We start from the raw sequence: 115343 nt of genomic DNA on the forward strand, positions 1-115343 counted from the left end.
GCCCGGTTTGCCCAAACCCTGCATAGCCAGCAGGCAAACTTCCAACCGTCCCGGTTCTGAAGCATAAGTGGACCGGATATAAGATCCGCCGTTACAGTGGGCGATCGTCGTCGCTTGAGCCGCCCACTCCCGGGCCAGTGCCTTGATGGTTCGGGAGGGCACACCACAGATTTCCGCCGCCCATTTGGGTGTTTTCGGGATGCCGTCTTCTTTCCCCAGTACGTAATCGGCAAACTGATCAAAACCATGGGCATGGGTGGCAATATATGCTTGGTCATAGGTGCCTTCAGTAATCCAAGTATATGCGATGGCAAGCTGCATCGCGGCATCTGTATTCGGTTTGACCGGAATCCATTTATCCGCATGAACAGCGGCACCATAGTTGACATCTGGACAAATATAGATAGATTTAATGCCGATTTCCGTAAACCAGTAGCTCAAGCGGCTGGCTTGCTGCCCCGACCAGCCCCAGGGTGTGGTTTCCGGGTCGCAGCCCCAGAACAAGAGCAGATTGGTATGATCGGAAATATCTTTCCAGAGGTTGGTTTGTGTCCCCTGTCCCACGGGATCCTGCCCCCAAACATGTTTGGCACCCCAATACCAACCTTCCCAGCTGTCCGGGTTACGGGCCTGTATCGTATAGCCGCCCAGCAATTCCAGCAAAGCGGTTTGACAGCCATGAGGACCATGTACGGATTTTGTTTCGCCATGGCCATCCGCCTGGGCCAGAACGGAACACGGCCCATAGGTACTTTGAACCCGTTTCAGTTCTTTGGCGATTAATTCAGCAGCTTCATCCCAGGAGATGCGCTCGAACTGGCTGAGGCCACGGTTCTGGGGATTGCGTTCCCCATCAGGATCCCAGTCCACCCTCTTCAGGGGATAGGGAATCCGGTTGGGAGAATAAACCCTCTTTTTATATACCATGCTGAATGGCGGCAATAATGATTTCATGGTCGGTTCGAATACCTTACCGCGGGCCTTTAACTTCCAGGGCTTCATTTCTTCAGGCTTGTATTCTTTGTCAAATCTGAATGGGCGTATGCGAACGATTTTTCCATCCTTTACATCCACTTCCGCCGAGTTTGATCCGATGCCGAATCCGCACCAGCCAAGCCCTTTGATATAGGTTTTTTCCTGATTATGGCTTTTCAACCTTCTCCCTCCTTACCACAATTCATAATGGTGATTATGACAAGATCTAGCCCTGTTTCTTACACCTCCTTGCCGGATGCAGAGCTTTCCTGTTCTTTCGTAAGATCAGCATTACACTTGCTGCACTCTTTATTTGTGCCGGGATTTAGCGCTCCGCACTTGGGGCATTTAATTGGTTTTTTAACATTGGGTGGTCTAAAACACATCTGACTACCTCCTATGATTTCGTGATTTTCTGACGCACAGATAGAAATTAGCAAAATATATGCCAATCCCCGGATAAGGGCGAAATCCTTATATTGAGCCATTCAGCCAGGCACATGGGGCGCTTTAAATTTCCAAAACAGAACCGGATTTCCTATATGGAAATCCGGCAATGTGGAATCATGGAATCTTACAGGGGACCGTCCCCGTAATTCCGTGAGACCGTCAAAATAGCAAATATTGAATATTGTGCAATATCCAACGAGGGGTTTATACTATTAATGAATATCAAGGGAAAAGGGACAATTGGCCAATATGAGTACGGTATTTGCCTTATTTTCTTTAATATTAGGCCTGATCGTTTGGGCCAGGCGTTTTATTGTGCAGGGGATGTTAAGTCATAATAAGACTTTATTGACATGCTCTTTTTTGTTCCTTCTATACCTGGTCAATACCCAGGCATTGTCTCAATCCCTATTATTTAAAATGCAAAGCGGTACTTGCGTTTTCTCAGTTTACCGCCTTTTTGCCTATTCGAATCATTTCATTATTTCCCCGGTAATCATTTTTCTCTTCAGTAGGATGATTCCCATCCTCCATGTCAGGGGGACAGGTCCCTTGACATAAATTTTTATGTTTTTGTTAAATATATAATTTGTTTTGAACTAAAAATCATTTAGGGACAGATTATGGAACACTCTAGCGAAAAAATAAAGAGAAGAAAAATTAAGAGTTTGTTATAATAAAACAGGAGGTAAAGCCTTGAAAAATAAAGCTTTGAAACTTGATGTGCGTGCATCTTTTTATGAAATTAAAAGCGGGTGAACCTATGAGTGTGTTTTTGCGCATAGATATCAATATCGTTGCAATCGTTTTACTAGGAACAGTAGTATTAATTGCCTATAATCGTCTGGATAAACAGGATAAATTGAATAAAGTTTTTTTAAGCACGTCTTTGATCATTTTACTTGAAACTTTTTTTGAAACAATAACATGTATCATTAATGGAAGACCTGAACAGTGGTTGATTCCGGTTTCTGTATTTTTGCATCTGTGTTTATTTATTACTGCTCCGATTTTGACTTACTTCTGGTATATTTTTATTTCCAGCTGGGTAGTTCCGAGTAATGCCATCTCGGGAAAAAAGCATATCCTATTACTAATTCCTGTTGTGTTCAATTTTATTATTACTGTCTTATCACCAATGTATAATTTAGTGTTTTTTATTAACAGTTCAAATATATATCACCGGGGACCCCTATTTATCATTTCAGCAGGGATCATCTATTTTTACCTCATCTATAGTTTTGGACTGATTTTCAAACAAAAGAAAAAAATTGTGAAACAGGAGTTTCTTCCTCTTATTATTTTCGGCATTCTTCCCATAATTGGCGGATTGCTTCAGACACTCTTTTACGGTGTGCTTCTTATGTGGAGCACTTGTGCATTTTCCCTTGTGATTGTGTATAATTTTTTGCAGCAGAGAATGATTCATTTAGATTATCTGACCGGTGCTTGGACAAGAGGATCTTTTGACTACTATATTTCGCAAAGAGTAAAACAGAAAGGCAATGATAAATTTGGGGTTGTTATTATTGATTTAGATGGGCTTAAGCAAATTAATGATGAATATGGACATTTTGAAGGGGACTGTGCCATAAAAACCACAGTAGTACTAATTAAAAGTGCCTTAAGAAAAACCGATATTGTCGCCCGCTTCGGTGGGGATGAATTTATTATCATTTTGGATTGTGAATCACAAGAAGGATTAGAAAAAACACTTGAAAGAATTAACTTTCGTTTTATGCAGTATAATATAGGATCTAAAAAGAAGTACAAACTGGAGTATAGTTTGGGAGCGGAGATTTTCGATTCAAGGTATCATAGCATTGAAGAGTTATTGCATCATGTTGATAACCTTCTGTATAACAATAAAAAGAAGAAAAAGTCATGTGCCTTTTCATAGAAGCATGTCATGGGGACAGGTCCCTTGACAATCTTTGACGGAAAAGCTGCAGCTATGTTTGGACGAACCCAAGAATTGCAAGAAAGATAATAATGTCAAGGGACCTGTCCCCATGACATGCTAAAATATTTCCGGTACGTCAATTGGTTCCGGCTGGGGACGGCATACACCGCAAAAAAGAGCATTGGAGACGACGATGGCTTTGGGTGTCTGTTTTTCTCCGGGATAAACAGTTACAATAGAAGGCATTTCTGAGGCGTGTTCCTTGCATATGGCGCGGCCGCAAAATTTACAAATTCCGTGGGCCGGTTTGTCACATTTCCAACACTGCACGTTTCATCTTCCTTTCTGAATCTTACCCTGCAAGTATTCTAGGATCATTGTCTGTGCAAAAGCACTTCCATTACGAAGGGGTTTGTACGACTATGCTGCTGTCATCCACACAGCATTTGGACCAGCTTTGAGGTGCCATACTCAGCCAGAATTTCCCCATCGTTAGCAAGGCTGAGATAACGCTCCCCCTCACTGATCATAAAGCCAAGTTCTTTAAGCTGTTCAAGACAATCCGACAAAACAGCATCACCAGGATAGTCTGAACCCATTTTTTCCTTTGTCTTTTGAGCAATATCCGAAAACCGAAGATCACTGTCGCAGGCTGTCATGGATAACATCTGTAATACATCCAGTTGGGTGCGGGCTTCCCTGCGGATGGGCCGGGTATCGTAAATGATTCCCCTTCCATTTGTTTGCCGCTCTATAAAAAGTAAGGGCGGTTCTTTTCTTTTCCAATACTCCTTCCAATTCTCCAACTCCTTCTTTACCCCATCCAGATATCCCGGTGCCGGTATGATGTTTTCATCCACCTGATAATCGAACCGGTAAGCCAATTTGTCCAAATCTTCCTGCTTAAAAGGATAGATAAACCTATACGCTTCACATGCGGTAACTTTTTTGATGCCCCATTTATCCCGGTCATTAAATAAAGGGCTGAAACGCTGCAGGAGTATCGGAGTAATAGCTTCAGGGGGCTGAAAGTGGGTGATGAGCGGGACTAATGCGGCCATCCGTTTATAGCTTTCGGTATCTTCGCCCGGGAAGCTGTGCAGAAAGTTCCACCCCGGCTGAACGCCATATTCCCTTGCCCACTTCAGCAATCTTACCGTCTGAAGCATCATTGTTCCCTTTTTCATAAACTTAAGCATCGCTGTATCCAGACTCTCAATGCCCGGCTGCCAATATCTTGTGCCTGCTCTTTTTAGAGTCAGTATCTGCTTCCGGCTCAGGTTGGATTTCGTTTCCACAAATAAGCCCTTCAATTTGTTTTCTTGTTTACCCAGTGCGGGCAATAAGCTATTAAAAAACCCGGGAGGAATATTGTTGTCGATTAGCCTTAAATCGAAGGTACCATGACGGGAAACGGCATGATTTATTTCCTGCAACGCCCTCTGGGGGCTTTTACACCTGTATTCCACAGACTGGCGGTTTAGGCCGCAGAAAGTACACTGGGACTTGGCACCCCACCAGCAGCCCCGGGAGAATTCAAGAGAAACCGGCACCCTACCAACCAGGTCGGGAGCCTGTTCCCTTACCGCCATAAAGTAATCATCCAAGTCCGGATAAGGGAGGGCCTCCATATCCCTCACGCAGCCTGATCCCTGGTATATCAAGCGACCCTTTTGACAGGACGCCATACCTTCGATGCCCTCAGTGGTTTCCCCCTTTTCCCATGCCTTGATCGCCCGGGGAAAAGATATGTCCGCATCTCCGCTGAAAACCCAGTCCACAAAGGGAAACAAAGACAAAATAGCCGTGCCCATTTCTCCTTCGCAATTGGCGCCTCCAAAGGCAATGATTTTTTCCGGCCAAAAATGTTTGATGCGCTTGGCTAGGGCCAGGGAAGCGACCTGCTGACTGAAAACCGAGGTAAAGCCAATGATATCATAATTTCCCCAATCAACTGAATCTAGGCAGGCATCTGAAAACAAGCCGGCCCCCTTACGCAGGTCGGCTAAATGATCCATTAATGTTGGAAGTTGACCGGTACGCTGGCTGGCTGCCAAAAAAGAGCGAATTCCTTCCGTACCGCCCCGCTTGCTCTGGGCCCATTCCGCACCAAAAAGCTCCTTTCCGAAGACCCATTCCCCGGAAAACCAATATTCAGAGATTTCATCATATACTGCGGGGTCAGCAACATATTTACGATAGGAAATATTGAAGTATCGAACATCACAGGAGATGCTGTTTTCTGACAGGGCAGCCTTTAATACGCTAAGTCCCATAGAGGGAAACCTGGCACTGGCAAAAGGCATATTGATCAGAAGTACTTGGGTTATTATGCTCACTCGCAATACAATAGATTAAGATGGCTGTAAAACGGCTGTAAGGCTTTTCCGGCAGTTGGAAAGCTTCCTCTAAGCTGCCCCTTGAAAAAGATTTGAGCAGCCAAGCTATCGGTGTTAAAATATCCTGGCTGCCACAAAAACACGGACCTAACCAATTGTTATAGGGTGATAACAGAAATCTTAGATTCTCTTTCTCCTGCCTCTTCACCAAAGTTCAGGTTCTGTGCCTCGTCTGCAGACAGGGTGATGCCGATGGAAGCAGCAGCCTTCACCGGATCCTTTTCCAATTCAACGCGGAAAGCGTCATCCTCAAGGGACTTGATGGCGAGCTTTTTCAGTTCATCTTTGGACGCCATTCTTTTTCACCTCCTTTATCGGCTATTAAATATAGGGAAAGATAGCGACCAGCTGGAGATCACCTTAACACCGCCAGGCTACTCGAAGATGGTTCGAATCTCTTCCCCCAACAAATTGCCAAACATTTTTTTCACCCGCTCCTTACGCCAGACCTGGGCAGCCAGAGGCTCAACTTTTTCAAAGGCAGGGTGGGTGAGAACCATCCGGCATAAGTCACAATAGCTCACATACCCTTCCCGGGGCAGTTGATGACCGGCTTGCTCATAATAGGGGACGAAAAAAGATGGCCCCTTTTCTCTGAGCATATGCATGAGGGAACCGTGTCTCATTTTTTCAAAAAGTGCCCGCAGGCCTTCCTTTTTGGCGTTTCCCATGACCAGGCGATGAGTCCAGCACGCCCCGCAACAAGGGAAGGTGGTCCCATCAGGAAGCACAGCCAGCATGAGGCCGGTGGGACAAGGCTGGCCGGGAATACCGCTCTCATAAAACAAATCGCCGGGAGAAAGCATCGTTGAGGCGCTTCCCTCCGGATAACAGGGTATTTCCTGAACGACCACCGACCGGTTCAGCAGCAGGTCGCCCAAATCCGCCAGCACGTCCGGCAGGCGGCGGGTTTTTTTGGTGACGACACATTTGATTTGATAGCTTAAACCTGTTTCACAGCAGGCTTGTATGGCCTTCCGGACGGTGGAAATTGGAATATGCTCCTGATGAAAATCATCAAAGCTGAAGCAGAGGGAACTGAGACCTGCTTCCTTAAGCTCACCGGCCAAGCGCCGGGCGCTTTCAAAGTCTTTGCCCCAGAAGCCATTGGACATGCTGCCGATTTCCCGCGCCCCCTTTTGCCGGGCATAACGGATAACCTCCAATATTTCCGGGTAGCGGAGGAGCGGCTCTCCTCCGGAAAAGCGCACAAAAAAACCCATCTTTTCTGCAGCAGAGATCTCCGCCATTTGATTCACGTAACTAATGGCATCCTTTAATGGCATATCCTTTCCTGACTTCATCAGATCCTTATGGCCAAGTAAGCAATGCCGGCAAGGGATATTGCATTTCTCAGTAACCAGTAATGTAAGACTGATATTCATCGGCTGCTCCTTTCATTTAGGAATGTAGATGGTATTCCACGACTGCTCCCACGTTTACTCCCCTTCGGAGCAACCTAAACTTCCAAATGGCCGTAACCAGGGCAATGGTCACCGAAACAGATAAAATCTCAAGCACCATACGAGGATGCAAGATGGCTTCTCTGGCGATGTGCGCAAAAGTATGCTCCCAAAGATGCAGCCCTGCGTAGATCATATACGCTAATCCCAAAACCGCAACGGAGCCATAAATCAGGTGCGCATAATCCCATCTCGTCCAGGGTTCCCGTTTGACCAGCTTCAACCACATTTCTTTTTTGACAAAGGCCAGGGACTCCGCCCGCAGGCGCGGTCGTTCCAGCCAATCCTGGATGATATAATGGCCGTCGGTTTCCACGATGGGAATGAGATTGCACACAAATATCAAGCTGTTGACAAATCCCGCATGCATAAAAAGGTTTTCATGGATGCTTTCAGGGATGATCCAAGCCAGGATCAGAAATATGCCGCCGATAACACCATTGGCACAGGGGCCGGCAAAGGATGCTGCCATCCGGGGTCCCCGATTTTTCATCCAAATATCTGTCGTATCCACATAAGGGAGGGGAGAGCCATACATGACCAGAACGCCGCCCCGGATCACCTTTCTTTTGTAATGCTTGACCGTTAACCCATGGGCGTTTTCGTGGATAAAAACGCTCAGATAATAAATGATCATCATGGCGATCACATCATGGGAACCAGGCTTGGCAAGGAGAATCATGCTTTCATGTTTGATAAACATGAAATGGGAGCTTAGTCCCAGGTCGACAGCCAGCAGTAAAAAAATCAGGATCAAGATGGGTTTGGAGAAAAAAATGAATCCCATTCCCTCATAAAGACGCTTAAAATATGTATCTGCTTTCCCACTGGAAAATCTTGAGTGTGTAATGAAGGTAATGGCTTGTTTAAAGCGTGAAGAGGCCCTGTTTTGTTTCAGGTGAGCGCTTACGATTGCATAAACGGGAGCCGGCTTATCAAGCAGGAAGCCCTTTTTTTTGAGAAGCTCCAAAAAATTGGCGATTACTTTCTGTCCCATCTGACCAAAGGCGGAAATATACTCAATATTTAAGTCCTTGACAGTATTTTTGCCGTCTATGAGGTTCCATAAGAACAATCCCTCTTCTCCCAGGGAGAGATACTTGTCGTTAAGACAGTTGCGTAGCATATAGGTGGTTTTTCCGGCGCTTGTTTTTAATTGCGCAATTTCTGTTTCTGTTATTTTCCCGGGCCGGTAAAGAGCCGGATTGGTACGCTGCCGGACCAGCTCCCATACGTTAAAAGCACAGCCTTTCCCGGGTGAATCATCAGTCTCCCCGGCGCTCAGCTGTCCGTCAGACTGCTCAATATCATCCTGAAGCAGGACTTTAGATTGTAGGTATGTCCAGATGGAACTTGGCTTGGTATCAACAGACTCCATAAATTCCTCCAGATTGAGATAAAAATCCAGCCGCCATTGATGGGCAAATCAGACATATTCTGACGTTTTTAGTCTAACATGTAATAATATCCAAATAATACTGTACGAAAGTACAGTCTTTGTAAAAAGAAAACCGGGTTTTCCCGGCTTCATCCTACAAAACTATTCCGCTAAATCTATTAAGCCCAACTGGCTGGTATAGGCAATTACCTGGACACGATTTCTCATATGGAGTTTTTTCAGAATTTCCCCCATATGATATTTAACGGTCCGCTCTGTGACATAAAGTTTGCCAGCCACTTCTTTATAGGTCTTGCCCTGCGCAACTAAACTCAATATCTCCATCTGCCGTTCAGTCAGGATTTGATTTTCCTCCATTTCTTTATCCTCTTTCCCCCATGGCTCGATACTCCTCCGGAATGATGAGGTCCCATCATTTAACCCCTTCCGGTTATCTACCATTCATGGGCAAAAATATTTCAACTAAGTCCTGTTATTTTTATTATAACTTTTCCTACTTAACCACGACTTAACGGGTGGTTAAAAAAAGTAAAATTTTTAAATGTCAGAAAAAAATGTCAGGGGGACAGGTCCCTTGACATAGCAACATAAGTATTGACAATTTTGGATTACATATGTAATATATAAATAGACTTACAAATGTAATCCAAAGGAAGATGATTGTGGCATGAAAACAATTCCCCAAATATCGGAATCCGAGCTGGAAGTGATGAAAATACTCTGGGCCCTTGGGCAGGCAACAAGTGCACAGATTATCGAAAGACTGACGCAAACGACAGAATGGAAGCCTAAAACGATTCACACCCTGATTACCCGTTTGGGGGCAAAGGGCGCGATCAAGGCGGAAAATACGGGAAGCAAGGCTTTTATCTATTTTCCCCTGGTCAGTGAGGGTGAGTTTAAGTCTTTTGCCAGCCGTTCTTTTTTAGAAAAGATTTATAATGGCTCCTTGAATCTGATGCTGGCTACTTTTATCAAGGAACAAAAGATATCCAAAGAAGAAATAGACGGTCTGAAAAAGTTGCTGGATGAGGAGGAATCATAATGGCAGAGATCTTTCAAGCCGTTTTTGCCGCTTCCCTTTCTGCAACGGTGGTTGGGCTGGTCCTTCTTATTCTAAAAGGGGTATTGAAGAACAGGGTTAATCCGAAATGGCATTATCTGCTCTGGATCGTGCTGGTCCTAAAACTGCTTGTTCCTTACGGCCCGGAAAGTGCGGTCAGTTTGTTCAACATGATGCCGTCCGTAACCCAGGATACCGATTTTACCCCATCCGATCCGGAGTCTTCTCAAGCAATCATGAATACGGATCAGGAAATGCCGCAGATTCCATCCGCCTATGCGGTCCAGGATACCTCTCCGGCTATTGTGCCGGTGGTAGAAAAGATGGTCCCCTACTTATGGTTTTTGGGGGCAATGCTGTTTTTGATTTGGCTGGTCTATACCAACTATTCATTACATAGAAAGCTTATCATGAGAGGAACTCCTGCACCTGAAGCAGTTAATCTGCTGGTCCGGGAATGCAAAAAGAAAATGGGAGTTGAGCAGAATATCGAAATTGTGATGCAGGATCTGGTCAGCACGCCGGCTCTTTTGGGGGTGATGAAACCGAAGATCCTGCTTTCTCCGGCAAATTTGCCCATCGGCGACAAGGCCCTTTCCTACATACTGCTCCATGAGTTGGCCCATTTTAAAAGAAAGGATTTGCCGGTGAACTATCTCTTACTTGTGCTGCAGGTCATGCACTGGTTTAATCCGGTCATCTGGTATTGTTTTAAAAGAATCCGCGAAGATATGGAAGTAGCTGCCGATGAGATGGTTTTAGACGTATTGGACAGGGAAGAGCAAAAGGCATATGGAAAGGCCCTGCTCTCTGTGCTGGAAAACTTCCATCCCCCGAGGCTTGTTCCGAAGCTGATCGGGATGGTTGATGACCGGAAAAATATCGAAAGAAGGATCAGAATGATCAAGATGGCGGATTTTTTCCAAAGCAAAAGAAGAATGGCTATCTGCACTGGGATCCTTTGTATCGTAATCCTTTGTGGCGTAACCTTCACAAATGCTTTGGCCAAACAAGCATCTTGTGCAATAGGAGATTATACCCTCAAGGTGCCGGGGGACTGGAAAGTAACAGGCAATCAAGGGGAACTGATCTTTGCCAAAGATAACATCTCCTTTGGAGGTGTGCAAATAGTTGATTATACGCCTGATCAACCCCTCTCTCTGCCCAATCATTCGGAAACGAAAAGCAAAAAGGATCTGGACGGATTGATCACTAAAGCGGTACTGGTCAATCTGGAGTTAACTCAACCGGCTGATGCTGAGGATATGGACCGGAAAAATGAAAATCACCTGTATTTAATTTTTACGGATCAAAATATGGCCTATGATATTTACGCCGATACCAAATTTGTTCCTGTATCCCAGCTGGTTAAAATCGGCAAAAGCTTTATGCCCGCAAAAGAGGAGGAAGGAATAAAAGCATACCAGGCAGATGTGCTTTGGAAACTGAAAACTGCTTATGTGGGGAACAACAGCAAGGTGGTCAACCTGATTGATCACCTGCCCTATGCCGATTTACGCCGGGAGGTTTCTCTGAAAACAGATTATAAGCCCTATGGAATTACAGTAAAATATGACTTTGCCCCGTCCGGTTTGCGTATAGGAACAATTGAAGGTGTGCTAAGAAACAATGCCGTCGTTTTGCTTGCCCTCATCGATAATGTGGATGATATTAATTTCCAGGTAAGCTTTTCGGGGGAGGAACGGAAGTACCACTATACAAGAATACAACTGGAGCAGGGCTTTCAGCAAGATTTGAGAGCGTACGCCAAAGACGTCAAGACATGGGAAACCTTCCTAAACAGCCTGGCGTTGCGGCTGCTTGTCTATCCGGAGAACTATACCATGGCTATGTCCAGTACTCCGGGCATTCGCATCCTGGCCCAATATGATGGGAGCGCAGACCGGGTGCAGTATTCCGCAACATATGGACAATTGCTCACCTGGGATAGCACTACCGGAAAGATAGCGGAGCGGGGACAAAAGGTTGAATTCCCTTATGACGGACTTGACCGTCCCGTCTATTGGACTCCTGGCTTCGATAATGCTTCATTAAAAGCGCCCGACAAAATTTCTGTGAAAACGGCAATTTTCCATGGGGACCGTGTGCTGGCAGAAAAACAGGTGCATATTGTACAGGAGCCATCCATGTTTTATCGGGTGGAAGCCTCGCCGGATCTGGTGCTTGATCTTGCTGCCCCCTTTCAATCTCAAAAGGCGGAAACCATTGACGAAGCCGTGAGCAGTGCCGTCAAAGGGCAAAAGGATCACTATGCCGAAGGAGAAGTTGCCACTGAGGGGCATATCATCCTTGATGTGGAAGAAAAGGAGGGATTGGTCACGGTATACACCCTGGCCAGTTTTAGCTGGTTTGGTTTTGAGGATGGAATATTTACATCTATCAGCGGCAGCGGAAGCATTCCCACGGTGATTTCCTTTTCCAAAAATGAAAGGGGCAATTATCATTTGGTCCAATACAAAGAGCCCATGGATGGAGCAGGTTATTCAGAATCGGTAAAGGAGATGTTTCCCAAGCAATTATGGGACCAGGTATTCAATAATAATCAATATCCTACTCTGGCCAGACAACAGGAAGATCAGGCAAAGCTATATCTTGACAGTATCGGCAGGAAGGCCCAAGTAAGCTCGGCAGTTGTTGAGAAAAAGCCGGCCCGGATCAATGTGGAGGCATCCAATAAGCTTTTTGCAGAATTAACCAAGTGGGATTCGGAACTGAACAAATTCCCCTATTGGCTGGGGACAAAAGAAATACTTGAGAATGGGGTCAGGTATCTTTATGAGACTTCCCAGAGCAAAACCGGTGACGGATTTGACCTGATTTCCTTTAAAAAGACTAAAGAAGACGGGACAGTTGTCAAAGAGTATCGCTATAAAATTGTCGGGAGCGAACCGCAATTGATTCACGGGGATCAGTAAGAGGTGTCTCTTGGACATTTTCTACCTGCCTTGCTGATCTGCCAACCTTAGGAGGGAGAATATGCTTAAAGTTGAAATCACTCTGTCCGCCCGGGAATTTCTGAAAGATATTACGGATACTATTTACCTTGGCCTTTTTGGCGGATGAGACCATGTTATTTTTATACCTGCCGTGTTTGTAGGTACACCGGTTGATCTGGCAAAGTATGAGAAGCATGAAACGGGAGGGATGACTGTTTATATACCGAAAGAGGGTATTTATGCGCCGGAAGGAGTTTTGATCCATTTCTCCCAGGAAAGCGGCACACCCCGCCTCAAGGTAGAGGGGTTGATAACCATTCCTTGTGTTACCGACTTTTACAAGGAGGTTATTACTACAAGTAAGGCCAGAAGGCTGCTGACGGAATAAGAAAAAGAGATCAGGCAATTTCAAGAGGGTTGATCCTGTCAAGGGACCTATCCCCATGACATATGTCAGGGGGACAGGTCCCTTGACATAAAAGGCAAAACTGCTTTTGTACACAAGACTGTCTGACAGAATTGTTTTGTTTTTCCTCTTTTTTTGATACAATTTGATAAAATACTTCTATATTTATAGAATCAATTATTGGGGGCAAAAACCGTGCGCAAAAGGAAAGCCGGATCAGGAGAGAGTATCTATGTTTTTAAGGTGGTTTTAAGTGACTGGGGAGGACGGGTAAAAGGGATGCCTTACCGGGTAATTGCCTGCCCGGAAAAGATCAGTCTATACCAATTAGGAGAAACAATTATTGAAAGTTTCGATTTTTCTTTTGATCATGCCTTCGGTTTTTATGATAATATCAAAAACTGGTACAGGTCCCAAGAAGGTTATGAATTATTTGCCGATCTGGGTGAAAAAGATAGTTTCCCCGGGGTGAAGAGGGCCCAAGCGGCGAAGGTTTTTCCCGAGCTTAAGAAGAAGATGCTTTTTCTCTTTGATTACGGTGATGAGTGGCGTTTTGTCGTCCAGTTGATCAAGATAGAAGAACCGGAAGAGAATGTCAAATATCCCCTGGTCATTCAAGCCGTGGGAGATATATCCCAATACGGAGGTGGCGAAGATGACGAGGACTGGGAAGAAGACGATGGGGAAGAGGACTGGACGGAAGCCAAGGAAGACGGGAAGAGGGAGCTTGCTGAAGTCAATCAGGTAGTTCCTAAAGAGCAGGAGTGGGAAAAGAAGCCTAAAATCGGCCGGAACGATCCCTGCCCCTGCGGCAGTGGAAAGAAGTATAAAAAATGCTGCGGAGCACAGGAAGAGAAAGTAGTCAGTTTATTGGAATTTCAAACGGAAAAAGAATTTGCTGATCTCATTGAAAAATTGTGCGATTTTGTCACACGAAAATATCTGGATTTGCTTTTAGAAGAATTTACAGATTTTGACCTGGAATTTCCGGAGGATCCGGAAGAATTTGAGGAGGACCCGGATGCGGCATTAGTATGTGAAGCTTTTATTTTTGATGTCAAGCTGTCTGGTAATCGCACTCCTTTTGAAGAATTTATCAAAAAACATGGCCAGGGGTACCGCACCTCGACTTTAAAATGGTTTGAAGAACTGAAGGACAGTGTTTTTTCTTTCTATGAAGTTACCGGTATTACGGCCGGGGAAAGAGTTGTCTTAAAAGATTTGCTTGGAACGGGCACGTTTGATGTGTATTTTGAAGATTATTTTGATGAGGACGAGATTTATGTAGGGGATGCCATCTGGTGCAGGCTGGTTCCCTTCCGTCAGAAACACAAAATTTTCTTAAGCAGCATTGTGGTGTTAAATGAGCTGAAGGATGAAGTGAAGGAGTTGGTCCTGCACGAATATCATCAAGAAAAGAATTTAGAAATTCATGCCTTTTTAAAGGACCATTCTTTTATCTTGCTGCAAAAAATATTGGATTTTTTGCAGCATAGTTCTGATTCAGTGGGTTTGCCTGAAAAGTTCATGGGTTTCCGTGATCCTGTTGAAGCAGAAAAGTTGATTAACCGGGCCATGAGGATCAAGAGTAAAAAGAGGAAAGTGGAACTGGCTCAAGAGGCACTGGCTCAAGATCACCTTTGTGTTGACGCATATGTCATTCTTGGGGAGGAAAAAGCGGAGACCTGGGAGGACGCGAAGGAGTTGTTTCAACAAGGGGTAAAGGCCGGAGAAAAAGTATTGGGGCAAGGCTTTTTTAAGAAAAACAGGGGCCATTTTTGGGGGATAAGTGCCACCCGCCCCTATATGCGGGCAAAATTCCGCTTGGCCGAGTCGTTATGGAATTTAGGGGAGCGTCGGAAAGCTGCTCATCATTTGACCGAAATGCTGGAGTTGAATCCCGCGGATCATCAAGGAGCACGGTATCTTCTCTGCCACTTGCTGTTGATTTTGGATGCCGATGATGAATATGAAAAACTAATGAAAAAATATTCGGACGATTCGTCCGTGGAATTCTTATTTAACAATGCATTGTTCCTATTCAGACACAGTGGCAACAGCAAAGAATCCCTGGACGGGCTGAAAAAGGCATTAGAATATAATGCTTATGTTGCGAAATATTTATTAAACATAATAAAAGTGCCCAAGAAAATTTTTGGACCAATTATCGCGGGTGGACAAGAGGAAGCCGCAGGCTATGTAACAGATGCCAGGAGAAATTGGGAAAAAACCCCGGGGGCGATCTCCTGGTTAGGTAAAAATCTTTGGTTGGTATAATCAATGTCAGAAGACCTTAAGCAAGAAGTCAGTAAGGTAATGACAAAACTTTTAAAAACAATTGGAAGGGGACATGGAGGCATGTCCCTTTACTTTTGGGCCTAATGATGATCATGTCAAGGGACCTGTCCCCATGACATAAAAGATTTTTCACCAAAAATTATGGAGGAAAATGGAATTATCTACCGAATAAGCTATTTGTAAATTTGCCGCGCAGGATTTGGTTTAATGATAAAAAATTAACCCTTCAAATTGATCCTCAAAGGGTTCCCTTCGCAAAAAAAGCCCGCCCTAATAGCATTGCTTTAGTGAAAGAGTAATGGGCAGTTTTTAACAGAGCATTTCGTCTTGGACGACATCATAGGTGAAAACTCAAAAGAGAGGATGGTGAGAGATTAAGAAAGCGAAAAATTTTGTTTTTGCGCTACTGTGAAAACGTTCAATGATTAATTCGGGGAGGGAGGTATGGAAACGAAGACGTCGAGAATTGCTTGAGCCGGCAGGAGCAGAAATTTTCTTTCCGGTCTTATGCCGGCGGTGCTTTCGTTTTTACAAACAAGGGAAGGGGTGAGAGACAAATGAAAACATATCAAGCGTTTATCAATGGTCAATGGGTTGATGCGATAGGGGGAGAGACCATATCCATTGTAAACCCGGCCACCGGGGAAGTAGTGGCCCAGGCCGCCAAATGCGGCGCCCAGGACCTTGAGCGCGCCGTGGAGGCAGCCGAAAAGGCCGGCCCGGGGTGGGCTAACACGCCCGTATCCGAACGGTCCAAGGTGCTTTTGAGAGCTTCTCAGCTGATTATGCAGCATCAGAAGGAACTGGCTGAATTGGAGACGATGGAGCATGGCTCTCCCATGCGCAAGACCATGAACTTTGATGTTCCGCTCTGTGCGGAACAATTGGAATATTTTGCCGGGGTGGCCCGTGCCATGACCGGCGACACCATCCCCGTAGGCCCCTGGTGCCTGTCCCTTACGGTTCATGAGCCGCTAGGGGTGGTGGGCCTGATTACGCCCTGGAACTTTCCGGCCCTGATGGTGGTATGGAAGCTGGGGGCCGCTTTGGTGACGGGCAACACCTGTATTGTTAAGCCGCCTTCCATTGCTCCCCTCACCACCTTGAAACTGGCGGAAATTCTCACCGAAGCCGGTGCTCCGGCCGGTACCGTCAACGTGGTCACAGGACCGGGCGGGGAGATTGGCGAAGCCTTGGTGCGCCACCCCAGAGTAGCCAAGATCGGTTTTACCGGAGATTCAGCTACCGGAAAGCGTATCATGCACGTGGCCAGTGACAGCGTCAAGCAGGTAGGTCTGGAACTGGGAGGTAAAAACGCTTTTGTCGTATTGGATGACGCCGATGTGGATGCTGCCGTACAGGGGGCTGTCTTTGGCGCTTTCTTTAATTCGGGGCAGGTCTGTGCCGCCGCCAGCCGGTTTTACATCCATGATTCCCGATATGACGAGTTTGCCCGGAAATTTGTGGAGGCCGCCCAGACGTTGCGTTACGGCGATCCCATGGACATGGGCACGGTCATCGGTCCGGTGGCCTACGCCGCCCACCGGGACAAGATCGAAGCCTATATCGGAGAAGCCAAACAGAGCGGGGCAAAGCTTTTATTAGGCGGAGAACGTCCCCAAACCGAAGATACCAAAAACGGCTATTTTGTCGCTCCTACTATCTTTGGCGACTGTGACCATCATGCCCGCTTCATGCGCGAGGAAATTTTCGGACCGGTGGTGGGCCTGTGTCGTTTTCAAGAAACCGAAGAGGCCATTGCTATGGCCAACGATACAGCCTACGGCCTTTCCGCGTCCCTGTGGACCGGTGATACCGCCAAGGGCATCTCTCTGGCCGGCCGGATTAAAGCGGGAACGGTCTGGATCAATGAACATTTGATTATCTTTTGCGATACCCCTTGGGGTGGATGCAAGGAATCAGGCTGGGGCAAAGATCTTTCCAAGATGGTACTGGAAGAGTACACCTTGACCAAGCACATCTATGTGGATCTGGTCAGGCAGCCGGAAAAACCATGGTACGGAATATTGAAGTAAGTCCCAATCCCCGCTAGCGAGAGCTGCTTTTTTAACAACAGCGGGATGATGAGCCCTTTTATGGGGCATTGAGACAGGAAAAACCACACCGGAAATACGGTGTGGTTTTTTGACGGGGTCCGATTTACTTAAATATTTGAGCGATTCAGTTCCCCGGAGATCAATATTAGCCGGGGATCCGGTTGCATATATAGTAAGATAGAGGGTAGTTCCTAGGATCTCCTAAGGTCAAGTTCTTAACTTTAACCTTGACGTTAAAGTGAATGGGGAGTAGAATTTTAAATTATGAGGTGAGATGAATGGGATCAGCATATCTCCAGATTGAGGAAGTAGCCCAAAAGACCGGCCTTACCAAGAGGACGCTCCGGTATTACGAGGATATGGAATTGATCGCCCCGGTGAGGACGGAGGGGGGGTACAGACTGTACACCGACGAAGACTTAGACCGGGTGACGCGGATCAAGGAGTTGAAGGGCAGCCTTGGCTTCAGCCTCAGCGAGATCAAAAACATTCTGGACCTGGAAGGGACTTTGAAGGAGATTCTAGCCGGGGAAACCGGCGATGCGGAGGAGATCTGCCAATTAATGGAGACCGTGAAAAGGCAGATTCGCCTGGTAGAGGAAAAGGAAAGCACCCTGGGCCGGGTAAAGATGAGATACCAGGAGGTATTGGAAAAACTCAAAGAACGGGTAAATTCGGGCAAAGGGGACAAGGACAGATGATAAACCTTGGATCCAGCTTTGCGGCGTTGAGACACCGGAATTTCAGACTATTCTGGATCGGCCAGTGCATCTCCCTGGTCGGCACATGGATGCAGAACATCGGCCAGGCCTGGCTGGTGCTCCAACTCACGAAATCCGCTTTCAAACTCAGCCTGGTTAGTGCTACCCAGTTTTTACCCATGATGCTGTTCGCCTTATTTGCCGGGACACTGGTCGACAAGTTTCCCAGACGCCGGATATTGCTGATTACTCAGGCCAGCTTGATGGTTCTGGCCGTGACCCTGGCCAGTCTTACCTATTTTCAGGTTGTCCAGTACTGGCATGTGCTTGTGCTGGCCTTGCTGTTGGGCATTGTAAATACCCTGGATATGCCGACCCGGCAGTCTTTTTTCGTGGAGCTGGTGGGCAAGGAGGATTTGATGAACGCCATTGCCCTGAATTCCACCATATTTAATCTGGCTAGAATGATCGGGCCAGCGGTAGCCGGTTTCTTGATCAGCCTGGTGGGGATCGCCATGTGTTTTTATCTGAATGCGCTCAGTTTTTTGGCTGTCCTTGCCGGGATCTGGATGATTGATACGCCGGATCGGGTTGCCGCCCGGGAGGGTACCGGCTCTATCCGGGATATTTTTTCAGATATCGGGGAAGGGTTGCGCTATATCTCCCAGAATGCCATCATCCTGCACCCCCTCCTGCTCCTGGCCCTAATCAGCACTTTTGTCTTGAACTTTAATGTACTGATTCCGGTTTTTGCCAAACAGGATTTGGGCCAGAATGCGGCCGGTTATGGTTTTCTGATGACGTGCATGGGCATTGGTTCCTTTATCGGCGCCTTGGTCCTTGCGGTCAGGAGCAAAACCGGGCCCAGGATTTCAACTCTTGTAGGCGGGGCGGCGGGAACTTCCCTGTTCCTGCTTCTGCTCGGCCTTCAACATAACTACATTCTTGCGTGTGCCACACTGCTCGTGATGGGTTTTTGTTCCATCACATTCACGGCTATGGTAAATTCCACAATTCAAATGAATAGTGCGGACAACATGCGCGGCCGTGTGATGAGCGTTTTTTCACTGGTGTTCGGCGGCGTGGCGCCCATCGGCAGTCTTTATGCGGGCAATATCATGGAATTCTTGGGGGCCCAAGGGTGCATGAAAATAAGTGGCGTCATCGGCATCCTTGCGGCAGCCTATACCCTGTCCGCCCTTTGGGGAAAACACAGGCACCGCGGCATCTCCGCCGGACAGCCCTAAAAGAGAGCCCATGACAATTGCTTCCCGTCCCTCATCATGAAAAAACGGAAGCCGAACAGTTTCGGCTTCCGTTTTCAGTAGATTTAACCGATCACAAATTTATTGATCAAATGATACACCCTTAAGAGCAGATTAGCTAAGCTTTTGTCCTTGAAAAATTTCAATTCAATGTGCAATCCCCCGGATAAGACCAATTTGATTTCCGAATCAAGATCAAAAGTACCTGCGGTTTCAATGGCATAGGTGACGATATTTTTGAAGGGAATAGAGTAATATTCAATTTTCTTGCCCGTTAATCCTTGTTTATCAACCACGAGAATGCGTTTGTCGGTAAAAACCGCCACATCCCGTACCGTTTTCACGGCAAACTCTACTTTTTCCGAGGCGCTCAGAAAGGATTGGATTTCATCCGGTACAGGAACCTCATTATAGAAGGAAAAAATTTTATTTGGCTGAACATCGGCCATGGGCGCACACCTCCAATTATTTTGTCCTTTATTGGAATTATATGGCATGGCGTGATCACGTGTCAATACAGTAAACCCTCCTTATTTTTTCCTAGGCAGCTGATACCTGGGTGATTCCGCCGGCCCTATTGCCATTTTACTCCTTCCTAAATCGTGACGATCCCACCGGCTTGCCATTAATAAAAACCTTGGGAAATGGTATAATAGTTTTAAAATGCTAAGAAAGGAAGTTTAGCGATGACAGGTGTAGAAATTGATATGGTTGTATCCGATAGTCTGAAGGCATTGGATTTATACGAAAAGATTTTTGATACGGAGCGCATTGAGGTCACATCCTATAGTAAAGGGAAAAATGAGGCTGTTTTTAAGATATATGGCACCCGCTTTCACATGCTTGATGAAAACCCCGATTTTATGCTTGTAGCCCCGAAGCCCGGTGATCCAAAACCTATGTGGTGCAACGTGCTCGTACCTAATATCAGGGAGACTTTCTCAAAGGCACTTGACGCAGGGTGCACTGAAGTACAGCCGATCACCGAGCTTGGCGATTTCGGTGTGATAAACGCCATATTTATTGACCCCTTCGGCTATATGTGGCTGCTTCATCAAATCGTGCGCGAGGTTAGCTTTGAAGAGCGCTGCCGCATCATGGAGGAGAAACTGGGAAAATAGGGGCGCTTTCATGAGATATGCAGCTTTTTATCGGCACGAAGCTGAAAAACTATAAATAAAATCTATCAACGAATGAGGAATGATTGACATGGCACATGCGATATTTTCCGGCGTCCGGGCAAAATGGCTGCCCCTCTATGAACAGCTTCGCAGCATGGCGCTGGAAAAACTCGGCTCCTTTGACGAGCATGAGACATCAAGTGCCGTATTGTGGAGGCATCACTCCGCTTTTGCCGAGGTAAGTGCCAAAAAGGATTGTATGGTGGTTGCCTTTGCCTCCGATGTCCTCCATGACGAATGGGAGCCGGCGAAGGTTTTGCAGACCTCCAGAAACCGTGTGATTCATTATTTTGAGGTGACGAACAACGCTATATTTCCGGTGTTGATAGAACACATTGAGCGGGCGTATATTCTGACCCAGCCGAATCACACACGTAAGGAACCTGCGGAAAAACCGGTGTTTACCACCATTGACGAGTACATCGCGCTGTTTCCGGCCGATGTGCGGGACATACTCCAGCAAGTCCGGACAACAATCCGTAATGCCGCTCCGGAGGCGAAAGAAAAGATAAGCTGGCAGATGCCAACGTTCTGGCAGAATGAAAATCTCGTGCATTTCGCGGCAGCCAAAAATCACATCGGGCTTTATCCCGGCGCGAGCGGTGTACGTGCATTTGCCGATAGGCTGACGGGATACAAAACATCAAAGGGCGCGATACAATTTCCCCTTTCTGAACCGATACCCTATGATTTAATCGCGGAAATCACCCGGTTCAGAGTCCGGGAAAGCGGCGCAAAAATAAAATAGGAGGGTCTCTTATGTTAGGGCATTATTTGATGTTTAACAGGAACTGCATGGAAGCTATCAAGGCTTATGAAAAAGCATTTGACGCAAAAACTATGGAAATTCAAAAGTACGGCGAAATGCCGCCCAATCCCGCCTTCGCCATTCCCAACAGCGACAAGGACCTGGTTTTACACGCCCGGCTGCAACTGGACGGTATGGAGATCATGTGCGCCGACAGTTCTGGGCGAAGCACGCCCGGCGACAACATGTATGTCTCAATCACTACAAAGGATATGGCTTTTGTACAAAGAGCGTGGGATGTTTTAAAGCAGGACGGTGAAATCTATATGGCGCTCGCCCCGTCGTTTTTCGCAACCCTGCACGGTTCTTTGCGGGATAAGTTCGGCATAAACTGGATGTTTACAGCGTTGAAATAAACGAAAACTATCCAAATGTAAGTACAAAACGCATTAGCCTCAAGAATGGTGTCAAAGGGACCTGTCCCTCTGACATTCCTTTGCTGATACCCCAGTCCTGTGCCTTGCCGGGGATAATGTAGTTGTAGCGCATGTAAAAGCCCTGGGGTTCTGACTCATCCTCTATCTCATACCAGTTGATGGTGGCGCTTTGGGAAAAATAGCTTTGATACCTGCCGGTATCGCCCTCGCGCAGCGCCTTGTCAATGGCGGCAAGGTTTTCCTCGCCCTCCGGTATCTCATAGACGTCAAAAACTCCCGTGAAACTGCCGTTATCCTCCGCCGACAGCCGCGTCAGCACAAGGCGGTTGCAGCCGTGGAAGCTCCATGCGGTGGGAGCCACATTGCCATTTTCAAGGCCTTCAGAGTATGGCGTAATGTACTCGCCTACCGTCCTGCCGAAGTATTTGTTCAGGATGTCGTCGATTTCCTCCCGGGTGCTCCCCTTTTGAAAGTCCGCCGCCTCAAGGTTCCGGAAGGCAAAGATCATCAGGTTGGCGTTCAAGGCATTTTCTTCCTCATTTGGGATGGCAAACAAGGGATTTACCTGCCGGCTGTGGCCGGCAAAATAGTCGTAGTATTTCTCTCTGGAGGAGATCCCCTCGGTCAGGGGCTGACTGGAACCGGTGTTCTCAAAAAACGCCTGAGCGGGAGAGAGGGTGTGCGACAGGAACACCGGCTCTCCCGTTTCCTCGTTCAGATAGAATCTAAAGGTTTCGGTGCGTGTCACCGACAGCTTTGAGAGGTCGCCCGAAACAATGGCGGTACGGTAGTTTGCCATGTCCTCAACGGAAGGAGGATAGGTGGTGTAGGCACATTGGGCAAGGGTGATTGTGTATACCGTTCTCTTGTCAATCACATCAGCCGAATATTCTCTGAGCGCGTAAACCGGTTTGTCGCTGATGCTTCCCGGAACAGCCACATATTTCTCACCGTCATAATCCCAGCCCTTCCACATGGACGCATGGGCAATCTCACCCACCTCGAAATGATCGTGGATAGCGGTATCGACATAGACGCGGGTCATGGTGCCCTTGTCCTCACCCCAGTTATCCAGGTTGACGGCAAAGGCCCAAAAAAGATATTCCGTGCTGTCCGTGGGGGCCTTGCCTTCCTCAAAAAACGGGATGTAGTCAAGCCTGTGCTTGATGGCAAAGTCAAAATATTCGCCCCGCAGCGCCGCCATATCGGGCGGTGTGTTCCCGGGTTCATCAGACGTTTTTGGTACATTGCGGGAAACAAGGGTGCCGAGAATTGCCACGGCCAGAACGACGGTGAGGGCCACAACCGCACTGTTTCTTTTTCCCCGGGTATTCAGGATGTTCGTAAAGGGATTCTTCAAGGATTTTTTCCCTCCTTACACAGGTTTCTTCGCTTCAGACAGGCGGCCGGATATCCTTTGCCCGCCGTGCATATTGGGATGCCTGGTCCAACGCTCAAACAAACTGCGCGCATATATAGAACCGGGGCAGGGGCAGCCGGAGAAATTTCGAAGTCGTAAACCATAGTTGCGTAATGAGGAGCAGGATACATCGCTCACGATAGGGCAGTTCCGTAGGTAAACACATAGGCACCGCGCGGGATCCGGCCGCATTCTCTTCCGTTATTTGGACGCTTAACGCGTCTCGTTTGTTCCATTCATGCCAAATCATGTCAGGGCACATGTCAATGGGACAGGTCCCATGACATAATGACGGTATCATGTCAAGGGACCTGTCCCATTGACATTGCGTTACCTGAATAAGTTTTTCATGCAGCCGCGTATTCGTATATCACATCGTGTATCAATATTCTAAACATTAAGATTTATAATAGTGTATATGAAAGTCATTAAAAGTTTGTTATAATTATCACAAGCTGGATTTGGGCCCAAAAACAGCAGCAAAGATCTTTGTTTATATTTAGAAAAATATGATTCAAGAAAGGAAAACCTGATGTGATAAAAACAACAGAGCTGAACAGAATAAAGGTAAAAGTAAATGGACGAGAAATAGAAGTATATGACAATCTCACGATTCTTCAGGCTTTACTTCAGGAAAATATTCATATCCCGCATCTATGCTACGATATTCGGCTGGAACGCTCCAACGGCAACTGCGGATTGTGCGTGGTTGAATTAGGTGAGGGGAGCGCCCAGCGGGATGTGAAGTCATGTCAAACTCCGGTTAAGGACGGTATGGTGATCTGCACCAATAGTCCGAAATTGGAAAACTATCGTAAAATTCGTCTGGAACAGATTCTCTCCGACCACAATGCAGACTGCGTTGCTCCTTGTGTGAAGACCTGCCCGGCTAATATTGATATTCAATCCTATCTGAGCCTGACCGGTCAGGGAAATTTTGCATCTGCCGTCCGGGTGATCAAAGAGAACAATCCTTTTCCTCTAGTATGCGGCCGGGTTTGTCCCCACCCTTGTGAAGCTGAGTGCCGCCGTCAGTTGGTGGATTCTTCTGTAGCCATTAATCATGTAAAGCGTTTTGTGGCCGATTGGGATATCACCCAGGAACAGCCTTATACGCCACCGAAAAGATCTGCCACTGGTAAGAAAATCGCCGTGGTCGGGGCCGGCCCGTCCGGTCTTGCTGCAGCCTATTACAGTGCTTTAAACGGACATGATGTCACTGTCTTTGAGCGTCATGCCCATGCGGGAGGAATGATGCGTTACGGCATCCCTGAATATCGTCTGCCCAAGGGAACATTGGATAAAGAAATTGACCTGATCAAGAATCTGGGCGTAAAAATTATGACCAATAAGACTCTGGGTACGCATGTCCGTCTTCAGGATCTCCATGAAGATTTTGATGCAGTATATCTGGCAATTGGTTCCTGGCGGGCAACTCCTTTACAAATTGAAGGCGAAAATTTGGACGGGGTCTGGCTGGGCATTCAGTTTTTGGAACAGGTAACCAAACATGCCGACATCAAGTTGGGAAAAAATGTCGTAGTAATTGGCGGCGGCAACACGGCCATTGACTGTGCCCGGACCGCACTGCGCTTAGGAGCTAAATCTGTTCGGCTGGTTTACCGCCGGACAAAAGATAATATGCCGGCAGAACCCTATGAAGTAGAAGAAGCTCTCCATGAAGGGGTGGAAATGTCCTTTCTGACCGCACCCAGCAGAATCGTCCAGGAGGATGGGCGAAAAGTTCTCCATTGTATCAGGATGACCCTTGGGGAGCCGGATCGTTCCGGCCGCCGCCGTCCCATACCGATTGAGGGCAGCGAATTGGCTTATGAAGCAGACACAATTATTGGCGCCATTGGTCAAAGTACAAATACCCAATTTCTTTATCATGACCTTCCGGTGAAACTGAATAAGTGGGGAGATATTGAAATCGATGGGAAAACCTTCCAAACCTCAGAAATGAAAATTTTTGCCGGGGGAGACTGTGTCACAGGACCGGCAACCGTGATTCAGGCTGTGGCGGCAGGCCATCTTGCAGCAGAATCAATGGACAGCTTCCTGATGAAAGGGTATGTCAAGGAACAGCATGTTGATTACAGCTGCAGCCGCGGCACCCTGGAGGACCTGCCCAAGTGGGAATATGAAGAGATGCCCAAATTGGAGCGGGCCAAAATGCCGGCTATTTCCTTGGATGCCCGAAAAAATAATTTTCAGGAAGTTGAATTAGGCCTTTCGGAGGAAGGGGCTCAAGAAGAAGCGCGTCGCTGTCTGAAATGCGGTTGTTATGAACGCTATGACTGCCATTTAAGAAAGGAAGCCAGTGCCCATAAAATTGAGTATGTCCAGCCGGTCCATGAGCGCCCTTATATTCCTCTTGTTATGGATCATTCTATCATTATCCGGGACCACAACAAGTGTATTTCCTGCGGACGATGCATTGCTGCCTGCGCCGAGGTGGAAGGTCCTGATATTCTCACCTTTTATATGAAGAATGGCCGGCAGCTGGTTGGGACCAAGAGCGGGCTTCCTTTGGCTGAAACGGATTGCGTCAGTTGTGGCCAGTGTGTCAACGCATGCCCCTGCGGCGCCTTGGATTATCAGCGGGAAAAAGGGAGAGTATTCCGGGCTATTAATGATCCGGAAAAAACAGTGATTGCTTTTGTGGCCCCGGCGGTAAGAAGTGTTGTTTCATCCCATTTTGGCATTTCTTTTGATGAAGCATCCTCTTTTATGGCAGGTCTGCTTAAAAAATTAGGATTCAATAAAGTTTTTGACTTTTCCTTTGCAGCGGATCTGACGGTAGTAGAAGAGACCACTGAGTTCCTGGACCGGATCCGGGAAAAAGGTGCCATCCCCCAATTTACCTCCTGCTGCCCCGGCTGGGTCAATTTTGTAGAAAAACGTTACCCGGAATTGATTCCCTATCTGTCCAGTTGCAAGTCTCCTCAGGCTATGATGGGGGCTACTGTGAAGAACCACTACGCCCAGTTGGCCGGATTAGACAAAAAAGACCTTTATGTGGTCTCTATTGTCCCCTGTATTGCCAAGAAATTTGAGGCTGCCCGGCCGGAATTTGCTCCTCAGAGCATTCGGGATGTTGATGCTGTGCTCACTACAACAGAGATGCTGGAAATGGTTGATCTCAAGCAGATTAGGAAAGAAGATGTGGTGGATCAGGAATTTGATGCCCCTTATAAAAGGGTATCCGGAGCAGGAATTCTCTTTGGGGCTTCCGGCGGGGTGGCTGAAGCTGCTCTGAGAATGGCGGTGGAAAAGCTGACAGGCAATACCCTTACGGATCATCTGGACTTTGAAGAGGTCCGGGGCTTTAAGGGTGTAAAAGAGGCCACTGTAAGCGCGGAAGGCACAGAGGTAAACGTGGCTGTGATCAGCGGGCTTCATAATGCCGAGCCTATCATAGAAAAGATCATTCAGGGTGAGGAAGTGGGTTATGACCTGATCGAAGTGATGGCCTGCCCTGGTGGTTGTATTTGCGGTGCAGGGCATCCTGTGCCTGAGAAGATCAATGCTTTGGAAAATCGCCAGCAGGTTCTGATCAATATTGATAAAGCTTCGAAATACCGCAAATCACAGGAGAATCCTGATGTCCTCCGTTTGTATCGAGATTTTTATGGTGAGGCGAATTCCGAACTTGCGCATAAACTGCTGCACACCCATTACAGCCCCGCTCAGCAGAGTGATTTGCTCGGCAGGAATAGACGGCGCATGGCCAATTCTGCCTTTGTCACCCATGAATTGGTTGTTTGTATCTGCGATACGTGCTCAAAAGCCGGTGCTCAGGAACTATACAATGAAATCAATGATAATGTGAAAGAGCTTAAAATGGATGCATTTGTCCGGGTCAATACCATCCGTTTTAAAGAAAATCATCCTCATGCCGGAGAGGGCATTTATGTTACTCTGGACGGAAAAAGAATTGAACCGACAATTGGTAATATCCGTCGGCTGATCAAACAGGCTAAATAACTGAAACAATAACGTTCATGTCAAGTACATGTCAAGGGGACAGGTCCCTTGACATGAATGCAAAAGGGCATGTATAAGGGTGGATTGGTGCATAAAAATATAAGTGTGATAATTACAATTCTGAATGTAGGGATGTAAATATCTTAAGAATATTTTTCATTCACATGAAATCCTATATACTATTATGTCAAGGGACCTGTCCCCCTGACATACCTCTGACATATTAAAACAGGCTTATTTCAATGGGCCTGTTTTTTGTATGGCAATAGGATAAGATAATGTGCAATTTTAACATTTAAAGGAAACAAAGAATGAATGTCGAAATTATTAATAAATTATGGAAAAGAGAGATCTAACGATACAAAGAAAATAAAGACGGATTGGTTAGTGAGGTATTTCGGTGGATAAAAAGCTGCATGAAGGTCACAGGCGAAGAGTTAAAGAAAGATACTTGACTGAAGGCCTGGATTCATTTACCGATCATCAGGTATTGGAAATGCTGTTATTTTATTGTATCCCAATGAAGGATACAAATGAAATGGCACATAAAATGGTTCGCGAGTTTGGATCCTTGGCCGGTTTGTTTGAAGCAGACCCGAGAGATATAGGGCAAAGGTGTGGCGTTAGTGAGAATACAGCAATTCTTGTTTCTCTAATACCTTCACTAGCGAGAAGGTATTTCAAAGGAAAATGGGGAGAAAAGCCCGTTTTGAATACCCCTTCCAAGGCTGGTGCATACGCTGTTTCATTATTCGTTGGCAGACAATATGAGAGCTTTTTTGTAATATGTCTTGACGCCCAAAACAGGGTAAATTATCCTGCATTGGTGCATGAGGGGACAGTAAACGAAGTTCCGGTATATCCAAGGCTTATTTTAGAACTTGTGCTGCGTCATCAGGCACACAGTGTTATTTTAACGCACAATCATCCAGGCGGTAGTCTGAGTCCTTCGCAGACCGACATAGAGGTCACTAAAGCTATTATTTCAACCCTTGCCCCTATATCGGTAAAAGTTTTAGACCATATAATTGTGGCAGGAGACCAATTTATTAGCTTAAAACAGAAAAATTATTTCTAACGGTGGTGTACATGTTGGAAGAATTAATAAAAAGCATACTGCTATTTAGAGAGGAAAGAGATTGGGGCCAATTTCACACACCAGAAAATCTTGCCAAGTCCATTGTAATAGAAGCGGCCGAATTACTGGAAAACTTTCAATGGGGCCCTGCATGTGATCAGGAAAAGGTGGCTGAAGAGTTAGCTGATGTAATAATTTATTGCATTCTCTTGTCCGACTGTTTGAAACTTGATTTTTACAAAATTATTGAAAATAAGCTAAAGGAAAATTGTAAAAAGTATCCGATAGAAAAATCAAAGGGGAACAGCAAAAAATATACTGAATTCGAATAAAAGGTGATAATATGATTGTTTATGAAGCTGTAAAACATGAATTTATGCAAGATGTGCTCAAAGATGAGATTGCATTAAAAATATATCGTTCATATAAAGAAAAATTCGGACGTACTTCAGAAAAGGAAATAAATTCATGGAACAATTCCATGAATTATATGTATAAAGTACTTAATACACCTTTAATTCCGGATGAATCAGGGATTGCCATCGAATATAAAGTTCCCGCGACATCGAAGCGAATAGATTTTATGCTGTCCGGAATTGATGATAAGGAAAAGAACTCGGTAGTGATTATTGAACTGAAGCAATGGGATAAAGTTGAAGCTGTTACTGACAGAGATGGGATCATCAAGACGCCCTATTACGGTAGACAATATATTGCCCATCCCTCCTATCAGGCCTGGTCATATGCCCAACTTATTTCGGAATATAACGAGTCAGTACAAAAAAGTGAAGTAAATCTTTATCCTTGTGCATATTTACACAACTATTTTCTAAAAAATAATGACCCTTTGACAGACGACGCATATGAAAAATATATTTCAATGGCCCCGGTATATACAAAAGGCGATGTATTTAAATTAAGGGATTTTATCACTAAATATATAAAGAAACCTGACTATAAAAAAATATTATACATAATTGAAAATGGAAAAATAAGACCGTCAAAATCACTTCAGGATAATCTTGTTAAAATGCTGGATGGAAATAATGAATTTATTATGATTGACGACCAGAAGGCGGTTTATGAAGCGGCCTTAAATATGGCACGCGAATCATATAGATACGGCAAGAAGCAGGTTTTAATTGTTGAAGGTGGGCCCGGTACGGGAAAATCAGTTTTGGCGGTTAATTTACTGGTAAAATATATTTCGGAAGATATGGTATGTCAGTATGTTACGAAGAATAGCGCGCCGAGGGAAGTATACGCCCAGAAACTTCAAGAAAAATTCAAAAAAACATATATTAACAATCTTTTTAAAGGTTCAGGAGTTTTTTATGAATCAGAGGAAAATGAATTTGATGTGTTAATTGTTGATGAGGCCCATCGATTAGGCGAGAAGTCGGGTATGTTCAAAAACAAAGGAGAAAACCAAACAAAAGAAATAATTTATGCATCAAAATTTTCTATTTTCTTTATAGATGAATACCAAAAGATTAGCATAAGTGATTTTGGGAGCAAAGAAGATATCTATAAATACGCAACACTTAATAATGCAGAAGTTGTTGAAATGAAGCTGGAATCTCAGTTTAGATGTAATGGTTCAGACGGCTATCTTTCATGGCTGGATGATGTGCTGGAAATCAGAAATACGGCTAATTCTGATGGATTTGAACTCGATTATGATTTCAGGATTGTAGATGATCCGAACTTTCTAAGGGAATTAATTGTAGAGAAGAATAAAAAGAATAATAAAGCAAGAATAGTTGCCGGATATTGCTGGAATTGGATTACCGAGGGTAAAACAGATCGCAGAATATACGATATATCAATTGAAGAGTTTAATTTTCAAATGAGCTGGAATTTGACCAATTCCACTTGGGCAATTGACCGTGATTCTATTGATCAAGCTGGGTGCATTCATACTGCCCAGGGACTGGGGTTCGATTATATTGGTGTGATTATCGGAAATGATTTGCGCTTTGATGGAAAGAAAATAGTGACAGATTTTACAAAGAGGGCAAAAACGGATAAGTCGTTAAATGGCATTAAGAAAATGTATAAGGAAAACAAGGAAGAAGCTCTGCGCGTTGTTGATCAAATCATAAAGAATACTTACAGAACCCTTATGACCAGGGGTCAAAAAGGCTGTTATGTATACTGTTTAGATGAGAAACTTAGGGATTATCTGAAAGGAAGACTGAATTTGATCAAGAAGTCAGATGAATATTTGAAATCTGCCTTTATGAAGCGAAAAGCTTCAGAAGATGAAGCGGGCTATCCTTTGGATGAATAGGTAAACCGGCAGAGTATGTGAAAGATTTGCAAAGTTTTTTTGGAAGATATACAGGTGGCTAAGGCCTGAGGAAGTTTAGTCTCCAAGAAAAACAAGGTGATAGCGGCCAACGGAATGTCCCCTTTTGATATTATCAATCTTGTAGATAAGATAGCAGCGGCTTATGTATCAAAACGAAAGTTATGTATAGAATACGGCTATTGGAGTAGAAAACGATGAGATAATTGAAGACCCGGAAGTTTATTAAGGAAGGGATGATTTGATGATTGTCACAGAGACTTTAAAAATCATTAAACAGCGCAGGAGTATCAGAAGCTTTAAAGATGAACAGATCAAGGAAGAAGAATTACAGGCAGTACTGGAAGCGGGGCTGTATGCGCCTAACGCCGGGGACCAGGCGTGGCATTTTACCGTAATTCAAAACCAGGAGGTGCTGGACAGACTGAACTTAGCCGCTAAAGAAGTCGCTGCGCAAATGGATTTTGAACATTTAAGGGCACTAGGGAATAATGAGAAGTTCAATTGTTTATATGGGGCACCGACACTGATCATCGTCTCCGGCAATGAGCAGGCTCCCATCCCTCTCGAAGCGGATTGCGCCGCCGCTACTCAGAATCTGCTGCTCGCCGCAGAGTCACTCGGACTGGGGTCGTGCTGGATTTTCTTTGTCCTGTTAGCGTTTAATGCACCACAAGGCTCCGAATTGCGAAAATTACTGAAAATACCCGGGGGCTACAAGCCTTACACTTCGGTTGCGCTAGGATATAAGAAAGCTGCGGCTGTCCAGGCACCGGACAGGAAGCCCAATCTCATTACCTATATCAGATGATTTTAACTGAGGAGAACAGGTCTCTTTGCTTTTGGAAAGGAAAGAAGTCATGACCAGAAGAATTGAATCAAAAACCTCAAGGACGGCGGAATTTACATGCCTGATAAGATTTCAGTCCTATTTGGAGAAGAGGGAGCGATTTAAAAGCGATGATTTCATCTCATTGGTGATCGTTAATTCATTTATGAGGCATCTCTTCAGACTTCCACCCGTCAGGAATTATTTTTTGAAGAGAGTCTATCCGGCCGGGATGTATGAGTATGTGATCGCAAGGACTAAATACTTCGACAGCGAATTCAAAAAGGCTCTGCAGCAGGGTGTAGAGCAAGCAGTCATTTTCGGAGCGGGCTTTGACTCTCGGGGTATACGGTTTCGCGACATCTCGAAAAGCACAGTGATATTCGAACTGGACGCCCCGGTCACCCAAAGGGCAAAGATTGACAGGTATAAGGAAAAGGGAATTACAATCCCCCCAAACCTTGTTTTTATACCGATTGACTTCGACAAGGAGAACATATCGGACCGATTGGCGGAAAGCGGTTTTCAAAGGGACAAGAAAAGTCTCTTCTTATTGGAAGGACTGACTATGTACCTTCAACCCGAGTCGGTGGACCAAACCTTTCAAATAATCAGGGAATTTGCCGGACCCGGCAGTATGGTGGTGTTCGACCATATCTACGCATCTGTGGTGAGAGGAGAGAATCTGTACGAGGGAGAAAGACAATTATCCCTGTCTGTTTTGAAGCGGAAGGAAAGCTTCTGTTTTGGGATAGAAAAGGGGCATATCAACGAATTTTTATCTGAATATGGCTTTGAGGCTTTGCGCATTATGGACGCCGCTACCCTGGAAAAGATGTTTTTTCAGGATAAGGAAGGAAAGCTTCTCGCGAAGGTGAACGGGACCCATTGCATAGCCACAGCCATAAAGAGTGGACCCATTGATAAAAAGGATGACTAAGATAAAGTATACAATATAGTGGATACTCCCCAATGCAGAGCATCCCTAACGGTTTAGATAAGTCAAGCCGTGCTCGACTAGGGTGTTTTCACACCATTGCTTAGCTTTTTGCACATGATTCTAAGCATGCAAAGTCCCTCCTTTGGTATGTTTTGTGCCAGCTTACTTATACCATTTGGGAGGGACTTTTTATATCCCTGAATGAGGGTATTTTCATTATTTGTCGTTTTTTATTATATATTTTCGGTGGCCCCGGATGATATCATGTCAAGGGACCTGTCCCCCTGACATTCCAAGGCAAAATTTGTCGAATTTAGAGGATTTTTTATTTCCGCAAAGAAATAAATACCGTTTGAGGGGAATATAGGCAGATTTCAAGTGAAAGGCCGTGGTAACGGTAAAAGATCTTTGCTGTAAAAGGCCTGAAAAGACTAATATATAAGACTAAAAGCAGGTTAGAATGGATCCCAAAGAGGCGGAGGCTGACTTCATGGCCCAAAGGAATAATGATCGTCTACGCAACCTGGAAAGCGTATGGCAAGTAACCAGTCAATTGCAGGTCTCAAACAATCCGGAAGAGGTTTTGGATATCGCGTTGACCCAGGCGATGATAGCTGTGAATGCGGAATCCGGAACCATTTGGCTCAGCGACAAAGACGGTGAATTTATTTATCCCTACTTACTTCATGGTCCGAATATCAGAGGCATGGAGAATCTAAGGCAAAGAATCGGCGAGGGAATCGCGGGCTGGGTTACCCAAAACAGCAGATCCCAAATTGTCATCGATACCAGTTCGGACCCCCGTTGGACTTCATGGTATGACAGCCATACCGGGTATGTTACCCGCAGCATCATTTGCGTTCCTTTATTAACTGCGAACTCCTGTATCGGCAGCCTGCAGGTATTGAATAAACAAGATGACACCTTATTTACTGAATTAGATCTGATGCTCTGCGAAGATTTGGCCGCCCTCATCGCTATGACAGTGGAAAAACGCGGCCTGGTCATGAAAGAGACGGTCCAGCGAGAGACTTTGATCCATCTGGAGGAGGTCACCAAAACCTATCAGATGGGAGAGGTACTGGTGGAGGCCTTGCGGGGTATCAGCATCGACATTTATAAAGGCGAACTGCTGGTTATTCTAGGGGCCAGCGGTTGCGGCAAAAGTACGATACTGAATATCCTGGGGGGAATGGACAAGGTCAGCTCCGGGAAAATAGTAGTGAACAACCGGGATTTAAGCCGGGCCAATGAAAAAGAATTGACCAATTACCGGAAGGATGAAATCGGTTTCGTCTTTCAGTTCTATAATTTAGTCCCGGACCTGACGGCAGGAGAAAATATTGCCCTGGCGGCAGAACTGGCCCACCATCCCTTATCTGTGGATGAGGTGCTGCAAGAAGTGGGCTTGCTGCATAAAAAAAATCATTTCCCCTCCCAGATGAGCGGAGGCGAACAGCAGCGGATCTCCATCGCCAGAGCCATCATAAAACGGCCCCGGATTCTCTTATGCGATGAGCCAACCGGAGCCCTTGACTATCAAACCGGCAAAAGTATTCTGGTGCTCCTGGAGAAAATCGCCCGGAATTCAGGGAATAGCGTGATTATTGTCACCCATAACGCGGCTTTTGGCACCATGGCCGACCGGGTATTGAAAATGCGCAGCGGACGGCTGATTGAAACCATCAATAACCCCTTTCCCGTCCCGGCGGAAAAGATTGAATGGTAGGTGAAGGCAAAAAATGAACGGTCTGGTAATTGATCCTGCCTTAACTTTAGCGGATCATGAGCAAATGGCAAAGTATAAGGAGAATTATTTTACCCCTGAATTAATCATTCCCCCGGAAATTACCTATACCTGGTATTTATCCAATCCTCAGGCTTTTATTGCGGCGAGGGACATGCAAACCGGTCAGATCGTAGGCCACCTTAATTATTTCCCTTTCCGTAACGAGATGTTAACGGAATTTTTTTCTGGTAAGCTTGATGGGTCTGTCTTTTCCGTTTCCTACCTAAAACAGAATCCCAATATCATCAGAAGGTACGACAGTCCCGGTGAGTACTACCTGTACTTAAGCTCAGTGGCTGTAGCGCCTCAATATTCACACACCAATCTGTTTAGAATGCTGGTTAATGCTTATGGCGAAGTTTTACTGCAACTGGCCAAAAGGGAGATGTATATTTCCTTTTTAGTTGCCAATGCCGTCACACGACAAGGGATCAAGTTAGGCAATTATTTTCATATGCGGTCCGGGATTATTTCCGTTCCCCAATACGATATCTATATTTCCACCGCCTTGACCGATTTCCTTAAGTGCATGAAAAAGTCCCTGAGAACGGAACTATCGGCGGCCTATAAAAACTTTACTTCCGGCTATGATCAAAAAATGTTGATACAGGACTGAAGCTGAGGTGAGATGATGTTACCCGATTTAAACTGTCTCGTTTATGAACGAACCCAGGGGAATTATAAGATCCAATGTACCAAGAATCATATTCATCCCCAAATAGCAGAATTTGTGGCCCAGGCGTATTATCGAAAATTTGATTTTTCCATCAGTTACCGTGATTTGGTAAAATTATTAGGGGAGGAAGATGAGTTATATAAAGATTTTTCCTTTGTTTATGCCATCTATGACGGTCAGGATCAGCTATTGGCCACCGCCAAAATGATCCGGTTTACCCCGCCGGTTTTGTTGCCCATTGAAAAAGAATTTAACATTGATCTGAGGAAACTTGCCCACCGAATGGCACCGACTAACGAAATTTGGGAGGTTTCCCGGCTTTCAACCAGGTGTAACCAGGCGGAGGTCATTAAATTATTATTAAAGGAAGGAATATATCATTGCAGCAGTAAAGACGATATCATCGTGGCGTGCATCGACCAATGGGTATTACGAAAATTAAGAAGGATTGGTATTCCTTTCACGGACTTAGGTGAAAGCAAACTATATCTGGGTTCTCTGACCTGTCCGGCGGCTTACAGTATCCGTGATCTTACCGGGGAATTTTCTTATGATATGTTGCATAGGGACTGATGGCATATGTCGGCGTTGACCAGAAAGCTGCTGCGCAGCATCAAGACCACTTATCGACAATTCATTGCCCTGGTGGCCATGGTCATGGCGGGGGTAGCTCTTTTTGTCGCTTTCAATTGCTCATTAACGAATCTGATCACGTCCCGAAACCATTATTATCAAGAATATGGTTTTGCCGACTACTATTTTGATGTGATCAGGGCTCCTCAGGGAGTATCCAGACAAATTCAGGCCCTGCAGGGGGTAGCCCAGGTTAATGGACGGATTCAAAAAGATATCAACATCCTGAAAGGAGACGAGCAAAGAATCACCGGCCGTTTAATCAGTTACTCCCAGGCGGCGGAAAAAAACCTCTATCTGATCAAGGGAGCTTCCTTTTTCCAAGATACGGCCACAACCCCGAGCGGGGTATTAATTGATCCTGAATTTGCCGGCGGCAACCACTTTTCCTTAGGGGATCAGCTGAAGATTGTCGCCAGTGGTCAGGAACAGGTTCTGCCTATCATCGGCATCGCCACCAGCCCTGAATTCATGGTGCCGAACAAGAGTGTTTTTGATATGTTTCTCCGGGGGGAAAGCTTTGGCATCATGATGATCTCCCAGCACCAGGCCGAGCAAATCCTGGACATGTCCGGTGAAATTAACGAGATATTGGTGAATTTCACACCCGGAGCGGATGCCGAGGGACTTAAAAAAGAGATTGAAGGCATTTTGAAACCTTACGGTATTATTACCAGTTATTCCAGGGAAGATCAATACAGTGAAAAAAACATGCAGTTTCAAGTAGATGCTTTAAAATCTGCTTCCGCTTTTTTACCCTTGATTTTTTTTATCATGGTGTCCTGTTTTTTGTTTATTTTGTTACGGCAATTAATAAAATCCCAGCGTCTCCATATCGGGGTTCTAAAGGCTTTGGGCTATGATAATCAATCCATTACCCTGCTTTTTACCGGCTATGCACTCTTGGTCTGCCTGATGGGGTCCACTCTGGGTACTCTGGGCGGATATTATTTGGCACAAATGCTGCTAACCAAATATGCCCAGGGTTTTAACCTGCCCTATACCCTATTTGAGATGAGCTGGGATGTAGTGGTCAAAGCTTTTCTGATTAGTACGGCGGCGGGTACCGGCTCGGGTATCCTGGCTTGCCGCGAAATCGTCAGCATCAGCCCGGCGGAGGCAATCCGGACAGAAGCGCCCAAGCTGGGGTCCAATAGTTTTCTGGAACGGATCCCATCCATATGGGACCGGATCCCCGCTTCATGGAGAATGAGCTTACGGTCCATTGCCCGCAATCATCTGAGATTCATGATCACCTGCCTGGGCATAGCCACTTCCGTAATATTGCTGGTGATCGCCATGTATTTTTATAATTCCAGCGATTATCTGATGGAGCACTATTTTGATGCGGAAAATAAGTATGATTATAAAGTCCGCTTGACGAATGTGGTGCGAAATGACGAGATGAAAGAGTGGGCAAAGTGGGAAGGAGTGCAGGCCATTGAGCCTGTGCTGGAAATACCGGTTAAAATAAGGCCTCTGTCCGTGCCCGAAAGGGCGGAAAGGGAAGAAGACGACATCCTCGTAGGCCTTAATCCGTCAACCCGTTTAAAAAATGTCTTCAATATCAGTCAGGAGAAGTTCACCATTCCGGAGGAAGGTATTCTGCTGAACAGACAGATCGCCGAAAAACTGCATGTGCAGGTAGGAGATGTAGTGAAGGTCCAAACAAACCTGACCGTGGGACCGCCTTTGCAATCGGAACTAAAGATCCGGGGGATAGCCGACCAAAATATCGGGGGGGCCTCATTTGCGTCTGCCCAACAGGTAGACCGGTTGCTGCATGAGAAAGATGTAAGTAACGCCGTCTTGATACAAATGAACAAAAGATATGCCCCCAAAATGATCCGGCATTTGAATGACATCCCCGGGATAGATTACTTGGTTGATAAGGATAAGCAGGCCGAGCGGGCCAGGAAGAGCCTGGGAAACATGATTTACTTTACCCTGATTGCCACTATTTCCGCGATCGTTTTAGGCTTTGCCGTAGTCTATAATATCTCCATTATGAATTTCAATGAACGGCAAAAAGAATTAGCCTTATTTAAAGTAATTGGTTTTACGAATGTCAAAATATCCAAGCTTTTGTTTAACGAATTATTATTGGCCCTGGTACCGGGGATCATAATCGGGCTGATCAGCGGCCGGTATCTGGGCGGCCGGTACATCGAAAGCATGGCTACCGACTTCATTACCTATCCGGTAGTGATATATCCTTCAACCTATCTCATAGCGGTAATCCTAACTGTCTGTTTTGTCTTCATTGGCCACATGTTCGCCATGCGGCGTACGAAAAGTTTGGATATCGTAGAAGTGATGAAGGATAGAAATTAAAAAAGGATATGAATGCTGGGATGCCTAAATATGCCCAGTGAGATAAACCATGTGACCTTAAAGGGTCAGGAAAATATCACGATTACCTGGGGGAGGACCGATTATTAATATGAAACGTAAAGCATACCTGATGATGACAGTACTAATAATAGTTGCGGCGGCAGGCTGGTTTTTCTTTATTCGTTCCGAGACGAGCGTGGAAGCCCTGGAAGTAGGCCGGGGCAGCCTAAAGGTGGTTATCGAAGAAACCGGGTATGTGGAGGCAGACGATCATTATTTAATCCAGGCCCCCAGTAACGGCCGGATTATGGGGATAAATGTTGATAGAGGGCAGCAGGTAAAAACGGGCCAGGTTTTAATGACGCTGGAGAATCTTGATCTGGATGAGCAGCTGGTTTTAGTGAATGGTGAGCTTGACAATGCCCAGGCTGCGTATGAACAGGCGAAAAATAACTGGGAAATTGCCGGCCGGGATTTAGAAGAATTAAGGAAGGAACTGGCCAGAGAAACTGAACTCTTTCAGGCCGGGGCCATCAGCCAGGCAAACTATGATACGATCCTGAACCAGGTGCATAATCAAGAAAACCTTGTGGCCGCGCAGCAAGCTTCCCTGAAAGGAATGGAGCAGCAGTTGGCTGCCCTGACCAGCCAACGGGATGTTATTCAGAAAAAGGAGCAAGAGTTGGTTATTGCCAGTGAGACCGCGGGCCGGATTTTAGATATCCCTGTGAAAAAGGACCAGATCGTGGCAACCGGAACGACCCTGCTGGAGCTGGCCAATACGGGTATGATGATTGTTAAAACCGACCTGCTGAGTGACGATATGGGTCATATTAAGGTGGGCCAGAAGGCGGAGATTACATCTCCGGCATTAAATGGACGGGTCTTAACGGGTACAGTGAAGGAAATCTACCCCAAAGCATTTGAAAAAGTCTCAGCTCTTGGCGTTTCTCAGCGCCGGGTGCCGGTTGAAATCGCCATAAACGCAGATGAAAATTTAAAGGATGGATATGAGGTCAATGCGGCAATTGAATCATCAAGCCGGGACAACGTGCTGGTTATTCCCTGGGAGGCCGTTCGGACCGGCTCCAGTGGCGGTAATGAAGTGATGCTGATTACTAATCGCAAAATAGTTTATCAACCCATAAAAATTGGTCTGGAAAATACGCGCTATGTAGAGGTCGTAGAGGGCTTACAAGCCGGTGACCTGATTGTCCTTGACAGCAGTCTTTCGATTAAACCTGGAACCAAGGTGCGGATTAAAGAAACTAAATAGTTGGCAAATAATTGAATATAGCATTCCTCATAAATAATTAAGGTTAGGACAAGATGATCATTTACAGCACGGTGCGGAAAGATACTTGCCTAAAATGCTTGACAAAAATTATTTATGTGTATGAAGCATAAACCACCATTTCGGTGGTTTTGTGATTTTATGGTTGATTTTTACTTCTTGGGGAATAAATACTGTGGTAGTTATCGTTTGCAACCAAAGGTTGCGGCTGAAGCAACAATAAGTCTCTTTACAGAAATCAAATCCATCCCTATGATTAAACACGAAAGAAATAAGAAAGGGGGAATATTTGTGGATTTATCATCCCGGATAAAAGAGGAAAGAAATAAATTAAATCTATCCCAGGATGCATTAGCTAGCAAGCTTCATGTCAGCCGTCAAGCCATATCGAAATGGGAACGGGGACAGAGCTATCCTGATTTAGAGAAACTGATTGAATTCAGTGATATCTCCGGAATTACACTGGATGAATTAGTAAAAGGGGATAAAAAGCTGGAAAGAAAACTGGTGAATGATGGAGGAAACGGCATGCGAGGAAGATCCATTTTTGGATATGTACTTATTGTGGTTGGAATCCTCACAGGTTTCTGGGGCGGGAGTATGTATCCCGTCGACTTCATGAATGAGGATTTTATGTCGATGCTAACCGGTGCTTCTCTTCTGATTACGCTGGGAGTCCCGCTCGTAAAAGATATTCCAAAGTGGCTCGTCCTCGGGGCTCTTTATCTGACACTTCTACTGTCCGTTGTATTTATGGTAAGTGTGAAGATGGGTTTGTGGGTAACTCTCATGGGAGTTGTGGTATTAATCGGCCTGGGGTGGTGGCTTACCATCAAGATAACAGACAAACTATAAACGAAAATTAAAAGCCAAAGAAAATATGTACATTCAAAAAACAATGAAATGAATACTTGGAAAAGAAAAATTTTGCATGAAAGAAGGAGCTCGAATGACGAAAAATCAAATCGTGATAACTGTAATTAGTTTAATCTGCTTAAGTATTTTAGCCGCAAGCTTCTTTTTTAAGAATGCTGCGCAACAAAGTCAAGCAAATAGGACAGCTCAGGCAAGTGCCCGGGTCTTTACGCTTGAGGAATTAAACAAATTTGACGGACAAAATGGAAGTCCTGCCTATATCGCCATTAATGGAATTGTATATGATGTTTCAAAAGTGCGCGAGTGGAAAAACGGAAGTCATCAAGGCTTTAGCGCCGGTAAGGACTTGACTGCAGACTTTCCTCATAAAGCCTCCATACTGAACAAAGTTCCTATTGTGGGTAAGCTTTCGGAAAATTAGTCTAAACTCACCCTCCATTTTGTTCCCAAAGCCAAGTAGAAACTCAATTTTTAATACCATGTACCTGTCAGAACATGTCAAGGGACCTGTCCCCATGACATGTTTATTTTTTTGTAAATATAAACAGGACTGACAGAAAAAAACAGTGCCGGTCGAAAATATTTTAGTAAAAGCTTTTTTATCCGTAAATGGAGGTGGACCGGGCTGGTCACACGGACGACCAGGTTTTGTATCAATCTGTATAAAAGAAAAGGGGAAAAAATAGGTTGACGTGTGAAAAGCTCCGAATTTGTGAAGTCCCCGCTGTAAGGCAGGGACTTTTGTTTGATGAGAAGGAGAAGGGCTATGACGGAAATAATCCATGGAAAGGGAGAGTTCTCCGGCAAAAGAAGAACGGATCAAGAAATAAAACCCAAAAGGGAAAACAGCTTAGGAGAAGAGGCATGGGAAGCTCTGGAAAGAATATCCGACGGTTTTTTCGCCCTTAACCGCAGGGGAGAATTTACTTATATTAATGGGCAGGCGGCAGCGTATTTTCAAAAAAGCTCCCGGGAACTGATGGGGAAGGAAATCTGGCAACACTTTCCCCGGCTGAGGGAAACTCCGCTGAAAAAAAGCTGTGCAAAGGCCTTGCGAGAGCAAAAAACGGTTCAGTTTGAGACCGATTTGGTGCTGCCGGACCGCTGGTTGGACATGCGGATTTTCCCTTCGCCTAAGGGGTTATCTGTTTACTGCAGGGATATCACGGCAAGAAAAAAGAGGGAGAGGGAAATGATGAAACTTGACCGGTTGAATACGGGGGGAGAAATAGCCGCCGGCATCGGGCATGAGATAAGAAATCCTATGACTTGCGTGCGGGGTTTTCTGGAACTCTTGGCGGAAAAAGAAAGAAACGAAAAAAATCATAAACTATTCGAGCTGATGATTGATGAACTGGACCGGTGCAATGGCATTATTACAAAATTTCTCTTGCTCGCCCCAAACCGGGCCGTCCATTTGGAAGCCTGCAATCTAACAAAGCTGGTGCGCAGTATGGAGCCGGTGCTGGTGGGGGATGCGGAAAAGGCAGATAAAAGGATAGTTTTCGACTTGGCCGGTGTATCTGACATCCTCCTGGATAAATACGAAATCCGGCAGCTTATTTTGCAGTTAACCCGTAATGGGTTGGACGCCATGCCGGCCGGCCAAACTCTGACTATAAAAGTATACCGGCAGGCGCGCCATATTTTTTTGGAGATTCAGGACATGGGTCCCGGGATCGATGCCGCTGTGATGGAGCGGATGGGGACCCCCTTTGTCACCACGAAAGAGAATGGCACCGGATTAGGATTGGCCATCTGCTATAGCATTGTGCACAGGCATCAAGGGGAACTCTGGTATGAGACCGGTCCCCGGGGGACAACTTTTTTTGTCCGGTTTTATGTGCCGGATTGATTTTTTCGGGCAGGAGAAGTGTTTTAAGTTTTAGGTTGACCAATTTCTTTGAGAAATATATAATTGTACAAAATGAAATGTAAGATTATGGAGATCCTGGATAAAGGTAATTCCCAAAATCGCAATAAAAGCGGATGGATGCTTTCCTACCGATCATTTTATTAAAAAAAGAGGACGGTGTAATCTATGGATATTCATACTTCAAAAAAACTCAATAATGGTGTTGCAATTCCTTTCTTTGGTCTGGGTGTTTTCCAATCCAAGGCGGGCGACGAAACGGCCCATGCGGTACGTTGGGCAATTGAGGCAGGCTATCGACATATTGACACGGCGGCGATCTATCAGAATGAGGAAAGCGTGAGGCGCGGTATTGTTGAAAGCGGCGTTCCCCGTGAACAGATCTTTCTTACCACCAAGCTTTGGAATGGCGATATGAGAAAAGGCCGCCAGCGGGAAGCTTTTGAGAACAGCCTGAAATTGCTGGGAACCGATTATGTGGATCTCTATTTAATTCACTGGCCTGTGCCCGGGAAGTATAAGAAATCATGGAAGGTATTGGAGGAACTATATCATTCAGGCAGGGTCCGCGCCATTGGTGTAAGCAACTTCCATCAGCATCATCTGGATGATCTGCTCGCCGATGCCAAGGTATTACCCGCGGTCAATCAGGTAGAATGCCACCCGCGGCTTTCTCAGGAGCCCTTGATGGCCTACTGCCAGAAGCTGAATATTGCTTTTGAGGCCTGGAGCCCCCTGGGCGGTACAGGAGGAGACCTGCTCCAGGATGAACGGCTGAAAAAAATCGGCGCGAAATATCACAAAACTCCGGCCCAGGTGGTCCTGCGCTGGGATTTGCAGCGCGGCATGATTACCATCCCCAAGTCGGTGCATCAAGACCGTATTATAGCCAATACGGATATTTATGATTTTGAACTGACACCGGAGGATATGGCTGCAATTAATGGGATGAATGAGAATAGACGTGTGGGAGCGGATCCGGACAACTTTGATTTTTAACCTGACTAACTTGGCTTACTCTGTATTCGCAGTTCTAAGGTTTGGTAAAAAGCAACCAAACCAAGAACTTGCTTCAGTCTCCCGCCATCAGCGGTCAGGGGACATCCCTCTGTAAGAGGTGTGTCCCCTGACCGCTGCAGGAATGTCCCCAAATATGCGGGAGTAAACGCCAACTAAGTCATGCATTTGCAGTTCTAAAATTCAGATGGAGTAAAAGAATCTCCATCTGAATTAAGAACTTGCTTCAATGGGGCCTACCGATTTATCATTCATGCTGTCTGTTTTATTAAGAAGACAAAGGAAGACAAGGACTTGCCCGATAAAGTCCCTGTTCCTTTGTCTTTTTTTCTTTGGAGACCCGGTGTTAGGATCGCTAATTATTAAAAATCCTTTCCAGGATGGTTTCTTTCTTGCCGGACATTCAGCATGACACCAAGAATGATGACGATTCCTCCGATAAATTGGTTTACCAAGACTTTCTCGTGAAGAAATAAGATAGAAAATAACACACCAAATACAGGAACGAAATTCATAAGCATTACGGCAGAACTGGAGGATATGCTCCGAAGCCCATAGTTGTACAGGAGAAACGCGATCACAGAGCAGAATATGCCAAGAAAAATTAACATGGAAAAGGATTTTAATGTGGGCAATTGCCAATACATTCTTTCCGTTATGGCAAGAGGGATAAAGGCAATGGTTCCGGCAGCGGTCTGAAAAAATGAGATGACCAGCATCGGGTATTTGTTTACGACGGAACGTGTGACAAAATTATAGAAGGTCCAGATAATGCCTGCTCCTATTAGCAAGGCATTGCCGAGCAGATGCTCCTCTCCCATCACATTCTGATGCCGATGCTCGACCAGATAAACTCCGAAGACTGCCATCACAATGCCAAGTATCTTGATCCATGAAATTTTGGTGCGATAAATCAGTATCTCAAAAAACAGGGTAGTAGCAGGGAAAGAGGCTACAATTAGTGCCGCGTTTGAGGAAGTGGTCAGCTTTACTCCCATGTTTTCCATGGCAAAATAAATGGTGATACCAAGAACGCCGCTTATTGTTAAACGTCCCATATCGCCCGGGCATGGTATCATAAATTGTCCTTTGACAAATAACACAACCCCTAAAATCGAAGCGGCTAAAACAAAGCGTAAGGCACCCAGCGTGAGCGGGGGGAATGTGGTATAGGCCACTTTTGTGGCAACAAAAGAGGTGCTCCAGATCAGCACGGCCAGGACTACGGCAAAGAAATAAACACTTCCCTGATGGATTTTTGACCAGTGAAGTGCTTTTTCCAATAAAACCGGTTTAGCAGGCAAGCCTACACCTCCTTTAGATCTGTCTCATTGCCGGAACTATCAGACAGGCTAACCTCTTATTTCTTTTTGGTATTGTCCGGGAGTAACGCCGATAAAGCGTTTGAAGCGATTCGTAAAGTGGCTTTGATCACTGAATCCAACCTCAGAGGCTACTTTTATGGGTAAGTATCCTTTTTCCAATAAGTGTTTTGCATGATTGATGCGAATACTTTCCAGGAAGGCATGAGGGGATATTCCCTTTTCTTCATGAAAAACGCGTAAAAGGTAAAAACGGCTTAGACAAACATGTCTTGCTAATTCAGTTAATGTAATCCCGCAGGAGGAATGATCATAAATATAATCGCATGCCTTTTGGACAGCAAAACTTTCCTTTTTGATAGCTTGTTCTTGGGGGCTCACATCAGCGTATTGCTGGATTAATTTGGTCAAAACTAAAAGAAAAAGAGACTCGCTTTCGATGGTGGAGGTAGTGCTGGTTAATGATTGATGCAATTCATAGATCCTTTGGGCTAATACAAAGTTATCAACTTGCACTTTCCTAAAAAAAGGCAGATCCTGATGCCGGCCCGTAAGCTCATAAAGCACATCCTTCATGTGGCTTATGGTCGGGTATAAGGCACGGTATTCAAATCCCTGATCATCTGCCGGCTCGCCGGTATGACCTTCTCCGGGATTTAACAGGATAATTCCCCCGGTGGGGGTGAGATGCTTTGTTTTCCGATAAGTAAAGGACTGCAGGCCTTTCTCAATAAAACAAATCACGTAATAGTCATGCATATGCAGAGGAAACCCTTGTTTTAGGCAGAAAGACTGGTAAAGCTCTATGTTTAACTGAGCATGATGCCATAATTTGCGCCACTCTTTTTGCGCCATGATTGTTCCCCCGCTAGGAAAATATTTGCTCAGGGCCGGGATTTGATCCTTATGATCATTATAACGAATCAAAGGACCGGATGTCTTGAATAAGGTTGCTCTTTTTTAATTTTTTAACATATGGAATACCCTGTGTGAAAGATATAGAGGCGTAAGCTTTGTTGACAAAAAATAGTTTTCATGCTACTATTTTAATTACTGGATTACTAAATTAGTAAATTACTAATATAATAAATAGAGAAAGAGACCAAGGAGGTTTTATTTATGAAAATACCTACCACTTTAAAGCATAAACCTGTGATTGTATCTGAAAACTACGAAAATGTGGACGGCAGAAATGCGTATCATTCCGATACCAAAGGATTATCTCTGGGGCTTGCCCAGTGGAATGACAGGGGAAAGCTGGATATTTCAGCAAAGGTATGGCGTTTTACCGGTGAAAAATGGTCAAGGCAATCGGAAGAATTACCCCTGTACCGGGTGATTGACCTGGCTATTCTTACGTGCCGGGCAGTACTCCATTTCAGAGAAGCATACCGTTATGAGAAGCTGTATGATCCGCAAAACCCGGTGATTGACAGGGTTGCCCTGCAGGGGGATGCTATGACGGTATCCGTATGCACGGACAATCCCATGATCGACGGCGACATCAAACTGTTTCAACAAGTACTCAACAAAGATGACGAATTAATTGGTGAACGCCTGAGCAGGCTGTCCAGATTGTTAAAGGAAATGGGGTATTAAAAATGACCAGCACCAGTGACAGAAAAAAAGAGCTGCGCCAGGAATACCGGAAGCAAAAAACCGTAGGTGGCGTATATAAGATCACGAATACGGTTGACGGCCGATTTTGGTTGTATGGGGCAACTAATATTCAAGGCCACAAAAGCCGCTTTGAGTTTGCCCAAAAAACCAATGCATGCGTGGATCTGAAACTGCAAAAGGAATGGGACCGGTACGGGGCCGGCGCATTTGCTTTTGAGATTCTTGAAGAGCTTGAGATGAAGGATACCCAGACCACAAAAGAATTTAAAGAGGATATCAAGGTTCTTGAGGAAATATGGGCGGAAAAGTTGCACGGGGAAAGAGGAGAAAAAAATGATTGCTAGATTTTTAACGGAAGACGGAAAGATTAAACAACTGCCGGCTAAGCAAAGGTCGAAGTTGGAAGTGCTGCAATATTTAGCGACAAAGTTTGAAGGCCATGTCACCTACTCCGAAAAAGAAATCAACCGGATCATCGACGCATGGCATACCTTTGGCGATTATTTTTTGCTTAGGCGTGAATTAGTCGATCATTTGTTTTTAGCCAGAACAAATGATGGATCAAAGTATTGGGTGCCGGAAAAGAATAATGAAGATTAAAAGACAGGGACGTGGCGGCAAGGGAATATTCTGTTTGAAACCTGTCAAGTGTCCGTAAGTTTAAGCCTTTGTGTAGATGATACAACAAAGGCTTTTTGCTTGTGCCGAAGATGTCAAAGGAAAAAGGGCATCGACCTCATTATTACCCCAATATGGGTACAATTCTGAATAGAGAGATGTAAATATCTCAAAAAATGTTTGGGATTAAAGATGGTGATCAACGAATCATGGCAAGGGACCTGTCCCCTTGCCATGCTCTCCCCTTGACACTCTTGACATTTTAAGTTAAATAAAGTATTATTTAATCATGTTTAAAACATATTTAAAACATGATTTATTTTTTGTTTCGTACAGGAGGTTTTACAAATGGAAGGGCAAAATACAGACGCCAAAGAAAGGATTCTGAACACGGTCATTAAACTATTGTTAGAGGAAAAAGATCTAAGTAGGATTACGACCAGACAAATTGCCAAAGAGGCGAATGTCAACAGCGCCTTAATCAACTACTATTTTCAATCCAAAGAAAACCTGTTAAATAGGGCGGTTGAGGCTTGCATGACCGATATTGTCAATGAGATGTTTGACAAAAATCCCGAACATGAGGATCCGGTTGTCCGCCTAAAAACGATGATTAAAAGCATTTCAGCTTTTGCTTTTAACAACTATTTTTTATCTGAAATTGCGATTGCTTCTGAGTTAAAAAACGGCAGCTTCACGACAACCCAAATGATTCTGCCGGTACTGGGGGAAGTCTTTCAGGGGGAAAAAACAGAAAGTGAGTTAAAACTAATTGCTTTACAATTAATTGCGCCTCTCCAGGTATTATTTTTAAACGCCCGGAAATATAAATTGTATTTGGCAAGTGACATTTTTGATGAAAAACAAAGAAACCAGTTGCTGGACAAAATTGTAGAAAACGTTTTGAAATAAGTTATTTTTAATTCTGGGGGAAAAATAAGCATGATATTCTTCACTTTATTTAAGAGGATTCTGGCTGTTTTAGCCCTAATCGCCTTGATCCTAGTTGTCTACTTGCTTTGGGCGCGTCCTTATCAGCTTAATTGGGGGGCAACGGACCAAGAAAGGAAACAGACTATGCCGGGGGATCAGCTGGAGCCCCAGCCGGAATTCTTTGCGACCCGGGCCATTACCATCTCGGGCACGCCGGAGGAAATCTGGCCTTGGCTTATACAGATGGGATATTGCAGAGCCGGGTATTATGGCTATGATATTTTGGAGAACCAGGGAAGCCCGCGAGGAATTCGCAGCGCTGACCGCATCTTGCCGGAGTTCCAACAATTTAAGGCCGGTGATGAAGTTCCGATTAGCCCTATCGCCCGCATGGTTTTCTATGCGATTGAACCAAACCGCTACCTCATTTGGACCGGGACGAATCATCAAGGCAGTTTTCTCTGGGCATTATATCCTGTGGATAAGAGCCATACGCGTTTGGTTAGCCGCATTCGCTGGTCTTTTCACTGGACACAGCCCAGCCTGCTCATGCTCGACTTTTTTACGGAATTTACTGATTACTTAGCGGTCCGTGAAATTTTGCACGGAGTAAAAGGGCGGGTAGAAGATCAAATAGAGCCAATGGCCAAACAAAACACCGAGGTTGCAATTTATGGGGCGACTGCTCTGATTTTCCTTGTAACTTTGTTCTTATTGCTCATTCGCCCGCTTACCTGGTATAGATGGCTGACCGGATTAGCGGGAGGGATAGTCTGGCTTATTACTTGGTATGCACCTGTATCGATTTGGATGGGAGTGGGGTTGGAGCTTCTTGTTCTTTGGATGATCAATGTCAAGGTTGTCAGGGGGAGGCTGTCAGGGGGACAGGTCCCTTGACATTGATTATGTCCTCAAAGAAAATAGTTGATGAAGAGAAAGGCCCAGGGGCCGGGACAGATCTGTTTACGTGTGTGCGGATAAGACATGTCCCTTTTTCTGGGTCTTCCATTTTATGCTTTCCAGGAAAAGTGTCCAAGTTATTCATGGAGAGGTCCATACTCTTGATTCCATTCCATGGAAAACAGGAAGTTTCCGCTTCATAGCGAATTAACTTATCAGGACAGAATCATAAGAACGGAGTTGAAGACATCTTGCTGCATTTATTATTTACGGAAGACCGGAGCAGTTCAATCGCATTAAAGTACAAGAATCAGAAAGTAAGCTATAGCCAATTGCAGGATCAGGTTGTACTTTTCAGAGAGTATTTTTATGACCAGGGTATTGGGCAGGGAGAAAATGTTGGTTTGTTTTGCCACAATTCTCCGGAATTTATTTATGCTTATTTAGCCATAGTCAGTTTGGGGGCAGTAGTAGTTCCCATCAATAATATGCTGACTCCCCGGGAGGTTTCCTTCATCATTGAAGACGCCGGGATCAAGAATTTGGTGACAAAGCAGTTTATGGAATTGCCGCAAAAGGTCAATCAGCTGGTTTTATCAGATTTCATCCCGACTTTGCAGAATCTAACCGTGAGGCAAAGTCTAGCTAATTTAGCTTTCAATGGGGAAAAAGAGTGTGTAATTATTTATACTTCCGGAACCACCGGTTATCCTAAAGGAGCTGTATTATCGTTTAATAATTTGATCAGTAATGCCGGGGCAATTGGTCAGGTTCTTCAATTAAATAATAGTGATAATTCATTGTGCGTTTTGCCTATGTTCCATAGCTTTGCCTGGACCGTGACGGTAGTGGCCTCTCTCCTCAAAGGAGCCTGTGTTACTATTATGGCGGCATTTTTACCCAAAGATGTGATCACCACGATCCGGGAGCAGGGGGTGACTGTTGTCTGCGGGGTTCCGTCCATGTTTAATTACTATGCTTCCTTGGGTACCCCGGAGGACTTTGCCGGGGTGAGATTGTTTGTATCCGGAGGGGCCTCTCTGCCCGTTGAGGTTATGAACCAGTTCCACCAAAAAATTGGCAAACCAATCATGGAAGGATATGGGCTTTCTGAGGCTTCTCCCGTTGTGACCATGAATCCTTTGGAGCGAGGCAAGATTGGTTCCATTGGGGTTGCTATTCCAGGTGTAGAGATAAAAATAGTGGATGCGGATGGAAATACGCTTCCTCCTGGTGAGATCGGAGAACTAATTACCAGGGGATCCAATGTGATGAAAGGGTATTTTAATCTGCCTGAAGAAACGAAAAAAACAATTATTGAAAAGTGGCTTCATACGGGAGATCTTGCCTATGCTGATGAGGAAGGATACTATTTTATTGTAGACCGGCTGAAAGACATCATTATTGTGGGAGGTCTGAATATTTACCCCCGGGAGATTGAAGAGGTGATTTATCAATATCCTGGGATACGGGAGGCCGCCGTAATCGGAGAAAAAGATCCTGTCAGGGGTGAAATAGTCCGTGCCTATATTGTCCTGCAAGAAGGAGCAGAATTTGATGGGAAATCCTTCAAGAACTTTTTGCAGAAGAATCTTGCCCATTATAAAATACCCAAGAAAATTATTCAGTTGACGGAACTGCCCAAAAATGCTACAGGGAAAATATTAAAAAAAGAGTTAAAGATCTAAAAGATCAGATATGTTGTGGGACAGGCAAACTGATACAATGTCAGGGGACCTGTCCCCTTGACATTTAGATATTTTTTACTTTTATTTTTAGCTTAAAATGGATAAATATATTATTAGTGGTATTATATGATTCTAATAGAAAAGAGAGGGAAGAAAAATGACAATTCTCATGAAAATCAAAGGAGACCTTCTGGAGGCGCGTAAGTCGGATCATCCAGTGAAGAAAAATCTTATCTCCACCTTGTATGCAGAAACAGCAATGCTGGGAAAAAATAAAGGAAATAGGCCGGTAGAAGAGATTACAGATGAGGAAACCTTGGCTGTGATTAAAAAGTTTATAAAAGGGGCGGAAGAATCTTATCAGATCTCCCTGGCCAATAACCGGCAGGATAAAGCGGCGCTGGCTCAGGAGGAACTGGACATTTTGAAAGCCTATCTCCCGGCACAATTAAGTGAAGAGTTTCTGGAGCAGTTTGTGAAAGACTTTTTGGAAAGGTCTCCCCAAAAGGGCAAGCAGGTAATCGGACTGATCATGAAAGAGCTTAACCAGCATTATCAGGGCCAATTTGACGGCAGAAAGGCAAATGAAATCATTTCCCGGTTGATCTAAATTATGGGGCCATAGTTGCCAAAGGAAGGCAAAATGTCAAGGGACCTGTCCCCTTGACATTTTGGCATTTATTGAAAAGATTTTTTTAACTTGATGATATTAAATGGAAACAAAAGGCAGCCGCCTTTCGTCAAAACAAGAAAAAGGAAGGAGCTGTTTTATGAAATCCACAAGAACTGCTGCTGTTTGCCTGAGTGTGGCCATGGTGGTCATCTTGCTGGCAAGCCTTACCGGCTGTCAATCTTCCGCCCAGGACGACATGCAGCAACAGGCTGAACTAGCCTTGATTTCATTATCTAATGGGGCGGCTGCTTTTGCTCCCTATAGCGAGGTCCCGGTTACCCTTAGCCCAGCGGTAGAGACTTACCGGGTAGCCGCTGATCTGAGTAACCTTACCAACAAGGACCGCTTCGACTTCTCTCCCGAAGCGCAAAAGCTCCTGGGCAAGAACGGTTTTGTGGTGGCTCCAAGCTCACACCGGGAGTTTTTCAGCGTCTACGAGATCAACCGCTACGAGACGATTCCCAACTTTGTTACCACCGACGCGATGCTGCACAATTACCACCTGTAGTATGTCATGGGGACAGGTCCCTTGACATAATCAAAGGAAAAACCCTTGACAGAGGTGACCGGTTAAAACACGGATTTTCGGAGGGGATTTTTTCCCGAGAGAGATGGCACTTATCAGGATTAAACCGTGAAATGGTAAGAAAGATAATGATGTAAAGGGGCAGGTCTCAACAACCTGCCCTTTGACATGTTAATTAAAGGGAATAGGACGATTTAATAGTTGTATATGATCGTGATGTTCGCTTCAACCTTTAATTCCCCACCGGATATGGGTGTAGAGGCAGCGTCTGCGGCCCGGATGGATTTGACATCAGCTAAGTAGGTGATTGGCGGCGCGGAAGCAGAGGAACCTTCAATAATTTGGAAGGGTTCTTTAACGGTGACGCCGGCAGCTTTGGCAATAGCCGTAGCCTTTGCCTTAGCACTGACAACTGCTTGATCTAGAGCCTGGAGATAAATGGTATCTCTTTCCTGATCGGTAATGCCGAAATAAATGGAGTTTGCCTCATTTACACCTTGTTTTACGGTCATATCAAGAACGTTACTTACCTTAGCCAAGTCCGTTGTCACTTGAATGGTGTTGGTGACATCATACCCTGCCAGAACGCTGACATTGTCTTTGTAGTTGTAGCGAGGGTGAATATCATAGGAAACGGTTTTAATTTTGTCTTTTGGGATTCCGAGATCTGCTAACGCTTTGTAAACCAGGTCCATTTTTTTTGCATTGTCACTTTGGGCAATGGTAGCATCTTTATTAAAGGTAGCTACGCCTATACTCACGTAGGCAATGGTCGGTGTTACGGTGATACTGGATGTCCCTTGAACTGTAATAGAATTTTGCGGCTGGGCAGTATCTCCGGCAGAAGCAACCGGTGCCGGGTCTAGAAAAGAGCCGGCAAATAAACCGATAACGAGCATGAGAGCTAAACTAACGGTAAAGAAAGCTTTTTTCATTACAACTCCCTCCCTGTTTTTTGGATATCTATTAGACGATGATGGAATTAAAAAGTTCCTAAATGCCAGGATTGCCACGGGGAAATTGTCAAGGCTTGTCAGGGGGACAGGTCCATTGACATAAGTTTGATGTTATGGTTAAATTTGTATATGGAGGTGAAATTATGCCGAGATATGCCCGAAAAAGAAGTAAGACGCATCTTTATCATGTTATGTTAAGAGGAAATAACCGGGAAAAAATATTTAGTGATGAAGCGGATAAATTAAAAATCATCAATATATTGGAAGATAAAAAGAAAGATAGGGAATACTGTCTTTATGCTTACTGTGTAATGGATAATCATATTCATCTCATTATCAAAGAAGATATGAGCCCGGTATCCCGTATCGTAAAACGGATCGCAGCAAGCTATTCTTATTATTTCAATAAAAAATATACGCGTATTGGTCATGTTTTTCAGGAAAGATATAAAAGCGAAAATATAGAAGACGAAAGGTATCTTTTGTCTGCGATCAGGTATGTCCATCAAAATCCTTTAAAAGCAGGGATAGGGACCCTTGAGGGATATAAATGGAGCAGCTACGGAGACTATCTGGGAAAGGGAAGAAAGGTTGCCGATACAGGTGAACTGTTAAAGATGATATCAGATTCCAAGGAGAGTGCCCTGTCAGAGTTTATACGATTAAATCAAGAATTTTCCGAGGAAACTTTTCTGGATATCGTTGAAGACAAAGAAATTAATGAGAGCAATGTGGCTGATTATATTGGCAGGTATTTATCTGAAAAGGGATTGAATCAGGAAGACTTGAAAAGTGCGGACTTCAAGTCAGTAAGAGAGGAACTGATCAGGTTTCTACTGGAGAGATCAAATCTTTCGGGAAGAAGAATTGCATCAAGCCTGGGATTAAACCGTGAGACGGTAAGAAAAATAACAATGTCAAGGGACCTGTCCCCCTGACATTGTAGCTTAGCAAGACAGGTCAAGAAAAGCAATGATCCGATGTGATATCCTTTATGCAGGAGGTAAGAATATGGAGAGCTGGGAAAAGATTCTTGCTGTTCAGCATATGCAGGATTATATTGAAGAGCATCTGACCGAGCCCATTACGCTATTGATGCTTTCAAAAGCAGCAGGATATTCACCTTGGCACAGTGCGCGGATCTTTAAGGAACTGACCGGAAAGGCGCCTTTTGAGTACATTCGAGCGCTTCGGTTGTCCTGGGCAGCCGTGAAGCTGCATGATCAGGATGTTAAAATAATCGATGTGGCCTTTGACTTTGTGTTTGACTCCCACGAGGGTTTTACCAGGGCCTTTTCTAAGCAGTTCGGCATGACGCCGAAATACTACAGTAAAAATACGCCGCCGCTGAAGCTTTTTCTCCCCGGCCATGCCCGTGATTATTACCTCACACTGCAAAAAGGAGATGGGAAAGTGTCTAAAAATCTGAATACTGTTTTTGTTCAGGTGGTTGACCGGCCGGCCAGAAAGCTGATTTTAAAGCGAGGAATGAAAGCGGCCCATTACTTTGAATACTGTGAGGAAGTCGGCTGTGAAGTATGGAATATCCTTTCCGGCATTAAAGAAGCATTGTATGAGCCAATCGGCATGTGGCTGCCGGAAAACCTGAAAAGGCCCGGCACATCGGTATACGCCCAAGGCGTGGAGGTTCCCGTGAATTATACGGGAAAAGTACCGGAGGGATACGAACTGATGGAATTACCGCCATGCAAGATGATGGTTTTTCAAGGACCGCCCTTTGACGATGAAAAATTTGAAGAGGCCATCGGGGAACTGTGGACAGTGATGAAAAACTACAATCCTGAGATTTACGGATTTAAATGGGCTGATGAAGACGGGCCCAGGTTCCAGCTTGCCCCTATGGGATACCGGGGTTACATTGAGGCAAGGCCGGTCAGGCAAATAAACGTCTGAAAAAAACTACCTAGCAGTACCCGAAAGGATGGATAAAATCCACAACCAGTAAAGCGTCTCATCTTACGGGCTATGAGCATGCTGAGGCGCCGGAGATAGAAGTTTACTCTCCGGGGAATCCTGAATCTGGGGATTACTGTTATGAGGTTGACCCCGATCATCAATGAGACATAAACAAAAAACCTTATCTTCCTTTAATTGAAAAAGGGGATAAGGTTTTCTTATTTTCCTTCTTTGCTTGGAATCTCATACCCAGTATGACCAATGGAATGTTATCCTCTTTAAATGGATTAATGAAAATCGATGTCGATTCTTTTTCTCGTGTCCCCTTTGGCCTTGGGCATCCTGATTTCCAACACGCCATTTTTATAGGAGGCCTTTGTCCCATCCGATATCACCTGAACAGGTAAGCCAATAGACCTTTGAAAACGTCCCGCATACCGTTCCCGGTGGAAAGCCTGTTCCTCCTTAAATTCATTGGTCCGGCTGATATTACCGGTAATGGTAAGTAAATTATCATGGATTTCGATTTGGACATCGTCCTTTTTTTCTAATCCCGGAATTTCGCAAGAAGCGACAACCTCATTTTCCGTTTCAAAAACATCAACCCTGGGACCGGTTACATTGTGCTCAAGGTAACCCCGGCCTTCGTTAAAAAACCTGTCCATTTCTCTGCGCCAGTTTTCCAGATGCCGAAAAGGATCATATGGAACCAATGCCATGATTTTTCACCCCTTAAACATTATTATTTTAGTCTGCATCGTTTTCCCCATATTATTCTTCGAAAATTGCGTAAGTAAATGAGAGAGAGCACATTATGGGAGGAAGGGCAATTTTTTTATGACACCATTAGGCTTGGAAAGACATAGACGAAGATTTTTCGCATATACAATTTATAGAATACGGTGAGGAAAGTAAAAAGCCAAATGTGAATAAATTAAGAAAGGAGGAATCTATGATGCACCGGGGGAGAAATATTTATGTCTTGGCCGGGCTCATTTTGTGCTTGGCTATTTTCTCAGGTTGCTGGAAACAGACAGGAAAGGAAGTGGTATTAGAAAAACCTCAGCAAGAATATGTGCTGAATGTGGGTGATCTAGCTGTTATTTCGCTGGACGAAAATCCTTCTACCGGCTACTCCTGGCACTATACCATCAGTAACGAAGAAGTGGCGGCTTTAGAATCTGAGAGCAATCAAGAAGCGGAAGGAAATGCGGTCGGCACCCCATTGCTCCATACTTGGAAGTTTAAGTGCTTAGAGAAGGGGAATGCAGAGATTCATTTCAAGTATTACCGGGAGTGGGAGGGTCCAAAAACCGTTGTCAAAGATCTCACCTATCTCTTATCCGTGAAGTGATGGCGGGTATATAGGCTTGATGCCCTCTAACGATGAAAGACCGGTTCAGAAGGAATGCGCTCATCAGGGTCCGGGCAGCCAAAGGGCATGAAAAACAAGGACGAATCATGAATTCTCCTTTTTATCACCGGCGAATATACTACTATATGGTGCTCTAACATATAATTTGAAAGGGAATGGCCATGATGAAGCTTGCTTTGATCGGTTGCGGAAAATGGGGTAGGCATTATCTTAAGACCCTGACTTCCCTAGAAGATTGTGAATTAAGGTGGGTCTGTGACTCTGACCCGCAAAAGCTGAAGGATGCTGTTGCTGCTTACCCTCAAATCAAAGGCACGGAAAATAAAGCCGATATATTGAACGACAATTCGGTGCAGGGGGTTGTTATTGCCACAACACCTGAAAGTCACTACCTGCTGGCAAAGGAATTTATCGGCAGAGGAAAATCCGTTCTCGTCGAAAAACCTGTCACCATTGATCATAAAGACAGTATGGATTTAATTCATTTGGCCGCTGCGCAGAACCGCGTATTGATGGCGGGCTACACGTTGATTTACCATCCTGCGGTTAAAAAGATTAAAAGATTTCTGGAAGAAAATAAGATGAGCGATCATCTCTGCTATTTAAACATGTCGCGCACCAATTCTGCGCCTCAGGTTTCCGGAGTTGATGTCCTGCATGATTTGGCAGTTCATGACATTTATCTTTCCCGCCACTTGACCGGCGAAGACCCTGTCTGGGTCATTGCGCAGGGGGGGAGCTCTGTCATCTATATTCTACTTGGTTTTCCCCAAGGTAAAATTGCTTCCATTTTTGCAAGTTGTATGCACACGGAAAAAACCAGAAAAATTACCCTGGTTTCCGAAAGAATAAAATTAGTTTTTGACGATGTGCAGCCGGCGCACAAAAAAATTCAGCTTTTGATGAACGGAGAGAGCAATCATCTTTTTATAGCGGAAGAAAATTTAGAACCCCTGAAACGGGAGTGTCTGCACTTCATGGAATGTATCCGGGAAAATAAGGAACCCCACAGTGGTAAAGAGGATATCCGTTTTGTGGCAAAAATTACGGATTACATTGCCCGCTCCCTGGCCAAAGGGGGCGAGAAAGTGACGATCCGTTGATGAAATAAAGGCCAGGGGGAACCGTGCAGTTAAATATCATCATCAGGGTGAGCGTGATCAAGATGACGCTGGTAGTGAAAAGATATAATAAGGACTGGGAAAATGAATGGGATGATTTTCTGGTTTCTTCTGTGAACGGTACTTTCATGCAGGAGAGAAAGTTTTTGAATTATCATCCTGGCGATAGATTTTCGGACCATTCTTTAATTTTTCGGGAAAATAAGCGTATGATGGCCCTTCTTCCTGCTGCGCAAATCCAAGAAAAGGATCAAAGGATGATCCTGGTCTCTCATCCCGGCGCTTCCCACGGCGGACTCATCATCCCACCTACCCTAAGCACGAAAAAAAGCCTGGAGCTGGTAAGGGTTTTTCTTGAATATTGTGGCGAGACCGGTTTTGATGCCGTCCGGCTGAAACTAGTGCCCAGAATTTATCACCGGGGGCTGGCGGACCAGCTTGATTTTGCCTTAAGGTACTCGGGATTTAATATTGAGTACACAGAGCTGGCCACGGCCCTGGAGCTGAACAAAGGTGAGGAGCCTTTTGCCAAGAGGGTGATGAGTCCCACCGCCTTTCGCAACTATCAAAAGGCGTGGAAAAGCGGGTTATCGGTTGTCGAGGATGGGGATATCCAGGATTATTGGCCCATATTAGAAAAAAAGCTGCACCAAAACCATCATGCTAAGCCCACCCATTCCCTGGGGGAAATCAAGTATCTAAAAACCCTATATCCCGAAAGAATTAAACTCTTTGCCGCCTATCAAGGGGCAACGCTCACAGCCGGCGTTTTAGTCTTTCTACTAAACGAAAGAGTAATGAACTGTTTTTATATTGCCCACGACGACCAATACCAGCACCTGCGGCCGCTGAACCTTATTTTTGCTTATCTGATGGAATGGGGACGAAAAAAGGGCTTTCTTTATCTGGATTGGGGTATTTCCACCGAGGAAAAAGGAAGCAGTGTGAATACCGGGTTATTCCGGTTCAAAGAAGGCTGTGGCGGGCATGGGGTGCTGCGGGAAAGCTATTTATATACTTTTAAATAAGCGTAAACCGTTTAATGGGGTATGGCGATGAAATTAGCGGTACACCAGCCAAATTATCTTCCCTGGCCGGGATATTTCAGTAAGATGGCCCGGTGTGATATTTTTGTCATTTTAGATACGGTGCAGTTTCCCAGGGGTTGTTCCGTGGCGAACAGGAACCTGATCAAAACCCCTCAGGGGTCTCAGATGCTCACCATACCGGTTAAACGCAAAGGTTTAGGTCTGCAACGATATGCCGACGTGCTTGTTTTACCCGGCTGGGAAAAAAAACATCTTCAGGCCCTCAGACTAAACTACGCCAAAGCACCCTATTTTGCAGAAATTTTCCCCCGCCTGGAGAGCCTACCAGATCGCGAATATCTTTGGCTCATTAATTATGATTTCATCAGGCTGGTCTATGATTTGCTTAGGCTGGAGACAAAGCTGGTTTTTTTGTCCTCCTTCCCCCAATTTGCCGACCGGGACAAAAATGAACGTATTGTTGCCCTCTGCCGGCATTTTTCTGCCGATAGTTACCTGTCCGGCACTGGGGGCGCGGCCTATCATCAACCGGAGACTTTCGAAAAACACGGTCTTAAATTGGAATATTTAGACTATCAGCCTATCCCATACCCCCAACTCTGGGGCAATTTTATCCCGAATCTTTCTATCGTGGATCTGTTATTTAACTGTGGGGCGGAGCGCACCCGCGATCTTTTGTTGAAGGGAGGGCAAGAATGAGCAGAATCCTGTTTTTTGCCCGTAGTGCCAAATACACGCTGGGGCTGCCCCAGGGTTTTAGAGAACTGAGACATCCGGTTTTTGTGCTCCGGGATTTAAGCAAAAAATCATTAGAAGAAGCAGTTGACCGCTTTAGACCGGATCTTTTAATCACAACCGGGTGGACCTATCGGGAGCATAAACGGAAGCACGTAGATGAGCTGGTAAAGAAAGTCGCTAAATACCAGATAAAACACCTGTACTGGGCAACTGAAGACCCCCGATGGACGAAAGAATGCTCCTTGCGGAGCATGCAGATTCTGAAACCGGACGCGGTTTTAACGATCCATCCGGAGAGTGTAAGCACATACCGGAGACTGGGGATTCCGGCCGGACACCTGGATTTTGGCTGTAATCCGGAATTTAATAGGGCGGAGCCTCTCCGCCCTGAGTATGTTTATGATGTGGCCTTAGTAGGTAATGGGGGCAAAGCCTGGAAATCCTACCGCAAGGATAGCGTGGAGATTTTGCTGAAGCCTTTGGTGGAAAGGGGATATCACCTGGCCATCTGGGGCAGCCGCTGGGACCGTTTTAACGAGGAATTAATGGGTTTTAAAATCCCCAAGCAGATGATTAAGGGTAAGCTGCCCTATGAAGAAACGAATAAGGTGTATAATTCGGCCAAGATCATCATCGGTTTGCAAAACGACCAGGGCATGTTAACTTCCCGGACTTTTGAAGTACTGGGTGCAGGCGGTTTTTTGCTCACGGTGCCGACACAGGCGGTCAACAATCTGTTTAAAAATCATGTTCATCTCATCTGCTCCTCTTCCCCGGAGAATACAGTTACCCTGGTGAATTATTTTCTGAAGGATGCCCAAGCACGTCAAGAGGTAGCGCAAAATGGCCAAGAGGAGGTTTACCTACATCACACCTATAAGGAACGTGCCGGACAAATTCTACAGTTTTTACAGTTAAGCGCCGACAGGATCATGAAAGATTAGTTTTTTAGGGCGGGAAAGGGATGAGTATGGATTACCAGACAACGATTAAACATCGGGTTTCTTTAATAGGTACCAGTATCACCGGCGACACGGAGGCAAAAGTTTCTTTTTGCCCTGCTCCGCCCAATACCGGGATGGTATTTATCCGAAACGACCTGCCGGGCCGCCCGCAAGTAAGATGCTCCTTTAAAAAAGCGAAGGTGGAATACCGCTGGACTTCTTTGGTCCAGGGACATGTGCGCATAGAACACACGGAGCATGCTCTGGCAGCGCTAGCAGGATTAGATTTGGATAATGTGTTTATTGAGCTGGCCCAGCCCAGTTTGCCTGTGATGCCGGATTACAGCGGCAAAGCGTTTGCGCAGGCTCTTTTAAGAGCCGGGACGGTACAGCAGCCATATCCGCAGGAAAAGATTAAAATACAGAAGCCCATTGTTGTTTTTAAACGGGAAAGGGTTGGAGACAGGTCAAATGAAAAGCTGCTTATGGCCCTTCCTTACGAGGGGTTTAAGTTAACCTATGTCCTTGATTATCCTGAACTGCCCCTCTTATGCCAAAATGCGGAAATAAACGTGACCCCTAAAACCTTTGTAAAGGAATTAGCCGGTGCCCGTTCTTTTATCATGGCGTCGGAGTGGGAAGAAGTGATCAACCTGACCGGAAAAGCCAGCGCAAACGTTTTAGTCATTCAGTCCGGAGCGGAGCAGGGAAACTGGCTTTGGCCGAATGAACCGGCCCGGCATAAAGCCTTAGATCTTCTGGGGGACCTAAGCTTGTTGGGGAAAAAGGTGCTGGGGCACGTGATCGGCATTCGCTCCGGCCACCGGTTAAACCTGGCCCTGTGCAAAAAAATTTTCAGGGAGGGGCAAGATGATTCCTTTGGCAAAACCCATGCTTAGTATGGAGGAACAAAAGCGGGTCAATGAAGTTCTCTTCAGCGGCAGGTTAGCTCAGGGAGAATATGTTGCAGAGTTTGAACGAAATTTTGCCCTTTACCAGGGGAGTAATTATGGTGTTGCCACCTCTTCCGGGACCTCCGCTCTTCACGTCGCCTTGTTGTCATTGGGCATTCAGCCGGGAGAAAAAGTGATCACCACGCCTTTCTCATTTATTGCCACGGCCAATGCCATCCTTTACGTACAGGCGGTTCCTGTCTTTTGCGACATAGACCCCCGGGATTATAATATTTCTCCCCAGTCCCTCCTGGATACTATCAAAACGCACCCGGACACCAAAGCACTGGTGATCGTCCACCTTTACGGGCATCCCGCCCGGATGACAGAGATCATGGAAATTGCCCGTCAATACCGTCTGGCCGTAATAGAGGATTGTGCCCAAGCCCATGGTGCCGCCATTCAGGGAAAGAAAGTGGGCACTTTCGGGCACTTCGGCGCGTTTAGTTTTTATCCTACCAAGAACATGACCTGCGGCGAAGGCGGTATGCTCACCACCCAGGACCGGGAATTGGCAGAGAAAGCGAGAAGTTTCCTCAATCATGGCCAGACCGCCAAATACCGGCATGATTTATTGGGGTACAATTATCGCATGACGAATATCCATGCCGCCATAGGCATAGAACAACTGCGGAAGCTGCCGGGTTTTAATCAAAGACGCCAAGCCATCGGGGCCCGTTATGGGAGGGAGATCACAAACCCGGCCTTTGTGAAGCCCATCTGTTTGCCGGGCTTTGAACATGTCTATCACCAGTATACTCTTCAGGTTGATCACCGGAATCGGTTCATCGAATTCCTGGAAGCCCAGGGTATCGGCTATGGCATCCATTATCCCAAAGCTATCCCGGACCAGCCCTTATACCGGCACAGAAAGATTTTCGGCTCTTTCCCAAATGCCCGTGAAGCTGCGGAAAGGGTGGTTTCCATACCCGTGCACCCTGGACTAACAGAACAGGAGGTTGATTACATCGTCGGCACCTTGCAAAGATACCCAGGAAATGAATAGACCTTTCAGGGTGCTGGTTACCGGCGCCGGTTCCGTATACGGCCTGGGCATCATCCGGGCCCTGAAGGCATCCGTGCTGCCTTTGGAGATCTTGGCGGTTGACGTCAACCCGTATTCCTTAGGACTTTTTATAGCGGACAAAGGCTTTCTTGCTCCCCAGGTCGCATCTGAAGAGAGCTACTATCTGTTTATCGAAGATCTGTGCAAGAATTATCAGATCAAAGCCATCTTCATTGGCTCGGGACGGGAGCTTTCGTTTTATGCCAAAAAAAGGAAATCGCTTGAAAAGTCTACGGCCGCGAAGGTATTCGTAAGTTCCCCCGCCGTGATCAAAATTTGCCGTGATAAGTGGTTGACCATGGGTTATTTGTCCCGCGCCGGTTTCCCGGTTCCGGCAAGTATGCGCTATCCTGAAGATATGAAGGGGATTTCCCCATTTTTAAAAAGCACGGGATTTCCCCTTATCATCAAGCCCCGTATGGGGAGTGGTTCAGAAGGGGTTACTCTGGTGAAGAACAAGCGGCAGCTGGTGAAAAATGTAACGGGGAGGAAAAACTTAATTGTCCAGGAATACATCGCCGGAGAGGACCAAGAATTTACGGTGGGGATTTGTTTGGACCATCAGGGAAAAGCAATTTCGAAAATTGCTTTAAAACGGTACCTGCAGGATGGCGTTTCTATCGCCGCTGTTTCTGACGATTATCACGAGATTGCCGATTATTGCGTCGGAGTTGCCGGCACACTTAGCGCATACGGGGCGCTGAATATTCAGCTGCGCCTGCGGGATGGAAAACCTGTAATTTTCGAAATAAATCCCCGGTTTAGCAGTTCTACCGGGATGCGGTTGCTATTCGGCATCAATGAGCCGGAGGTCCTCATTCGTTCAGAGGTGCTTGGTCAGGAGATGATACCCGGGCGCCCGGAGACCGGCCTGGTACTGAGACAATACACGGATTATTATTTTCCCTTAGACCGGCTTAAAAGCATGTCAGAGGGACAGGTCCCTTGACATTAGGGGTAATGACAGGATTAATTCTGCATATGGATGTGATGTCATATATGTCAGAGGGACAGGTCCCTTGACATTAAGGGTAATGATAGGGTTAATTCTCTATATGGATGTGGTGTCATCTGAAAGTCGAAAAGAAAGGCCAATAAGGTTTCAGAGAAATCAAATCTCTCTCTACATATAATTGCATGATATATAATTGCAGGAGCACTTGCTTTAATTCAAAAAATGTTAGAAAGATCATGTCAAGGGACCTGTCCCCGTGACATTGTTGAATGACAGCGAGCCGAAACCGGCTCGCTGTCCACTTATCTGTTCAAGCAATATTAAACATGATTCGCCGCATACTGTTCCGCAACAGCCATTAAATAATAGCTTAAACCGATTTGATGAGATTCCAGCATGTCCCGGTGAAAATCATCCTGGGATAAGAATTTTACGGAGGCAAGATATCCTTTTGCATCCATTTCAGTTCCCTGGCGGTGCAAAAAGGCAAGATGTGCCGAGACGGCTTTCTGTACCTTTTCGTCATAAATAGGAAGCCTATTTTTCAGCGCTGCCGCCATGGTATTCATAAAATCTTGCGCTTCCGCCGCTTTTTCATTCAGTTCCTGGGGCTTGATTTCATTCTTTTCCAACAGGTTATAGTTGTACTTCTCTTTCAGGTATTCATTCTGTGCTGCCAGGGCCTTTTCCCACCCCTGTTTATCAAAACCTTGAAACATATCCTGCATGGGCATCATTTCTCCTTTCATCGCTGAATGAATCGATTTTGCGATTGTTCTAAGCAGGCAGTCAATCCTCTGCTTTCGCGCGCAAAGCAGTTCTTGCTGCCCCTTTAGGCACATCACCCGGTCGGATTCACTCTTCAGGGCTTTTTTAATATCATCGAGAGAAAAATCAAGCTCCCGGTAAAAAAGAATTTGCTGCAGCCGCATCAGCTCCTTTTCCCCATACAGGCGGTAGCCGGCATCCGTCACCCTGCATGGCAGAAGCAAACCGATCTTGTGGTAGTAATGAAGGGTTTTAATGGTAACGCCCGTCATGTTGGCAACTTCTTTCACCGTGTACTCCATGATTTTTCACCCCGTACAATGATGATAAACCCTTACCTCAGAGGAGAGTCAAGGATATTTTAATTATATCGTATCTATTTTCGGTTACTACAGTTTCATTCGGAGAGAATCCCTCCCAGTGCAAAGGGATAGGGGAGCCCCTTGCGAATCCCCTGCTTACGGAAGATAAACGGCCTCAACCGGACCAATCATATCCTTGTTTTTTTCATCCTCTGAACTGTATTCTGCCGTTGCAGTGACAGGGGATTCCTGGGTTTCCCCCACAGCAATCGTCCCGCTGTATAGCACGTTGCTTTCCCAAAAAAGGGTGCCCTCCACAAAAAACCTGTATTCCCCGCCGGAGACAGGGTTGCCATTTTGATCGGCACAATCCCATGTGTATGTCAAATTACCCGATGGGGGTGTCGCTCCACTGACCTCATCGATGTCACCGGCGGGTGCCCCGGCTGGATTTGATCTCTGAACCCATGCGGCCAGAGCCTCTTTTCTGGAGTGATAGCCTCCCTGGGCGGTAAAATCCGTAACAAACAATGTCTTTACCAAAGTGCCTTCTTTATCTTCGATCCAGACCGCAAACTGATTACTGGCCACACCGGCCTGTCTCGCAAAGGGAAAGGATATTTCCACCTTCCCCAGAGAACCTTTCTGAACAGGAGGCGGGGTTTCACTGTTTTGGGAAACTGCTCCATCCGGGGCATGGGTTTCCTGGGACTGGGGAGGCTTTTCTGCCGTGCAACCCACGAGAAGAAAGCCCCACAGCATGACCAGGGAAAATATGATTTGTTTTTTCATCTGATGCACTCTCCTATCTTAAACAGGCGTTCTGTGACGTTCCTGCCCGGTGTTATTCGGCGATATGGACGGAAATTTTATCCTCATCCATGGTGGTCTGAAAACCGGCCTTTTGCAATTCTTCCATGGATAATCTCAGCCAATATCCGAAAGTGCCGGGCTCCGTTCCATCAGGACTCATGGATGGATAGCGTTTGTTGCCTGACTTGCGTGCCGCTTCCATGAGAATATTTTTGCTGGCCCAATAATCCAAAGCCACAGGATCGGTGCTGGCGAGGATCATGTTTGTTTCCACTGCCCTGGAATAAGGCGCGTTAGGGCCTCCGTCGGGAGTAACCCAAATGGCATCCAGGATGTTGAGTACCGGAATCCGGGTGAGGGCCATCTGGGTCCCCATGGCGCCTCTGCCGATGTTGTTGTGTGCGGCGCCCCGGGTAAGTGTGTAAGAGGCTGTGCCCATATATTTCTTGATCGCTGCTGTGACCTGATAAATCCCGTGAGACTTTAATACGGGAACACTGATCACTTTCAGAGCAGCGGCATCATATTGCTTTGTGTCCTTGTTCCAGATCCCTTTTTTGAAGCTTACCTTTGTGCCATATTTTGTGGTAAATTTTGCATATGTAATTTGAATTCCTGTACTTTGCTTCTGATCCTCCAGTACGAAGCCGTTTTCATCATCCCCTGTTTCGAACTCCGATACCTGGTTGCCGGTAAATTCATCCCATAATACGCCCGAAATGGCATAACCCTGCCCGGCAAAAAAATCGACCACATCCAGGACGGACTGCTTCCTGTCTTTGGAATTCGCCTTTTCCCAATCAAGGCTGCCCCCGTTGCCTGCGGAACCATATTGACCCTGTCCGTTATCCGCGATAATGATTTCTCCCTGAAAGGTATCCGGGTGTTGAATGATGGCTTGAATAATGGATTTCAGCAAATCCGTATTGGTGCCGCCCCGCTCTGCCCATTGGCAATTTATCTCTAAAAGAACCACATCGTGGGCACCAATGAAACCTTCTGCCGAATTTTCCTTTTTGTAAAAGGAAAGACCCTTGCTTTGCATCAGGGAGAGCAATTTTTCAAAGCCGTCATCTGTGCCGTCGGTATTTTTTTGTACGAATACCGTAGAAACGGCACCTGTTTCCTGGGGCGTTTCGGGCGGAGTGCCGGATGACTGCTGTGCGCCTTCCACGGCTGGAGGTGGCGTATCCGTCCCGCTGTTAGGCAAACTGTCCTTTGACGGGCTGCACCCGCTGAAAACCCCCAGAGCTGGAAGGACAAGCAGGATACACAGAAAAATCCCTTTGGGTATATTCATCTTTTCTTCACCTCCTTTTAATTTTAAATACTGAATAACATTATTATGGCAAAAAATTAAAAACAAACTCTGTGGCTAGCCCCGCAAAAACGGCAAACAGCAGATTATAGGCGATATAAAAGACAAAATGCCGTGTGCCGAGAATGGACTTTACGGCACTCAGATTTGTGAGCTTTGTAGAGGGGCCGGAAACCATAAACGCAACTGCGGAGCCGGGACTCATTCCCGCTTCCAGCCAGGCCCTGAGCAAGGGGATGGTTCCGCCGCCGCACAGGTATACCGGCACACCTGCGGAAGCCATGAACAGTACACTCAGCCCCTTGTTTTGCAGAAACAGAGCGTCCATGGCCTGCTGGGGAAAATACCGGTCGAACAATGCGGTAAGCACAATTCCGATCATCAAATAAGGCGCTGTAATCCGCATAGACTTACCGAGATCTTTCAGGAAGCTTTTTTTGCCCGTATTTTTGCCGGCGCCGGTATCGTCCGCAAAGCTTTTCAAGTCAAAAAAGTCCTTTCCCTGAAAGAATACAAAGACAAGGGCTCCGGCCAACATACCCCCTGCCACGCTGAAAAAGAGCCGCAGGAGGGCCAGGGGCATGCCAAGGGCAAAACTGATCAGAAATAAGTTGGGATTGAGCAGGATGGAACTGATCATAAAGGTGGCCAGGATGTATTGGGGAACTTTCTCTTTTCCTAAAACCCCAACGGGAAGGGTCCCATACATGCAGACAGGAGAGGCCACGCCCAGCATCGCTGCCAGGAGCGCCTGAATAAAACTGTATCTTTGGCTTTTGATGCGGGCGGCCAGTTGGGTAATGCTTTTTGACGCATATACGGACAGAATTGAACCGAGCAGTGTTCCGGCCAACCAGTAGGGAAGGATCTGTCTGATCTGGATCATAACCAGGTCCAGCAGGATCTGTAATTCATAAACCAGCTTTGCCATAGCATTTTTTCACATCCTTCCTTCCACATGTCAAAGGCATGTCGAGGGGACAGGTAGAGACCACCATGTCAAGGGGACAGGTCCCTTGACATAGAGATCCATTACAGGATTTATTTTATATGGATGCTGTATCGTGCAAGAAAAGGAAAGGAAGAGCCGATAAGGCTTCTGAGAGAAATCAAATCTTCATAAGTGCAGGGATACTTGCCTTAAAACACAAACGGTAAGAAAATCATGTTGTCAAGGGACCTGTCCCCTTGACATTCATGACATTACAGTTCAAGTTTTTTTGACTGGGGTCCGCGATGTGATCGTAATATTTCAATTTTTTATTTACCAGCTTGAGCAGGCCCTGGTATTCCTTAATATGGTTTTCAATGATCTCTTTCTGGCGCAGAATGATCTGACGCCTTTCCGGGATCGTATCTTTGCCGAGGCGGCACAGGTCGACATACTTCTTGATATAAGCGATGGACATGCCTGTGGCTCTCATACAACAAATAAGATGAAGCCATTCCAGGTCAACATCGCTATAGGTTCTAGTCCCGTTCGGGGTACGGTGGATAGAAGGTAAAAGCCCCTCTTTTTCATAATAACGCAGGGTATATGGGGAGATATTAAATCGTTGGGACACCTCTTTGATGGAATAATTCATAAGCTTTTCCCCCTTTGAAAAAGTATCGGTGGATTTCGTTGCATACGGGCCGAATAATTTATTTCTGACATTTTAGAAGCGAAAGGATATTCTAAGCAATCATATTTTAACACTTTTTTATTGACTTAGAGTTTACTCTAAATTATATACTAAAAATGTTTATGAAAATAGGGTTTTGAGTAATTTTGCATTGGAGGAATCATCATGTTGTACAGAGATTTTGGAAAGACGGAGGAAAGGGTTTCCATATTAGGCTTTGGCTGCATGAGGCTGCCTGTTACGGGCAGCGATCCGACGAACATTGATGAAGACGCGGCCATAAAAATGATGCACTATGCCATTGATCGCGGGGTAAATTATGTGGATACGGCCTACCCTTATCACGGTGCCGGTTTTAATCAGGGGGGAGCAAGCGAGCCTTTGGTTGCGAAAGCCTTGAAGAATGGGTACCGGGAGCGGGTTAATCTAGCAACGAAGCTGCCCAGCTGGCTGATCAAAACAAGATCAGATATGGACAAATACTTGAATGAGCAATTGGAACGCCTGGAGACGGATACCATTGATTTCTATTTAGCCCATTCACTGAATGCCAATGTTTGGCCGGTCTTAAGAAAAGCCGGCATCACTGAATTCTTTGATCAAGCGATCAAAGACGGCAGAATCAAATATGCCGGTTTTTCTTTCCATGACCAGGTAAACTTGTTCAAGGAAATCGTCGATGATTACGACTGGTCCTTCTGCCAGATTCAGTATAATTATCTGGACGAAGATTTTCAGGCGGGCAAAGAGGGCTTGGACTATGCCGCGAAAAAGGGTCTAGGTATTGCCATTATGGAACCTCTCAGAGGCGGTAATATTGTTAATCTGCCCAAGGAGGCAAAAGCGATTATGGACCGGGCCCATGTGCAGAGATCAGCGGCGGAATGGGGCTTGCGCTGGGTATGGAATCATCCGGAAGTATCCCTGGTCTTGAGCGGGATGACAACCATGGATCATGTGGTGGAAAATGTTAAGGTGGCCCAGGACGCAGAGCCACATGCATTAACAACAGATGAATTAGAAATGTTTGATCAGATTAAAAAGGTTTTTCAAGAAAAAATAAAGGTGAATTGTACGGCTTGCGGGTATTGTATGCCCTGTCCCGCTGGGATCAATATTCCCAGATGCTTTTCCATCTATAATGACCATTGGGTTTTTGACGGTTCCCCTTTAGCAAAGAAGAGCTATGCGGTGATGTCGAAAATGTCGACTCCTCCGTCCAAATGCGCGGAATGCGGCAAATGCGAAAGCCATTGCCCCCAAGGCATTGCCATTCCTCAGGAATTGAAAAATGTCACGGCAATTTTTGAATAGAAAATCAATTTTTGCAGACAAAGGCACAGGAGCCTGCCGGATGCAAATCCACACAGACAGGCTCCTGTGCCGATTTTTTTCAGATCAGATAATTCCGTGACTTGAAGTAATTATTCGCCGCGGCGTAGCCTTGCTGGTAGAGAAAACGATATGTCTGATCGTTGGGGCTGATATTAAAATCTACCGCACTGATATCATTGGTGTAAATCTCAATGGACCGGGCCGCGTCCGCAGGGCTGTTTCTGTACATGTCCTGCTGAACCTGGAGAAACGTTAGGACCAGATTCGTGATAAATCCCAAAAAGCTGGTTATCTCCGTATATTTTATCTCGCTTCTGAATCTGGCACCTAATGTTTGCGCGTTTACCCCGTACAGAAATTGCTCCTGTATGTTGATGGCGTCAAAAAGGTTTATCGGGTAATTCCTGGTTACCCCTCCGTCAGAAAAAATATTCAGCAAGGGATGACGGTTGATTTCATAGTCGGTGACTTTGATGGCTTCAAAAAAAAGAGGAATGGACATAGAAATCCGCACCGCTTCGGCGACTTCCATATTCGGGGTCGTTTCATAGGAGAAGACTTTTGACATCCTGCTGGAAATATCGGTGCCAATCACATACAAATCTAAAAAGGGCCTATTTCCTTTATGGATACCGGGGTCTTTAAAATCGGCGAAAGTATAGGGAGGAAGCTTTTTGGATTTGTCGAATTGGTAGGAGATCTGTTCTTGGATCCAATGATAAAAATACTGGCTGGAGTACCAGCCGTAGTCCGTGATTAATCGATAGGTACAATCAAGATCCCCAAATACTTTTTCCCATTCTTTTTTGACGGGGCCCGGGATGTTTTTTAGATCGGGATGCTCCTCTTTTTCCGGTATTTTTCGATAATCTAAGGAATCGGCAATTTCTTTTAATTCCTCAAAGGGTAAATTGAAACTGGTGATGCACGCCGTGATGGCGCCTGCAGACGCTCCCGCAACTCTGTTTACCTTTTGCAGAATACCGCATTGAGTTAAAAAATCCAACACGCCTAAATAGGCTATCCCTAAAACACCACCGCCTTCAAAAACTAAATTTTTAATGGTATAAAACATGCTGTCACCCCCATATGTACTTAACTACAGTATATTCACGGGTAAGTTTCACAAGAACAGGAGGGTGGGGAAGGAGCTCCCAGAGAAATAGCTAAAAACCCAAGTTCTGGATTCAAAAGGACAAATATTTTTGATATAATTCGGTTAGGATAGATCATGGTAAGATCGTTTGGAAACACCAAACCGGGAAACACCAAACCGGGAAACACCAAACCGGGAAACACTGAATAAATAATGAGGAGGAAGAAGAATGGGTACGCAAGATTTAGTGTTAAAAACCTTAGCGGAAAGTGAAGCTCCTTTAAAACCGGGAGAAATCGCCCAAATTGCCGGCATTGATCAAAAGGAAGTTGAAAAGGCCATCAAAGCATTAAAAAATGAGGGTAAGATTACCTCGCCCAAGAGATGCTATTACTCAATCGTTTAAGGGGTGCCGCTTGTCTCTGAGACGGATGAACGGGACCCTGACAAGGGAATGGAATTAAAGAAGATTCAGGGACAGGGAATTGTCCGGGGTAAAGCCAAGGGGACAAGCCCCTGTTCTTTTTATTTCCTTCCTGGGAGTCATTCGAGGATGCTATTCAAACAAATGAAAACCCTTAAGCAACGGTGCTTAAGGGTTTTTCATTTTTAATATTGTTCTTTGTTCTGCATCTGTTCCTGCATAAACTGTAAAACTTCCCCAAAACGTTGAAAATGGACGATTTCCCGCTCCCTAAGAAATTTTAAAACATCAATCACGTCCGGATCATCTGTTAAACCGATTAAATGTTCATAAGTTGCCTGCGCTCTTCTTTCTAACGCCAAATCGGATTGAAGATCGGCGATTTCGTCTCCCAGGGTGCTGATATATTGGGCAGACCAGGGAACGCCGTTGGCATCAAAATAAAAGAGGCCATGATCAAGTTGGGCATACCAGCCGCCCAGACCGGCGGCCTCCATTTCCTGGGGAGAGGCGTTTTTAATTAATTTATGAATCAATGTCGCAACTATTTCCAAATGGGCTAACTCTTCCGTACCGATATCTGTTAAAATTCCTTTTGCCTTGTCCGTAGATACACTGTACCTTTGATTGAAATACTGCAAAGCGGCCGAAAGCTCCCCGTCCGGCCCGCCGTACTGGGTTACTAAAAATTTAGCCAATTTTACGTTCGGTTTACTCACCCGCACCGGATACTCCAATTTCTTTTCATAGATCCACATATGCGTATTCTCCTAGACTTCCCATGGCCAAGGGGAGGAAATCCACTGCCAGGGCGACTTGCTCCGGGAGAAACCAAAATTCACCAAGGGTCCGTACATCTTCTCATAAGCTTTTTTCGACTTGTTTAATTCCCGGGTTGCCAAGTTATAAATATCTACGGCATTTTTATCTTCCGGGTGCGTGTCCAGAAAAAGGTTTAACTCAATAGCGGTAAATTCTAGTACCTGGATTTTACGCAAAGCTTCGGATTGACTTTGCTCCATTTATGAAACCTCCATTAACCCAAAGGTTTCCTTTTTATTCTTGCTAATGCAGTATATGCATCTTTTTAACTTTTTGTTACGGATATCCCATGGAGGTTTTCCTTAAGGCGGGAGAGACTATAATTTCAGCTCAAATACGTTTTGGCCGTTTTCTCTCCGGTATTCGACAGATTTTGTAAAGCCTTTGATGAGCAGCACACTCATTTCATCAAAGTCTGGGCTCTCAAAATGATTTTCCGGGGAGAAATTATCCTTAAACATAATTTCCTTGGAGTCGTCATTTTCGTTATAGCGAAGGAAGATGGCGATTCTTTCGTCGGATACCCGGCGTTTCATGAGATTTGTGACGTATTCCTCACAAATGAGCGTAATTTTGTTGGTTTCCCGCTTATTCATGTCATATTTTAAGCAATACTCGGTTACTTGTCTCAGAATTTCATATAAATCAATTTCCGACAGCTTATATTCACCGGAAAAGACTTTTAGTTTATTGATAAATATTTTTGTCTTTTCCCTTTGAGGACGTTCAAAAATATCCGACGGGGTACCGCTTTCATAGATCCCTTTTTCATCCATGTAGAATACTTTGGTGGCGACGTTTTTGGCAAAATTCATTTCATGGGTGACAATGATGCAGCTTAAACCGCTTCTCACCAGCTTGCGTATCACAGATAGGACCTCGTCCACCATCGTCGGATCAAGAGCCGATGTGGGCTCGTCAAATAGGATTACTTCCGGATGCATGGCGAGACAGCGGGCAATGGCTACCCTTTGTTTTTGTCCCCCGGAAAGCTGGCTGGGCAGATGGTCGGCCCGGTTGGCGATGCCGACCATCTCAAGATACTCTAAGGCGTCCCGTACGGCCTGTTCTTGGGAAAGCTTGAGCACCTTCATGGGAGCAAGAATCACATTCTCCAACACAGTTTTATGGGAAAACAGGTTAAATGATTGAAAGACCATCCCTAATTTTTGGCGCACGGCGTCAATATTCACACCCTTTTTCGTGATTTCCGCTGCGCCGATAAATATTTGCCCCGAATCAGGCTGTTCCAATAGATTGAGACAACGGATAAAGGTACTTTTGCCGCAGCCTGAAGGGCCGATAATGGCAATCACGGCACCGTCCTCGATATCTACGCTGATGTCCTTCAAAATCAGGTTATCCCCATAACTTTTAGATAAATTTCGTATGGAAATCATGATCCTTTTTCCCCCTATTTATTGATAAAATCCGCACGGCACAAATGCTTTTCCCGGTCCGCCAGCCGGAACAGAAGGCCGGAAACAGCTCCAATCAACAGATAGGCCACGGCGGTGATGACAATGGACAGATAGGGATCCATGGTACGGCTGGTGATCACCTGACTGGCTCTTGTCAAGTCATTGATGGCCAAAAAACCCACTAAAGAGGTTTCCTGCATTGTGATAATCAATTGATTTTTATAGACCGGCAGGGCATTCTTGATGGCCTGGGGAAGCACCACCAGCCGGAACACCATAAACGATGACATGCCCAAGGTTCTTCCCGCTTCTATCTCGCCCTTGTCCACAGTTTCAATGGCGCTGTACATGATGTCGCATATATAGGATCCGGTTTTGATGGCAAAAGCAAAAATTGCTAATGTAACAGTATCAATGCTGGTGTCGGCGAAAATTAAATAGGTGAAGATAATCAGCAGCACCAAGGTAGGCAGTCTGATAAACAGCGTCTTTAGCCAGATCACAGTCTTTGAAACGGTGCTGTTTTTGGAAAGTCTCAGCTTGCAGAACAATGCCCCGATCAGCGTTCCTAACAGAAAAGTCATGAACGTCAAATAGAGGGTCATGCCGAAGCCTTTGATTAAGAATAAATATCTGTCCTCATAAATCAGATTGAGGTAGACAGAATCCTTGATGCCTTGGATGAAGTCAGCCATTACTTTTCCTCCTTATTCACAATCAGGACAATGTCCTTTAAAAATACCGGGTCCGACATGGTGATGTGTCCGCCCATTTCCAAATCCTTGGCCAGCATGAGCGAGTCAGGACACAACATCATATCAACCAAACCGCTGCCCAGCTCGATCAGCATCTGATTCCAGCTCATATCGATCAGCTCCACTTTTGCGCCCAAACTGTTGGCAAAATGGGTAATCAACTCCACGTCGGCGCCCTCCCATTCACCTGTGGAGGCATTGATGTAGGATACCGGCTCCCAGCCGTCAAAGGCGGCAACCTTGAGCACTCTATCCGTCGTGACCACATTTTTCACCTTTTTGGCTTGATAGGGTGCGTACGCCGATGCTTCCACCCGTCTGAGCAGGTCGGCATACTCCTCAGTCTTCTTGAATTTTTGAATAAATTGGTTGAACTCAGGCAGAAACTCCTTTCTGTCCGAACTAAACATATAGCCGTACTCTATTTGATTCTTCGCATGCAGTGCAATCTTATAATCCGGCTCAATCCGGCAAAAGACATATGCCTCGTCCATTTCCATGGCAATGGCGTCAACACGGTGGAATTTTAAGGCCAACTGCATATCGGAATAGGCATCGTAGCGATAAATATCCAAGCCATAGTTTGCTGCCGAGAGAATATAATCCGTGCTGTACCCGATCATCGCAGCCACCTTTTTGCCTGCCAGGTTGTCCAGGGTAAGGGGCTCTCCGGTTGTTTTGGCGCAGCCGGCACACAGGAAACAAAGGAACAATAAAAGACAGATTTTTATGATCATGGGCTTCTTTAATTTCAATTCATTCATGATCCACCCCCAAATTTGTTGTTAATACACGGGTTTTCAAATCGCTTGGCAAATTATGATCATTTTACCATTCAATTTTACCATTTCATTGAATCCCTTGGTATCTTTTTATTCGACAAAATTTTTATGTCAGGGGGACAGGTCCCTTGACATAAGGAGGCCTTATTTGCTGCCTTCTCTTTTTAAATAAAAATGAGTATGTTAAAATAATAGGAGGGAAATTCTGGCATGAGAGAAAGGCGATGGCGGTATGGAAAAAATCCAATTGATCTATAATCCTTATTCAGGAACCCGGAAATTCCGCTATTTACTGGATTACACCATCAAAACCTTCCGGAAACAAGGTTATGAAATTCACCCTTACCGGACTTCCACCCCGGAGGATTTCGGAAAATTCATCATGAGAAAAGATTGCCAGGATTATCAGGGTGTTATTATCGCCGGAGGCGACGGTTCCGTAAATCTGGCCGTGAATGCTTTGCTTCAGGAAAAGAGGGACATCCCCTTGGGCATTATTCCGGCCGGTACAGCCAATGATTTCGCTACCTATTTAGGGATCCCCCTGGACCTGAGAAAAGCGATCAGCAGTCTCAGTTTGATGAGAACAAGACGGGTGGATGTGGGTTCTGTGAACCGCTGCTATTTCATTAATGTGTGCAGCGGAGGTTTGCTGACCAATATTTCCCAAAAAGTCGGTCTGGAATGGAAAAATTCATTGGGTAAAATTGCCTACTATTTGAAGGGAATGCAGGAGCTGCCCAATTTTAGAAGTATGAAGCTTCGCATTACATCTCCCCAAGGGAATATCACGGAAGATTTTTATTTTTTTCTGGTATTTAACGGGGGCGGCGCCGGGGGATTCACAAAGCTGGGCGGCCCGGCGGCGGTTGATGATGGGAAGCTGGATTTTGTCGGTTTGAAGGCGGTGAACCTGACCCAGTTACCGATCATTTTCCCGAAATTTATCCTAGGGGAACATATCAAGGATAAAAGGGTCATCTATTTCCAAACCAGTAATTTAAGCATTGAAAGGCTGGAGGAAGACAATAGCAACCCGGATACGGATGTGGATGGGGAGAAAGGGCCTGACTATCCCTTGCATATCTCCGTCTTACCGCGACGTTTGAAGGTAATTACCCCGTCCTGAGCAAAGAATCCTGCCCCCATGACAGGAAAAGGATGTGGTTTGTTCACCTGGACGTCAAGCCCGAAAGGAAATAAGGGATGTTTATAGTTCTACTTAGTATGATATATTAAAATCGGTTGGTAAGAGAGGCGTGTAGAAAGGGGAGCCCCATTGCTATACTGAATCAAGGAAGTTGAAAGAAGGACGGAGACATGAACTTTGTAGCAGAAACCGATGCCCTGCTTCCGGAAACAGGAGAAGAATTTTGTTTTGCCTTTGCAAACAAAATGCTGTTGACGAAAACACTGGATCATCAGGTGATCATCCCGCGCATGCATGATCTTTCTTCCTTCCGGAAGGAAATGATCCGGAAACAATATCTGGGCAGATTGGACGGGTGTCCCTGCTATTCGGCGGAATTGCCGGAGCATCTTTCGGCTCCTGAGGGAATGACCTTTTATGATTTGCGCGGGCTTTATGGCTTGGTGGAAGATACCTGGTTCGCACTGGCAGGCCGGGCGATTCAGATCATGAACTGGGACCGTACCCATTTGTACTGCGGACATTGCGGGGCACCGGTGGAAAAAAGAACCGGTGAATATGTCAAAGTCTGTCCCCGCTGCGGCCAGTTTTATTATCCCCGGATCTCACCGGCGGTGATCGTGGCAGTGGTGAAGGAGGATCAAATTTTGCTTGCCCGCAGCAAACAAAGATCCTTTAAATTCTACAGTGTCCTGGCAGGCTTTGTGGAGCCCGGCGAATCCTTAGAGGAATGTGTGAAAAGGGAAGTCTGGGAAGAAGTAAATGTGCACGTAAAAAATATTCGCTATTTCGGCAGCCAGCCCTGGCCTTTTCCGGACTCGCTGATGATTGCTTTTACGGCCGAGTATCACCGGGGTGAACTTCAGGCGGATGGAAAAGAAATTCTGGAGGCCGGGTGGTTTTCCGCCCGGGATCTTCCTCCCATTCCCGGCAAGATCAGTATTTCCCGGAGCCTGATTGACTGGTTTAGAGCCAACCATCCCTAATATCCTTGGAAAATTTTCCTTCCCGGACTCCTTGATGGGCATAAATCATCCCATCATTCATAATTAATGAAGACGGAGGTCTTTTCCTTGGTAAACAGACTGGCCGACGGGCTGTTGGGACATACTATCAAATTATTACCGTTACATGGAGGAATATGGGATGAATCGTCAGGAAAAGGTTGTCGATTTTATTACCCGGAACCTGGTTGCGACCAAGACCGCTGTGCAGGTGGATATGAAAAATCATACCACCTTCAAAACAGGCGGGACGGCCGATTTAATGATTGAACCTCAAAGCATCTATGAATTGCAGCTTTTGATGAAATATATATTGAAAGAGAAGATTCCCTATCTTATTATCGGCCATGGCAGCAATGTGCTCGTTAGTGATAAAGGAATCAGAGAAGTTGTGATCAAAATCGAAAATAATTTATCAAGAATAAGCGTAGAAAATGAAAAAATTGATGCGGAAGCAGGAGCGTTACTGGCGGATGTGGCCAAAGAAGCGCAAAAGAAGGGATTGTCCGGATTGGAATTTGCCTGCGGCATTCCCGGTACGGTTGGCGGAGCCGCGGTGATGAATGCGGGCGCCTATGGAGGAGAAATAAAAGGTGTTCTAGAAGAAGTTCAGGTATTGACCGCCCAGGGGAAACTATTGATCAGAAAAGTGGAGGAGTTGGATCTGGGATACAGAAAAAGTATCATTCAGACCAATGGGGACATTGTCTTAAAGGCCAGGTTCAGCCTGAAAAAAGGCGATCCGAAAGAGATTGAAGACCTGATGCAAGAGCTGACCCGGAAAAGGGAACAAAGCCAACCGCTGGAGTATCCCAGTGCCGGCAGTGTCTTTAAAAGACCGGAAGGCTATTTCACAGGAAAGCTGATCCAGGATGCCAATTTGCGCGGGTATCAAATTGGCGGCGCCCAAGTTTCCCTGAAACATACCGGATTTATTGTCAATGCCCATCAGGCGTCGACAAACGATGTGCTTAATCTGATTAAGCATATTCAAAAAGAGGTTAAAAGGCTGTACAACGTTGAGCTGGAAACGGAAGTAAAGCTAATCGGTGAACAATAATCCTCAGGAGGAAAAAAGCATGAATTTCACGCCAAAGGGGCTGGCTACCGGTATGGGCAGTCTTCCCCACCAAGTACCGGATGAAGCCGTTCAATTTGTCTTTTCCTATTTCCCGGAGGTGCCCTATTGGCCCCAGTTGCCGAACAGGGGGGAGGCGGAAGGGTTTCTCATGCAGTTTATGGGGCCCCTTTTAAAAACCGGCTTAGTGGTGAATCGGGCAGGAAAGTATTTTCTGGATACAGAGGACAAGGATTGGACGGCCAAGCTCACCGATTTTTATGAACTGTATTTAGCCGCTTTAGAGAGCGACGAGACCGCCCTCAATTTTTTTAGTTTCCCGGAAGAATCGGCCTCCGGGTTTTATGCTTATGTGCGTTATCTGGAACAGAAGGGAACGGGTACAGCCCAATATCTCAAGGGTCAAATCAGCGGTCCTTTGACGGTTGGCTTGACGCTGACGGACCAAAATAAAAAGCCTGTTTATTATCATCCCCAAGGGCGTGACGTATTGATAAAAACCCTGGCCCTGCAAGGGTTAACTCAGGCCAAAATACTCAAACGGTTTGGACTGCCGGTGATGATCTTCGTAGATGATCCCAGCCTGAGCGCTGCCGGACAATCCTCCTACATTACCTTGAAAAAGGAAGAAATTATCCCTGAATTGAATAGCATTTATCAACCGATCAAAGAAGCCGGGGCAGTCACAGGCACCCATTCCTGTGCCGCCATGGACTGGTCCATCTTGTTGGAGTCGGGGGTAGATATTGTCAGCTTTGATGCCTATACCTATTTTCTTTCTCTGACCAGTTATCCGGATCTGATCAAAAGCTTTATGCACCGGGGCGGCGTTTTTGCCTGGGGGATCGTGCCTACAGTGCTGGAGCATTTAAACGATTTATCCGAAACAAATTTGTGGGACCGGTTGCAGCAGGATATGGATGATCTGGTGAAACGGGGCGTGGACAGCAAAAAGCTGAGCGAACAGAGTATGATTACTCCCAGCTGCGGAACCGGCACTTTATCGATGGATTTGGCAAGGCAGATTCATCGATTAACCAGAGACCTGAGTAAATTATGGCGCGGGCAATAAATCAGAGCTGTTTTCCCGCCACCCGGAAATAGGAAAGGGACAGGAACCTGCCCGGCTAAAATAAACCGGGAAGATTTCTCTCCCTCCATTGCTGAACAACCCCATCCCATGGGGACCCATTCATCAGCCTAACTTTTGGAGATGTGGTTTTTCGGAAATTCTCTGGGGGATGATCAGACGGATTATTTGATGATATGTACCGTACCTTCTTTTCGGGGAGCAGGAGCCGGTGACTCTCCGGCTTTATAACCGAAGGCAGCCGCGCCAACGGAAACATACCCTTCGGGAATACCCAGCTCTTTCTTTAATGCTTTGCCCTCTTCTGTGGAAAATACGTAGTTCATGGCATGAATCCAGCAAGAACCAATCCCTAACGAATGAGCGGCAAGAAGCATATTTCCCAAGGCCAGGCTGCCGTCATTTTGGGGGGCAATGGCATTCGCCTCCCCGCAGACGATGATGAAGGTGGGGGCATGATAAAAAGGACTGAAGTTTTCCGCCTTTCCCCGTTCTTCCATATTCTTGACCCCGGACTTGAGAAAAACGGCCCGGCAGGTTCCGTTGATCTTTTGCAGCATTTCTTTGCTTTGGACGACTGTAATATGCCAGGATTGCTGATTCATGGCACTGGGGGCGAATTGCCCTGCTTCCAGGATTGACTGCACTTCTTCGTCTTTCAGCTGTTTCTGTTGATACTGCCGGATACTTCTTCTGGTTAAAATATTGTACAAGGTTTCGTTCATTTCTTTCTCTCCTTTTTCATGAAATTTTTTAGTAGTAACTGTTCTTATTTCCTTCTGAACAAGCGTTATTTCTTCCCTTGATCCCCGATCCCTGCCGCCCGCGTTCTACCGTCTTTTTCATGTTTTTGCCAGGCCGGCTCCCTCTATATCATAGCATTCTATAGGTAAAATATACATCGTGAAATATCATTGAACAAAATACCCTTCTTTTTTGCCTGCCCTATTTTCAGAAAAATTTTGCGTTGAAAAAGAGAAAAAGTATCTGAGTTTTTAGATGCATCCCCGGGACATAAAATCTCTTTTCCTTTCGAATATATAAAAAAGGGATTTTTGCATGAAAAGGGGCATCCAAAAGATCCGCAAAACACAATACAGGCAAACCGGTAGGATGCCTTATTTTTATATAGAGAGATATTTGGGAGAAGGGATGATCATCGTGAAAACTGGAATAGTACCTCTTGCAGCAGCAGCTTTGGTTTCAGTTTTGGGGGTTTTTTTCATGGCACCGGCAGCATTAGCCTCTCCCCAATACCAGCCCAGTGCCTGGTCGTCATCAAAAATAGAGATTGCCCAAACAGCAGGTCTCATCCCAGATGATTTTGATGCCCGGAAATTTACTGATCGAATCACCAGGAAAGATTTTTGTGCATTGCTGATCAACAGTTGCCGCATCTTTAAATATGCTCTGCCCGGTGTGCCTGAGTCCCATCCCTTTAGCGATGAGCAGGGTGCCAGTGTAGAACAGGCATATCTGTTGGGGTTAACACAGGGTACAGCCGACGGTGTTTTTGGTCCCGATTTGCCCTTGACCCGGGAGATGGCTGCCGTTATGTTCGGCAAGCTGCGCCTCCTTTTCCAGGCTGATGCGCCCTTGATGGACGAGCAGCAAGCGGCCCAAATCCTTGAGGATTATGCCCAGGATAGCAAGCAGCTTTCCGGATGGGCGCGCAGATACATGGCCGATGCCTATTCCCGGGGAATCATTGCGGGAACAGGTGACGGCACGTTAAATCCCAAAGACTATCTTACGCGGGAGCAGGCAGTGGTCTTACTGCTCAATTTACTGGCATACTGCGATGCATCCCGGCTCCGGGCGGCGGGGGTTACGGAATGCGTCCTGCCTGCCCCGTCGGGGATGCATATTTCCCCATTCTACACAAAAGGCCAGGTCAATCTCAGCTGGAATGAGATACCTTCTGCCTCCGCCTATGACATCAAGATATCCAAAAACGGAGCATTGGCTTATACCGCCCGGATCACCGATCATAGCCTGGATTTGCGGACAAGCACCACCGGGTCGGCTGATGCCGTCTTCGGCAGCGACAGGCAGACAGTTTATGCCGTTTTAGAGGTGGTACCGGTAAATAAAGACGGTGATCCTTCCGTGTTTTCCCTGAGACGGGAGTTTGTGGTTTTGCCGGCGGCCAGGGAACGTGAAATGACCTCCAGCGACCGGTCGGACCCCCGTGTGAGCGGCGCCGCTGAAGGTCGCGTCCGTCTGGCAAGTGTCGATGTTCCGGTCTGGCAGTTGTCGTCAACCGGGGCAAAAAAGCCGGCCACCATCACTTTGACGGTCCATCAGGATGTGGTAGAGGATGTGAAAAAAATATTCCAGGAGATTTACGAGGGAAAAGAAAAATTTCCCATCAAAAGCTGCTCCGGTTACTCCGACCGGGGAGGAACATCCCAGCACAACAGCGGCTTAGCCATTGATATCAACCCCGATGAAAATTATTTTGTGGCACGGGACGGCACCATCCAAGCAGGAAAGCTGTGGAAGCCGGGGGAAAATCCCTATTCTATTCCACCCGGGGGAGATGTGGTGAAAGCGTTCAACAAGTATGGCTGGCACTGGAGCCCGGACATGCACTGGTCCAATGGGGCCGACTATATGCACTTCAGTCTTAACGGCACCTAAAGCACCCCGCCCGGGCCAGGGCGATTGCGTCATAGAATATGCCGATTTCAAACGAGTGCAGAAATATGACATAGAAAAAGGCAAAAATGGCCATCCTATCTGTGCAGAGGTGATACTCTTGGACGATACTCAATTGCTCTTAGAACTGAATAAAATTATGACCCTGGAGCATGGACATCTTGGCATGTACCGGGACTTTGACCGTCATCAGGATCAGGATATGAGAAGAACATTCAGGCGTTTTGCGGAAGTAGAGGAGGAACACATCCAAAAGATTAAGAACGTGATTCTCAACATGGGCGGGAAAGTTTCCCTGTTGGCCGAAGGGGGAGATATTCTTGGAAAACTGTTTGGGATCACCATCAATCTCGGTTCCGATCATGATTTGATCAAAACCTTTAGCTTTATTGAAAAAAAATCCCATGAGGGATATCAAAAGTTTGTCACCAAACTGGAACAAGACCAGGAGAAGCGCAGCCAGCTGATTGCGGAAATTGCCAGTTCAAACATGTTGGAGGCGTGGTTAATGCACCTTTGGCTGGAGGACAAAATGAAAAAGATCTAGGTGCGTGGATGGCTTTGATAAATAGTAAAGTAAAAAAATAGAAAGCCTCATGACGAGGTTTTCTATTTTTCTCTAACTTTTTTTCTTGCGGGTTTCTATGCTGATAGGTTCAACCTTAATTTCCTCGCGCTGTTCTTCCTCTTCGGCCAGTTCAGCAACTCCCAAAGCAGGTAAAAATGCTTGAATCAAATGGTTCAGAGAATCACCGTTTTTCAGGATATTGAAAAAGTTAAATCCTTTACCCGGGCCCCCGCCGCCGCCTAAAAAGCCCACTTGGCCCATGATCGATGCAATCTGGCCGAATTTTTCCATACCGTTTGCAAAGCCATGTATTTGACCGGAAAGGCCCTGGAGGTTATTGCCTTTTACTAAAGACATAATGGACCCGAACATGCCGGAAGAAGAGCCGGATTTTTTCTGCCGTCCCGTTCCTGCGGGCTGCCTGGGTGCCGGATCAGGTTGGGTTCCCCTGGATCGCCGTCCTCCTGCACCTGGTTGTGTGGTCATAGCCCTGAGTTGATGTCGTCTCCGCCGCACCATTTTTTCTCACCCCCCTTGAATTAATATATGACACGCCTTGTAAAATCGTGTGAGCTGTCCTTATTATTTGCGCAGATTTCCTGCCTTAACGCAATTCCTTCCCTCCTTCAGGCTGATCTGGTGGACAGAGGAAAAAAGGATGCCATGAAAGGCGCATCCCGGTCTGGGCAGCAAGGGGAACTACCCGGAGGGTGACCAGAGGTGTAGATCAGTCAAAATGCTTACTATAGGCCAGTCGGATGGTTGTGACAAGGGACCGGTCCGTCACGCTTGGCTTTAGGGCGCCGTTATTTCCGTCAAAATCAAAGATTAAAAGACTTTCATCTTCGATTTTAAACCAGCCGGTAATTTTTCCGTCACTGTTTGCTCCCTGAAATTCATCATACTGGGCCCGGTATTTTTTTAATACTTCCAGCCCATTGTCGCCAACTTTTACGCCGGAATCAAGGGGGAATTCCGGGGTATCCACGCTAACATCCAATACTTTTTGGGAATCCTTCCCCACCATGATGTTGATGCCGGAGTCATAACGGCAGATGATCTGAGGTTCCCCATAATAGCCAGGTTCTTCGTTTATCGTCTCGGTAAACCGATCACCCAAAACTTTTTGCACCTTTTCCCGGGAATCCCCCAGGCTGATTCCCCCCAAACTGGTTTTTCCCGTCCTTTCCTGATCTGCATGGCCCGGCTCATTCTCTTGGCGGTCCGGGTTATCCTCTCTGATTTCCTCCTCACGGTCACCGGGCTTTGTATTGTCACCTATCCATGCGCAAGCAAAAACAGCAAGGGAAAGAACACCCAATAAAACGAATAAAGATAATTTTTTCAACATGTTACACCTCCTTCATGATTGACTGGGGAAGGCCCCAAAATGTTCCCGGAATAGCGTCTGTAGCTCCACTTTTATGGGACAACCTTGGCCAGAAAAAGCTCCCTTTGCCGGGGGGCCATAGTGCGAATAGGATGGGGATAGATGGATGAGAGAATTTGATGAATGAAAAGCCTATTCCGGTGACAAAATCGGTATAGCAGGACAAAATGATTCGGGCAAGACCACCTTTCTGCCCAAATGGTTTTCCTCAAAGGGGTTGACCAACTTGGATTTGGGCGTTAAAATTCTAAAAGATGGAAGATAGGAGCAGAAAAATGAATCTTACCGAAGCGGTTTCCAGGTTTATTGCAGGGGGAAGCCTGATCTTGCTTGTCAGCTATCTGGGCAAAACAAAAAACCCCTATGTTTCGGGGTTAGCAGTGTTATTTCCCATCGTTACAACTGTGGGCTATTATTTCCTCTCCCTGTCCATGGAAGGCCAGGAACTGCAAAGGGTGGTTCTGGTCAGTATATGCGCCGTTCCCACAACCATTGCCTTTTTAATCACTCTATATTTTACCATCGGAAAATTACCGGTTTGGCAATCGCTGCTTTTGGGCATTGTGGCCTGGTTCATTTCCGCCCTATTACTGATTTTATTGGACAAATATTTCTTCCGTTTTTTATCCCGTTCATGAAATTATTCAATAGATCCTCTCTGGGTTAGACTGCGATAATGATGCCTCCTTTTCCCGCATAGGTCCCCATGGTGGGCCCCATCTCATTCAAAAGCACTTCTTTCGGGTGGACCTTTTCCATGAGTGCCTCCTTTAAATATTTGGCGTCTTCCCAATTATCTACATGGGTAATGCCTAAAAGCCGGTCGGAAAAATCCCTCCGGCTTTGAGTGATGGTTTCCACCACTTTCTGCAAAAACCTTTTTTTCCCCCGGATCTTTTCTACCACCTCTACGGCCCCTTCTACTCCCTGAGCCAGAACCTTAATGTCGAGAATTTTGGCCAGCGCCCCGGTAAACCTGTTCAAACGGCCTCCTTTTACAATATTCTCCAGTGTATCCAAGAGGATGAAGATATTCATCTCCGACCGGAACAGGGTAAGCTTTTTGACGATTTCTTCCCGGGACAGCCCTTGGGCGGCCAGTTCGACGGTCTTAAGGATCTGTATGCCGTGGCCGAGGGACCCGGACAAGGTGTCAAAAACGGCCACATCTTTGCGGGAGATATCTTTTCCCTGGCATGCGGAGAGATAGGTGCCGCTGAGTTTGGAGGACAGAGTGAGACAGAGGAGAGGCCCCAAAGGAGAAATCTCCTGAAACAGCTGGGCAAAGGCACCGGGCGAGGGCTGGGAGGTCCTGGGCAGCACCGGGGAATGGATCATCTTTTCCGCAAAATCCCGGGGTTTGATCGTGACCCCTTCGGTGTATTCCTGTCCGTCCATGTATACTGTGAGCGGGACCACATGAATATGATGCTTTTTGATCAGTTCCGGAGGAAGATCTGAGGAACTGTCCGTGATGATTTGGAGCAAAGCACTTACCTGCCTTCAAAATTTTTTATCTATCGGTAATCGATCGGTATTGTTTTCTCCCTAGTATTCGTTATCGCAGGGTAATATCCTTCTCCGGTCTTACGGAAGGAAGATGATGGGATAGGGAGGGTTTTGTTGTGTCTTTTTTTTGCCGAAGGATACATGATTTGGCGGGAAAGTGTCAGAAGATGGGGGAATTTTTGTTAAGGATTTTGCCTTCTTTTGTAGAAATATATTTAGGAAAAAAAGAGGGGGTGGGAATATGTCTATGAAAGTAGATGATTTTGCTGTAGAAGTCGAATTCCTGGTAGGTAATGTCTTTCATTGCGGGCGGTTTGGGTTTGGCGGCGTAGCGGATGCGGATTTTATCAAGAAAAGAATGTATACGGCTATGGCCTGTGCTTTAGCCAGCTATTACCGGGTGGCAGATTTTTTGAAGCAGCAGGCCATTGAGGAGTTCCTAGACAAATATAACTATTATAGCGACAAAAGAATGGAAGAGATCATTGAAAAAAAAGGGGAATGTGAAGTGGAAACGATCATCAAAGATTTTAGGGAATTAATTCTGGAATTATCTTAGAAACCTCAATCTTTACGCCAAAAAGACTCGCCGGCAGGCGAGTCTTTCATTTGTTTCGAGGACGTTTAAACTTTCGTGTAATTGGTAATAATAACCACAAAGGAGATGTTATCAATGAACGAAAGAGCAAATGAACTAGTAAAACTATTGGCGCAGGAATGCAGCAGCATGGAGGACATCCATACAATGCTGAAAAATCTGTTCAGCGGAACCATTGAGCAGATGCTGGAAGCAGAAATGGATGAGCATTTAGGATACGATAAGCACAGTCCGGCAGGAGATCTGAGCGGAAACAGCCGGAACGGCTACAACCAAAAAACGATTCAAACGCAAATGGGAAAGACGGAAATCAAGGTTCCGCGAGACCGAAACGGAGAATTTGAACCGCAGCTTATAGAGAAATATCAGACAAAATCTAACAATCTGGAGCAGCAAGTGATAGCCATGTACCAAAAAGGGATGTCTACCCGTGATATAGAGGCACACCTTCGTGATATATATGGGGTAGACGCATCACCGGCCCTGATCAGTCGCATTACAGACAAAATCATGCCGCAGCTGATGGAGTGGCAGTCAAGACCGTTGGAGAGCATATATCCTGTAACTTTCTTTGATGGAATTGTCTTCAAAGTGCGTAAGGACGCCAAGATCATCAACAAGTGTGCCTATACAGTATTAGGGATTAACATGGAAGGCAGGAAAGAGATATTAGGTATTTGGATCAGCGAAAATGAGAGTGCAAGCTTTTGGGCAACGGTGGTCAATGAGATGAAAAACCGGGGCATCAACGACATTTTCATTGCGTGTCATGACAATTTAAACGGATTATCGACGGCGATAAACAGCGTGTTCCCGAAGACTGAGCAACAGCTTTGTATCATCCACCAAATCAGAAACTCAACAAAGTATGTTTCCTATAAAGATTTAAAACCTATTATGGCGGATTTAAAGACAGTCTATCAGGCTCCCTGTGAGGAGGACGCCCTTTATCATCTTGAGGAATTTGGGGAGAAATGGGGCAAAAAATATCCTCAAATCTCAAAGTCATGGCGAGATAACTGGAGCGAGCTTTCGGTATATTTTAAGTATCCGGAGAATGTCAGAAGGCTGATTTATACGACAAATGCCGTAGAAGGATTTCATCGAATGCTCCGGAAATTTACCAAAACCAAGACCACCTTCCCCGGCGATGAGGCGCTCAAGAAATCAGTTTACCTATCTATTATGGAAATTGAGAAAAAATGGGGATTACCCATGCGCGATTGGGGAATAATAATGGGACAGATGTCTATTTTCTTTGAGGAACGTCTGTCGGGCAACAAAAGCGCATAGCTCTTCGGGGGCTCTGCCCCCGAAACCTCCGGAGTTTTTCGGGTTGGGAATCTAAGCAATGAAAAAGCAGCCCCTTTTAAGACTGCATTTTCCATTGCTTGAGTTCCACAGTCAGATCCTCAGGTTGCCCTCCGGCAGAGCCTTGTCCCTCTGGCTGTACTACAATTTTACCCATTATTGCAAGGTCTTAAACCTTGTTAGGGATAACTAATTACACGAAATATGAAACATTCCCTTTGTTTCGGCAATTTTAGTTTCCAAAGGTTACTTTTTTTCCAGGAAGTTTTCCACCGCATATTCCTTATATTTTTCGTCCATCCAGCTGCTGTATTTGCTTTGTATTTTTTCGTTTAATAAGGTATCTTTAATTTCATCTTTGTGGTCTGCCAGTTTACCATCCTGTGCTTCTTTCCTATTTTCCACCTGGATAATGTGATAGCCGTATTCGGTTTTTACCGGATCACTGATTTTACCTACACCCAGAGAGAAGGCAGCCTCCTCAAATTCCGCCACCATTTGGCCGCGGGAGATAAAGCCCAGTTCTCCTCCCTGATCCTTATTGCTGGTATCGATAGAATATTTTTTCGCCAGTTCGGCAAAGTCTCCTCCGGCGGCTAATTTTGCTTTCACTTCTTTGGCGGTATCTTCACTTTCCACCAGAATATGGCGTACCTGCACCTGTTCTTGTTGGGCAAATTGGGCTTTGTTTTCCGTAAAATAATTGTTTATTTCCTCTTCGGATATGGAAATTTGAGGTTCCAGAAGCTTTTTCACTTCCATGCTGGACTTGACGTCTTTTTTCACATCATCCAAAGAAAGACCGTACATTGCCAGTGTTTGGTTAAATGCTTCCTGCCCGCCATATTGGTCCGTTAATTTTTGTACTTCTTCTTCGATTTCTTTGTCCGTTACGGAAACTTTATTTTTCTGAACCTCTTTTTCCCTTATTTTATCTGCAATTAAAGAATCCAATACCTCCTGGCCATTCTGTTTAACTAAACTGTCATACAGTTCCTCTTTGGTTACAGGATCACCGTCTACACGAGCCACAACTTCATTTGAGCATGCGCTGCCTAGAGCCACTACCATTCCCAGAATCATCAGCAGCATGAAAAGATAAATTTTTCTTTTTCCCTTTAGCACCGTCTAATTTCTCCTTTATCAGATATTTTAAAGTTCGAAAGTATTTTACGACAGGAATCTAAACCCATTGTACCAATGAAATGTTTCAACCATGTTACAAAGAGAAATCTTTGCATCTGCCAATTTTGCCTAACACGTTTCCTATTTTATTCTTTTTTGGGAAAAAAGCAACCCGGTAAGGAGGGAAGACCTGTAACCCTATGAATAGGGTAAATGAGAGAAATTAAGGATCCCCGCGGCAGGAAATTGATCAGTAAAAGAGAATAGCAAAATCAGCAAACCATCATCCCTCTCCTTCCCGGATTTTGGTGCCCAAAATCTGAAACGGGGATACGTGAGAGCAAACCGGGATAAGATCATATCAAAAAGAAAGAGATGGCAGAAGACGGCACATGAATATACTCTCGATGGAAAACATGATCAAAAGCTATGGTGAAAAGGTATTATTCGATATTCCGTCCTTCGGGATGGAGGAGAATGATAAAATAGGCTTGATTGGCGTGAACGGGACAGGGAAGTCAACCTTACTGAAAGTTATAGCCGGGATCGAGGCTCCGGACAAAGGGAGGCTTACGGTAGGAAATAATCTCCGGATGGAATATTTGCCCCAGGACCCCTCTTTTGATCCTGAGGCAACTGTGCTCCAGCAAATCTTTAAAGGCGATTCTCCCATGATGACATTGTTGAAAGCGTACGAAAATGCCTTAGAAAAAGCAAACCATAGCATGGACTCTGGTGCTTGGCAAAAGAAATTACTGGCATTGAATCAGCAGATGGATCAGATGAACGCCTGGAATATGGAGAGTGAAGCTAAAACCGTTTTGACCCGGCTGGGGATCTTTAATTTTGAGGCCAAAGTAGGAAGCTTATCCGGGGGACAAAGAAAAAGAATTGCTCTAGCCGCTGTTTTGATCAACCCGGCCGACTTAATGATTCTGGATGAGCCGACCAACCATATTGACAATGAAACGGTAGACTGGCTGGAAGAATATTTGAACAGGCGGAAAGGGGCCCTTTTAATGGTGACCCACGACCGCTATTTCTTGGACCGGGTCGCTAACCGCATTATTGAGCTGGACCGGGGAAAACTCTATACCTATTCAGGCAGTTACAGCATGTTTCTGGAGAAAAAAGTGGACCGGGAAGAACAGGAGCTGGCGGCGGAAAGATCACGGGAAAACCTTTATCGCCGTGAATTAGCCTGGATCCGCAAAGGCGCGAAAGCCCGGACTACCAAGCAAAAAGCAAGGATCGACAGGTTCGAAAAGCTGAAAGAAGGGATGGGGGAAACTGGGCGGGAAAGTTTTGAAATATCTGCCGGTGCAACCCGTCTGGGCAAAAAAGTATTTGAACTGGCCCATGTCTCAAAAAGTTTTGGCGCCCAAAAGGTGATCGATGATTTCAGTTTTGTTTTCTCCCGCCGGGACCGGATCGGCATTATCGGGCCCAATGGCATTGGTAAAACCACGCTTTTAAATATCATTTCCGGGAGACTGAGCCCTGATCAAGGAAAGGCGGAAAAAGGACAGACCGTGAAACTGGGCTATTTTTCCCAAGAAAATCAGGAGATGGATGAAAACCTGCGTGTGATCGATTATATCAAAGAAGAAGGGGAGCAAATATCTACTTCCGATGGTAGAATCATCAGCGCAGCCCAAATGCTGGAACGTTTTCTTTTTTCCTCCCGGGTTCAGTGGACACCGATCGGGAAACTGTCCGGAGGAGAAAAAAGGAGGCTCTATTTATTGCGTGTACTGATGGGGGCTCCCAACGTATTATTGTTGGATGAGCCAACCAACGATTTAGACACCACAACCCTCACCATCCTGGAAGATTATCTGGATGATTTTCCCGGCGTGGTGATTGCAGTCTCCCATGACCGGTATTTTCTTGACCGGGTGGTGGAGCAGATATTTGCTTTTCAGGATCACGGTGTGGTTCTGCCTTACGTGGGCAACTATTCGGACTATCAGGATTTTGTCCGGCGCGGGGGGAAGGGGACGGAAAAGCTTCCCCCGGATAAAAGGGAGAACAAGGAGAAGAATTTTAAAAACAAGCAGGCGACCCTTAAATTCACCTACAAAGAGCAAAAGGAATATGAAGAGATTGACGACGTGATTACCGGGATGGAAAATGAATTAAAAGAGGTCCAGGAAAGAATCAATGCCGCGGGCAGCGATTTTATACTGCTTCAGGATTTGCTCAAGAAACAGGAGGAACTGGAACAACAACTGGCGGAAAAGATGGAACGCTGGACTTACCTGAATGAATTAGCCGAAGAAATTGCCCGGGAAAAGAAACCTAAACAGTAGAATCAATCCGGACAGAGTGATTCCATAAAGGTAACATATATTTTACTCTGTCTATTCCAAAAACCGAATGAGGATATGTTCTAAAAATTGAACAAGTTCGAAAATTAGAATTTATGGAATAGAGTGCCAGAAATTCCAAACAGATAGGCGCGGAACCAGATCGTTATTTTGAACGAAGAAAAATTATTTGTTCGGAAAATAGGACATTTGACAATTGCTTTAAGCGTCGATGGGTAAAGATCCTGGGGGGGAAGGAAGGAAAATTCTTGGCATAAATCTTGCTAAAAATAACAATGGGAAAGTAGATGAAAGCTTCTAAATGAATGCTTCTAAATGAAAGCTTGTCAGGAATCCATTGCGGAGAGTCCTTGTGATAAGGGAAAGTTTTGAGGTAGATGAGTGGGGGGATAAAAATGAGTTCGATGATCACATTAAGTGAAAAAATCGAGATACCGGTTAATCAAATGAGACAAAGAAGAGAAAACCAGGAGACCAGAATCATGGTGGGGATGGGAACCTGTGGGATAGCGGCCGGTGCGGAAGAGGTTTTTCAAACCCTGGCTGAGGAATTAGATGACTGGGGTATAGAAGATGCCCAGCTTGTAAAAACCGGTTGTATGGGATTGTGCAAATGGGAACCTATGGTAGAGGTGATCAAACCGGGAAAAGGGAAAACAACCTATGTCCATGTAACGCCGGAGAAAGCCCGGCGCATCGTGGAGGAGCATATTATTGAAGGAAAAGTTGTCAAGGAATTTTGTCCGGGAGACGGAAAACAAGAGACAACGGCATAATATGGCAAAGACACAAGGCGGGAGATTCCCGCCTTACTTTTTTTCTGTACCAGGAAAAATTTAATTCTGCCCATCCTGTTGGAATATTCCATCGTGCCCTTCGGCAGTAAGGATTAAATGTATTTTTGGCGCTAAAATCAGTTAAGCTGTGGTTGAGTGGGAACCTGTATAATAACATTAACAGGAGAAGTTATTTGTGTTTATGTTTATATCCTTTGACGATATAATTAAGCTGCAAATCGAATAATAGTGGCTTTAAGTCAAAAAGTCGGGTGGGCAAAATAGTTTTAACCAGACTAATTTGGCGCAGGTCCCCCGCATACTTGGGGACATTCCAGTATTGCCACGGGAATGAGAGAGGTGGACAGGGTGGAAGATAGAATAAATAAAAAGCGTATGTTGATGCTGTCCGGTGTGATGATCTCTATCATTGCCGCCATTTTCATATTCAGCTTGTCAAAGCCGGATACCAACCGGAACCATCCTGAGAATGGAATATTGGACCTGCAAGGTTGGGAACCGGAGCAGGATGGGGCTTTGAGCCTAAGGGGACAATGGGATTTTTACTGGAAACGATTCTTGTCCTATCAGGAAATTGCCTCCGGCAGACCTGAACCCGACCTGGCGGCAGCTGTGCCGGGAGAATGGAATAAATCTAAGATAGACGGCCAAAAGCTACCTGGCATAGGCTACGGCACTTACGTTGTAAAGGTGGTGAACGCCCCGGAAGGCAAGCCCCTGGCCATGAGAGTTCCCCCCTATTCCACAGCCTATGAATTATATATCAACGACCGTCTTCTTTCCTCTAATGGTAAGGTCGGTACCAGCAAGGAAAACTATGCGCCGGAATACCGGCCTCAAGTAGTGGAGTTTACTCCTCCCGGAACCAGCTTTGAGATTATCGTACATATCGCCAACTTCATTTATTCCCGGGGAGGCATGTGGTACGCCCTCAGTCTCGGTACGCCGGAGCAAATCCACAGCATGGACAGAACCATTGTGAACAAGGATTTGTTTTTATTCGGCGCTTTATCTGTGATGGCACTCTATTACCTGAGCATTTTTTTACTGCGGCGTGAGGATAAGAGCAGTTTGTATTTCGTATTTATGTGTGTGATATTTGCAAGCCGGATCGTGGTATATGGGGACTATTTGATTTACAAGCTGATTCCCTTTATAAGTTACCATGCTATTGTCACTATCGAATATATGACTGTGTGCTACTTTCCTGTTTCTGCCGCCTTTATGATCGGAACATTGTTTCCGGAAGAAAACTCTAGAAGGGTCTTGAAAGTGGTATTCGCTTATGCGGCAGCCATGACACTGCTTTTCTTGCTGACCCCGATTTCCTTTTACACCGGCTTGGTCTATTACATTCAGATCGCCGCAATTCTCATTGGCATGTATTCTATAGTCACCTTGTGTATGGCGTTCCTGAAGGGAAAAAAAGACTCCATAACCGTGCTGCTGGGAGCGCTGGCGTTAATCATATGTGCGGTATATGACATGCTGTACCAGGATAATATCATCGTCAGCAACGTGGGCGAACTGGTGCCATTGGGCTTATTCATCCTGCTGTTTTTACAGTCCTTTGTCCTTTCCAGAAGGTTCGCGGAGGCGTTCAAGGATGTCCGCGCCCTGTCTCAGAAGCTCCTGAAGCTGGACAAGATCAAGGATGAATTTCTTGCCAACACTTCCCATGAACTACGTACACCTTTAAACGGCATCCTCGGTATTACGGAGGCCATGCTCAAGGGAAGCGACGGCCAGCTGGACGAACGGCAAAAACAAAGCCTGTCCATGATCGCAGGCAGCAGCAGGAGGCTTGCCAATCTGGTCAATGATATCCTGGATTATTCCAAAATGAAAAACGGAGATATTCTGCTCAACATCCGGCCCATCCAAATCGAGGGTTTGATCCATACCGTGGTAAATGTTTTTAAACAGCTGAACCGGTCCAAGGAATACGAAATCATTGCCGAAATTCCGGAAGGACTTCCTCCCGTTCTGGCAGACGAAAACCGGGTGGTGCAAATACTGTACAACCTGGTAGGCAATGCGGTGAAATTTACCGCCAGAGGCTATATCCGGCTTTCAGCAATAAAAAGGGAAAAGATGCTGGAAATCCGCGTCAGCGATACGGGGGAAGGTATCCGGTCAGACAGGCTGGAGGACATCTTCAAATCCTTTGAACAGGTGGATACTTCCCTGACGCGCCGGCATGGAGGAACCGGTCTGGGCCTTTCCATCACGAAGCAGCTTGTAGAATTGCAGGGAGGCAGCATCCGGGTGGAATCCCACCCGGGTGAGGGCTCCCGGTTCTATTTTACACTGCCCTTGGCCGATGGGCTGCAGAAAGGGGCGGAACCTGCCGCGGAGGCCAAGGGACCGGGCAGAATGGCGCAGGAATTGGGCGCACCCCTTGAGGAAGTCTCTGCCAGCATCGAAAGGTTGGAAGAAAGCACCCGGGTCCTTCTGGTAGACGACGACCCGGTCAATCTGCAGGCCGCTGCAGCCATATTAAGGCTGGGCGGCCATGGGGTTATTGCGGTAAGCAGCGGCAAGGCCGCCCTGGCGGAGTTGGACCGGCATAAGGATTATTCTCTGATGGTGCTGGACGTGATGATGCCGGAGATGTCCGGCTATGAGGTGTGCCGGAGGCTCAGGGAAAGCAGGTCAATTTTCGAGCTGCCCGTGCTGATGCTGACCGCCAAGGCCACCACCGAAGATATTGTCATGGGCTTTGAGGCGGGGGCCAATGATTACCTCCCCAAACCTTTTGAGCCCGAGGAACTGCTGGCGAGAGTCAGGACCCTTACCGAGCTGAAAGCCTCGGTGGACAAGGCGATGGCCGCAGAAGTAGCCTTCATGCAGGCGCAGATCAAGCCCCACTTCCTTTTCAACACCTTAAACGCCATTTCCGCCCTCTGCGACAGTGATCCGGGGCGCGCCCAGCGGCTCATCGACGTTTTTTCCACTTATCTCCGGGAAAGCTTTGATTTCAAGAGTCTTGAGATGTATGTGCCCATTGAAAGGGAAATGAGCCTGGTCAGCTCCTATGTGGAGATAGAAAGGGCCCGGTTCGGGGACAAGCTCCGGGTGGAGTTTGATATGGACCATACCGTAAAGATCAGGATACCCTTGCTTTCCATACAGCCCCTGGTAGAAAACGCCATCAGTCATGGCCTCAGAAAAAAGGGGGGCAAAGGTACCGTCACCATATCGGTAAAAAAGGTGACCGAAGGCGTACGGGTGACGGTGGAGGACGACGGGAAGGGCATCCCCGAAGACAAGCTGGCAGAACTGCTGACGGGGCCGGCAGGGCAGGGAATCGGCCTCTGGAATACGGACAGGAGACTGAAAAAATTATTAGGGAAAGGGCTTACCATAGAAAGTGTCCCCGGCAAGGGCACCCGGGTAGCCTATATTGTCCCGCCGGAGGTGATTTGAGTTGATCAGAACGATCATTGTAGACGATGAACAGCTCGCTATCGACAAGATGGAAAGACTGCTCAGGGACAGCGGCCTGGCAGCGGTGGAAGGAAGGTTCACCGAGCCCTTGGAAGCACTGGAGTTTCTAAAAGAAAACAAGGTCGATGCCGTATTCCTGGATATAGAGATGCCGGAAATGGACGGCATGGAGCTGTCCAGCCGCATCATGGACCTGCAGGGGGAGGCTGCCGTGATCTTTGTCACGGCTTATAACCAATACGCGGTAGAGGCCTTCCGCCTGAATGCCCTGGATTACCTGATGAAGCCGGTGACGGCGGAAAGATTGGGGGAAACCCTGCATCGAATTATAGAAGGAAAAAGCCTGCCCGTGCCTGCTGGAGAAATGCGGGTCCGGTGCTTCGGCAGATTCGGCGTCAAAGCCGGACGGGAAAGCATAAAGTTTCGCACCGAAAAAGCGGAAGAGCTTCTGGCTTTTCTGATTGACAAAAGAGACTCCTTCGTCAGCCGGAGGGAAATCCTCGATGGCATCTGGGAGGAATTTGACGGAGACAGGGCCCTGGCCCATTTCAACACCACCCTCCATTATGTAAAGAAGGCGTTGCTGTCCTATGGAATCCAGATCCCCATCACCTATGACAGGGGAGGCTACAAATTTAACCTGGAAGCCCTCACCTGCGACTACCTGAAATTCTGTGCCTTTGCGGAAAAGCCCGGCGGCGCCGGACAGGAAAACATTCTGGAATATGAGGAAACGGCCGGACTTTATACAAAAGAGTACCTTGCCGGCTGGGAATACGGTTGGGTGGAAAGAAAACGTCTGCTTCTGGAGGAGCAGTTTATCCGGCTGCTCCTTGAAATAGGGGAATTCTACAAAGAGACAGGAGACTTTCAGAAGGCTGCCGGCTGGCTGAAGACTGGGCTGATGAGGGAACCGCTCCACAGGGAAATGAACTACCATCTGGTGGAAATTCTCCTGCTGGCCCATGAGCGGATGCTGGCCGTAAAATATTATGAGCTTTACAGAAAGGAACTTAAGAAAAAGCTGAACCAGGAACCGGACGATGCTTTCCGGAAGCTGCTGCGGTAAGCCCGGCTGCGGTCGGGTAGCGGGGGAAAAAATTTTTATAGGGGAAAATGCCGTTAAGCACCTGAACCTTTTGAGACACAGGGGATTCAGGTGCTTTTTTAAAATAATCCGTTGAACGGGGGTTAAGTGGAAAATTATAAATAATTAGATAAATGCAGTGTTGATATAAATAAAGAAAACGTAATTTGTTTATCGCAAATTGCGTTTTTTTATTTTCCGATGGGTTAAGAAATGAAATACGCAGCCGAAAATTGTAATAGAAAATTATGGATTGGAGCATGGGAAAGTTTATTTTACCGGCTGTCTCTGCACGGGAGGGGGAGAATCATGGGGAATAAGAAGGCTTCTATTCTAGTGGTTGATGATAATGACGATGATCTTCAGGTGCTTGGAGAAGTGATAGAAAAGGAAGGCTATCAGCCTGTCCTTGCTTCTGGCGGAGAGCAGGCCTTAGAATTGATCAGCATGAAGAAGCCTGATCTAATTCTGCTTGATGCGACGATGCCGGAAATGAACGGTTATGTGGTGTGCCGCCGTTTGAAAAAAGACCCGGAGACAAGAGATATTCCTGTTATTTTTCTGACGTCGGAGTGGGAAGATGAGGATATTGTCAAATGTTTTGAGTCCGGTGGGGCTGATTATCTCAAAAAACCTTTCGATTCCATAGAGTTGTTGGCCAAACTGAAAACTCATATCGAATGGAAAAAGTCCCGTAATGAAGTTAAGCACTTGGATGAATTGCTTCAGAAAAAGAATCAGGAACTGAGTGAGGCCAATAAGATCATCAAAGTGAAAACCCAACAACTGAACCAGGTCATGGGTTTATTAGAGCAGGACACAAGAACGGACCCGCTGACAGGACTATGCAACAGAAGACATGCCCTGAAGCTTATTGATGACGAGGTAGTTCGATATCAACGCAACCAAAAGCCCTTTTCTTTGGTGATTTCGGCGATTGAGGATCTGGACGTAATCCATGATACCTACGGACATGATTGTGGCCATGCTGTGCTGCAAATGGTTACACAAATTTTTATTTCCACGGTTCGGGAAATGGACTCTGTAGCCAGGTGGGGCGAGGGAGAGTTTCTCATCATCCTGCCCGAAACCGGATTCGCCGGGGCAAAGATGCTGGAGAAAAGGATCAGAAAAAAGTTAGAAGAACAGGCGTTTTTTTACAACAAGGAGATAATCCCCATCACGATGACCTTTGGGGCGGCCACTTTTATCGGTGGGGAAAGTAAAGAAGACGTGATTAAACGGGCCGACAATGCTTTAAATAAGAAAAGTAAGAGATAAAATCACATGAAAAGTATAATCGGGTCGTTTTTTCCCTAAGGAAAGATCAAAAATCCGGATTGTCATCCCCCCGGGTTTTTTTCTTTTTGTCCAGGGGATATTTTTCAGGACCTACTGACAATATTTTCTAACCGGGCCTGAAATAAAACAAACCGGGAAAGGATATAATTTTTTTAAACACGGCAAAAATTGATGAGGAGAAATAGGGAAAAGATGGAGAAGCATGTTTTATATTTTTCTGAGATTGACCGATCCCATTTACCCCAGGTGGGGGGAAAAGGCGCTAACCTGGGAGAGATGACAAAAGCCGGTTTTCCTGTTCCTCAAGGATTCTGTGTCACCACAGGGGCCTACCGGACATTTATGCGCACCAGCCGAGAAATGACGGAACTGTTTGACCTGCTCGACCGGCTAAGTCCTGACAATTTAGAGCAGATTCGCACCCTGGGACAACGTATCCGGGCGCACCTGCACGCGCTTGCCATGCCTGAAGACATCAAGGCAAGCATTTTAGAAGCGTGGAAGACCTGCGGGGCCCAAAAGGCCTATGCGGTGCGCTCCAGCGCTACGGCGGAGGATTTACCGGGTGCGTCATTTGCCGGACAGCAAGAGACCTATTTGAATGTGCGCGGGCAGGAGCAATTGCTCCAGGCGGTGCAAAAATGTTGGGCGTCCCTGTTTACGGACCGGGCCATCTCCTACCGGGCGAAAAACGGCTTCCATCACCGTGCCGTCTTTCTTTCTGCCGTGGTTCAAGAGATGGTCTTTCCGAAAGTATCCGGAATTATGTTTACCGCAGACCCTGTCACCGGGCACCGGAAAACCATCTCCATCGATGCCGGTTTCGGCCTGGGGGAAGCTCTGGTGTCGGGACTGGTCACAGCGGATTTGTACCAGGTGCGGTCCCAGGAAATTATCAAAAAGCAGATTGCCCGTAAGAAAATAGCCATTTACGCCCTTCCGGAAGGGGGGACCGTGACACAGGATCTGCCCCGGGAAAAGCAGGAAGCACAGGCGCTGCCGGATGACAAAATCAGGGAACTGGCCAGACTGGGCCAGAAAATTGAAGTGTACTACCGTTCGGAACAAGACATTGAATGGTGTTTGGCAGAGGAAAAATTTTATGTGGTGCAAAGTCGTCCCATTACGTCTCTCTACCCTGTTCCCCATGCCCCGGATGATAAACTGCACCTCTTTATATCCATCGGTCATGCCCAGATGATGACGGAGGCCATGAAACCCTTAGGAATATCAGTACTAAAGACTTTAGTGCCTGTAGGCAAAAATACGCCTCAGGCGGAGAGCCGCCTTCTGTCGGAAGCCGGGGGAAGGCTGTATTTAGATATGAACGAGGTACTGGAGTATCCCCAGGCAAGAAAAAGGCTGCCGGAATTGCTGGGCAATGTGGATGAGCTGATCGGGCGCACCCTCCGGGAGTTTTTGGAGCGAGAGGATTTTCTGGAGGCATTGCAGCCCGGCCAAAAAATGGAGTTTGGCTTGGTGAAAAAAGTCTTTCCCACGGCCTTTGCGGTAATAAGAAATATTTTGTATCGTCAGCATGGCCAGGTTTTTGATGAGATGAACCGGTTTATTGCCGAAAATGTCCGGGAAAACAGCAAGAAGCTGCAGGAAGTGTCGGGAGCGGACCGGATCACGCTGGTTCAGGAAATGCTGCCGGCAGTATTGGCAAAGGTCTTGCCCAAGGCGGCTCCCTATATGGGCTCCGCCCTGATTACCTATAAATTAATCGAGGGGCTGTCCAAAAAGTGGCTGGGCGATGCCGCTGAATTAGCCGGTATCAGTAAATCTCCTCCGGGAAATGTGACCAGTGAAATGGGATTGGCCTTGGGAGACCTGGCCGATGCCGTAAGAAGACATCCTGCCGTTATGGAATACCTAAAGCAGGCCCGCGATGACACTTTTTTGGCGGGCTTAAGCACGGTGCCCGGCGGAAAAGAGGTTTTGCCTATGTTTCAGCATTTCTTTGAACGATATGGGATGCGGGGAACGGGGGAAATCGATATTACCCGCCCCCGGTGGCGCGAGACTCCCACTCAGTTGGTCCCTGCTCTGCTCAGCCACATCAAAGGCGGGGCCCCCGGGCAGCACCGCCTCAATTTTCAGGCAGGAAAAGAAGAGGCTGAGCGTGCCGCCGGCAGGATGCTGGAGCGCCTGAAGCAAGTGCCCCGAGGATTCTTGAAGGCCCGGCGCATGCATCGGCTGATCAAGGTGCACCGGGCCTTGATCGGGATTCGGGAGCATCCCAAATATTTTATTGTGCAGAATCTGGACTTGATCAAACAGGCAATTTTGCAGGAGGCGGCCCAATTAGTGAAGGCAGGAGTCCTGGATGATGCGGAAGACGTGTTCTGGTTTTCCCTGCAGGAAATCAAAGAAATGATAGAAAGACAGCAAGCGGATCCGGATCTGATTAGCGAGAGAAAGGAAAAATTTTACCAGGATCAGAAACTGACTCCTCCCCGGGCCATCACCAGTGCGGGAGAAATCGTTACGGTGAAACCGGGCGCTCAGGTGCCCCCAGGGGCACTGGCCGGCAGTCCGGTTTCAGCGGGAAGGGTGGAGGGCCGGGCCCGGGTGATTCTCAGGCTGGAAGAAGCATCCCTGGAGAAAGGGGATATTCTGGTGGCGCCCTACACCGACCCGGCCTGGACGCCTTTATTTCCCCTGGCGGCCGGTTTGATAACGGAAGTGGGCGGCTTAATGACCCATGGGGCAGTGGTCGCCCGGGAATACGGAATTCCTGCCGTAGTGGGGGTGGACGAAGCCACGCACAGAATCCAGAGCGGGCAGAGAATTCGCGTGGATGGTACCCAAGGATATGTAGAGATTTTGGAATAGGGGAGGAAAACCCTAAGGAAGGACGACAATATTGGTGGCCACGGATCTTTCCTTGCCGTCGGAAGGCTTATTCATCACTTTTCCCTGGAACACAAAAGAACTGGACCCGCCCCCGTCCAGGTTAAAGGCTTCCATCACCCCCAGCCGCATCAGGGTTACCTGCATCTCCTCCAGGGAAATGCCCTTGCTCCAGTTGCTGCGCCGGCCGTCCACGACGATGAAAAACAAATCCCCGTTAGGATACTGTCCTAAAACAGTGCGGGGCTGGCGCTGCCGGGCCCACTTTTTGGGAATTTCTACCGGCTGCCAATTTTTTATGAGGACAGGAACAAAGCTTACCCCCTGCCAGGCGTCGGTTTTCTTTAGATCTTCTTCTTTATCGTACACACCGCCTACCAGTTTTCCTTCCTTGGTGAAACCGGCAAAGGAGAGATCGCTATAAGAAGGGACAAAGTCGCCCACCAGCTCTCCCTTGATCATGGTATTGCCCATCGGCACAAGGCGCATCGTGCCGTTTTTTGTGGATTTGGCAAAGCCGCCTCCGTTGACGCCGAACACAGCACCCAGCCTTTTCACAGCGGCACTGGTGGTTTCGCCACTTTCTTTTTCGGCCGGGGCTAAAGCGATGCGCAGCGACCTCGGGTTCTTCAGCCGGACTTTTGCCATATAGCCCCGCAGGTCTTCTTTCTTCAGCTCAAATAGTAAAATCTCCGTATTTTGGGTGCTCAGTTTTTTGATCGGTTTTCCTAAACGGGAGACAATCATTTCTTCGTATACTTTTTCCGACTTTAACTGTTGGTCCCGGCTTTTTTGGGACAGCTCCTTTAACAGCTCCTGCTGCTTTTGAAAAAAGGCCTCTTCTTCCTTTAAGGAATCCTGCAAGGATTTATTAGCTGTTTTTAACGCATCAAAGGTGCCCAGAAGGCGGTCCAGAGTGAGATGGGAGTTTGTGGTATCAACCGATAAAGGACGGCAGTCGGTATAGGTAATTTTGCCAAAACAGAGGGAAAAGCCGATGATTATGCCCAGGAGAGGAGCCAGGGTGAAGAAAAAAAACAGCTTAACGTACCGCACCTTTGGACTCCTTTAAAATCTCCAGACTTTGCTTAAGCTCCTCTAAACGCTTGTCCAGCTCTTGCATTCTTTTATTTAGCTCCTCCCTGGTAGATGATCCCGAAGTGCTTACCTCTTTGCCTGTTTGCTCCAGAGCCAAGGAAATTACCTGCATGTCTTTTTGCACGGTAGATAATTTATCCTCTAATTCTTGTATGCGCAAGGTATTGGTTTCTTGAACATCGACAATAGACTGGTTAATCTGTGTCTGCATTTGATCCAGCCTGCTGTCAATATACCAGTAGCCTCCATAGACCAGAGCCCCCCATAAGGAAACGAAAAGAAAAACCACCAGGATTTTGCGGGCGGAAGTGTTTTTGGTGCGCCGGCCTTTCCTCCGGTATGGTTTGGCTACATCCTCCTGTATTTCGACAGAAACAACATCAATCTCCATAGCTTACCTCTCTTTCTCCTTCCCTTTTATCATACCATAGGATTTTCCTCATGACAGCCTTATTTCAGAAAAGAAAAATCTCTTCTCAGCCTGAGAAGAGATTCTTCAAAGTTATTTTGGGCTACAAAAGACCTTCCGGACTAATCTATTTGGTTCTGAAAAAAGCCAACCACACAGTTTCTTCCTCTCTCTTTTCCCTTGTAGAGTGCTTGATCGGCATTTGCCACATTGCCGTCAATTCCTATATGGTCATCAAATTCCGTGACACCAAAAGTCATGGTAACGGACAGGAGATTTCCCTTGAAATCAAACTGGGCAGAGGCAATCTTGGTGCGGATTTTTTCTGCCAGTACTCGAGCCCCCCTGTAATTTGTCTCGACAAGAAGCAGTAAAAATTCTTCTCCTCCCCATCTTGCCGGGCTATCCACGGCCCGGACGGAACTTTTTAACAGGGCGGCGATTCTTTCCAAAATATAATCTCCGCATTCGTGGCCATATGTATCGTTAATCCGTTTAAAATGATCTATGTCACACATGATTAAAGAAAACTTATGTTTCGATCTGTGGTAGCGGGCTATTTCATTTTGAATTTTTTCGATGATTCCCCGCCGGTTCGCCAACTGGGTCAGATGATCGGTAACGGACATTTCCCGCAGCCGCTGCACAGCATGCTCCAACTGTTCCAGGGTTTGGCGCAGTTCCTCGTTTTTTTCTTCCAGTTCAATTTGATACTGTCTTAATTTTAGCTGCAGGCCAACACGGGCTTCCAGTTCCTCAAAGTTGTACGGCTTTGGCACATAGTCTGCTCCGCCTACTTCAAAAGCTTTCACCCTGTTGAACGGGTCGGTATTGGCACTTAAAAAAATCACCGGGATATCTTTTAACAGGTCATTTGCTTTTAATCTGCGGCATACTTCATATCCATCTATTTCCGGCATAATAATATCCATTAAGATGACATCCGGGGGATCTTTTTCGGCGGACGTGATCGCCTGACTTCCGCTGGTAAATGTTCTCACTTCATAACCTGCTTTTTCCATCATGTCTTTGAGGAGGTATAAGTTGAACTTACTGTCATCAACGATCATAACCTTTCTTTTAATCCCGGTTAAACCGAGATTATTATTTGTTCCCATAAAAAACCCCTCTACATATTAATGCTTCCGCTCCGCTCTTCACTCCCTATTTGCCATTTTTCGGGAATGATCATATTGTAACAGGTTTTTACTGAACGATAATTCTATTTTATTCTTCTTTTTCCTGCAAAATATTAACAAACATTATAATTGCTAACAAAAAAAATCGGACACCGTTTATGCTGAGAGAGAAAAATAAAAATTCATCACAGGTAGAATTCCCCTGTGATGAATTTTTTATCATGCGTATATGCGATTAATGAATAGCAGCCCGTTTCCGGAATTATTTGAGCGGAAACACTACCTTTGTTAAAAGTTCGCTTTCCGGTACCTCCATGGGAGAATTGTAATAAAATTCATAGGATGTTCCCGTAGGCGTGTAGCCATGCTCATTGATCCACTTCATCATTTCATTGTAGACCGGTTCCATCTGGCTGTAGGGACCCTGATATAAGCAGGATACCTGCTTCCCCGCCGGGATTTCACTTGATTTGATTTCTCCTCTTCCCGGTAAGGCTTTGGGGACAGGGAAGCCCATTTCTACATCCAGGTCCGCCATATCCATGTTATAATAGGCGGCAAAAGCGGCATCCAGGGGTTTTTCCCCCAATTCATTCAGATACCCGATAATAGCTCCATATGCTTTGCCTAGTTCCTGGGGCAGGTTTCCTACGGCAGTTCTGGTGCGCATAGAAAGGACAGGTTGAGCCGGCTGGTCTGATAATTCAAATTTAAAATCCATGTGATGGCCTCCTTTGGTTTATTTTCTTTATTATACCTTTCCAAACAAGACATCTATCTGTCATGTTTCTGAAGAATATTTTTTGGCGATGCCCTGAGCAATATTTGCCACGATGGCCCGAATTCCGGGTGGGCTTACTACCTCTACTCCCGTACCGAAGCTGAGAATAAAGCCATAGAGCCAATTGTTCTCGGGAAGCCGGGTTTTTACGATTATTTTCCCCTCCCGGTTTTTTAGCGGATTTTCCCCGAAGCATTCTTCCACAATCGTCTCCATCTCTTTTTCAAATAGCAGCTCCAGTTCCACCATGGGTTCCGATTCTTGCCAGGATTTTTCCCAGGAAAGCTGATCCAGGGAAAGTTCTTTTGGCTGGTAGCACGTTTCCAATACGGTTACATCTCTCATCCGGGAAAGTTTGAAAAGACGAAAGTCCTCCCGCAGCAGGCACCAGGCGTAAAGATACCAGGCCTGCCCTTTAAGGACAAGAGAATAGGGTTCGACCCGGCGGCTGGTCTTTTTCCCCGTCAAATTTTGATAGTCAAACTCCAGCTCCCGGTTATTCTCGATGGCCCGGCGCAGGGTGATCAGCCTTTGTTTCAGCAGTTCATTGCCTCCCCAGGGGGAAAGGTCGATAATCAGATGATTTGTTCTGGACTTCAACAGGTCCAGCTGGGATGCGGACAAGGTGTTCTTGAGCTTTTCCAAGAGGATCTCATACTGGCTTTCCGGCATCGTTTTGGAGACGCCTTTTAATGCGGTGAAAATCGCCGCCATTTCATGATCGGTGAGAACACTTCTGTCCAAACGGTAGCCTTCGGCGATGCCGATTCCCCCGTTGACACCCTGATAGGTTACCACGGGTATTCCCGACAGGTTGATCGCATCCACATCCCGAAGTATGGTGCGCACGGAAACGTCAAAGCGCTGGGCCAGTTCCTTGGCCTGGACCCGTTCTTTTCTTAACAAGATCACCAAAATAGAAATCAGCCTGTCCAGTTTCACTTGATCACCACCTGTACGCCCATCATAATATTGATTTAACCTGACTAACTTGGCGTAAGTCTCCCGCCTCTTTAGGCGGGAGACTTACGCCAAGTTAGTCATGCATTTGCAGTTCTAAAATTCAGATGGAGTAAAAGAATCTCCATCTGAATTAAGAACTTGCTTCAATTGGTTTTTCCCGGTTCCCGAAAAGCCCTTTGGGCTTTTTTAGGATTTAAGGCAGTATTAGATATTTGGTGCTGATATTCCTGCCGGATGGTAGATGGGGGATATCTTTTCCAAAAAAAAAACATACTATCAGGAAAAGAATTTGAGCCGAAGGAGGGCGAAAAATGATGATGAATTTTCCCACCACTCTGCCCCCGCAAAAACAGCAGAAACAGCCGGGGTTAACTTCCTTGATGAATCCCCAGCCCATTTGCGACAACCCGTCCTACATTGCTTCTTTGAAATTGGACGGAAAAACGGCTATCGTTACCGGCGGCGACAGCGGTATTGGCCGGGCGGTATCCCTTGCTTATGCCAAAGAGGGTGCGGACATTGCGATTGTTTATTTTGACGAGCATGGGGATGCGGAAGAAACGAAGCAGATGATCCAGCGCATAGGCAAGCGGTGTCTTTTGCTTCCCGGTGATATTGGGGAGGAATCCTTTTGTGCGGAAGTGGTACGAAAGACGGTGCAGGAATTGGGGAAGATAGATATTTTGGTGAATAACGCCGGTGAGCAGCATTCCCAAAACGGTATTGAAAATATTACCAAGGAGCAGCTGGAAAGAACCTTTAAGACAAATTTTTTCGGCTTGTTTTATCTCACCAAGGCAGTGGTTCCTCTTCTGAAAATGGGAGGCGTGGTGATTAATACGGCATCCATCACGGCATATCAGGGGCACAATACACTCATTGATTATGCCGCTTCCAAAGGGGCCATCGTATCCTTCACCCGTTCCCTGGCCCTCTCCCTTGCGGCAAAGGGGATCCGGGTAAATGCCGTTGCCCCGGGACCCATCTGGACGCCACTGATCCCTGCTTCATTCACGGAACAGGAAGTGGCCCTGTTTGGCCAGGAAACTCCCATGGGACGGCCTGGCCAACCGGTGGAGCTGGCCTATGCCTATGTTTTTTTGGCCTCCCCGGATGCCTCCTTTATCACGGGTCAAACCCTGCATGTGAATGGGGGAGAAATTGTCAACGGGTAATTCCTGCTCATGATAAAATTTCAAGACCGGGAGCATCTTGTTTCTTGCTCCCGGCAGGCATATAATAACAGGAGAAAATGCTGTTGATGAAACAGGTTGATGATACCGAGGTGACCGTATTATGAAACATAAACTAATTTCTCTTTTGTTTGCCGGCCATTTGCTGACCGATGTGTGCCAGGGAGCCGTTCCCGCTTTGCTCCCTTTTTTTATTGCCGCATACCATCTTTCTTATTCGGCGGCCGGTTTTTTGGTGCTGGCCGCGACAATTTCTTCTTCTGTGGTGCAGCCTTTGTTTGGGCATTTGGCGGACCGGGTCTCCATGCCCTGGCTCATTGCCTTTGGCCCTTTACTCGCCGGTCTGGGTATTGCCTTTGCCGGTTTGTCCCGTGATTATCATTACATCTTGATCGGGGTGACCCTTTGCGGTTTAGGTGCGGCCATTTACCATCCGGAAGCGGCCCGTATGGCCAATTGGGCGTCCGGAGAAAAGAAAGCCTCCGGGATGAGTATTTTCTCCGTAGGGGGAAATGCCGGCTTTGCCCTGGGGCCAGTGGTCACAGCCGGGCTTGTCCTGGCCTGGGGGTTAAAAGGGATGGGCTTTTTTCTCATCCCGGCCTTCCTGGGGGCGGCGCTTTTGTTAAAAGCCTTTACCAGACAGCCTTCTGTCTCCCACAATGATCCCCCTGCCCAGGAGGTGCCGTTGACGGCAGAGCCAAATGTTCAAGACGCCTGGGTGCCCTTCATGGTTCTCGTAGGGGCAATCGTTTGCCGGTCTGTGCTCTTGCAAGGATTCAACGCATTTTTTCCCCTGTACTGGATTGAGGTGTTTCACAAATCCGAAACGGCGGCCAGTACCATGCTCACGGTGGCTTTAGGAATGGGTGTGATGGGAAACCTAGCCGGGGGCTGGCTGGCAGATCGATTTGGCAACAAAAAAACAGTGCTGGCCGCCTTTGTCCTGCTCATTCCCCTGTTGCTGGCTTTTGTCCGCCTGCAGAATGACTTGGCGGCAACTTTGCTCCTGGTGCCCATCGGCTTTGTGATGTTTGTTTCTTTCGGCCCCATGATTGTGATGGGCCAGCAGTACCTGCCCGGGCGGGTAGGTTTTGCCTCCGGCATTACCATCGGACTGGCCGTAAGCATCGGCGGATTTGCCGCTCCTTTGCTGGGCAAGCTGGCGGATCATGCGGGGATTCATGCTGTTTTTTACTTATTGATCCTTTTCCCGGTTTTGTCCGCTGCCCTGTTTTTTGCCCTGCCCAAAGACGCCGTCCCGGAAAAGACGGTCCTGGACGTCAACAAAGGGTTGCCCGGGTAATATCGTGCACGATGGGTAGGCCTCAGATTGCCGGATTGACTTCTCTTACAATACATGGTAAACTGAATGAGAAAAAGGAGTATGATTTATGTCCGTGTGTGTTCTTAACTAACCAACTGTATAAGTAGATCCGAAGGAGCTTTTACCTGAATTTTTTCAGGCGTATTTTATTGCGCTTTTTCGGGTTTTGGTGGTTAAGAACAAAGGCATATTTCTTCCTCATACGTCTGTGAAATGATGCCGTGCTGTTTTGCGCGGCTTTATTTTACTTTCATACTTTTAGAATTTATAGTTTTAAAAGGTTGAAAGTATAAGGGCAACTAAGGCTTCCGCCGTCGCCAGAGGCTTGGCGCAAGCCAAGTTTTCTAATACCCGGGCTTTGGTATGTGAGGCTGTAAATGAGCATTTGTTCATTTGCAGCCTTTTTTATTGCACAAAAATTGGAGGTAGGGAAAAATGAATCAAACAACTATTCATCTGCTTGAGTATGACAAAATTAAGGAACGCTTAGGGGAATTTGCTGTTTCAGAATTGGGAAAGAAAATGGTGGCCCGGCTGGAGCCTTCTCTTGATATCCGGGTAATTGAAAACAGCTTAAGGGAGACGACGGAGGCCAAGGCCCTGGTCAATCTAAGCTCCAGCATCCCCCTGCATTCTTTAACCGGAATACCCGGTATTTTAGAGAAACTTTCGAAAGGCTTTGTCCTGGAAGGAGAGGAATTGACGGCTCTGGCCGGCTTTTTGAAAGACGGCAGGAGACTGAAAAGGTTTATGAAAGAGAGAACCTACGCGGCGCCTGTGGTCAGCTCCTATGCTTTTTCCATCTCTGAATTGGATGATTTAAGAGAAGAAATTGAAGAATGTATCCGAAACGGCGTCGTTGACGACCAGGCCAGTGCGGAACTGGCAAAAATCAGAAGAAAGATATCCGGTGCAGAGGGCCGGATCAAAAGTAAACTGGACAGCATGGTCAAATCACCGCAGTATAAGACCTATTTGCAGGACAGCCTGGTCGGCTTTAAAAACGGCCGGTATGTGCTTCCGGTAAAAAGTGAGTATCGAAAAAATGTCAAGGGCAGTGTCGTTGACTGCTCCGCAAGCGGGTCCACTGTTTTTATCGAACCGGAAGAGATCGGTCGTCTCCACCAGGAATTAGGCCTGTTGAAGGTGCTCGAAGAAAAGGAAGTCTACCGGATATTGGCGGAACTAGCCGGATGGGCGGCATCCTGCCACAGGGAAATCTCCGTCAACATGGAAGTCATGGCCCAGTATGATTTCGCTTTTGCCAAAGCCAAATACAGCCGGGTAATTGAGGGTAACCCCGTCGCATTTAACCAGAGAAACTATTTACGCCTGAAGGGAGCCCGGCACCCCCTGATTGGGAGGACTGCTGTGCCCTTGGACTTTACCATTGGTACGGATTACCGGGCTTTTATCATTACGGGCCCGAATACGGGGGGGAAAACGGTAGCCTTAAAAGCCATCGGACTTCTCACCATGATGGCCCAATCAGGGCTCCATGTTTCCGTGGAAGAGGGGAGCGAGTTTGCCCTTTTTGCCGATGTTTTGGCCGATGTGGGAGACGGACAGAGTATCGAGCAATCGTTGAGCAGCTTTTCCGCCCACATTAAAAATATCAAAAGTATCATTGAATGTGCGGATACCAGGACACTGGTCCTGCTGGATGAGTTAGGCGCCGGTACCGATCCGGGGGAAGGGATGGGCCTGGCCGTTTCCCTTCTGGAAACCCTTTATGATCAGGGGGCCACCATTATTGCCACCACCCATTATAGTGAAATTAAGAACTTTGCCCGGGAAAAAACAGGTTTTGAAAACGGGTGCATGGAGTTTGACCTGAATACCCTGCAGCCTTTGTTCAAATTAAAAATCGGCGAACCGGGGCAAAGTAACGCCTTTTTGATTGCCTTAAGATTGGGCATGGACAGGCGCATCATTGAAAGGGCCCATGAAGTAACCTATCAAGAGAAAAGGCTTTATTTGGAGCAGCCAACCGATGCCGTTTGTGAATTGCCAAAAGAGAGGGAAATAAGGGAATCCCACCAGGTGCAGTTAGCCCGGGTGGAAGAAATCAAAGAAGTGGTGAAGAAGGGGGAAAAACAAAAAATCCGCCCCGGGTTTCAAATCGGGGATGCGGTGCTGGTGAAGACTTTTGGGAAATTGGGCATTGTCTACGAATTGGAAAACAGCAAAGGCGAAGTAGGTGTGATGGTCCAGGATAAAAAGATGAAAATCAATAAGAAAAGACTGTCCCTGCATATTGAAGCCAAAGAGCTTTATCCGGAAAATTATGACATGGATATCGTTTTTGAAAGCAAGGAGAACCGGAAAAAGCGCCATCTGATGAGCCGAAAATACCAAAAGGGGCTGATGATTAAAGTAGATCCGGACCCTGCCGGGAAAACACGGTAAGATACCTGGAGATGCCGGAGGATTAAGAGAATAACCTTGCAGTTCACGATTGCTGCAGGGTTATTTCCTCGCTGTATCAGAAATTATAAGTTTTTTTTTGGCTTAGGATCCTTAGATTTGAAGGGGTTTTGATGTGCTTACTTACTGATGCCCAACGTCACCCAAGATCTTCGTGGAGCAGGAACGGACTCCCATTCGGCCTCCAGCGGGTACACGGCAAATTCGACATCCGTGTCTCAGTTGCCGACCCACTGCGTCCTGCAGTGGGACCCGCTGTCGGCCTCATGCTCGTCTCGTTCTGCTGGCCGCTTGATCTGATGGGTTCCTTATGGGTATCATCAAGTAAGCTTTAGGAATCCCGGAAACCTGTCACCTAAAGCCTGATCCTTAAAGTCGCGTAAGCGACTTTTTTATTCAAAGTTATTCCGGCCTATTCATCCAAATCGACCCCATACACATCTTTTGCGGTTTTTTCGGAAATCAGGCCATTTCGATAATCCTCCCGCACCTTGTCCCGGTCCCGTTCCTTGGGGCTGCCCCAGCCCCCGCCCCCGGAAGAAATGAGGGTGAGGGAGTCGCCGGCCTGAACCTTTCTGGGCAGTTCTTTGGTGCCGAGGAATACTTGCCTGCCGTCCTGATATTCCAGGATGGGCCGGTTGGCACTGCCCGTATGTCCTCCGGCCAGACCGTAAGGGGGGATCTTTTTGCCGTCTCCGAACATGACGATCTCGGCCGGGCTGGAAAAACGGATCTGGTAGCGGATCCCCGGGCCGCCCCGGAATTTTCCCGCTCCGGCCGTATCCGGCTCCATTTCATGGCACAGGGTGGTATGGGGATACTGCACTTCGTTTACCTCAATATTCGGCGTGCGCACCCCGCCGTAATTGGAGATAGGGCTCATGTAAGGCCTGCCGTCCATCCCTGCCAGGGCGCCCCCGGAACCCAGGCAGCAGAAGGCAAACCCTACGTAAAACTGATCGTTTCTCGGGTCGATGCCGTAAAAAGAGGGTCCGCAGTACCGGCCAAAGCCGGCGGGAATCCGGTCCGGCATGATTTGGGCCAGGGCTTTAAAGACGGCGGAAATGATCTCCCCCGCCGGATGCAAGGTGCACAGGGTCATGGGTGCCGGGGCATGCGGATTCACCACCGTTCCCTTGGGGGCAACGATCTGAATGGCCCGGAAGGCCCCGCTGTTTCGGGGTATTTCCGGGGAGAGGCCCCAGAGCACGGCAATGTATGCGGCGGTGGAACTTGTCACCAGGGAGCTGTTGACGAAACCTTTCACTTGAGCATCGGTGCCGGTGAAATCTACGGTAATGGTTTCTCCCTTAACAATTACGGCAACCTGGATTTTAATGGGGTCTTCCTGAAAGCCGTCATCATCCAAATATTCTATGCCTGTGTAGGTGCCGTCAGGAATTTTGGCTACCTCCCGGCGCACCAGGTACTCTCCCCGGTCCAGCAGTTCCTTGATCACAGCTTGGATGGTCCTGTTGGTATATTTCGCGCACAGGGCTGTAATACGCTGCTTGCCGATTTGATTGGCCCCCATCTGGGCCAGAAGATCGCTTTTGATCATGTCCGGGTTCCGGGTGTTATAGGTGATCAGGTCCATCACCTCAGAAATCAGCTTTCCCTGGGAAAACAGCTTCAGGGGAGGAATGCGCACGCCCTCCTGAAAAATTTCCGTGGCTTTCGGGTTGTAGCTCCCTGCCGTGGAGCCGCCGATATCCCCGTGATGGGCCCGGCTTACGGCAAAAAACATTAACTCGTTTTCATAGAATACGGGGGTGATGATACCGATATCGGGCAGGTGGTTGCCGCCCCAATAAGGGTCATTGATGATAAAGACATCTCCCTCCCCAATATTCCCCCGGTATTTTTCCAGTACAGCCCGCACGCTGAAGGAACCGGCGGCGGCCAGGATGGGGATGCCGTTTAGCTGGGACACCAGATCCCCCTCTCCGCTGCAGATGCCGCAGGCAAAATCGCAGGCCTCGGCAAAAATGGGGGAGCGGGAGGAGCGCTCCAGGGCGACGCCCATTTCCGTGGCAATCACATCCAGCCGGTGGGCGATGACGGAGCGTAAGATGACATCTTGTACCTGGGTGCTTTCGGTGTTAGGCACGAGGGGTCCCTCCTTTCGTGATGATCAGGTTTTTTTGGCTGTCATAGGCGGCCTGATCGTCCGGACTGACCAGGATGGTGGTATAGGCGGTCTCAATGATCACCGGTCCGGAGACGGTTTCTCCGGCTGGGAAGGCGTCTCCGGCAATCACGGGAATCGTTGTGTAGCCTAAATTCTCATCCCAATACACCGGTCTTTGGGATCTAACTTTCCCGGCATCTGGAGCAAGCGCACGGGACGGGAGCGGTCCCCGGTCCAGAGAGATTTCTCTGGCCGTGACCCGGATATTCACGATTTCACAGGGCTTTTCCGGTTGATCATAACCAAAAAGCCGGTCATGGGTCAGGTGAAAAGCACTTTTGATGGTTTCCGGCGCTATTTCCCCTTTTCCCTCAGGTAGGGAAAGGGAAATTTCATGATGCTGGCCGGAATATTTCATTTCCAGCACCACCTCAAAGCAGTGCTTTTCTTGGGGCACGCCCTGGCGGCTTAATTCTTTCCCGGCTTCCTCCTTCAGATCCCGGAAGTGTTTTTCTAATTCTTCCATGGGGATTTCATCCACCGGGGCCAGGATACTTTTCACTTTGTCATGCTTGACTCCGGCCAGAAGCATCCCCTCGGCGCAGAAGAGGGAAGAATGGGCCGGCACCAGGATGGTCTCTATGCCCAGTCCCCGGGCGATTTCTCCCGCAAAGAGAGGGGAAGCCCCTCCCGCGGCCAGCAGGGCAAATTCTCTCGGGTCTAAGCCCTTTTGTACCGTCATCAGGTGCACGGCATCGGTCATCAGGGAGACGGCCACCCGGTAAATGGCCAGGGCGGCGTTTTCTATGGTCAGGCCCAAAGGCTCTGCAATTTTCTCATCAATCACACGGCGGGACTTTTCCGGGTCCAGTTTCAGGCTGCCGGCCAAAAAATGACGGGGGTTCAGCATCCCTAAGACCAGAGCGGCATCCGTCACCGTCGGTTCTTCTCCTCCCCGACCGTAGCAAGCAGGGCCGGGCACAGCCCCGGCACTTTGGGGCCCCACTTTCAGGGTACCGGCCCCGTCCGCCCAGGCGATGCTTCCCCCGCCGGCGCCGATGGATTTGATCTGGATCATGGGCAGCAGCACCGGGTAACCTTCGATTTCGCTTTCCGGCGTCAGATGATTTTCTCCCGCCGTGACCAGGCTTACGTCAAAGCTGGTGCCTCCCATATCGGCCAGGACCAGGTTGGAAAAACCTAGCCTTTGGGCCAGCGCCTGGCCGCCCAAAGCGCCTCCGGCCGGTCCGGACATGAGCACCTTGACGGGAGAATTTTTGGTGGCGGCGGCATCGCTTAAACCCCCGTTATTCTGCATGAGAAACAGTTTCTTATTCAGCCCTTTATCCACCAGGCAGCGGGCTAATTGATCCAGGTAGCCGGAAAGCAGAGGACCCAGGTAAGCATTAAGCACCGTGGTGGAGGTACGCTCGTAATCTTTGATTTTGGGGGCCACATCGGAGGAGACGGTGACATAGACGCCTGGCAGGTGTTCTTCCAGGTAGGCTTTTACCTTTCTTTCATGAGCCGGGTTGTGAAACGAAAAGAGGAGGCAGCAGGCAACCGCTTCCACCTCTTCCTTTTTTAATTGATCAACAATGCCGGACAGGTGGTCCAGATCCAGGGGAATCAGCACGTCCCCTTTGTAATCGATCCTTTCCCGGACGCCGAAGCGCAGGTGCCGGGGGACAAGGACGGGAGGCAGGGGCACTCTTAAGTCCCACTGGTTGGGCAGTTGGGACCGGCGGATTTCCAGGGCGTCCCGGAAGCCTGCCGTGGCGAGCAGGGCGGTTTTGGCCCCCTTTCTCTGCAGCAGTGCGTTGATGGCGGCCGTGGTGCCGTGGACAAATTTGTCTGTTTGCCCTAAGAACTCTTCCAAGCCCAGGCCGAAACCTGCCGCCAGCTGTTCCAGCCCCTGTACCAGCACGTGCAGGGGATTAGCGGCGTCGGTAGGTATTTTTAAGATTTTGGTTTCTTCCCGGGAGGCGGCCACAAAATCTGTAAAGGTTCCTCCCATGTCAATACCAATTTGAAACATCGTGATCATCCTTTTTATAAATAATGATAAAAATTATCCCGAAAACCTGAAATTCCGCCCCTTATGATCATGCTAGCGGATGCCCATATATGCGATCAAGCCAAAAAAGGCACAGATTAAAGTACCTGCCGTGTAATCCAGCTTCGTGAAAGCGATGGTCTGCAAAAAGGTGCGCTGAGGATAAAGGGTATATCCCTTCAGCTCCATAGCCAGGGCCACTTCTCCACTCCGCTTCAATGCCTTTAGAATCAGGGGCAGCATCACCGGCAGGAGACCTTTCACCTTTTGGAAAAAGGTGGAGAGTTCCAATCCCCGGGCTTGCTGGCTTTCGTAGATGGCGGTTAAATCTTTTTCCATCACCGGAAGAAAATGCAGGGCCAGGCCTACCAGCACAGCATATTTGGGGGGCAAGCGTAACTTAACCAGGAGCAGGGTTAATTCTTCCGGAGCTGTCCACAGAGTGAACTGGAGGCAGAACAGGGCCAGGTTTAAGAGGAGAAGCAGGGATCTGATCCCTAAGAGAAGTCCGCCCAGGTAGATGTTTAGTCCGATGATCCGGAAAATAACGGGACCCTGGTGATAAAGCAGGGCCTGGAGAATGATGATCTGTACACCGATCACACTGAGGATTTTTGCCAGGGGACTGAATTCTTTGAGAGAAATGCCGGCCAGCCGGCTGGTGACTAAGACCAGTCCCAGGCATAACAAAAGGATCCAGGCTTTCTGGAAGAAAATGATGATGAGAAGATTTCCCGCCAGCCACAAGAGTTTAATCCGGGGGTCCAGCCGGTGCATGAAAGAATTGTTATTTTTATAACCCAAGAGCAGTTTCATGTTTGTTCCCACCTCGACCGGATATTTCAGGCAAAGCGAAGCCTAAATCAGCGAAGATTTCCTGATGATGGGCCAGAGAACCGGTATCTGTATCAAGAATTAAACCTCCGTTTTTCATCACAAGGAAACGGCGGCAAAATTCCAGGGCAAATTTTAGGTGATGGGTGATCATAATCACCGTGGTGCCTTTTTTATTGTAGCGGTCAATGATTTCCAGGGCGTCCCGGGCTTCCTCGTAACTCATATTCGAAGTAGGCTCGTCTACCACGAGAATGCCGGGGTTGGCGACCAGAACGGAGGCCAGGGCCGCTTTCTGCAGCATCCCCCGGGAAAGCCGATAGGGGTGGAGGGAGGCGGCCTGTTCCAGGCCGAATTCCTGGATGGTTTTTTTGACGATGGCGGCAATCTGATCCTTGGGATATTTCTTTACTTTCAAGGCAAAGGCGATTTCTTCTTCCACTGAGTTGCAGCAAACCTGCATCAAGGGATTTTGAAAGAGGTAACCGAGATGAAGGGACAGTTGGGCTGTGGTGTGCTGTTGGGTGTCCAGGCCGTTGACAGTTACGCTTCCCTTCTGCGGGCGGAGAAGTCCGTTAAAGGTCTTGGTCAGAGTGGTTTTTCCCGCGCCGTTTTCTCCCATCAGGGCGACAAATTCTCCGGGGCAGATGTTCAAGGTCAGATTGTGGAGGGCAAATCCCCCGTTTTCGTACCGGAGATAAAGATCCCGCACCTCCAGAGCAGGCAGGGCGTCGGACCGGTATTCCTGGACAGGAACAGCCTTCGGCCCGGTTTTGGGCATTCCTTTGACCGGACCCCATTTTTCCCGCAAAGATGAGATGGTCACCGTTTTTGTGTTGGGCAGGTCATAAACCAAATTTCCCTGGTTTAAGCCCCAGAAACGATCGGCCAGAGGCATCACGTCCTCCCAGGTTTCTTCAATGACGATGATGGTTTTTCCCTGCACCTTGCTCAGCCGGTGCAGCCTTTGATAGATCTCTTTTCTCCCCTTGGGGTCCAGTTGATCGGCGGGCCGGTCCAAAAGAAGTATCTCCGGGTTCATGGCCAGTACCGAAGCCAGCACTACCCGCTGCATTTCTCCCCCGGACAGGGTTTCCGGTTTGCGCGGTTGGTAGCCGGGAAGGAAGACAAAATCCAGGGCGTCTTTGATGCGCCGGCGGACATCCTCCGGTGGCAGGAGCATGCTGCAGGGGCCGAAGGCCAGGTCCTCCTCTACAGTAGTACAGAAAAGCTGGTTTTGGGGATTATCCGTCACCAGACCGATTTTCCCCGCCAGCTCAGGAAGACGGGTGATAGATTGGCCCCGGTACTGAATAGCTCCGTGCAGGCGGGCTTTTTTGTAAAGGGGAATCACACCGGCCAGGCAGCTTAAAAGAACGGACTTGCCGGCACCGGAAGGCCCGGCCAGGACAATAAATTCTCCCGCAGCGACCGGCAGGTTAATATTCTTCAGCACCGGTTCCCCTGTTCCAGGAAAACACAAACTGTCAATTTTTATATCCAGTAAATTTGCCATGGGAGATCCCCTCGTCAACGTGTTAGGTTTTTCAATAGTTCCCGCATCCGTACAGTTGCTGCCGGGTCTGGAGCGATGCTCTTGGCATAACCGGATAAAGGTTTGGTGGCGTCGATGCCCATTTTGGCGGTGCGGCTCAGTCCGTCGCTGGATGGGTCTAAGGTGCACCCCATGCCCTGGTGCTGGGGGACAATCATCACATCCCGGTCCGCCTGGACCCGGGTGGCAATGGCCCAGAGCACCTGAGCCTCGTTGAAAACATCCACGTCTTCGTCCACCACTACCACCATCTTCAGGTTGTGGTCTACGGCAAAGGCGGAGAGGATGGCCTGCATGGGCTGCCCTTCCGCAATCTTTTTCAGGGAAATATAGCAGTGGAACAGGCCGCAGGCGGATAAAGGAGCATGGACGTCTTTGATATTGGGCAGGGTTTCTTTTAAAGCCCTGATCACATCGCCTTCTCTCTGTACGGCCACGATCACATTATGCTCCGCGCACATGCCCGGGGTAATGCACTGGTAGCGGGCATTGGGGCGATAATGAATGGCCCTGGGGATAAAGACATTTTCCGTGCTGCGGTAACAGGCGT

103 protein-coding genes and 1 pseudogene (2 of these 104 cut by a window edge) are annotated in these 115343 nt (G+C 46.7%); 64 read left to right on the forward strand and 40 right to left on the reverse strand.

From position 1 onward, the window contains the following. Together DCMF_RS20390 and DCMF_RS29350 are read right to left on the reverse strand one after the other, a co-directional pair. Nucleotides 1–1155: the start of a molybdopterin-dependent oxidoreductase gene (locus DCMF_RS20390; protein ID WP_148136128.1), read on the reverse strand. It extends 1422 nt beyond the left edge of the window; 1155 of the gene's 2577 nt are visible here — the first part of the coding sequence; it begins with the start codon at nt 1153–1155; its stop codon lies beyond the left edge, outside the window. A gap of 59 nt (nt 1156–1214) precedes the next feature. Continuing rightward, on the reverse strand, nt 1215–1361 hold the full coding sequence (locus tag DCMF_RS29350; RefSeq protein WP_214658768.1) for a zinc-ribbon domain-containing protein: 147 nt from the start codon (nt 1359–1361) through the stop codon (nt 1215–1217). A gap of 827 nt (nt 1362–2188) precedes the next feature. Between DCMF_RS29350 and DCMF_RS20395 the strand changes: the two genes are divergently transcribed. After that, a complete protein-coding gene (locus DCMF_RS20395; protein WP_148138002.1) occupies nt 2189–3325 on the forward strand; it encodes a GGDEF domain-containing protein in 1137 nt (378 codons plus the stop codon). Nucleotides 3326–3445: 120 nt separating this feature from the next. Here DCMF_RS20395 and DCMF_RS20400 read toward each other — a convergent pair whose 3' ends face one another. From DCMF_RS20400 to DCMF_RS20425, 6 genes are all read right to left on the reverse strand, one after another. Next, nucleotides 3446–3658, reverse strand: coding sequence for a hypothetical protein (locus tag DCMF_RS20400; RefSeq protein ID WP_148136129.1), 213 nt, complete (start codon nt 3656–3658; stop codon nt 3446–3448). A gap of 101 nt (nt 3659–3759) precedes the next feature. Then, a complete protein-coding gene (locus tag DCMF_RS20405; RefSeq protein ID WP_214658769.1) occupies nt 3760–5667 on the reverse strand; it encodes a RiPP maturation radical SAM C-methyltransferase in 1908 nt (635 codons plus the stop codon). Nucleotides 5668–5825: 158 nt separating this feature from the next. Beyond that, entirely contained in the window at nt 5826–6023 is a 198-nt protein-coding gene (locus DCMF_RS20410) for a hypothetical protein (RefSeq protein ID WP_148136131.1), read from the reverse strand. Between the two features lie 78 nt (nt 6024–6101). Next, on the reverse strand, nt 6102–7112 hold the full coding sequence (locus tag DCMF_RS20415) for a radical SAM/SPASM domain-containing protein (protein WP_148136132.1): 1011 nt from the start codon (nt 7110–7112) through the stop codon (nt 6102–6104). 16 nt (nt 7113–7128) lie between these two features. Continuing rightward, complete coding sequence (locus DCMF_RS20420; protein WP_148136133.1) at nt 7129–8568, reverse strand: hypothetical protein; 1440 nt, start codon at nt 8566–8568, stop codon at nt 7129–7131. Between the two features lie 162 nt (nt 8569–8730). After that, on the reverse strand, nt 8731–8946 hold the full coding sequence (locus DCMF_RS20425; protein WP_214658770.1) for a response regulator transcription factor: 216 nt from the start codon (nt 8944–8946) through the stop codon (nt 8731–8733). A gap of 310 nt (nt 8947–9256) precedes the next feature. Here DCMF_RS20425 and DCMF_RS20430 point away from each other — a divergent pair, with 310 nt between their 5' ends. The 7 genes from DCMF_RS20430 (at nt 9257) to DCMF_RS20460 (ending at nt 19318) form a co-directional block, all read left to right on the forward strand. Next, complete coding sequence (locus DCMF_RS20430; RefSeq protein WP_148136135.1) at nt 9257–9634, forward strand: BlaI/MecI/CopY family transcriptional regulator; 378 nt, start codon at nt 9257–9259, stop codon at nt 9632–9634. Further along, the gene (locus tag DCMF_RS20435; RefSeq protein WP_148136136.1) at nt 9634–12588 is read left to right on the forward strand and encodes a M56 family metallopeptidase; all 2955 of its coding nucleotides are present in this window, start codon (nt 9634–9636) and stop codon (nt 12586–12588) included. Before DCMF_RS20430 ends, DCMF_RS20435 begins: the two co-directional genes overlap by 1 nt. Before the next feature lie 172 nt (nt 12589–12760). Then, entirely contained in the window at nt 12761–12997 is a 237-nt protein-coding gene (locus DCMF_RS20440; protein WP_148136137.1) for a hypothetical protein, read from the forward strand. Between the two features lie 213 nt (nt 12998–13210). Continuing rightward, nucleotides 13211–15292 carry an IS1096 element passenger TnpR family protein gene (locus DCMF_RS30200; protein WP_214658772.1) on the forward strand — a complete coding sequence of 694 codons (2082 nt, stop codon included), beginning with the start codon at nt 13211–13213 and terminating at the stop codon, nt 15290–15292. 578 nt (nt 15293–15870) lie between these two features. Beyond that, nucleotides 15871–17349 (forward strand): aldehyde dehydrogenase family protein, encoded by a 1479-nt coding sequence (locus DCMF_RS20450; RefSeq protein ID WP_148136139.1) that lies wholly within the window; start codon nt 15871–15873, stop codon nt 17347–17349. A gap of 299 nt (nt 17350–17648) precedes the next feature. After that, nucleotides 17649–18071 carry a MerR family transcriptional regulator gene (locus tag DCMF_RS20455; RefSeq protein WP_148136140.1) on the forward strand — a complete coding sequence of 141 codons (423 nt, stop codon included), beginning with the start codon at nt 17649–17651 and terminating at the stop codon, nt 18069–18071. Then, nucleotides 18068–19318, forward strand: a complete 1251-nt coding sequence (locus DCMF_RS20460) for an MFS transporter (RefSeq protein WP_148136141.1) — start codon at nt 18068–18070, stop codon at nt 19316–19318. Before DCMF_RS20455 ends, DCMF_RS20460 begins: the two co-directional genes overlap by 4 nt. 83 nt (nt 19319–19401) lie before the next feature. Here the strand turns inward: DCMF_RS20460 and DCMF_RS20465 are convergent, their stop codons facing one another. Further along, nucleotides 19402–19785 (reverse strand): PH domain-containing protein, encoded by a 384-nt coding sequence (locus DCMF_RS20465; protein WP_148136142.1) that lies wholly within the window; start codon nt 19783–19785, stop codon nt 19402–19404. 237 nt (nt 19786–20022) lie between these two features. On the opposite strand from DCMF_RS20465, the gene DCMF_RS20470 reads away from it, so the two are divergent. From DCMF_RS20470 to DCMF_RS20480, 3 genes are all read left to right on the forward strand, one after another. Continuing rightward, nucleotides 20023–20457 carry a VOC family protein gene (locus tag DCMF_RS20470; protein ID WP_148136143.1) on the forward strand — a complete coding sequence of 145 codons (435 nt, stop codon included), beginning with the start codon at nt 20023–20025 and terminating at the stop codon, nt 20455–20457. Nucleotides 20458–20545: 88 nt separating this feature from the next. Continuing rightward, entirely contained in the window at nt 20546–21265 is a 720-nt protein-coding gene (locus DCMF_RS30365; protein WP_148136144.1) for a DUF5655 domain-containing protein, read from the forward strand. Between the two features lie 11 nt (nt 21266–21276). Beyond that, nucleotides 21277–21681: a VOC family protein gene (locus DCMF_RS20480; protein ID WP_148136145.1), complete on the forward strand. Its 405-nt coding sequence runs from the start codon at nt 21277–21279 to the stop codon at nt 21679–21681. 7 nt (nt 21682–21688) lie between these two features. Here DCMF_RS20480 and DCMF_RS20485 read toward each other — a convergent pair whose 3' ends face one another. Further along, complete coding sequence (locus DCMF_RS20485) at nt 21689–23062, reverse strand: hypothetical protein (RefSeq protein WP_148136146.1); 1374 nt, start codon at nt 23060–23062, stop codon at nt 21689–21691. A gap of 594 nt (nt 23063–23656) precedes the next feature. On the opposite strand from DCMF_RS20485, the gene DCMF_RS20490 reads away from it, so the two are divergent. The 15 genes from DCMF_RS20490 to DCMF_RS20560 all read left to right on the forward strand — a co-directional run bounded on the left by DCMF_RS20490 (nt 23657) and on the right by DCMF_RS20560 (nt 42744). Beyond that, nucleotides 23657–27112: an NAD(P)-binding protein gene (locus DCMF_RS20490; protein WP_472297454.1), complete on the forward strand. Its 3456-nt coding sequence runs from the start codon at nt 23657–23659 to the stop codon at nt 27110–27112. 400 nt (nt 27113–27512) lie between these two features. Further along, nucleotides 27513–28190, forward strand: coding sequence for a JAB domain-containing protein (locus tag DCMF_RS20495; RefSeq protein ID WP_236860077.1), 678 nt, complete (start codon nt 27513–27515; stop codon nt 28188–28190). A gap of 14 nt (nt 28191–28204) precedes the next feature. Further along, the gene (locus DCMF_RS20500; RefSeq protein ID WP_148138005.1) at nt 28205–28522 is read left to right on the forward strand and encodes a nucleotide pyrophosphohydrolase; all 318 of its coding nucleotides are present in this window, start codon (nt 28205–28207) and stop codon (nt 28520–28522) included. An 11-nt stretch (nt 28523–28533) separates the two neighbouring features. Next, the gene (locus DCMF_RS20505; RefSeq protein ID WP_148136147.1) at nt 28534–30483 is read left to right on the forward strand and encodes a DUF2075 domain-containing protein; all 1950 of its coding nucleotides are present in this window, start codon (nt 28534–28536) and stop codon (nt 30481–30483) included. Between the two features lie 262 nt (nt 30484–30745). Beyond that, nucleotides 30746–31312 (forward strand): nitroreductase family protein, encoded by a 567-nt coding sequence (locus DCMF_RS20510; RefSeq protein WP_148138006.1) that lies wholly within the window; start codon nt 30746–30748, stop codon nt 31310–31312. Between the two features lie 226 nt (nt 31313–31538). Then, a complete protein-coding gene (locus DCMF_RS20515) occupies nt 31539–32270 on the forward strand; it encodes a class I SAM-dependent methyltransferase (RefSeq protein ID WP_214658773.1) in 732 nt (243 codons plus the stop codon). Nucleotides 32271–32730: 460 nt separating this feature from the next. Continuing rightward, nucleotides 32731–33999, forward strand: coding sequence for an ATP-binding cassette domain-containing protein (locus DCMF_RS30370; RefSeq protein WP_148136149.1), 1269 nt, complete (start codon nt 32731–32733; stop codon nt 33997–33999). 13 nt (nt 34000–34012) lie between these two features. Beyond that, a complete protein-coding gene (locus tag DCMF_RS20525) occupies nt 34013–34675 on the forward strand; it encodes a GNAT family N-acetyltransferase (protein ID WP_148136150.1) in 663 nt (220 codons plus the stop codon). A gap of 12 nt (nt 34676–34687) precedes the next feature. After that, nucleotides 34688–35308 carry a hypothetical protein gene (locus tag DCMF_RS20530; protein ID WP_148136151.1) on the forward strand — a complete coding sequence of 207 codons (621 nt, stop codon included), beginning with the start codon at nt 34688–34690 and terminating at the stop codon, nt 35306–35308. Nucleotides 35309–35314: 6 nt separating this feature from the next. Further along, on the forward strand, nt 35315–37702 hold the full coding sequence (locus tag DCMF_RS20535; RefSeq protein WP_148136152.1) for an ABC transporter permease: 2388 nt from the start codon (nt 35315–35317) through the stop codon (nt 37700–37702). A gap of 109 nt (nt 37703–37811) precedes the next feature. Beyond that, complete coding sequence (locus tag DCMF_RS20540) at nt 37812–38978, forward strand: efflux RND transporter periplasmic adaptor subunit (RefSeq protein WP_148136153.1); 1167 nt, start codon at nt 37812–37814, stop codon at nt 38976–38978. A 309-nt stretch (nt 38979–39287) separates the two neighbouring features. Then, nucleotides 39288–39851 carry a helix-turn-helix domain-containing protein gene (locus DCMF_RS20545; RefSeq protein ID WP_148136154.1) on the forward strand — a complete coding sequence of 188 codons (564 nt, stop codon included), beginning with the start codon at nt 39288–39290 and terminating at the stop codon, nt 39849–39851. A gap of 94 nt (nt 39852–39945) precedes the next feature. Next, a complete protein-coding gene (locus tag DCMF_RS20550) occupies nt 39946–40293 on the forward strand; it encodes a cytochrome b5 domain-containing protein (RefSeq protein ID WP_148136155.1) in 348 nt (115 codons plus the stop codon). 345 nt (nt 40294–40638) lie between these two features. Further along, a complete protein-coding gene (locus DCMF_RS20555) occupies nt 40639–41727 on the forward strand; it encodes a two-component system sensor histidine kinase NtrB (RefSeq protein ID WP_214658774.1) in 1089 nt (362 codons plus the stop codon). A 186-nt stretch (nt 41728–41913) separates the two neighbouring features. After that, nucleotides 41914–42744: an aldo/keto reductase gene (locus tag DCMF_RS20560; protein WP_148136157.1), complete on the forward strand. Its 831-nt coding sequence runs from the start codon at nt 41914–41916 to the stop codon at nt 42742–42744. Between the two features lie 380 nt (nt 42745–43124). Here DCMF_RS20560 and DCMF_RS20565 read toward each other — a convergent pair whose 3' ends face one another. Both DCMF_RS20565 and DCMF_RS20570 read right to left on the reverse strand, forming a co-directional pair. After that, entirely contained in the window at nt 43125–44066 is a 942-nt protein-coding gene (locus tag DCMF_RS20565) for a DMT family transporter (RefSeq protein ID WP_214658775.1), read from the reverse strand. Nucleotides 44067–44114: 48 nt separating this feature from the next. Further along, nucleotides 44115–44939: a helix-turn-helix transcriptional regulator gene (locus tag DCMF_RS20570; protein WP_148136158.1), complete on the reverse strand. Its 825-nt coding sequence runs from the start codon at nt 44937–44939 to the stop codon at nt 44115–44117. A gap of 264 nt (nt 44940–45203) precedes the next feature. On the opposite strand from DCMF_RS20570, the gene DCMF_RS20575 reads away from it, so the two are divergent. The 8 genes from DCMF_RS20575 to DCMF_RS20610 all read left to right on the forward strand — a co-directional run bounded on the left by DCMF_RS20575 (nt 45204) and on the right by DCMF_RS20610 (nt 51024). Continuing rightward, the gene (locus DCMF_RS20575; protein ID WP_148136159.1) at nt 45204–45683 is read left to right on the forward strand and encodes a DUF6530 family protein; all 480 of its coding nucleotides are present in this window, start codon (nt 45204–45206) and stop codon (nt 45681–45683) included. A 2-nt stretch (nt 45684–45685) separates the two neighbouring features. Next, on the forward strand, nt 45686–46048 hold the full coding sequence (locus tag DCMF_RS20580; protein WP_148136160.1) for a GIY-YIG nuclease family protein: 363 nt from the start codon (nt 45686–45688) through the stop codon (nt 46046–46048). Continuing rightward, the gene (locus DCMF_RS20585) at nt 46038–46304 is read left to right on the forward strand and encodes a DUF2087 domain-containing protein (RefSeq protein ID WP_148136161.1); all 267 of its coding nucleotides are present in this window, start codon (nt 46038–46040) and stop codon (nt 46302–46304) included. Before DCMF_RS20580 ends, DCMF_RS20585 begins: the two co-directional genes overlap by 11 nt. Nucleotides 46305–46670: 366 nt before the next feature. Then, nucleotides 46671–47234 carry a TetR/AcrR family transcriptional regulator gene (locus DCMF_RS20590; protein WP_148136162.1) on the forward strand — a complete coding sequence of 188 codons (564 nt, stop codon included), beginning with the start codon at nt 46671–46673 and terminating at the stop codon, nt 47232–47234. A 30-nt stretch (nt 47235–47264) separates the two neighbouring features. Then, a complete protein-coding gene (locus tag DCMF_RS20595) occupies nt 47265–48152 on the forward strand; it encodes a hypothetical protein (RefSeq protein ID WP_148136163.1) in 888 nt (295 codons plus the stop codon). 254 nt (nt 48153–48406) lie between these two features. Then, nucleotides 48407–49843 carry a class I adenylate-forming enzyme family protein gene (locus DCMF_RS20600; RefSeq protein WP_214658776.1) on the forward strand — a complete coding sequence of 479 codons (1437 nt, stop codon included), beginning with the start codon at nt 48407–48409 and terminating at the stop codon, nt 49841–49843. Between the two features lie 157 nt (nt 49844–50000). Continuing rightward, entirely contained in the window at nt 50001–50453 is a 453-nt protein-coding gene (locus DCMF_RS20605; RefSeq protein WP_148136165.1) for a GatB/YqeY domain-containing protein, read from the forward strand. A gap of 160 nt (nt 50454–50613) precedes the next feature. Next, nucleotides 50614–51024, forward strand: coding sequence for a DUF3160 domain-containing protein (locus tag DCMF_RS20610; protein WP_214658777.1), 411 nt, complete (start codon nt 50614–50616; stop codon nt 51022–51024). Nucleotides 51025–51236: 212 nt separating this feature from the next. Here DCMF_RS20610 and DCMF_RS20615 read toward each other — a convergent pair whose 3' ends face one another. Then, nucleotides 51237–51977, reverse strand: a complete 741-nt coding sequence (locus tag DCMF_RS20615; RefSeq protein WP_148136167.1) for an SIMPL domain-containing protein — start codon at nt 51975–51977, stop codon at nt 51237–51239. 164 nt (nt 51978–52141) lie between these two features. Here DCMF_RS20615 and DCMF_RS20620 point away from each other — a divergent pair, with 164 nt between their 5' ends. After that, nucleotides 52142–52936 carry a transposase gene (locus tag DCMF_RS20620; protein ID WP_214658778.1) on the forward strand — a complete coding sequence of 265 codons (795 nt, stop codon included), beginning with the start codon at nt 52142–52144 and terminating at the stop codon, nt 52934–52936. 73 nt (nt 52937–53009) lie between these two features. Beyond that, a complete protein-coding gene (locus DCMF_RS20625) occupies nt 53010–53912 on the forward strand; it encodes a helix-turn-helix domain-containing protein (RefSeq protein ID WP_148136169.1) in 903 nt (300 codons plus the stop codon). A 290-nt stretch (nt 53913–54202) separates the two neighbouring features. Here the strand turns inward: DCMF_RS20625 and DCMF_RS20630 are convergent, their stop codons facing one another. Continuing rightward, nucleotides 54203–54634, reverse strand: a complete 432-nt coding sequence (locus DCMF_RS20630; RefSeq protein ID WP_148136170.1) for an Hsp20/alpha crystallin family protein — start codon at nt 54632–54634, stop codon at nt 54203–54205. 233 nt (nt 54635–54867) lie between these two features. Here DCMF_RS20630 and DCMF_RS20635 point away from each other — a divergent pair, with 233 nt between their 5' ends. The 8 genes from DCMF_RS20635 to DCMF_RS20670 all read left to right on the forward strand — a co-directional run bounded on the left by DCMF_RS20635 (nt 54868) and on the right by DCMF_RS20670 (nt 62110). Continuing rightward, nucleotides 54868–55269 carry a protease inhibitor I42 family protein gene (locus DCMF_RS20635; RefSeq protein WP_148136171.1) on the forward strand — a complete coding sequence of 134 codons (402 nt, stop codon included), beginning with the start codon at nt 54868–54870 and terminating at the stop codon, nt 55267–55269. Between the two features lie 182 nt (nt 55270–55451). Then, nucleotides 55452–56393, forward strand: a complete 942-nt coding sequence (locus DCMF_RS20640) for a Gfo/Idh/MocA family protein (protein WP_214658779.1) — start codon at nt 55452–55454, stop codon at nt 56391–56393. 23 nt (nt 56394–56416) lie between these two features. Continuing rightward, on the forward strand, nt 56417–57439 hold the full coding sequence (locus tag DCMF_RS20645; protein ID WP_148136173.1) for a GNAT family N-acetyltransferase: 1023 nt from the start codon (nt 56417–56419) through the stop codon (nt 57437–57439). Between the two features lie 27 nt (nt 57440–57466). Next, the gene (locus DCMF_RS20650; RefSeq protein WP_214658780.1) at nt 57467–58159 is read left to right on the forward strand and encodes a WbqC family protein; all 693 of its coding nucleotides are present in this window, start codon (nt 57467–57469) and stop codon (nt 58157–58159) included. Beyond that, nucleotides 58156–59142 carry a CgeB family protein gene (locus tag DCMF_RS20655; RefSeq protein WP_148136175.1) on the forward strand — a complete coding sequence of 329 codons (987 nt, stop codon included), beginning with the start codon at nt 58156–58158 and terminating at the stop codon, nt 59140–59142. Before DCMF_RS20650 ends, DCMF_RS20655 begins: the two co-directional genes overlap by 4 nt. Before the next feature lie 20 nt (nt 59143–59162). Then, nucleotides 59163–60041 carry a UDP-3-O-acyl-N-acetylglucosamine deacetylase gene (locus DCMF_RS20660; RefSeq protein ID WP_148136176.1) on the forward strand — a complete coding sequence of 293 codons (879 nt, stop codon included), beginning with the start codon at nt 59163–59165 and terminating at the stop codon, nt 60039–60041. Next, nucleotides 60013–61101: a DegT/DnrJ/EryC1/StrS family aminotransferase gene (locus tag DCMF_RS20665; RefSeq protein WP_148136177.1), complete on the forward strand. Its 1089-nt coding sequence runs from the start codon at nt 60013–60015 to the stop codon at nt 61099–61101. The genes DCMF_RS20660 and DCMF_RS20665 overlap by 29 nt, the downstream gene beginning before the upstream one ends. Beyond that, nucleotides 61094–62110, forward strand: coding sequence for an ATP-grasp domain-containing protein (locus tag DCMF_RS20670; protein WP_148136178.1), 1017 nt, complete (start codon nt 61094–61096; stop codon nt 62108–62110). The genes DCMF_RS20665 and DCMF_RS20670 overlap by 8 nt, the downstream gene beginning before the upstream one ends. Before the next feature lie 326 nt (nt 62111–62436). Here the strand turns inward: DCMF_RS20670 and DCMF_RS20675 are convergent, their stop codons facing one another. The 5 genes from DCMF_RS20675 to DCMF_RS20695 all read right to left on the reverse strand — a co-directional run bounded on the left by DCMF_RS20675 (nt 62437) and on the right by DCMF_RS20695 (nt 66903). Next, nucleotides 62437–63186, reverse strand: coding sequence for a MerR family transcriptional regulator (locus tag DCMF_RS20675; RefSeq protein ID WP_148136179.1), 750 nt, complete (start codon nt 63184–63186; stop codon nt 62437–62439). A 156-nt stretch (nt 63187–63342) separates the two neighbouring features. Then, nucleotides 63343–63978, reverse strand: a complete 636-nt coding sequence (locus DCMF_RS20680) for a DUF2271 domain-containing protein (protein WP_148136180.1) — start codon at nt 63976–63978, stop codon at nt 63343–63345. A 52-nt stretch (nt 63979–64030) separates the two neighbouring features. Next, the gene (locus DCMF_RS20685; RefSeq protein ID WP_148136181.1) at nt 64031–65299 is read right to left on the reverse strand and encodes a DUF362 domain-containing protein; all 1269 of its coding nucleotides are present in this window, start codon (nt 65297–65299) and stop codon (nt 64031–64033) included. A gap of 43 nt (nt 65300–65342) precedes the next feature. Continuing rightward, a complete protein-coding gene (locus DCMF_RS20690; RefSeq protein WP_148136182.1) occupies nt 65343–66248 on the reverse strand; it encodes a permease in 906 nt (301 codons plus the stop codon). Between the two features lie 232 nt (nt 66249–66480). Continuing rightward, entirely contained in the window at nt 66481–66903 is a 423-nt protein-coding gene (locus tag DCMF_RS20695; RefSeq protein ID WP_148136183.1) for a MerR family transcriptional regulator, read from the reverse strand. 204 nt (nt 66904–67107) lie between these two features. Here DCMF_RS20695 and DCMF_RS20700 point away from each other — a divergent pair, with 204 nt between their 5' ends. Continuing rightward, a complete protein-coding gene (locus DCMF_RS20700; RefSeq protein ID WP_148136184.1) occupies nt 67108–68256 on the forward strand; it encodes an aldo/keto reductase in 1149 nt (382 codons plus the stop codon). A 79-nt stretch (nt 68257–68335) separates the two neighbouring features. Here the strand turns inward: DCMF_RS20700 and DCMF_RS20705 are convergent, their stop codons facing one another. Then, nucleotides 68336–69352 carry a patatin-like phospholipase family protein gene (locus DCMF_RS20705; protein ID WP_148136185.1) on the reverse strand — a complete coding sequence of 339 codons (1017 nt, stop codon included), beginning with the start codon at nt 69350–69352 and terminating at the stop codon, nt 68336–68338. A 250-nt stretch (nt 69353–69602) separates the two neighbouring features. Between DCMF_RS20705 and DCMF_RS20710 the strand changes: the two genes are divergently transcribed. Continuing rightward, nucleotides 69603–69779: a helix-turn-helix domain-containing protein gene (locus DCMF_RS20710; RefSeq protein ID WP_148136186.1), complete on the forward strand. Its 177-nt coding sequence runs from the start codon at nt 69603–69605 to the stop codon at nt 69777–69779. 203 nt (nt 69780–69982) lie between these two features. Here DCMF_RS20710 and DCMF_RS20715 read toward each other — a convergent pair whose 3' ends face one another. From DCMF_RS20715 to DCMF_RS20735, 5 genes and pseudogenes are all read right to left on the reverse strand, one after another. After that, nucleotides 69983–70555 carry a manganese catalase family protein gene (locus DCMF_RS20715; protein WP_148136187.1) on the reverse strand — a complete coding sequence of 191 codons (573 nt, stop codon included), beginning with the start codon at nt 70553–70555 and terminating at the stop codon, nt 69983–69985. 12 nt (nt 70556–70567) lie between these two features. After that, on the reverse strand, nt 70568–70819 hold the full coding sequence (locus DCMF_RS20720) for a spore coat protein CotJB (RefSeq protein WP_148136188.1): 252 nt from the start codon (nt 70817–70819) through the stop codon (nt 70568–70570). Nucleotides 70820–71302: 483 nt separating this feature from the next. Next, nucleotides 71303–72019 (reverse strand): annotated as a pseudogene (locus DCMF_RS20725) (amino acid ABC transporter ATP-binding protein); the annotation flags it as partial. Nucleotides 72020–72033: 14 nt separating this feature from the next. Beyond that, nucleotides 72034–72735: an amino acid ABC transporter permease gene (locus DCMF_RS20730; RefSeq protein WP_148136190.1), complete on the reverse strand. Its 702-nt coding sequence runs from the start codon at nt 72733–72735 to the stop codon at nt 72034–72036. After that, nucleotides 72735–73559 carry a transporter substrate-binding domain-containing protein gene (locus DCMF_RS20735; protein WP_148136191.1) on the reverse strand — a complete coding sequence of 275 codons (825 nt, stop codon included), beginning with the start codon at nt 73557–73559 and terminating at the stop codon, nt 72735–72737. Before DCMF_RS20735 ends, DCMF_RS20730 begins: the two co-directional genes overlap by 1 nt. A gap of 250 nt (nt 73560–73809) precedes the next feature. Here DCMF_RS20735 and DCMF_RS20740 point away from each other — a divergent pair, with 250 nt between their 5' ends. The 4 genes from DCMF_RS20740 (at nt 73810) to DCMF_RS20755 (ending at nt 77881) form a co-directional block, all read left to right on the forward strand. Then, nucleotides 73810–74706, forward strand: coding sequence for a YegS/Rv2252/BmrU family lipid kinase (locus DCMF_RS20740; RefSeq protein ID WP_148136192.1), 897 nt, complete (start codon nt 73810–73812; stop codon nt 74704–74706). Between the two features lie 191 nt (nt 74707–74897). Further along, the gene (nudC, locus tag DCMF_RS20745) at nt 74898–75713 is read left to right on the forward strand and encodes an NAD(+) diphosphatase (protein WP_148136193.1); all 816 of its coding nucleotides are present in this window, start codon (nt 74898–74900) and stop codon (nt 75711–75713) included. Between the two features lie 160 nt (nt 75714–75873). Beyond that, complete coding sequence (gene murB, locus DCMF_RS20750) at nt 75874–76791, forward strand: UDP-N-acetylmuramate dehydrogenase (protein WP_148136194.1); 918 nt, start codon at nt 75874–75876, stop codon at nt 76789–76791. Between the two features lie 19 nt (nt 76792–76810). Next, nucleotides 76811–77881: a uroporphyrinogen decarboxylase/cobalamine-independent methonine synthase family protein gene (locus DCMF_RS20755; protein WP_148136195.1), complete on the forward strand. Its 1071-nt coding sequence runs from the start codon at nt 76811–76813 to the stop codon at nt 77879–77881. A 182-nt stretch (nt 77882–78063) separates the two neighbouring features. On the opposite strand, the gene DCMF_RS20760 is transcribed toward DCMF_RS20755, so the two are convergent. Further along, nucleotides 78064–78624 carry a nitroreductase family protein gene (locus DCMF_RS20760; protein ID WP_148136196.1) on the reverse strand — a complete coding sequence of 187 codons (561 nt, stop codon included), beginning with the start codon at nt 78622–78624 and terminating at the stop codon, nt 78064–78066. A gap of 499 nt (nt 78625–79123) precedes the next feature. Here DCMF_RS20760 and DCMF_RS20765 point away from each other — a divergent pair, with 499 nt between their 5' ends. Both DCMF_RS20765 and DCMF_RS20770 read left to right on the forward strand, forming a co-directional pair. Next, entirely contained in the window at nt 79124–80542 is a 1419-nt protein-coding gene (locus tag DCMF_RS20765; RefSeq protein ID WP_214658781.1) for an S-layer homology domain-containing protein, read from the forward strand. A gap of 118 nt (nt 80543–80660) precedes the next feature. After that, nucleotides 80661–81107 (forward strand): ferritin-like domain-containing protein, encoded by a 447-nt coding sequence (locus tag DCMF_RS20770; RefSeq protein WP_148136198.1) that lies wholly within the window; start codon nt 80661–80663, stop codon nt 81105–81107. A gap of 72 nt (nt 81108–81179) precedes the next feature. On the opposite strand, the gene DCMF_RS20775 is transcribed toward DCMF_RS20770, so the two are convergent. After that, on the reverse strand, nt 81180–81647 hold the full coding sequence (locus DCMF_RS20775) for a hypothetical protein (protein ID WP_214658782.1): 468 nt from the start codon (nt 81645–81647) through the stop codon (nt 81180–81182). Nucleotides 81648–81855: 208 nt separating this feature from the next. Then, nucleotides 81856–82479: a hypothetical protein gene (locus DCMF_RS20780; protein WP_148136200.1), complete on the reverse strand. Its 624-nt coding sequence runs from the start codon at nt 82477–82479 to the stop codon at nt 81856–81858. Between the two features lie 314 nt (nt 82480–82793). On the opposite strand from DCMF_RS20780, the gene DCMF_RS20785 reads away from it, so the two are divergent. Then, nucleotides 82794–83156: a GlpM family protein gene (locus DCMF_RS20785; protein ID WP_214658783.1), complete on the forward strand. Its 363-nt coding sequence runs from the start codon at nt 82794–82796 to the stop codon at nt 83154–83156. Between the two features lie 25 nt (nt 83157–83181). Here the strand turns inward: DCMF_RS20785 and DCMF_RS20790 are convergent, their stop codons facing one another. After that, nucleotides 83182–84006: a DegV family protein gene (locus DCMF_RS20790; RefSeq protein WP_148136202.1), complete on the reverse strand. Its 825-nt coding sequence runs from the start codon at nt 84004–84006 to the stop codon at nt 83182–83184. A gap of 262 nt (nt 84007–84268) precedes the next feature. Here DCMF_RS20790 and DCMF_RS20795 point away from each other — a divergent pair, with 262 nt between their 5' ends. Further along, the gene (locus DCMF_RS20795; protein WP_148136203.1) at nt 84269–84586 is read left to right on the forward strand and encodes a hypothetical protein; all 318 of its coding nucleotides are present in this window, start codon (nt 84269–84271) and stop codon (nt 84584–84586) included. A gap of 114 nt (nt 84587–84700) precedes the next feature. Beyond that, complete coding sequence (locus tag DCMF_RS20800) at nt 84701–85918, forward strand: IS256 family transposase (protein ID WP_148136054.1); 1218 nt, start codon at nt 84701–84703, stop codon at nt 85916–85918. A gap of 264 nt (nt 85919–86182) precedes the next feature. On the opposite strand, the gene DCMF_RS20805 is transcribed toward DCMF_RS20800, so the two are convergent. Further along, complete coding sequence (locus DCMF_RS20805; protein WP_214658784.1) at nt 86183–87061, reverse strand: peptidylprolyl isomerase; 879 nt, start codon at nt 87059–87061, stop codon at nt 86183–86185. Between the two features lie 392 nt (nt 87062–87453). On the opposite strand from DCMF_RS20805, the gene DCMF_RS20810 reads away from it, so the two are divergent. From DCMF_RS20810 to rph, 6 genes are all read left to right on the forward strand, one after another. Beyond that, complete coding sequence (locus tag DCMF_RS20810) at nt 87454–89373, forward strand: ABC-F family ATP-binding cassette domain-containing protein (protein ID WP_148136204.1); 1920 nt, start codon at nt 87454–87456, stop codon at nt 89371–89373. 413 nt (nt 89374–89786) lie between these two features. Continuing rightward, nucleotides 89787–90167 (forward strand): (2Fe-2S) ferredoxin domain-containing protein, encoded by a 381-nt coding sequence (locus DCMF_RS20815; protein WP_236860078.1) that lies wholly within the window; start codon nt 89787–89789, stop codon nt 90165–90167. Nucleotides 90168–90536: 369 nt separating this feature from the next. Continuing rightward, on the forward strand, nt 90537–93617 hold the full coding sequence (locus tag DCMF_RS20820; RefSeq protein ID WP_214658785.1) for an ATP-binding protein: 3081 nt from the start codon (nt 90537–90539) through the stop codon (nt 93615–93617). A 1-nt stretch (nt 93618) separates the two neighbouring features. Then, the gene (locus DCMF_RS20825) at nt 93619–94707 is read left to right on the forward strand and encodes a response regulator (protein ID WP_148136206.1); all 1089 of its coding nucleotides are present in this window, start codon (nt 93619–93621) and stop codon (nt 94705–94707) included. A gap of 327 nt (nt 94708–95034) precedes the next feature. Beyond that, the gene (locus DCMF_RS20830) at nt 95035–96006 is read left to right on the forward strand and encodes a diguanylate cyclase domain-containing protein (protein ID WP_214658786.1); all 972 of its coding nucleotides are present in this window, start codon (nt 95035–95037) and stop codon (nt 96004–96006) included. A 213-nt stretch (nt 96007–96219) separates the two neighbouring features. Further along, a complete protein-coding gene (gene rph, locus DCMF_RS20835) occupies nt 96220–98865 on the forward strand; it encodes a rifamycin-inactivating phosphotransferase (protein WP_148136208.1) in 2646 nt (881 codons plus the stop codon). Nucleotides 98866–98877: 12 nt separating this feature from the next. Here rph and DCMF_RS20840 read toward each other — a convergent pair whose 3' ends face one another. The 5 genes from DCMF_RS20840 to DCMF_RS20860 form a co-directional block, all read right to left on the reverse strand. Further along, a complete protein-coding gene (locus tag DCMF_RS20840) occupies nt 98878–99939 on the reverse strand; it encodes a phosphodiester glycosidase family protein (protein WP_148136209.1) in 1062 nt (353 codons plus the stop codon). After that, the gene (locus DCMF_RS20845) at nt 99926–100372 is read right to left on the reverse strand and encodes a hypothetical protein (protein ID WP_148136210.1); all 447 of its coding nucleotides are present in this window, start codon (nt 100370–100372) and stop codon (nt 99926–99928) included. Before DCMF_RS20845 ends, DCMF_RS20840 begins: the two co-directional genes overlap by 14 nt. A 140-nt stretch (nt 100373–100512) precedes the next feature. Further along, a complete protein-coding gene (locus DCMF_RS20850) occupies nt 100513–101508 on the reverse strand; it encodes a GGDEF domain-containing response regulator (RefSeq protein WP_148136211.1) in 996 nt (331 codons plus the stop codon). Nucleotides 101509–101791: 283 nt separating this feature from the next. After that, on the reverse strand, nt 101792–102250 hold the full coding sequence (locus DCMF_RS20855; RefSeq protein WP_148136212.1) for a GyrI-like domain-containing protein: 459 nt from the start codon (nt 102248–102250) through the stop codon (nt 101792–101794). Nucleotides 102251–102310: 60 nt separating this feature from the next. Beyond that, entirely contained in the window at nt 102311–103252 is a 942-nt protein-coding gene (locus tag DCMF_RS20860; RefSeq protein WP_148136213.1) for a helix-turn-helix transcriptional regulator, read from the reverse strand. Nucleotides 103253–103587: 335 nt separating this feature from the next. Between DCMF_RS20860 and DCMF_RS20865 the strand changes: the two genes are divergently transcribed. The 3 genes from DCMF_RS20865 (at nt 103588) to DCMF_RS20875 (ending at nt 108199) form a co-directional block, all read left to right on the forward strand. Next, nucleotides 103588–104448, forward strand: a complete 861-nt coding sequence (locus DCMF_RS20865) for an SDR family oxidoreductase (RefSeq protein WP_148138010.1) — start codon at nt 103588–103590, stop codon at nt 104446–104448. A gap of 121 nt (nt 104449–104569) precedes the next feature. Further along, nucleotides 104570–105769 (forward strand): MFS transporter, encoded by a 1200-nt coding sequence (locus DCMF_RS20870; RefSeq protein ID WP_148136214.1) that lies wholly within the window; start codon nt 104570–104572, stop codon nt 105767–105769. Nucleotides 105770–106225: 456 nt separating this feature from the next. Continuing rightward, nucleotides 106226–108199, forward strand: coding sequence for an endonuclease MutS2 (locus tag DCMF_RS20875; RefSeq protein WP_148136215.1), 1974 nt, complete (start codon nt 106226–106228; stop codon nt 108197–108199). A gap of 430 nt (nt 108200–108629) precedes the next feature. On the opposite strand, the gene DCMF_RS20880 is transcribed toward DCMF_RS20875, so the two are convergent. From DCMF_RS20880 to DCMF_RS20900, 5 genes are all read right to left on the reverse strand, one after another. After that, complete coding sequence (locus tag DCMF_RS20880; protein WP_148136216.1) at nt 108630–110327, reverse strand: hydantoinase B/oxoprolinase family protein; 1698 nt, start codon at nt 110325–110327, stop codon at nt 108630–108632. Beyond that, nucleotides 110320–112386 (reverse strand): hydantoinase/oxoprolinase family protein, encoded by a 2067-nt coding sequence (locus DCMF_RS20885; RefSeq protein ID WP_214658787.1) that lies wholly within the window; start codon nt 112384–112386, stop codon nt 110320–110322. The genes DCMF_RS20880 and DCMF_RS20885 overlap by 8 nt, the downstream gene beginning before the upstream one ends. 72 nt (nt 112387–112458) lie before the next feature. Continuing rightward, nucleotides 112459–113220: an energy-coupling factor transporter transmembrane component T family protein gene (locus DCMF_RS20890; RefSeq protein ID WP_148136218.1), complete on the reverse strand. Its 762-nt coding sequence runs from the start codon at nt 113218–113220 to the stop codon at nt 112459–112461. Beyond that, the gene (locus tag DCMF_RS20895) at nt 113198–114754 is read right to left on the reverse strand and encodes an ABC transporter ATP-binding protein (protein ID WP_148136219.1); all 1557 of its coding nucleotides are present in this window, start codon (nt 114752–114754) and stop codon (nt 113198–113200) included. Before DCMF_RS20895 ends, DCMF_RS20890 begins: the two co-directional genes overlap by 23 nt. 14 nt (nt 114755–114768) lie before the next feature. Continuing rightward, on the reverse strand, nt 114769–115343 hold the final stretch of the coding sequence (locus DCMF_RS20900) for a UbiD family decarboxylase (protein ID WP_148136220.1). 799 nt of this gene lie beyond the right edge of the window; 575 of the gene's 1374 nt are visible here — the last part of the coding sequence; the start codon falls outside the window, past its right edge; its stop codon occupies nt 114769–114771.

It is taken from the genome of Candidatus Formimonas warabiya (genome assembly GCF_002777255.1).
Classification (GTDB): Bacteria; Bacillota; Dehalobacteriia; order Dehalobacteriales; family Dehalobacteriaceae; genus Formimonas; species Formimonas warabiya.

Coding starts and splice junctions, on each gene's coding strand:
- DCMF_RS20540 (WP_148136153.1), top strand. CDS start 37,812: ATGAAACGTAAAGCATACCTGATGATGACAGTACTAATAATAGTTGCG.
- DCMF_RS20410 (WP_148136131.1), bottom strand. CDS start 6,023: ATGGCGTCCAAAGATGAACTGAAAAAGCTCGCCATCAAGTCCCTTGAG.
- DCMF_RS20415 (WP_148136132.1), bottom strand. CDS start 7,112: ATGAATATCAGTCTTACATTACTGGTTACTGAGAAATGCAATATCCCT.
- DCMF_RS20850 (WP_148136211.1), bottom strand. CDS start 101,508: ATGGGAACAAATAATAATCTCGGTTTAACCGGGATTAAAAGAAAGGTT.
- DCMF_RS20870 (WP_148136214.1), top strand. CDS start 104,570: ATGAAACATAAACTAATTTCTCTTTTGTTTGCCGGCCATTTGCTGACC.
- DCMF_RS20685 (WP_148136181.1), bottom strand. CDS start 65,299: ATGAATATACCCAAAGGGATTTTTCTGTGTATCCTGCTTGTCCTTCCA.
- nudC (WP_148136193.1), top strand. CDS start 74,898: ATGAACTTTGTAGCAGAAACCGATGCCCTGCTTCCGGAAACAGGAGAA.
- DCMF_RS29350 (WP_214658768.1), bottom strand. CDS start 1,361: ATGTGTTTTAGACCACCCAATGTTAAAAAACCAATTAAATGCCCCAAG.
- DCMF_RS20855 (WP_148136212.1), bottom strand. CDS start 102,250: ATGGATTTTAAATTTGAATTATCAGACCAGCCGGCTCAACCTGTCCTT.
- DCMF_RS20530 (WP_148136151.1), top strand. CDS start 34,688: ATGATGTTACCCGATTTAAACTGTCTCGTTTATGAACGAACCCAGGGG.
- DCMF_RS20550 (WP_148136155.1), top strand. CDS start 39,946: ATGACGAAAAATCAAATCGTGATAACTGTAATTAGTTTAATCTGCTTA.
- DCMF_RS20465 (WP_148136142.1), bottom strand. CDS start 19,785: ATGGCCGATGTTCAGCCAAATAAAATTTTTTCCTTCTATAATGAGGTT.
- DCMF_RS20710 (WP_148136186.1), top strand. CDS start 69,603: ATGGGTACGCAAGATTTAGTGTTAAAAACCTTAGCGGAAAGTGAAGCT.
- DCMF_RS20675 (WP_148136179.1), bottom strand. CDS start 63,186: ATGGAGTACACGGTGAAAGAAGTTGCCAACATGACGGGCGTTACCATT.
- DCMF_RS20425 (WP_214658770.1), bottom strand. CDS start 8,946: ATGGAGGAAAATCAAATCCTGACTGAACGGCAGATGGAGATATTGAGT.
- DCMF_RS30365 (WP_148136144.1), top strand. CDS start 20,546: ATGGCACATGCGATATTTTCCGGCGTCCGGGCAAAATGGCTGCCCCTC.
- DCMF_RS20625 (WP_148136169.1), top strand. CDS start 53,010: ATGGAGAGCTGGGAAAAGATTCTTGCTGTTCAGCATATGCAGGATTAT.
- DCMF_RS20775 (WP_214658782.1), bottom strand. CDS start 81,647: ATGGTGCGGCGGAGACGACATCAACTCAGGGCTATGACCACACAACCA.
- DCMF_RS20525 (WP_148136150.1), top strand. CDS start 34,013: ATGAACGGTCTGGTAATTGATCCTGCCTTAACTTTAGCGGATCATGAG.
- DCMF_RS20670 (WP_148136178.1), top strand. CDS start 61,094: ATGAATAGACCTTTCAGGGTGCTGGTTACCGGCGCCGGTTCCGTATAC.
- DCMF_RS20640 (WP_214658779.1), top strand. CDS start 55,452: ATGATGAAGCTTGCTTTGATCGGTTGCGGAAAATGGGGTAGGCATTAT.
- DCMF_RS20650 (WP_214658780.1), top strand. CDS start 57,467: ATGAAATTAGCGGTACACCAGCCAAATTATCTTCCCTGGCCGGGATAT.
- DCMF_RS20700 (WP_148136184.1), top strand. CDS start 67,108: ATGTTGTACAGAGATTTTGGAAAGACGGAGGAAAGGGTTTCCATATTA.
- DCMF_RS20755 (WP_148136195.1), top strand. CDS start 76,811: ATGAATTTCACGCCAAAGGGGCTGGCTACCGGTATGGGCAGTCTTCCC.
- DCMF_RS20800 (WP_148136054.1), top strand. CDS start 84,701: ATGAACGAAAGAGCAAATGAACTAGTAAAACTATTGGCGCAGGAATGC.
- DCMF_RS20655 (WP_148136175.1), top strand. CDS start 58,156: ATGAGCAGAATCCTGTTTTTTGCCCGTAGTGCCAAATACACGCTGGGG.
- DCMF_RS20780 (WP_148136200.1), bottom strand. CDS start 82,479: ATGTTGAAAAAATTATCTTTATTCGTTTTATTGGGTGTTCTTTCCCTT.
- DCMF_RS20615 (WP_148136167.1), bottom strand. CDS start 51,977: ATGAAAAAAGCTTTCTTTACCGTTAGTTTAGCTCTCATGCTCGTTATC.
- DCMF_RS20620 (WP_214658778.1), top strand. CDS start 52,142: ATGCCGAGATATGCCCGAAAAAGAAGTAAGACGCATCTTTATCATGTT.
- DCMF_RS20590 (WP_148136162.1), top strand. CDS start 46,671: ATGGAAGGGCAAAATACAGACGCCAAAGAAAGGATTCTGAACACGGTC.
- DCMF_RS20480 (WP_148136145.1), top strand. CDS start 21,277: ATGTTAGGGCATTATTTGATGTTTAACAGGAACTGCATGGAAGCTATC.
- DCMF_RS20560 (WP_148136157.1), top strand. CDS start 41,914: ATGGATATTCATACTTCAAAAAAACTCAATAATGGTGTTGCAATTCCT.
- DCMF_RS20510 (WP_148138006.1), top strand. CDS start 30,746: ATGATTGTCACAGAGACTTTAAAAATCATTAAACAGCGCAGGAGTATC.
- DCMF_RS20420 (WP_148136133.1), bottom strand. CDS start 8,568: ATGGAGTCTGTTGATACCAAGCCAAGTTCCATCTGGACATACCTACAA.
- DCMF_RS20890 (WP_148136218.1), bottom strand. CDS start 113,220: ATGAAACTGCTCTTGGGTTATAAAAATAACAATTCTTTCATGCACCGG.
- DCMF_RS20795 (WP_148136203.1), top strand. CDS start 84,269: ATGTCTATGAAAGTAGATGATTTTGCTGTAGAAGTCGAATTCCTGGTA.
- DCMF_RS20705 (WP_148136185.1), bottom strand. CDS start 69,352: ATGTTTTATACCATTAAAAATTTAGTTTTTGAAGGCGGTGGTGTTTTA.
- DCMF_RS20815 (WP_236860078.1), top strand. CDS start 89,787: ATGAGTTCGATGATCACATTAAGTGAAAAAATCGAGATACCGGTTAAT.
- DCMF_RS20810 (WP_148136204.1), top strand. CDS start 87,454: ATGAATATACTCTCGATGGAAAACATGATCAAAAGCTATGGTGAAAAG.
- DCMF_RS20610 (WP_214658777.1), top strand. CDS start 50,614: ATGAAATCCACAAGAACTGCTGCTGTTTGCCTGAGTGTGGCCATGGTG.
- DCMF_RS20455 (WP_148136140.1), top strand. CDS start 17,649: ATGGGATCAGCATATCTCCAGATTGAGGAAGTAGCCCAAAAGACCGGC.
- DCMF_RS20635 (WP_148136171.1), top strand. CDS start 54,868: ATGATGCACCGGGGGAGAAATATTTATGTCTTGGCCGGGCTCATTTTG.
- rph (WP_148136208.1), top strand. CDS start 96,220: ATGGAGAAGCATGTTTTATATTTTTCTGAGATTGACCGATCCCATTTA.
- DCMF_RS20720 (WP_148136188.1), bottom strand. CDS start 70,819: ATGGAGCAAAGTCAATCCGAAGCTTTGCGTAAAATCCAGGTACTAGAA.
- DCMF_RS20690 (WP_148136182.1), bottom strand. CDS start 66,248: ATGGCAAAGCTGGTTTATGAATTACAGATCCTGCTGGACCTGGTTATG.
- DCMF_RS20505 (WP_148136147.1), top strand. CDS start 28,534: ATGATTGTTTATGAAGCTGTAAAACATGAATTTATGCAAGATGTGCTC.
- DCMF_RS20555 (WP_214658774.1), top strand. CDS start 40,639: ATGACGGAAATAATCCATGGAAAGGGAGAGTTCTCCGGCAAAAGAAGA.
- DCMF_RS20660 (WP_148136176.1), top strand. CDS start 59,163: ATGAGTATGGATTACCAGACAACGATTAAACATCGGGTTTCTTTAATA.
- murB (WP_148136194.1), top strand. CDS start 75,874: ATGAATCGTCAGGAAAAGGTTGTCGATTTTATTACCCGGAACCTGGTT.
- DCMF_RS20630 (WP_148136170.1), bottom strand. CDS start 54,634: ATGGCATTGGTTCCATATGATCCTTTTCGGCATCTGGAAAACTGGCGC.
- DCMF_RS20865 (WP_148138010.1), top strand. CDS start 103,588: ATGATGAATTTTCCCACCACTCTGCCCCCGCAAAAACAGCAGAAACAG.
- DCMF_RS20460 (WP_148136141.1), top strand. CDS start 18,068: ATGATAAACCTTGGATCCAGCTTTGCGGCGTTGAGACACCGGAATTTC.
- DCMF_RS20785 (WP_214658783.1), top strand. CDS start 82,794: ATGAATCTTACCGAAGCGGTTTCCAGGTTTATTGCAGGGGGAAGCCTG.
- DCMF_RS20450 (WP_148136139.1), top strand. CDS start 15,871: ATGAAAACATATCAAGCGTTTATCAATGGTCAATGGGTTGATGCGATA.
- DCMF_RS20395 (WP_148138002.1), top strand. CDS start 2,189: ATGAGTGTGTTTTTGCGCATAGATATCAATATCGTTGCAATCGTTTTA.
- DCMF_RS20695 (WP_148136183.1), bottom strand. CDS start 66,903: ATGAATTATTCCATCAAAGAGGTGTCCCAACGATTTAATATCTCCCCA.
- DCMF_RS20740 (WP_148136192.1), top strand. CDS start 73,810: ATGGAAAAAATCCAATTGATCTATAATCCTTATTCAGGAACCCGGAAA.
- DCMF_RS20680 (WP_148136180.1), bottom strand. CDS start 63,978: ATGAAAAAACAAATCATATTTTCCCTGGTCATGCTGTGGGGCTTTCTT.
- DCMF_RS20875 (WP_148136215.1), top strand. CDS start 106,226: ATGAATCAAACAACTATTCATCTGCTTGAGTATGACAAAATTAAGGAA.
- DCMF_RS20430 (WP_148136135.1), top strand. CDS start 9,257: ATGAAAACAATTCCCCAAATATCGGAATCCGAGCTGGAAGTGATGAAA.
- DCMF_RS20570 (WP_148136158.1), bottom strand. CDS start 44,939: ATGGCGCAAAAAGAGTGGCGCAAATTATGGCATCATGCTCAGTTAAAC.
- DCMF_RS20575 (WP_148136159.1), top strand. CDS start 45,204: ATGAAAATACCTACCACTTTAAAGCATAAACCTGTGATTGTATCTGAA.
- DCMF_RS20760 (WP_148136196.1), bottom strand. CDS start 78,624: ATGAACGAAACCTTGTACAATATTTTAACCAGAAGAAGTATCCGGCAG.
- DCMF_RS20605 (WP_148136165.1), top strand. CDS start 50,001: ATGACAATTCTCATGAAAATCAAAGGAGACCTTCTGGAGGCGCGTAAG.
- DCMF_RS20895 (WP_148136219.1), bottom strand. CDS start 114,754: ATGGCAAATTTACTGGATATAAAAATTGACAGTTTGTGTTTTCCTGGA.
- DCMF_RS20585 (WP_148136161.1), top strand. CDS start 46,038: ATGATTGCTAGATTTTTAACGGAAGACGGAAAGATTAAACAACTGCCG.
- DCMF_RS20830 (WP_214658786.1), top strand. CDS start 95,035: ATGGGGAATAAGAAGGCTTCTATTCTAGTGGTTGATGATAATGACGAT.
- DCMF_RS20730 (WP_148136190.1), bottom strand. CDS start 72,735: ATGGCTGACTTCATCCAAGGCATCAAGGATTCTGTCTACCTCAATCTG.
- DCMF_RS20715 (WP_148136187.1), bottom strand. CDS start 70,555: ATGTGGATCTATGAAAAGAAATTGGAGTATCCGGTGCGGGTGAGTAAA.
- DCMF_RS20885 (WP_214658787.1), bottom strand. CDS start 112,386: ATGTTTCAAATTGGTATTGACATGGGAGGAACCTTTACAGATTTTGTG.
- DCMF_RS20535 (WP_148136152.1), top strand. CDS start 35,315: ATGTCGGCGTTGACCAGAAAGCTGCTGCGCAGCATCAAGACCACTTAT.
- DCMF_RS20435 (WP_148136136.1), top strand. CDS start 9,634: ATGGCAGAGATCTTTCAAGCCGTTTTTGCCGCTTCCCTTTCTGCAACG.
- DCMF_RS20580 (WP_148136160.1), top strand. CDS start 45,686: ATGACCAGCACCAGTGACAGAAAAAAAGAGCTGCGCCAGGAATACCGG.
- DCMF_RS20595 (WP_148136163.1), top strand. CDS start 47,265: ATGATATTCTTCACTTTATTTAAGAGGATTCTGGCTGTTTTAGCCCTA.
- DCMF_RS30370 (WP_148136149.1), top strand. CDS start 32,731: ATGGATCCCAAAGAGGCGGAGGCTGACTTCATGGCCCAAAGGAATAAT.
- DCMF_RS20470 (WP_148136143.1), top strand. CDS start 20,023: ATGACAGGTGTAGAAATTGATATGGTTGTATCCGATAGTCTGAAGGCA.
- DCMF_RS20765 (WP_214658781.1), top strand. CDS start 79,124: ATGGCACCGGCAGCATTAGCCTCTCCCCAATACCAGCCCAGTGCCTGG.
- DCMF_RS20665 (WP_148136177.1), top strand. CDS start 60,013: ATGATTCCTTTGGCAAAACCCATGCTTAGTATGGAGGAACAAAAGCGG.
- DCMF_RS20735 (WP_148136191.1), bottom strand. CDS start 73,559: ATGAATGAATTGAAATTAAAGAAGCCCATGATCATAAAAATCTGTCTT.
- DCMF_RS20845 (WP_148136210.1), bottom strand. CDS start 100,372: ATGGAGATTGATGTTGTTTCTGTCGAAATACAGGAGGATGTAGCCAAA.